We start from the raw sequence: 115,343 nt of genomic DNA, 5'->3' as shown, positions 1-115,343 counted from the left end.
AAATCAAGGAGTCATAAAAGCGGTTAACAAAGGCATCAATAGCGCAACTGGGGACTACTATGTGTTTCGATCAGCGGACGATGTTAGCTACCCTGGCTTTTTTGAGGAGTCTATTAAAATGCTATTGCAGTACCCTGAAGCCGGTATTTGCTGTACCGATTCGACTTTTTTTACGACAAACTATAAAGTCTTTACTGAGCAAAACCAGGAATGGAGCGATGAGCCTCGCTTCTTTACTCCATTCGATTTTGCTCGTACCCTTAAGGGAGGCTTTATATATGGTTCCACATGCATGGTGAAGCGTTCTGCTGTATTTGATGCTGGTATATATAAAGAGGACTTAAAATGGAGTGCGGACTGGTTTCTCATGCTGGTCGCAGCCTTTCGCCACGGTGTTTGTTATATTCCAAAGCCATTGTCTGGAAATCGTATGGATCCTAAAGGCTATGCTGCTACAGGTATGTCGGATTGGTTTACTCAAAAACCCGTTACGGAGGCCATGTTGAATTATTTGTGTAATGAGTATGCGGATATTAAAAAATATTTCGCATTGAGTGGTTGCTTAAGTATTTTTGGTCCGAGTATGGCAGAAGTCGTTCTTTCTGAGCCTAAATATTGGACGCCTGATATGTTTGCGTTAATATTAAGACCTTTATGGGAGTGGAATAAGTGCATGGACTTTAGGAAGCAAACACAGATCCCATTACATCTTAAAAGTATCTTGGCTAACCAGCGCGAGAAGCTCGCAAAAATTTGTACGAAAGCTAGCCCTAGGATTTTTGTCTATGGTGCTGGATCGCATACTGAATTTTTGTTAAAAGAGTGGGATGAGCTTGATTTGCCTCCAGTTACGAAAATTGTGCTTTCAAAAAAACCCAAGAATAATAAATTCCTAGGGATCCCTTGTGTTTGCATAGATGATATTGGTATTGGAGAGCCAGATCTTGTTATGATCTCCTCGTTTTCGTTTGAAAAAGAAATGGTGAGTGAATGTTTGCGAGTTTTTCCCAAGGCTCCTCGATTAACTTTTTGGAATGACACCCAGTCTTCGATAGAATTCAAAACAGCGTAATTAATAAATGAATACAAAACGCAAAATAAGCGTCATTACGCCAAATCATAATCACGGCCATTTTTTGCCCGAGATGCTGGAATCCACACTCTCGCAATCATTGCCGCCATATGAGATCATTATTATAGATGATGCTTCTACGGATGATAGCATAGCCGTCATTGAACAGTATCAAAAAGAGCACCCCTGCATTAAGCTCTTGAGAAACGAGAAAAAATTAGGTGTAGCACCCTCTGTAAACAAAGGGATTGGGTATGCTACTGGAGATTATTTTGTTTTTCGCTCTGCTGATGATTTAAATTTACCAGGTTTTTTCGAAAAGAGCGTTACCCTTTTGGAGAAATACCCCTCCGCTGGAGTCTCTTGCTCGGATTTGCTCTGTTTTTCAGATAACGATATCAGTAACGCTGTGGTCGAACCAGCCGGGTTTGCTTCGAAGCGTGAGTTTGTAGACAAAGGGAGCATCCCTCTGATTGTTGGGAGTAACTCCATTCACGCGCATACGATTTTAGCGCGATCAAGTGTCATTTTGGATACAGGAGGCTACATTCCAACGTTAAAATGGTATGCCGACTGGTTTTGTTTGACAGTTGCTGCTTTTCGCAATGGCTTTTGTTACATTCCGGAGCCCTTGGTGGCCGCTAGGCTCAGTTCGGGGTCTTATGGTAATACAACGTCCGCGCTAGCGGATGTGCAAAAAGAGCTATTAAAGCACCTTTTGTTAGAGATTAAAGACAACTATCGAGACATTATTCCTTCTTTTGCGAAAAGCGGAATTCTGGAAATGTTTTTTCCGCATATATTAAACACTTTTTTTGAATCACCAGAACTCTGGCAGCCCGAAATCCAAATGATGCTCCATAGCTCCCTCTGGCGCTGGAATAACGAGCACTCGGATCTTTATTATAAACACGGTTTGGCGGCGGTTATTAAAAATAGGCTCGAGCAAGTGAAGGGTAAAATTCAGGAAACGATTGCCAATAAATCGCTTGGCGCAATCTGCTTATATGGTGCGGGCGGCCACACAAAGGTTTTGTTAGATGTTTGGAACGAAATGGGGTTACCTAGGATTGATGTGATAGTAACCTCTACGCTCCCTGAGCAAGAAGCCTTTTGTCGTATTCCCTTGAGGGCAATTCAAGACATCGTACCCGAGGATACAAGCCTTGTCGTTCTTTCTTCAAAATCTTACGAAGAGAATATGGCCAAAATGGTTTTTGAACAACTGCCGGATGTTCCTGTATTAACTTTTTGGAATAAAAGACTTTCTACATTAGAATAACTATGGATATTACCATCGTAATAGTTGCAAGAAACGCCGAACAAACAATCGAACGTGCCATAACATCAGCGGGTGTTCAGGATGATTGCCCCATCCTTTTAGTAGATGATGCTTCTACGGATAACACTGTTGCTTTGGCTCAAGAGATAGAATCTAATCGCCTCACTGTTCGCCAGATTCGACAACACACCACCCTCGGTGCCGCTAGGCAAACCGCCCTCTCGGCCATTAAAACCAAGTATGCCGTTTGGTTAGATGCAGATGACGAATTTTACCCAGAAAGGGCAGCTTGCATGCTCGATGCACTCAAGCGCGATGGATCAGATATAGCAGCCGATTGTCTCGACCTTTATGATGGAGAAACGAATACGTTTCTTAAAAGCGTAGAAACTCCTGATTTTATTAAACAGGTTAACCCTATACGCCTCTTGGAGCGCAATTATTTGCCTGGAATTGGCCAGGTAGCCTTTAAAACGGAGTATTTCCGCACATTGGGGTATGATATCGCTCTCGACCACGCTGAAGATGTTGATATAGTCCTCAGGGCAGTTTACAACGGGGCTCAATTTTCTTTTGTGGATGATGTAGGCTACCGCATGTATGCTTATAAAAACAGCGTTTCCCGCCAATTGAATAAGCAGCGCTGTGCTTACCGCATTTGCTTAAAGAAATTTCCCTACGATGGCATTCGCGAGCGCTACCTTAACCATGGTATAGCTAATCGTATTGCGAGTTGGGCACTTGTGGCAATCGCACTCTTTCGCGAAGAATATGAATTTGCACTCAATACGATTCAAACAGAGTTGGCTGATGCGGCAAAAGACAATACCGTCCTAGAACCTTTTGGCCCAGAGCCTTTCACGGAAAACTGGCGTTATTATTTTTTTAACGGCACAGTGCAATTGTTCTTGAATCAGGATGCTCAGGCAGTCGCTTCTCTTGAACAAGCTGCTAATATTCGCGAATCTGCAGAAACTTACAACAATCTGGGAGTGGCTTATGCGCGTTTAGGAAAAGCGGAGCAATCTAGGATAGCTTTCGAGAAAGCGCTATCGATTTCGCCCGATTATTTGGATGCCCGAAAAAATCTGGAAAACCCAAGCGAGATCACATCTCATCCGTTGAGGGTCTTTCCGGGCAGAAATGAATACGGTTCGTAAGTGATTGAACTCAATCAGGTTGCGGGATATGTATTTTTTATTTATTAAAATAAACTAATTGTAATAAATTCTCACCTTGCATTCATGCCAAATCTTTTGTAGAAAAAATACCATGCCGCGTAATTTTGGAGAAATACTTGAAGAGGCTCGTACCCGACAGGGCATATCAATCCGTGAAGCTGCGGATGCCACTAAGATTAGGGGAGATTTTTTGCAAGCTTTTGAGTCTAATGGTGGGGATATACCCATGCCAGAGGTCTATAGGCGTGGTTTTTTACGGCTTTACGCAGAATTTCTTAAGCTTGATCAACAACAGATACAGGAAGCCTATATTCAATACCATGAAGGCTCTAGCCGGCACGCACGCAAACAAGGGCGTGAGACACTAGGCCGCGTAGATGTTCCTAGTGAAAAGGCTTCTAAATCCAGTTCTGCTCACTTTTCTCAAGCAACACTCCCCCTTGCCAACCCTTCTCGCGAAATAGATTCTCGTAAAGAAGAGCCAGAGGGAGAGGAGGAAGAAGAAGAATCTTTGCGTTTCCTGGATCTGATTAAATGGGAAGAAAACAAGGCTAAATATATCAAGACAGGAGGCATCATTGCTGCTTCTCTTGTAGCTATTTTAGGAGTAGTCTTCTTGGTTTCAAAAGCAGGGAACCCTTCAGCCACCGATTTTAACCCGGAATTAAGCACTGTTGCTTCAAACACTGCAAATACCGCAGAAGCGATGCCACGGCCGGAAGAAATTAGTTTGATCGGAAATGGTGAAGTGCACGTAGTGGTTCGCCAGGAAATCGATAAAAAGCGTCTTTATTCCGGAACACTCGATGCCGGCAAAAAAATATCACTTCAGCGTCAAGGCCCAGTTAAAATTCATTTTTCTAATGGCACAAACCTGACCATTGAAACCGCTAGCGGTGAAAAGGTGCGACCCGCACGTGAAGGAATCGGCTGGATTGAAATTCAAGACACCGCACAGCCAATCGCAAAGCGTTAATAAAAAAAGCGCCAAATGAAAATTCAGCGCTTTTTTATTTTCCTTAATACTATAAAAGAAAAGATTAACCTTCCGGCGAGGTTTTAAAGCATTATCAAATGTCCCAACCCTGCTTCATCCGGCCATTATCACGGAGGGCTAAGGGAGTGCCGAAAATTTCGTACGCAATAAATCCGCGGCGAGCACTATAAGTATCTTTAACAATCTCCCGTGCGATGCCTAAATTAGCTTGCACGTGTCTACGAAGCGCGTAACTTTCTTGGGTCTTTATACGGTTTTGCTTGCGGATGTTCTCCACATGCAGCTTAGCTGCCTTAGCTTTTTGAAGCTGTTTGAGAATTTCAGCTTGGTAATCGCGCTTTTTAGGGGCAGATGCCGCTTTTTTAGGCCGATGGTGCGTACTCATCGGAGCCACCTTGGGTGATCGGTAATGCGGTTGATATTGAGTGCTTTGTCCCTCCTGTTGTGTTTGGCGGGTTGGTGCTGGAACTTCCCGCCTTTCTTGTATCTTCCGGCGGATTTCTTCTTGAACATCTTCCATATCAAAAGCAGGGGGCTGATCATCGCTTTCCCATTCGCTTTTTTTGTCTTCACCTTCCCCTTTTTTGCCTAGCGCCTTTGAGATAACAAAGATGATCAGAAAAAGGATCGGGACAAGATATTCTAGAAGATTGGAGAAATCCATGTACTTAAAACCTATTTATTGCCAGATTTTTTATCGCTCGCAGAGCCCGAGCCAGGGTTCTCCGGCTCAGAAATTGATTCCCTCATGCGGGTGTCGGATTGTATGTTCTGAAATTTATAATAGTCCATGACACCTATGTTGCCGCTTCTTAATGCATCGGCTAATGCTAATGGCACTTCGGCCTGCGCTTTAACGAGGTGAGCTTGCATTTCCTGTACTTTAGCAACCATTTCTTGTTCTAACGCAACGGCTGCCGCACGGCGGATTTCGGCTTGAGCCTGCGCCATATTTTTATTGGCTTCGGCTTGGGCTTCTTGCAAGGTGGCTCCAATGTTTTCGCCTACGTCAATGTCTGCTATATCAATGGATAAAATTTCAAATGCGGTGCCAGAGTCGAGGCCTCTCTCTAGTACAACCTTAGATATGGAGTCCGGATTTTCCAGAACACGCTTGTAGGACTCCGCGGAGCCAATTGTCGTAACAATACCTTCGCCAACGCGAGCTATAATGGTCTCTTCCTGAGCCCCCCCGACGAATCGCTCTAAATTGGTTCGTACCGTTACGCGTGCACGCACTTTAACCTGTATACCGTCCTTGGCAACAGCATCGACTGTTTCGCGGCCGCTCGACGGATTGGGGCAATCGATCACTTTGGGGTTAACTGAGGTTCTTACGGCTTCTAAAACTGTTTTTCCTGAGCCTTTTGTGGCAAGGTCAATTGCGCAGGCTTTGGAGAAATTGAGCTTAATGCCTGCTTTTTCCGCGGCAATGAGAGCTTGTATAGTTTGAACCAAATTACCTTCAGCCAAATAATGAGCTTCTAGTTCATCTGCAGACAAATTAATTCCCGCTTTTACAGCCGTTATTCGGCAGTCGGCGATCAGAGAGTAGGGGACTCGCCTTAATCGCATGGCAACTAAGGTTGATATATTAATCGGGGCGCCGGCTAATAAGGCTCTTAACCATACGTTAAAAAAGGAAAGAACGATTATGCCCATAATGAGCAGGAATATACCGCCTAATATGAGCGATACTCCGCCGATTGTGATGGCTAAGTGAAGTGGTAGTACTTGTGTCATATATATAGGTATGTGTTTTTAGGGTTGGTGCTTACGTACGATGATTCTAAAATTATCTCTTCCGGAAACTATAATGGGATTGCCTTTGGGGATTAACCCATCTTGGGAAAATCCTTCATATTGTTGGCCTTCAATACTTATCATTCCAGTCGGGGCTAAGGTTGTCAAGGTTTCCCCTGTTTTACCAATGAGTTCATCTGTTCCTTGCGCAGCAGTACTTTTATCATCAACTGCTTTGTTCAGAAACATGCGTTGTCCGATTTTCGTTTTTGGTAAAAACTTCAAAGCGAAGGCAATAGCGACGACCGACATCGCTAAATTAAATACAAAGACCCCGATTGCGTTTGTTAGGCCATAATCCAAATACGTATAAACGCAAGCGCCTAACAATGCTGCCCCTCCTAAGAATCCTAAAACACCTCCAGGCACAATAATTTCAAAAATGATGAGCATCAGCCCAATCAGTATTAATGTAATAATAATGGTCATGTCTTGATTTCTCTCACAAGTATAGAAAGGCTTCTTATTTCACACACCTCAACTTTGGATTTAGCTTCCACGACTCCAAATTTCACATGCGCTTCGTATCGCTTCCCATGAACTTCGATTTCCCCAGATGGCCGCAATGTTTTCGTAACAATGCCAATATCTCCTTCTTTCAATGTTGTTGCAACGGTATTCTTGCGCTGCATGTTTGTAACGCTTTGATTGAGAATCAAGCTGCTTCGCACCCATTTTTTTAAGAAAAAGCGCCCAATGATATAGGATCCCGTAACGGCAATGAGTACTCCAATAGCCAGATCCATGACAGGAGATATAAATAAGTCTAAAGAAAATTTAAAATCCTTCGTCGGCCATATATCTGCCAATGCCCATAGAATAGACCCGATTAGTAGCATCATCCCCAGTAAGCCACTGATCACGGTGCCCGGGAAGACGAAAATTTCTATTCCGATCAGTACCAGTGCTAGGGCAAAAAACAAGATAGGCTCGTAGCCTGCAAGGCCAGCCACATAACTACTTAGAAATACCAAAATGACTAATATTACCCCAGTTACCCCAAATACACCGAAGCCGGGCGTTTTAAATTCTATGAATAAAAACAGTAATCCCAATCCCAGCAGTAGGGGAGTTATCTTATTTAACCATTTTGCGAGCTCTTCGGACCATGAAGTCACAAAATCCTTTTGTACGTAATGGTCATTGCCGTATAGATAATCCAGCAATGAGGTAATGTTTGGGAATATTCCTGAGCCTAATAGTGCTTCTGGGGGTTCGCCGTAGAGCTTGATTGCTTCTTGAGCGGTTAAGGTCAGTAATTCCCCTTTCTGCTTTAAGACGGTTTCGCCTATCGTGAACTCAAAATCTTTGTCCATCATGGCTCGTAATACGTCAGATCGGTATCGATAGCTCCCCGTCAGGCTTCTCACTTTTGCCCTTAGGTAGCTATTAATCTTCAATTGAGCTGTCTCGGGAACATCCGCGCCTGTACCTTGTATAACGGCAGCAGCCCCAATTAACCCGTTGGGTGAAAAGTAAATTAAATCTGTTGCCACAGTAATATAGGCACCTGCGGATATGGCTTCATCGTTTACATAGGTAATCGTTGTTCCGTTGAATTTATCCAGCATTTCCATCATTTCCAAGGTAGTGGCCAGATCGCCTCCCGGGGTATCCATACTCAATAAAACGGTATCAGCGTTCTCTTGAATGGCTTGTTTTAGGCCTCTGCGCAGGACATATAGTTGGGCTTTAGATATTTGCCCCTCTACGGGTATCACGTAAACAGATGTAATTTTGGGGGTTGCTTCCTTTTCATTTACGGCTTGAGCCATTGCGGCATCCCAAACCGTCAGTATTAGCAGTTGGAAGATGAGGGCCTTAATTTTTACCATACAGGGTTGTTTTTCTAGAGTATTATTAGATAAAGGCCTTTTCGCAAGTTGTTTTTTGTGTTTTAGCAGCTATTTATCATTTATTATAATGGTTAGTACTGATTTTGGCTGAAAATCGCTATCTCATTGGCTGTCTTTTGTTTATTTTTTATTAAATATTATTATTAACGACTATTTAGTGGCCATTTTCTTTGTGGTATTATAATTAATTTTTACTTAATGTTATTTTTTTCTTGAATAAATGCATATTTTCTCTCATTATTCATCTTTACAACGGAATGGGTATAAAAATAACTCAAAATCAAAAAATTAGGCTTTATTTTTTTACATTTTTTCACTAAGGTTGAAATGTTAAATTTTGATTTTAATCGCAATAAAACAATAGAAAGAAACAAACAATGGATCTAGACAAAGAAATAAAAGAAGTAGAGCGCGAAGAAGCACGCCTTGCCGAGCGTAAACGCGACCTACAAGATAAACAAGAGCGCCGTAAGGCTATGGACTGCAAGCTGGAAGATTTCTTCAGTGATAGTGCAATTAGCCCTAAGGATCTTGCAGAAGCCCTAATTGAAAAGTACAACATTAAGTTGTCTGCTCGCAAACCAGGTACAAGACGTCGTCGTACAACAATCACCGCCGAATTGCGTGATGCTGTTAAAGGTGCGGTTAACTCCGGTTTGTCCATGAATGCTGTTTCAAAACAGTTCGAGATCAGCTACGCTGTAGTTGTTAAAATCATGAAGGCTTCTTATGACCATCTTCAGGTGAGAAAAGTTAGTTAATTTATTAAACTATACTTGTTTAACCTCATTTGGGTTTTTTCCAAGTCCTAGTACTTGGTTAGCGCAATGTCGAGCCGGCTCCCCCCGGCTCGATTTGTGTTTTTAGGCATAGCTTATTGCCTTGTTATTATTTAGATTAGTTTTTCTTTCCTCATATTTATCTTGATCGAACCTCGCTGGCTCCCCAGTCTGATTGAGTATCATTTGATTTATTTATTTTTTTTATATGCGTATCAAGGTTCTTCCTTTGCTTTTGTTAGCCTTTGCTTGTTCACTATTTGCCGGCTTTTTACCGAAATCATTTGCTGCAAATGAATGGGATATAAAGGTTTTCTCACAAATACCCGTTCAGCACGGAGGGCGTATCAAGCCACTCGATACTTTGGCGCGTAACACCTTGCTCGTTTTATCAAAAAAACAATCAGCGCAGCTTCCTAATGGGCAGGAGCTTCCTGCAGCTATTTGGTTGGCGGAGGTTTTTATGAGACCAGAGGTAGCCAATACATATAAGGTCTTTCGTATTGATAATCCGGAGGTTCTTGGGCTATTTGGTTGGAAGGAGGCTGATGGCAAATATTTCTCCTATAAGGAGTTGTTGCCTCAATTTCCTGCCATTAATAACCAGGCAAATAATGTTAACCCTGAATCTCAATTAAGATCGGCATTTGAGCGACAAATCACCCACTTAAGCGAAAGCCTTACGCTTTACGAACAACTGCTCACAACGATCCATCCCGCTGGAAATCTTAACCAGCTTGATCAGGAATATGCCCATTGGCTTGCTGTTATCAATCAAGGTGTTGTAAGTATGCGTAATTTACAGGAAGGTAAGCCGGTTGATACGGAGGCGATGCAGGAGTTTGTTCAGTTAGCGGATTCTTTTGTTGCGCTAGCGGGGCAAAATAGCATCGGTATCTTTCCCAGCAATGAAAAATTGGAAGATGGGACAACTCCCTGGATGAATCTTGGTCAACTGCTTTTGGGAGCGGCATTTACGCGTGAGCTTAATCCCATTATTCTCGACTATGCAACGCTCATTCAAGCGTGGCGTGCGGAGGATTCGGTACAATTTAACCAAGCAGCGTCCTCTATTTATGAAAAATTAGCACAGGGGAGTCTCTCTTTTCGCATGCAACTGGAGACGTTATTTAATACGATAAAACCCTTTTATGTCAGCATACAGGTTTATGTCTTGTGCCTTATCCTTGTTCTCTTCGGTTGGGTTTTTAAAAAGAACGTGTTGCTTCGGGTTGCGTTTGGGCTTTTATTAATCGCTTTCATTGTGCACACCCTTGGGATTGGAATGCGCATGTATCTTCAGGGGCGTCCGCCAGTTACCAATTTATATTCTTCGGCAATATTTGTAGGGTGGGGAGCTGTCTTGCTGGCTCTTGTAATCGAAAAAATTTATAAAAATGGCCTTGGCGCAGCGGTTGCTGCTTTCATAGGCTTTACCACACTGATTATCGCACACAATCTGGCTATGTCGGGTGATACCCTAGAAATGATGCGCGCGGTTCTAGATTCTAATTTCTGGCTCTCTACCCATGTGATCGTTATCACTCTGGGTTATGCTGCGATGTTTCTGGCAGGGATACTTGCCATGTTTGGCATACTGAAGAACAGTTTCAGTCGTAGTGATAATAAGGTGTTTACCAAAACGCTGGTTAAAATGGTCTACGGCATAATAGCGTTTGCCACATTATTTAGTTTTGTGGGCACAATGCTTGGGGGTATCTGGGCGGACCAGAGCTGGGGGCGCTTTTGGGGATGGGATCCCAAGGAAAACGGAGCCCTTTTGATTGTCCTCTGGTGTATCATCATGCTCCATGCCAAATGGGGCAAGCTTGTTAAGGAAAAGGGCTTTTTGCTTATGGCTATTTTCGGCAACATTGTCACCAGCTGGTCTTGGTTTGGCACCAATATGCTTGGCGTTGGCCTCCATTCTTACGGCTTTATTGATTCCGCATTCTTGGCACTGGCCATCTTTATGCTTAGCCAGCTGCTGATAATGTTGCTTGGTTTATGGCGTTTCCGTGGCGAATAGGTTACACATTATGCCAGGTTTTTTTTATCATTCCTCTAACTGCCTCATTACCTCATCTGAAAGAGTCAATGACCCAAAAGTTGGCAAGGATTCTTCTGTTGTAGATAGTTTTTCGATAGGAGTGGATTTTGTTTTGCTGGGAATTGGAGCAGCGGACTTCTCTTCCTTGGGATCGGGTGCTATTGGTTGGACTGATATATATATGTATCCTTGAATAAGCCGATTTACCTTTTCGCCAAGAGAGGGACACTTTTTGCCTTTATGGCATATGATACCTTTTATCTTTTTTGTGGGAATAAAGCCACTTATGTCAGCATGTACATTACTTGATAATACCTGATCCAGGAAATTTGATCGGTTTAAATTATCGCTTGTGCGATCCATGGCGTTGATGTCTTTGTTAAAGTTAGACTCATTGACGACAACAGCACGTAATAGTCCAGCTGAAACCCAAGTTCCAAAAAAATCGAAGCCGTCTGGATTCTTGCGGTTATCATATATGACTAAATATTTGTCAACCGTAGTGGGTTGGGCGCTACTATGGTGATCTACCATAGGTATGCCCGGGTGATTATTTCCTATAGGCTCGATTACATTGATATTTCCAGTGTAATCAATTTCACCGTAAATATGGCAAGTTATTATTGTGGTTATCGATAGTATTAGCGATTTTAATATATATTTCATAACCAGCCAAAGTTATGAAATTTTTTATTCAGTGTCAATTTGGTACTTTATTGAATTAACGACTTATGTGATTTGTTTTTTACGTAATACTTGCGTTCTTGTTCTTGCTTTAATTGTTCGGATTGTTATTGCGTGTTAAGTCTTAATGAAGTTGAATGTAATGTCATAATACGGGTAGTTAAAATCAGGTTTAGTGGGCAATTTTTGTTGCAGAAATTTTTGACCATCAATGATGATTTTAAATGCTTTTTCAGGGGAATTCACATTTATGTCAAACGAATTATCCATGCCTTCAATAAAGAACAGGGGTAATTTATTCCATCGCAAAAGGGCATTAATGACGATCATCCCAAAAGCGATATCTTTTTCCTTGTCCATGACATGGTAAAAGTAGTGCGCAATGCCTTGTGTTGTTTTTAGATCAATGCTATGCGTATGGATTAAGGACTCTGTCCAAAGTTCAAAGTGATCTACGTGATGTTTCAGCTGTGTTTTATTGAGGAAATTGAACTCTTTTTTTAGAGGGTTCTTATAATAAATATTGCCGTAATACGTATGGAAAAAGGCCTTTAGAAGCGTTGTTAAGTCATCATTTTCGAATGAAAAAGATTTATGGAAAATTAACTTTAGGCATTTATAAAAGCTAATAGAGAGAATCCCTTTATTTTGGGTAAATCCTTTATTGATCCTGTTGTAGTGGGTCGCAGGAGAAAGCATTTTGTCTGAGAGGTTGAACAATTGATCTAGATTGAGGCCTTCTAATTCATCCACAAAATCAATGCTTTTTAATGCATGTTTTTCTAGTAGGGTGTTATTGCAGGCTTTTAGGAATTGTACTTCAGGCGTTTTATTAAAGACACGTTTGATCTGTTTTTGTACATTTTGAAAACAAATGTACAAAGATTCATTTTGCTGGGCTAAAATATATATCTTATTAAATTTTTCAAAAATTAAATCGACTTTTCGATGAGTTAATAAAGCTTGCCAATAGACGACTTTTTTGAGGTTAGGGTTGTTTTGAATGCCATTAATTAAGTTTTTCGTATCTAAAAAAATTGTGTTTATGTCCGGCTCAATATTTTTCTCGATGAAGCGGGCTATGTTAAATGAGGGTTTTTCTTCGATGACCTTTGAGTTTCCTTCGGTAGTATTTCTATTGGGGAAATTTAAAAGCACAGGGGTGAGGCTTATTTTTTTATTCATAATGTTCGAACAGTTAAGTATTTTCCCGTTGCATTTTAATATTCATGTTTAAATTGAAATTCTACATCGCAAAAGGGATTTTTGATGTTCTGAAATCTTTTGGGAATCAGGTAAAATTCATTAGTGAGTAGTTTTTGCCCGTTCAAGATGATCGTTAACGCATCCTCGGTTGACGTGATCTTTGGATTTTCTGTTTCGCTTATGTCATTAAAGCTAAAAAGGGGGTGACCATAGCGTCTTAGCAAAGCATTTGTGAGTAAAAGGGCAAGCGGCATGTCCTTTTCACTATCCATAAACTTCCAGAGAACATACGCAATCCATTCCACTGTTCCAGATAAAAAGGGATTATCGCAGAGGATTGCGTGCATCCGCCGCATAAAATGATCTACCATCTGATCTAGAACTGTTTCTTTAAAAGTAGTCAACGCACCGTTGTTGGTATCAATTTCGTACATATTCTGGTAATAATCGTTTGCGATTGCCTTGCATATTGTGCTTGGGGTGTCGTTGTTATACGCAAACGATTCTCCAATGATAGTCTGCATGCATTTATAGAAACCGGCCGAAACATCCTTTTTCCCAGGGATGTGCCCTAGGCGCATTCTTTCGTAATGCTCATTCGGGGAAAGCAGGCAATAATAGAGCGGATCAAGCCACTTAGATTGAGGGACAATGGATAGTGTATGTAAAACCTTGATTTCTCTTAACTGGATTCGCTCATACGCAGTATGGTTAATGTTTAGCAAGAGGCTCTTGGGGATTTCCAGGTCCTTAAAAAGAGTCTGAATCTCGTTATTGATCTCTTGGAAACCCTCTTCCAGAGAAATTCCTTGTCCTAGGATGATATAATACAACGTTTCTGTATGCTTTAAGAGATCATCCGTTTTCTTGTCCTTTAACACTATCCGCATGCAACTTTCAGAATTTTGCCTACGTGTGTTATTGCTGGATAACAAATTTCCTTCGGGGATAATTTCTTGAACAATGGGGTGAATGGTTTTTTGGTAAAAGCGCTGAATATCATCAGTACAGGACTTTTTCTTAAAGGAATAGGTAGAGATCTTATTCATGTTCGAAATCGGTAACAGGTTAATGGGGTTGTTTTATTATGATCCCATCTGTTTGTGTAAAAAGTCAAGTTTCCTGGCCTTTGTTGTATATTTTTTTTATAAAACAGATAATATACTTGATTTTATTACAGGATTACTGCTTGGGAGTTAAATATGCATGGGGGAGGATTCTTTTATTGCGGCCTATAAATTAGCATTTCCATTTGGGGGAAATTGGCATTATAAAGGATTACATGAAAACTTTTTTAGTGACGGGAGTTGCCGGGTTTATTGCCTCAAAAGTAGCCGAATATTTATTGGATGCAGGCAACTGTGTTGTCGCCTTGGATAACCTGAATGACTATTACGATGTACGCCTTAAGCAACACCGGCTTGAGCAGCTTAAGGATTATGAGAATTTCGTCTTTCACCCCATTGACATTGAAGACAAACCAGCCCTGGAAGGTTTATTTAAAGAACATAACTTTGACTGCGTCTTTAACCTTGCGGCTAGAGCGGGCGTTCGGTACAGCATGGAAAACCCTCATGTTTACATGACGACAAACGTTATCGGCACGCTCAACTTACTTGAGTGCATGAAGGATAAAGAGAATAAGAAGCTGGTTCTTGCTTCTACTTCCTCGCTGTACGCGGGGCAAAAAATGCCCTTCAGCGAAGACCTGCCTGTCAATACGCCCATTTCGCCCTATGCAGCCTCTAAAAAAGCAGCGGAAGTAACCGCTTATTCTTACCATCATCTCTATGGAATAGATGTTTCCATCGTGCGGTACTTCACCGTCTACGGACCGGCTGGAAGACCTGATATGAGCATTTTCCGCTTCATAAAGTGGATTGATACAGGCCAACCCCTCGAACTTTTTGGCACAGGCGAGCAATCTAGAGACTTTACCTACATCGATGACATAGCTCGCGGAACCATCTTGGCCTCTCGGCCCCTAGGCTACGAAATTATCAACCTAGGCGGAGGCAAGGAGCCGACAACCCTTCTAGAAGTCATTCACTCGATCGAACAAGCACTGGGGAAGAAGGCGAAAATAGAGCATAAACCCTTCCATAAAGCGGATCTCATGGAAACACAGGCCGATGCCAATAAAGCCCAAAAGCTACTCGGCTGGAAAGCAGAAGTCTCTATTCAAGAAGGCCTTCAGGCCTCTGTGGATTGGTACTTTGCCAATAAATCTTGGTTAAAGGACGTTGTGGTGTGAGCAAGGAGTTCTTTTTGTTTGGGTTCAGTTTGCGTCGGGAATAAACTTGCTTGACGTCAATCTGGAACGTAAATTTGTTTTGTAAAATCGCCTTCATCTATAAGAAAGTCAGTGAAAAAAGTATTAATAAATGGAGCACATGCGCGTTATCTTATTAACCTGAGAAGAGATTTGATGGCAGCCATGCAAGCTCAGGGCTGGAATGTGGTTGCTTGCACAGCAGACTATGACGATAAGGTGCATCAAACATTGGATGAAATGGGTATTCAATATATTACTGCTAAGTGTGCTCGTACCGGAGCTAACCCGGTAATGGATATTGGATATCTCTTCAGGTTGTATTTTATTCTTAAAGCCCATAAGCCAGATATTATTATTAATTACAACCATAAGCCTGTTGTATTTGGTAGTATTGCTGCTTTTTTAAGCAGGAAAACCAAGTCTATTGCTATGATAACTGGGCTAGGGTATGTCTTTACTCCAGGAAGGGAGCGCAGAAGACGGGTGTTATTGGTAATAATGAAGGTGTTGTATAAATTTGTTTTAAGGCTTAATGCGCACGTTATTTTTCAAAATGAGGATGATAGAGAATTATTCCAACAGTGGGGTTTTTTGGGAAAGAGCGTAAAGAATAGTGTCATTATGGGATCGGGAGTAGATACCTCTATATGTGAATCGTGTCCTGCTTGTGTGAGGCCTATTGTTTTTCTTATGAGTGCGCGTCTGATTTATGATAAGGGAGTTAGGGAATATGTAGATGCTTGTAAGATTATAAAATCAAAGTATGCGAATATCAAATTTCAGTTATTGGGGCAGATGGAAACAGGCCATCCTAATGCTGTAAAAATTGAGGAGTTAGATCGTTTTGTCAATGAGGTAGGAATAGAGTATTTGGGGTCGGTTGAGACATCTGGCGAAGTATATACCTATATAAAGCAGTGTAGTGTATTTGTTTTACCTTCTTTTTACAGAGAAGGATGTCCCAGAACCATTTTGGAGGCAATGTGCGCAAGTAAACCTATTATCACCACAGATAATGTTGGTTGTAGACAAACGGTTTGTGATGGGAGCAATGGTTTTTTGGTAAAAAAACAAGATTCGCGGGATTTGGCTAAGGCAATGGAATATTTTATTAATAATCCACAACAAATAAAACCCATGGGGGTGGCTAGTCGTAAAAAGGTTGAGGCAGAGTTTGATGGGGCTATCGTAAATGGAAAGATAGTAACAATAGTCGAGGGAGTTTTAAATTGATAAAGAGGTTATTTCATCAGTGAAGATCGTTTTTATATCAACAGGCCTAAATTTGGGTGGGGGAGAGAGAGTTTTGGTAGACTTAATGAATTCTCTAGTGACGCATGACATAAGAGTCTCTTTGGTGCTCTTGGCGCCATTAAAAAAAGGAAACAATTGTTACCATCTTCTCAATCAAGAGAAAATTACAGTATATCAATTAAACTATACTAAGAATCCTCTGCTTTTTCCCCTTATGCTGATAAAGATTAGGCAAATTCTGAAAAAAGAAGACCCTGATTTAGTGCAGGGATGGCTTTATCACGGAAGTATTTTTGCAAGCATAGCAACATTATTGCATATAAAGAAAATTCCTGTTTTTTGGTCTATTCACCATGCAGATGTAAGAATGAAGAGTCTCAACTTATCTACATATCTGTTAGTAAAGTTCATGCGTTATCTTTCGCATATCATGCCGAAAAAAATTATATTTTGTTCAAAAAATGCGTTGGAAAGCCATGTCACCTCCGGATTTTCTTGTACTAAAAGTCTCTATATTACAAATGGAGTGAATAGCGAATTATTTGTTCCAAGTTTGAATGATCGCGTGGAATTGCGTTCGAATTTAAATATCATTGATGACGTTTTCCTTGTCGGTTTAGTTGGAAGATTCCATCAAGACAAAGGGTGTGAAGATTTTATTAAAGCAGCAACTATTGTGCTTAAGCGGCTGGGATTGCCGGTTAAGTTTTTAATGTGTGGACCTCTTATATCTTCTTCAAATAAAGAATTGATTAAAATGTTAACAGATCATGGGATACTGGAATCTTGTATTCTTATCTCAGGGGTTCAGCCTGTATCTAAAGTCATGAATGCAATCGACTTGCTTTGTTTAACTTCGAAAACAGAATCGTTTGGTTTGGTGCTTGCAGAGGCTATGTTGTGTGCAACGCCTTGTGTTTCAACAGATGTTGGTGCAGCCAGGGAAATTCTTGCAGATTATGGTTCTGTTACTCCAGTAGGCGATTTTGCCGCCTTAGCTCAAAGTGTTATCGATATGTTAAAAAAAACGAAAGCTGAAAGGGATCTACTTGGACAAAAGGGGCGAGCGCATGTTTGTAATAATTTTTCTTTCGCTAAATTCTCGAACCAATATATAGATTTATACGAAAATAGCTTAAGTTCTCATCGAACTTTGTAATCTAGTTGTTATTGCAATGGAGGAATAATCTTGAATCTTTCCAAAAGTGTTTTAGCAATTCGTCCAAACCCAAGTTTTATCGAAAGGAGCGTAGCTTCGATAAAAGATGTTCGTGTGTAAAAGGGGGCAATGAAATTTACCGTTATATATCTAGGCGAGTAGGCTGCAAATAAGCAATCCCAGAAGGTTTTCCATGTATCTGGATGCATCCTAGCGCACTTTTTAGCCCTATCAGCCAAGCTAATGTAAGCAAATGCATTCGGTATAATTAATACCGGTACTCCATTCTTTTTGAGAAGGGCAGTTTGTACATGATCAGATGCGTAATGTGGAAACAATTTTGCATGCAGATATTTTGGCCTAACAGTACTCTTTGGGAGGATTAAGCATTGAGCCGGTGCGGCGGTTGTTGAATACGGCAACTTTGGTAAGCACATTACGCTGTTTCCCTTGTAGGGTTCGGTAAACGCTGCTGCAAATTTTTCATTTCGGCAACCAGCCCAAAAAATAGTATCATTAGCTGCTTTATTTAAGAGAACAACATGCCCAACGCTTGTCGGGTAGTTTTTGTGGAAATCTAAAATTTTTATAAAACAGTCATCTTTAGGGAGGCAATCATGGTTCATTAATATTAACGCCGAGGCGTTGCTTTTGTGAAAATGATTATAAATTGTCTCAACCGATCGGGACCAATAAAAATGATGAGGAACTTCAATTATGCTTAGCTTAAGTTCGGATATCTTCCGATCAATTTTGGGGCCGCTATTTGTAATTATGATTTCGGCTGTCTGAATTTGAGGATGCTCACAAGCGTATATGTTTTTTAATAAATTTAAGAGCTCTTGGGAAGAGCCATGTACAGGAATACCTATGGCAACACTCATTGTTTTGAAGATGTTTTTTGACTGAATAATACTTGTGTTATTATGCCCAACATAAACAAACTTATACTGTTGTATCCTGAGGTGGTAGCCGCCATGGCGTACCACGCTATTAGACTTGTGAACGAGCCTTGAATGAGAGGGTTTGGTTTGTTTGCAATAATTTTAATTATTCCAGCAATCCCTGGGATCAGAATGGCGAACAAGCCTATCACTCCTCCCTTAAGCAGGAAATTGGCTAGACCAACGTGTAGATCATTGGTATAAAATGTTCCTATTTTAGCAGAAATAGAACTGTATACTCCTATGCCATTTCCTGCTCCTATAATGAGGTATTCGCCTACCTGTTGTGTCATATCTTGTAACTCTACCCATCGTCCTTCGGTATTATAATCAAACGTTTGAAGGCGGTGCCCGAGAAAGCCCAAGGAGGAGATCAGGCTATCCCAGTTTATGAAGACTAAAATTGAGGATAGAATGAGTAAGGGAAGACCAATTGCTACTTTACGATTGTACTCAAAGAAACATACTAGTCCCGAAGACACGACTAACCCAAGAAATGTTGATTTAGTTGCTGATATGTAGGAAAAGATCAGGCATAGCAAGTAGCCAAGAACAATTATGCATTTATTTTTAAACTTGGAGTGCTCCCTTTTTGTTAATGAGAGCCAGAACATCGGCAGAATAAGAACCATAATAAATTCAATATAAAAACCAGATCCATCATATGCCCGACCATAGTATTCCATTTGTGCGTAATCACCAAAAATCGTTAAGAATCCTAATAGCATAAGCGGAAGGATGATAATCAAAACTGTAGTTAATATTGAGAAAGTTTTTTGCAAACCATTCGCCTGAACAAATATTAATCCGGCAATAAATGAAAATTGGCTTAGCATATCTATGGAGAACCATTTCCATGTAAAATATAAATTTGAAAAATTTATGAAGCCCAATAAGGATGCATAAAGAATAATTGCATAAGAGATAAAGATTATTCGTGATGGCCTTTTTAATGTGAGCAGGAGTAGTAATTGGGCTAAAAGGCTTACTGTAATTAGGGGGAATACAATAAGTCGAATGTTGATTATTCTAGGATCTCCAATGAAATATTTAGGTATCGCACAGTATACTAAACTGAAAATTACGATGCTATTAAATATCGTTAGTAATAAATGCTTTTGTGTTTGGTTTGCTTGAACGGAATGATTATATACTGCGGTAGTGCTGTGCATGAAATGGAATTAGTCAATTTGTGTGAAATTTAATATGTTAAGCTTTTTTCTGTTAAATTACGAGCATCCGAGTAAACAGTTTCGATGTTTCTCATAACCTCGTTAGCTAAGGATTTAGGATTATGGTAATTTCTCCAATTGTTTGATGCTTTTATGATGGAGTTTTGGTAAAAATTTAAATTGTCAACTATTTCAATAGTTTTCTTTTCAAATGCCTCAAAAGAATTGTTTTGAAAGATGAGATCGTTCAAATTCAGCTTTAGAAGCTCTTTCTCCATCCATGTTGAATTTGAAACTACAGGTATTTTACCCATACTAAGACATTCTGAAAAAATTCCAGATGTGCATTTCTGGTAATGAATTCCGCGGTATGGGAAAAGCATTATGTCTGTATTTTGAAAAACTTGATTATATACCTCTGATGGAAGATTTTTAGGGATTAGATGAATTTTATTATGTTTTATGTTTTCTTGAATTGCTATATAATCTTTGAGTGATATAGCCTTCAAGGACTCCAGTTCTTGTTCGTCTAGCTGTACGTGCATTTCGATTTGCATTGATGCGATTTTTGGGGATCCTATGAGCTTAAAAATAAAGTCACATCCTTTTTGAAAATGGGCTCCTCCTATGTAAGATATGATCGTTTTATTAGATCCATGCATCGATTTATTTATGCGAATATCAAAATTATCAACTCTAAATGCGGGGATGGGAATGAGGTGTATACGGCTTTTAAGGAGAGGTTCGAGCTCTTCCTTTAGTTGGGCACTATCTGTAAGTAGCGTGATTTTTGAGGATGATTGACATTTTGCTATACCTGCCAAAGTAAATTTGGTCAGCATCTTGTGGAAAAGCGTTGAAGTTTTTTTAGTTCTTATATTCGAATACCTTAGAACGAGCAAACTTTTATTAGATATGAGCTCATGAGTTTTTCTTAATAAAAAAAAGAAAACCGAATATCCTAATAATCTACGTTCTTCAATCGAATCTATGAAAAAGACACACTGTTCACCGTCAAAGAGTTTTTTTGTATAAGTTAAAAACTTACGCATTTCCGATAAAAATTGTAAAGAGTCATTTATCATGGCGAGTAACATGCCTAATCGATAGTTTCTTAAAAGCTTTCGACATGTGTCCCTAATCCGTTTTTTTATAGATTCTTTTTTATTTGCAGGTTGCTGGATTACTGGAGAAATAAAAAAAGGAGTAAAATTGTCGAATTTAGCCACTATTTCTTGTGAGGCGTTTGATGATCCAAAAACATGTATATTGTATTTTTCTTTATCTAAATGCTGGCTGACACTGTAAATATATTCAAATAAGTGTCCTCTGAAATTTTGTAACCGTGGGGAAATGAATATAATGTTTGTTTTGTCCATGTTGCGGTTAACCTTAGATCTCTGAAGAAGGTTGTAGTTTTTCTTTGTTTTATATAACTCGAAAAGGGCATTTTTGTAAATACAATTAATAGCTTCCTGTGTCCGCAATATAGCCGCTATTCGGAGTTAATTTTTTAAGAAAATAAGTTGTCAAGTCCTCATAGAGTTTTAATGTTCGATACTTGCCTTTTGGGAAATGAATATTCATTATCTATATTATAACAAGTTATTCCCCAATAATTCATGAAAAACACTAGCGTATTGCTTTTGGGTGGAGGCGGCTATGTGGCTTCAGCTTACAAGCGCTTTTTTTTCGGTCAAAGTATCCCGTTTTACAGTTTGAGTCGACAGGAAGTTGATTATACTATTCCGGGGCAATTAGCTGCATTTTTAAAGAATAGCGCTTTTGACTTTGTAATCAATGCTGCGGGGTACACGGGAAAACCGAACGTGGATGCTTGTGAAATGCATAAGGCAGAATGTCTGGCGGGAAATGCTGTTTTGCCAGGTGTGGTTCGGGAGGCTTGTGAGGAGAATAATATTCCGTGGGGGCATGTTTCTTCTGGATGTATTTACTCTGGCGCACGGCCTGATGGGGCGGGTTTTAAAGAAGAGGATACTCCTAACTTTTGTTTTAGATCGAATAATTGCAGCTTCTACAGTGGTACAAAAGGTCTTGGGGAGGAAGTCCTGGAGGGTGCTGTAAATTGCTACATTTGGCGTCTCAGGATCCCTTTTGATGAGTTCAATGGGCCGCGTAACTATCTCAGCAAGCTTATGCAATATGATACCCTACTAAATGTTCAAAATTCTATCTCTCATTTAGGGGAATTTGTTCAAGCTACTTGGGAATCCTGGAAAAAGCATATTCCCTTTGGCATCTATAATGTAACCAATCCGGGCTCGATTACGGCTAAAGAGATCACCGAAATCATGAAAGAGACAAAAGTATGTGTTAAGGATTTTAGGTTTTTTACGGATGAGGACGAATTTATGCAAAAAGCAGCTAAGACACCGCGTTCCAATTGTATTTTGGATTCTTCAAAAATTATGGGTTATGGTATTCCCCTCACTGAGGTGAATGAAGTTGTGATGAAAACTTTATTAAATTGGAAAAACTGATGCCTGCGTTGCTTGTCACTGGAGGAGCGGGCTTTATTGGATCAAACTTTATTCATTATTGCTTAGAAACGTTATCTAGGGATCAGGTCGACCGCGTAATCAATTTGGATAAGTTGACTTACTCGGGTAATTTGGAAAATTTGAAAGGGGTTGATGAGGATCCTCGTTATGACTTTATTCAAGGCGATATAGGCGATAGAGCCTTTATTGAGGAAATTTTGAAACGAGAAAAAATCACACAAGTGATCAATTTTGCTGCGGAAACCCATGTGGATCGCTCGATTGATTCCCCGAAACCATTTTTTCAAACAAATGTTATGGGCACTATTGACCTTCTGGAGGCTTGCCGTACTTATTATAAGCGATTGAATTCTGTTGAAAAAAACGATTTCCGCTTTTTGCATATTTCAACAGATGAAGTTTTCGGTAGTTTGTCTGCAACCGATCCGGCATTTATTGAAGAGAGTTGCTTTTCCCCAAATAGCCCTTATGCGGCTTCCAAGGCTTCTGGTGACCATATTGTCAGAGTCTATCGGGAAACCTATGGTTTGCCTGTGCTAAAAGTAAATTGCTCCAATAATTATGGCCCCTATCAGTTTCCGGAAAAACTGATCCCGCTGATGATTTTGAATGCGCTAGAAGAAAAACCACTCCCCGTCTATGGGGATGGTGAAAATGTGCGAGATTGGCTATATGTGGAAGACCACTGCGAGGCTATTTTTGCTGTTCTAGTAAAGGGCAGACTAGGGGAGGCGTACAATATTGGTGGTTTGTGTGAAAAGAAAAATAATGAAGTAGTCGATATGCTGTGTTCGATTCTCGATGAATTAAGGCCAAGATCCAAAGGAGGTGTTTACTCGGAATTAATAAAGTATGTGAAGGACCGTCCTGGACATGACCGCCGTTATGCTATTAATTGTGATAAAATACAAAAAGAAACTGGATGGAGACCGAAACACACGTTCTCCGATGGCTTGCGAAAGACAATTCAATGGTACTTGGGTAACCAAATATGGTGCGAGCATATTGCTAAACGAAATTATCAACGTCAACGATTAGGATTAGGAAATGACTAGGCGAAAAGGAATTGTGCTTGCGGGCGGTTGTGGAACAAGGCTTTATCCGTTAACGGTAGCCGTTAGCAAACAATTAATGCCGGTTTATAATAAGCCGATGATCTATTATCCTATATCGGTTCTCATGTTAACAGGCATTCGGGATATTTTAATTATTTCTACTCCAGATGATCTCCCATTATTTAAAAAACTCCTTAAGGACGGTTCGCAGTGGGGGGTGAGCTTTTCTTATGCAGAACAACCCAAGCCAGAAGGCTTGGCTCAAGCGTTTATTATAGGTGAGCAATTTATCGGAAACGAACCTTGTGCTTTGATTTTAGGAGACAATCTCTTCTTTGGAAACGATTTTGTCAATATTTTGCAACGAGTGAATAAGCGTGAAACAGGCGCAACTATATTTGGATATCCTGTTTCGAATCCGGAAGCATATGGTGTGGTAGATTTCGATAATAGCGGCCATGTCTTGAGTATCGAGGAAAAACCCAAATCGCCACGCTCTAAATACGCGATCCCCGGAATTTATTTCTACGATGACAAAGTGGTTGGCTACGCAAAATCATTAAAACCCTCCGCTCGTGGAGAACTCGAAATAACCGATCTCCATAAAATTTATTTAGAACAAGATAGTCTGAGGGTGGAAAAGCTAGGCAGAGGTATTGCTTGGCTGGATACAGGCACGCCGGATAATTTACTGGACGCGGGAGTCTTTGTGCAGATTCTTGAGAAACGCCAAGGCCTGCATATAGGCTCATTAGAAGAAATTGCCCAAGGGCAGGGGTGGATATAGAATTGCTGTATTGTTATTTCTGTTCAATGGTTCCGGAGCCCTTTAATGCTTTCGCTTTTTCAATCAGATCTAAGAGATCATCGGTATATTCATCCCAGGTTCTGAATTTTCTGTTTAGCGCTTCTTGAACTAATGCTCTATGGAGGGCTTCATCATGAAGTAGTCTGGCCAGGCAATCAGCAATGGACTGAGAGGAAGTGTCCTCCATGAGTAAGCAGCCTCCGCCTTGAGCGGTTTCCTTAAGCGCGCCTCCCATTGAGCTGACGCAGGGTATGCCCCTAACCAGAGATTCAAGAACGGGCAAGCCAAACCCTTCGTAGAGCGAAGGGTATATGGTAAAGTAGGCCTGCGAATATTCGAAATTTAAAATTTCTTCGTTAACTGAACCCAACCAGCGCAGATCTCTCTTTTTCTCCTTAAGAGCATCGATAAGCGTTTTTGCTTTTTGGCCAGACTCGTGATTTAGTAGCCCAACAAGGGTGAGTTGGAAATCCTCCCCTTTGGCCCATAGCGTTTCAGCCGCTTCAAGTAAGGCAACGTGATTTTTTCGGCCTTCGATAGATCCAACGCAAAGAATGTTTTTTGTCGTTTTGTCATAACTAAATTGAATTTTGGGTTCATTTTTTTGCTCAACACAAAGGGGGAGTGCCTTTACTAATGGAATGTTCTTGATATGCAAAGCATTCCAGGCCTCCAGAAGATCGTTCTTAGAAGCTTCAGAATTGGGAGCTACTGCATCAAATGTTGCGAGTTGTTGCATATAGCAGGATAATCGAGCAATGGTCTTGGGGGAAGATAGGTGAGGGAATTTTAAGGGAATTGAGTCGTGGAAAATAGCTATCCTGGGGCCACTGTCGAGGTTCGATGCAAGGCGAGGAAAATTATTGTAGTTGTCTTCTGAAAAAACCTCGGGAACGATAAGCGCCTCAAAATGGTTTTTTAATGCGTGTCCGTCTTGGTAAAAGCAGCGCCGAGCATAGCCTGTTAGTTTTTGCCTAATGGACCACGTAGGCCTACGCCTTGAAGAGACTTTTTTTAAACTTTCGACATCTAAGAGACCTTTTTCTTCTGTATCCAGACCACGCCAAGCTTTGAGGTAGGGATCCCACGTGATTGCTTGAACGAGTTGTTTTTGTAATAAAGCATTATAGAGCTCTCGACAATAACGTTGTATTCCTGTGTTGGCTTTAGAGTGTGAAGTGTTTGTCAGGTCAATTAAGTGCATATAAATTCTATAGATTTGCTAAAAAGAGAATAAACTACATCCTATATATTGTTTTTATCTTGCAAGAAGTAGGCTATTGGTTTGAAACTTGTTTTTCAAATTTTATTTTAAATTGATGGCTATGAAAATTTTAGTTACAGGTGGTGCCGGTTATATTGGCTCAATTTTAGTCCCCATGCTTTTAAAGGAAGGTCACGAAGTAACCGTTCTGGATAATCTTTTATTCAGCCAAAACTCACTTTTGGATTGTTGTTGCTATGAAAGTTTTGATTTTATTCACGGAGATTCCCGAGATGAAGCTATATTAGCTCCACTTCTTAAGAAAGCAGAAGTTATTATCCCATTGGCATCTTTGGTAGGAATGCCTATTTGTTCAAAAGACAAAATAGCGGCTGAAACTACAAACCAAGGTGCGGTTGAGTTGATTTGCAAATTAGCATCTAAGGATCAAAAAATCATTTTCCCAACCACGAATAGTGGTTATGGTATTGGAGAAAAGGGCAAGTTTTGCACGGAAGAAACGCCGCTCAACCCTATTTCTCTTTATGGGACATCAAAGGTTAACGCCGAGAGAGCCGTTTTAAATCGCGAAAATAGCGTTACCTTCCGCTTGGCTACGGTATTCGGCATGTCTCCGCGTATGCGAGTTGATCTACTGGTGAACGATTTCGTCTATCGCGCAGTAAATGACCGTGCTGTCGTCATATTTGAAGGGCACTTTAAGCGTAATTTTATTCATATTAGGGATGTTGCGCGCGTTTTCATGTATGCGCTTGATAATTTCGAAGCCATGAAAGGGCAGCCCTATAATTTTGGGTTGGAAGACGCAAATCTTTCCAAAATAGAACTTTGTGAGCGAATTCAAAAACATGTCCCTAGTTTTGTTTATCTAGAGGCGCCTATTGGTGAAGATCCTGATAAAAGAGACTATATCGTCTCCAATCAAAAGATATTATCAACCGGATTCAAGAACGAGTGGGATTTGGATAGAGGCATCCAGGAATTAATTAAAGGGTACCGCATTATTAAGCAGTCGGTTTACTCGAACGTTTAATTTCATATGACGGTGTTTAATAAGATTATCCCCGTCATTTTAGCTGGTGGCTTTGGTACCAGACTGCAGTCTGTATTGAAGGAAGTCCCCAAACCCATGGCTGATGTGGCAGGGAAGCCCTTTTTGGAGTGGATTCTAAGGTTCTTGAAGCAAAACGGCTTTTCTCAGTCAATTCTCTCAACTGGATATTTGAGTCATGTTATTGAATCTTATTTTGGAGGAGAACCTATTGAAGGATTCGATGTGCGCTGTGTTGAGGAAAAAGAGCCCTTGGGTACGGCTGGCGGATTTCTCAATTGCATCAAAAAATCAAATTTAGAGGCGAACGCTTGGCTTGTTTGTAATGGGGATTCCATGACGTTGGCAAATTTAGCGCCCTTTTTAGAACTGGCAAATGCAAATAATTTCACTGCGGCTGTCTTTGGAGTGGAGCAGGATGATGCCTCTCGTTACGGTACCCTAAAGCTAAATAACCAAAACCGCCTAGAGGCTTTTTTGGAAAAGAGACCTGGAAGGGGATTGATTAATAGTGGCATTTATTTATTCTCGGATCACATTGTAAGGCAGTTTTCAGATAAAATGCCCTTAAGTTTTGAAATGGATGTTTTTCCTATGCTCTTGATGCAGGAAATTCCTGTGCATGTTTTTCGTGCCGAGGCTCCCTTTATTGATATCGGTATTCCTGAAACCCTTCAAGCTTCAGGAGACTTTATTAAAGCTAACAAGCATCATTTTTACGAGCATGATAATAACACAAGCACCCTTACGAATTAGCTTTTTTGGCGGAGGAACAGACTATCCGGAGTACTTCGAGAATTACGGAGGAGGGGCAGTGCTAGCTGCGGCCATTAATAAATTTGCATATGTTACTGCAAGCCAATTTCCGAGCCACTTGTTTGATTATTCGATTCGACTCTCCTATCGCGATGTTGAATTGACTAAAAATGTTGCGGATATCAAGCACCGTGTATTTCGAGCTTGTTTAGAATTGCTAGGCATTGCAAAAGACATAGAGCTTCATACGGTTGCGGATTTGCCTTCTTTTACCGGATTGGGGTCTTCTTCTTCATTTACCGTCTCGCTTTTAAAGGCTCTCCATGCTTATAAAGGTCGTTTCATAAAGCGCTTAGATTTAGCCTATGAAGCCATATATGTTGAGCGAAAAATGCTAAATGAGGCTGTAGGTTGCCAAGATCAAACCATGGCTGCGGTTGGCGGTTTTAATCGTGTAGATTTTATTACTGAAAAAGAAATTGTAGTGAAGCCGGTAACGATTTCAAGAGAACGTTTATGTGAGCTGGAAAGCCATTTAGTGATGGTTTTTACGGATATAAAGCGCAGTGCTCAAAAAATAGCATCAGAACAAATTAAGGGGATCGAAGACAAAGTAGCTGATTACAAGGTCATGTACCAAATGGTGGAGGAAGCCGAAAATATTCTGTATGGTAACGAATCGTTGGACGCTTTTGGCGAATTACTCCATTCAGCCTGGGAATATAAACAGCGATTAGAGCGTAGTATTTCCAATGATGATATTAATAACATGTATCAGAAGGGTCTTGATTCGGGTGCTATTGGAGGTAAATTACTCGGAGCGGGCGGGGGCGGCTTCTTGCTGTTCTATATAGATCCGAAAAACAAGCAAAAGCTTATCGATACTTTCAAGGGTAACCATATTATTGAGCCTAAACTGGCATCCCCGGCGGCTCAAGTAATCTATTCCTCTTAAAATATTTAACAAAAGAAATAATTATGAACTGTAGAGTGTGTGATTCAACCAATCTAGAATTAGCAATCGATTTAGGCCAGCATCCTTGTTGTCTTCACTTTTTAACGCAAGAGGAAGTCGGAAAAGAGCCGTTCTACCCGCTTCGTCTTATGTTTTGCCATGATTGCGGAACAACCCAGCTGGATTACACCATTAAAAAAGAATTAATGTACAGTGATCACACTTACCTTTCTGGTGTCACGAAAATGCTGTCCGACCACTTTCAGACGGTTGCTGAAGAAGCGGATGAACTGTTTTGTAAAAACAAGGAACACAAATCGGTATTGGATATAGGCTCTAATGATGGCACACAATTGAAGCATTTTCAAAAGTTGGGATACGAAGTCCTTGGAGTCGAAGCCTCCAAAACAACCGCAAGAATCGCAAACGAAGCAGGCGTACCTACGTTGAATGATTTCTTTAATTTGGAGGTCGTTAAAAAGCTGAACAAAAAATTTGATATTATCAATGCAGCAGGCGTATTTTTTCACTTAGAGGAGTTGCACTCTGTTACTGAAGGCATACGGGAAGCATTGGCCGATGACGGTGTCTTTGTTGTCCAGTTCATGTACATCAAGTCCATCCTGGAAAATTTGGCATTCGACCAAATTTATCATGAGCATTTACTCTTTTATACACTCAAGACAATAGAGGTTCTCCTTCAACGCCACGGCCTTTCTATGTTTGATGCTCAGCTCTCATCGATTCACGGAGGGAGTATTATCGGTTACGTGACCCATAAATCTAGAAATCTTAAACCTTCCGAGCGTCTGGAAAGAATGCGTGCTATGGAGGATTTGGAGAAAACCAACGAGCTTGAGACATATTTGGATTTCGCCGAGCGGATCAAAGTGATGAAGGAATTTAATCTCCAATACCTCCGTGATGCTAAAAAGGCGGGAAAGAAGATATATGGCTTTGGTGCGCCAGTAAAAGGCAACACTATGCTAAATTACTTCGGCGTTGGTACTGAATACCTAGATTGTTTGGTCGAGAAAAATGAGCTTCGCCGTGGGCTATACTCTCCCGGAATGCACATTCCTATCGCCATTGAGAAGGAACTAACAGAGCTGCCTGACATATATTATGTTTTAGCTTGGAATTTCAAAAAGGAAATTTTAGCCAACAATAAGCAGCTGATCGAAAAAGGAGTAGAGTTCTATTTCCCAGTCGATCCGGTCGAAAAAACAATTAAATAATTGATGATGAATATATTAGTGACAGGGGCGACAGGGTTTTTAGGGTCTAATTTATGTAAAGAATTAGAAGTACGAGGACATAATGTCGTAAAGCTAGGGTCAAAGAATTGCGATCTAACAAAAGCAGATTCATTAAATGCTTTTAACGATACCAAATATGACCAGATTTTCCACTTGGCGGCCTGGACGCAAGCGGGAGATTTTTGCCTCCATCACCCTGGTGAGCAATGGATTATTAATCAGCTGATAAATACCCATGTCCTTATGTGGTGGAAAGAGCATCAGCCACAGGCCAAAATGATTGCGATTGGCACAAGTTGCGTGTACGACCCCGAGTTGCCGCTCTCAGAAGAATATTATTTAAAAGGCAAACCCATTGATAGTTTGTTCACCTACGGCATGACCAAAAAAATGCTCTACGTGGGCTTGCTTGCCCTGCACAAGCAATTTGGGCTCAATTACTTATACGTCATTCCCTCAACCCTCTATGGCGCGGGTTATCACACAGATGGCCGCCAAATGCATTTTATCTTCGATTTAATGCGTAAAATTATCCAAGGTAAAGAAAAGGGCGATACTGTAACGCTTTGGGGCGATGGTCACCAAAAAAGGGAGCTTGTTTTAGTCAACGACTTCGTTCGTATTTTATTGGAGCTCAACGAGAATACGTCAAACGACTTCTTTAATATTGGGGCAGGCGAAGAATATCCGATACGCCGATTTGCCGAGACAATTTCCGAAATCGTGGGTTACGACCACAACGAAATCGAATATGACACCCAAAAATACGTGGGCGCTAAAAGCAAGTGTCTTTCAGTTGAAAAAATTAAAAAAGCCCTCCCGGGTTATAAACTAACTCATTTAGATGAAGGCTTGAATCTAACCATTGATTGGTTTCAAAATGAGCTGCGAACCAGTTCTTTCTAGACCCTATCAAATAGTAGAAAAAAATCAGCATTGTAACTTAAGTTGGTTTTGTGTATTGACAAAATCAACCACGGAATCATTCTTGATTCTGAGTAGATCTATCGTTTGGTTTATGCTTTGTCAGTTTGGGTGTAGAATCCTTTTACAAGTCGTCTTGAATCAATCACTTTTTCCGTAAATGTCCAACGCTGTCATTCGCACCTGCAAGTATTTCGAGGCAATAATTTTAATATTGGCAGATAGATATACTATTATAGGGAAAGGGGTGACCTTGCTTCAGCAATCTCGAAAATCAAAATTTGCAAAGCAAGCAGGAATATTGTTCGTTTGTAATGTCCTTTCAAGGGGAATATCGTTTTTTGCTAATGCATATGCTGCACGTTGCCTAGGCGCATTTAACTTCGGAGTTTCTGGGGTGATTCAAAATATGGCTAAGCCTGCGTCACTGTTTGCTGATTTAGGGTTTGATAGTGTGGCAACACGAAAAATAGCAAGTGATGCTGATAAGGCGCTACAATTGACATCGCTTATAATAGGGATTCGAGTACTATTTACTCTTCTTATTGGGATTATTTGGTTAGTGGTTTGCTTCTGCTTATTTGAGGGAAGAGAGTTGATGATTTGGTCGATTTCTTCAATTCTTTTATTTAATGATGCTAGTTTTGGCGCATTGCGGTTGACATTTGCATATCAAGGACTGGAGCGGGTGCATATTCAAACAATAATTAGTACTTTAGGGAGCGTTCTTATTGCCGTTCTTTACTTTATTTATTTTCATCGTGATATGCCTATGGGGTCTGATCTACTGGTTTTAGTTTCAGTCAATAGTTTGGTAGTTTTTGCTTCTTGGGTTTATTTCTTTAAAAATATAGGAAGAATACATCTTTTTAATTTATCTTTTGCTAAAACGCTAGAATTGCTCAAAGAGTCATGGCCTTTTGGTTGGAATAATTTTGTTATGTTCCTGTATGGCGGATTTCAACTGCCTTTAATTGCATTTTTTATTGGAACAGAAGGTGCGGGAATATTTCGAGCTGCTTGGACAATGAGTAATGTGCTTCAGCTGTTATTTAATTCTATCAGTTTTTTATTAATACCACGTTTGACAAAATGGAGAGAGAGAGGGGCTGAGGTGCTAAAAACAAAGCAAACGCTTCTTGTTAAGCTATATTTGCTTATGGGGGTTCCGATTATCATTGTATTGGCATTATTTTCAGATTTGATTTTCAATCTCTTTTTAGGTCCTGCATTTCATGCGTCAAGTGGAATATTTAAGATACTCATAGTTGCTTGGCTTATTGCGTTTATTGCGCAAATATTTTCACTTTCTTTAATCGTCTTAAAGAAAGATAAGCATTTTGCTGTAATATCTACAGTAGGTGCGATAGTTTCGGTAGGCCTAAATTTAATTTTTTTACCGATTTTTGGGCTCTATGCAGCAGCAGTAGTGACTATTATTAACGAAACTTTTATTGGCTTTATATTTTACTATTTTTATCAGAAACATAAAAATGATCACAGCACTGCCTAGATGAAGAAAGTTAATTTTATATTTATTCAGCCTCATTTTCGAAAATTTGATGGCCATTACTTTGATTACATTTATAGCCTAAGCCAAAATCTTAATCAATCAACATTTGATGTCTCCGTCTACGGTGCTAGAGATGCGTTGCCGGAAATACAGTCTCAGTTTTCTTGCTTTATTCCTTTTTTTAGCGCTTTTGCGGCTAATAGTCCCTTGTCCTCTAATTCTGAAAAAGAGCCGAATACATCCCTACTTGCTAAATATAGAAGCAAAAGTTTTAAATTTTTGCGTAAATTTAGAAAAATATCCCACACTTTTTTATTTAAAGATATTACAGAATCCTTTTATTTTATGTGGGAGAGCATTCGTTTTGTAAGAGCGATAAAAAAGAAATTTGCAAAAACAGAATGCGTTTTTTTTGTAGATACTATTCAGTACTTTCGAATTTTGGGCTATGCATTTATTTATTTAATGATTAAAAGAGGGAAGGTTTTACAGGAAAGCCATTTTTTTCTTTTTTTGAGATTTTCTAATCACGGAGATCATCGTTTGGGAAGTATGTTATCAAGGTGGATTACGAAATTTGCAGTCAGAAGCCTTTTACGATGTTGCTCTACCGCCAATGTTACCCTATTCACAGATAGCGTGTTGCTGAAAAAAGAACAAGAGGACTTACTTAAGGTGCCCGTGCAGCTCCTTCCTATACCCGCATTCCGGAATAATAAGCACGGATCCATGTCTTGTTTCAAACAAAAAAACAATCTTCGCAAAGTAATTACTTATTGGGGGGGGAATAATGCTGTTAAAGGAAGTGAGTTCGTCTTTCGATTACTATGTTCTCAAAAACTTTCAGAAGCGAATGTTGAAGTGCATGCTCAATTTGATGCCCAGGAAATTGTAATGCTCAAAAAACAATTTGCACAAAATTGCTCGTTTTTAGAAAGGAACATTAATAATAAATATGTGAATTTTTTGCCTAAGAACATTCCTTCGGATCAGTATGATCGTATTATTGAACGCACGGATATTATGCTGCTGCCTTATCAAGGGAAGCACTATGCTAAATGCACATCGGGCATATTTACTGACTGTTTAGCTAATAATAAAGTTCCTGTTGCGTCCAGTGGCACCTGGATAGCATACGAGTTGGCTCAATTGAATTTGAATCAGCTGATTTTTGAATCGGGGTCCTATAGTTCTTTTGAAAAGAAGGTTTTGGACGTTGCCAATGATTATCATTCGTTTCAAAAGTCTGTTGATCAAATTTCTGATAATTGGAGGAAGTTTCATAACCCAAAATCTCTAGCAGACAATATTGTTAAGTTAGTGAGTTTTATTCCATAAGTTGATGATGTACTTGGTGTTTAAAAAGTGAAAAACTGCCAAAATGGACTAGCTTAATATTTGATTGCCTCAAGTAGTCCGGTTTTTTAATATATTTAACTATAATCTATATTAAGTAATTTATGCAGACATTTTCCCCTTGCGATATCAAGACTCCTTCAGGCTTATCTTTAGATGCCGTTCTTGATTTACCACATCGCCCGCGTCGCTTAAGGCAGAAAGCTGCCGTTCGAGCTCTTGTCGCAGAGACGTTTCTTCGTGCTGAAGATTTTGTTCAACCTTTTTTTATCATAGAGGGTAATGGCCCAAACGAAGCGGTCCCTTCCATGCCTGGCGTGGATCGTTTGACGATTAATACGCTCTTGCAAGAATGTGAGGCATGTTTAAAGCTGGGCATTCGTTCGATTGTAATTTTTCCTAAACTCGATGTTTCGCTAAAATCTCCTCTTGCTGAGGAAGCTTTAAATCCAGATACGCTTGTTTTACGCGCTGTTCGTGAGGTTAAAAAGAATTTTCCAGAGTTATTGTTGATGACGGATATAGCACTGGATCCTTACACGGTCCATGGCCATGATGGTATACTCAATGCCATGGGCGCAGATGTGGACAACGATCCTTCCGTGCATCTTTTAACTCAAATGGCCTTAAATCACGCGGAGGCAGGTGTGGATTTTGTTGCGCCTTCCGATATGATGGATGGTCGTATTGGTTCGATTAGATCAGGCTTGGATCGAGCTGGTTTTACAACAACTGGTATTATGGCTTATGCTGCAAAATACAATTCTGCTTACTACGGGCCGTTTAGGGATGCCGTAGGTTCTGCAAAAGCAGCGGGTACGAACAATTTAGATAAGCGCACCTATCAGATTAGCCCTGAAAACCGTAGACAAGCGTTGATAGAGGCGAGTTTAGATGAGGCAGAGGGTGCCGATATGCTGATGGTTAAGCCTGCGGGTATTTATTTGGACATTATTCGCGAGTTGCGGGATCGTACCGAGCTTCCCATAGCGGCTTATCAAGTTTCTGGAGAGTACGCTCAGATTCACGCTGCGGCAAGTTTGGGTTGGTTAGATTATGAAAAAGCTCGCGATGAATCCTTGATTGCCATTAAGCGAGCCGGTGCCGATATCATCTTCTCTTATTTTGCCAAACAGTTCGCGCAACAACTTTCAAAGAAATAACATAACAACAGTCCTATGCGTTCCAGAAAAAACCACTTCACTACCGATTGCTTTAAGCGTGTGTTTGACTACTCGCTTGCGCTGTTCTTGATGGTTATGCTCAGTCCATTGTTTCTTTTGGTCATAGTATTGCAGTTCTTTTTCTTTGGTAGACCACTTTTGTTCAAACAAATTCGGCCGGGCAAGGATGCTAAACCCTTTGCCATTATGAAGTTTAGGACTATGTCGTTGGAAAAAGATGCAGAAGGTAATTTGTTGCCAGATGCTCAGCGTCTTACCAAATGGGGGCGCTTTCTGCGTGCTTCTAGCTTGGATGAATTACCGCAATTGATTAATATCTTACGTGGCGAAATGAGTTTTATCGGTCCTCGCCCCTTGCTGATGTCGTTCTTGGAGCATTACAGTGATACTCAAATGAGAAGGCATGAAGTCCTCCCAGGCATTACTGGCTGGGCGCAAGTCAATGGTCGTAATAATTTGACTTGGGAAAAGCGTTTTGAACTTGATGTCGAATATGTCGATAACCGCTCCCTATTGTTTGATATTAAAATTCTCATCCTCACTGCGGTCAAGATTTTTAAACGAGATGGGATAGCATATACGGAGCCCATGTTTGATGGTTCTTCACATAATATTTCTAAATGATCACAACGATCGTCTTTGATTTAGATGACACCCTGTATCCCGAAAGACAATTCGCTTTAAGCGGGTTTCGTGCCGCAGATATTTTCCTGAAGCAGCAGCATAATATTAATAATTTTTTGCCTATTGCCGAAAGGGCATTTTTGTATGGATTGCGGGGTAACATATTCAACGTTGTCTTTGACAGCTTGGGCATTCGGGATTTATTCTTGCTTCAAGAGTGCATCGAGGTCTATCGCAAGCATAAGCCTCAGTTGACGTTATTTGATGAGGCTCAAAAAATTATCAAGCATTATCAAAAAACAAAAAACTTAGCCATCATCACCGATGGCTTAGCTTCTGTTCAACAATCCAAGATAACTGCGCTCCATTTAGGGGAGTATATTGAGCCTATTATATACACCGATTCATTAGGGGAGGGGTGCTCTAAGCCTCATCCGGCAGGATTTACGAAAGTAATGGATTTCTTTAAAACTTCGGGGCAAAATTGCGTATATATTGGGGATAATCCTTCCAAGGACTTTATTGGCGCAAAGCAACTTTCATGGAAAACTGTCCGCATTCGGCGCCCTAGGGGAGAACACGCCCACTTGCAAGTTGATCAAACGAAAGAAGCGGATATAACCATTTCCAATCTTCTAGAATTGGAAACAATTATACCCGCTTAGTGATTCAAAATTAGCGTACTTCGATACCTGTTTGAGGATCAACGATCTTATAATTTTCAATATGGTAGATCGGATCCGCCCTGAAGGATAGACGTACATTGTACTGTTTTTCAAGTTCAACGAGTAACTGCTCATCTTCTGTGCGTAAGCGCTCCAATACCATAGGGTGTAGCAGTATACGATAATGTATGGGTTGTTGTATATCGGCGCCGCGTCTTCTGGCTTGGCGTATTACGCTCACAAGCTTCCTTTGTATTTCGACACTCATTGTGCGGTCAGACTTTATGATACCTCGACCATGGCAATAAGGGCAGGCTTTATAGACACCGCTGCTGATGGACTCTTCATGGCGTTGACGGGTCATTTGCATGATTCCCAAAGGGGATATTTGAAGGATATGGCTTTTGGCCTTATCTGTGCTCATTTCTCTCCTCATGCGATCGTATACAACATTCCGATCACGCTTGTTCTTCATGTCAATGAAGTCGAGAATGATGAGGCCGCCGATATTTCTAAGCTTGATTTGGCGTGCGGACTCACGGGCAGCTTCTAAGTTCACGTTGACAATGAAATCCTTGCTGTCACGGGTAGACTCTTTATGTGATCCTGTGTTAACATCGATCGCTGTTAAGGCTTCCGTTTCTTCAATCACAATTTCGCCACCTGATGGCAAGGGAACGCGGCGCATAAACGTCTGTTCAATCTGACGTTCGATATTATAACGCTCAAATATTGGAATATTCTCATTAAACAAAAACACTTTGGATTTCGAGCGAGGAGATATCTGCTGAATGATATCAAACAATTCCTGTTGATCTTCTTTTGAATCCACTAAAATGCGGTCAATATCTTCTGTTAGAAAATCACGTACCGTGCGTTCCAGTATATTCGGTTCTTGATCCAACAACGTTGGCTCAGAAGTGGATTCCATTTTCTTTGCAATATTGTCCCACTTGTTGAGCAAGAGGTGCAAATCGCGTATAAAGTAACGCAATTTTTTGCCCTCACCAGCTGTACGGACGATCAAGCCCATGCCTTCTGGAAGGGTTAATGTGCGGATGATCTTCTTTAAGCGATCGCGCTCTCGCGGGTCCTCAATCTTTCTTGATATCCCGCACTGTCCGGAATAAGGAGTCAGTACAATAAAACGTCCTGGTAACGATATATTCGTTGTTGTCCTGGGACCCTTTGTGCCGATTTGCGTTTTTGTGATCTGAATAACGATCTCAGTTCCAATAGGATACAGGCGAGGAATGTCTTTTAGCGAGATTTTCTCTTTGCTACGCTTCTTCTGAGACTCCGATTGGTTTTCGCGGACGATTTCAATCGAACCATCTGCAACACTTGGCAAGATATCCCAATAGTGAAGAAACGCATTCTTGCTCTGGCCTATGTCCACAAAAGCAGCCTTAAGTCCCGGTTCTAGGTTTTGTATTTTACCCTTAAAGATAGCACCGACCATGCGTTCTTCATGGGCGCGTTCCACTTCGAATTTTTCCAAAACACCGTCTACCAATAACGCTACTCTGCGCTCTAAGGGCTCAGAGTTAATAATGATTTCGCGAAAAGGTTCACTTTTCCCTTTTAGCGCATTCGATATTTTTTGCAGCAAAGGTCTTTTTTTAGATCTTTCTCGAGCATCATGCCTAAGTTGCTGAGGCTCGATCGGTTCAGACATTTTTTCCTCAGGAGGTTGCTTGAGTTCTTCCTCGATTGAAGGAGAAATTTTTTCTGCGTTTTCAGTTTTTTTTATTTCATTTTTTTCCATTATAAGAGTCCCTTTCAACTATCATTGAAATGGTGCTCCTTTTATCAAAAGTTGTCTATTGTCACGTATATCAGGCTATTTTAATCATTCAGGTGTAATCTTTTCGAAAACGATAAATACTTTGAATGAGACCTTGAAGAAAACAACAACTTAGAATAAAAGAACCACCATAACTTAGGAATGGCAATGGTATGCCGGTAATCGGCATAATACCTATCGTCATTCCTACATTTACAAATATGTGTACCATAAATATGGTACTGATTCCTACGGCAAGTAACATCCCGAATCGGTCTCGTGCCATTCCGGCGATGCGTATGCCATTACCAACAAGTAAAAAGTAGAGGGTTAATACAAGCAATGCGCCTATAAATCCTTTTTCTTCTGCAAGTACCGAGAATATAAAATCATTTGGCGCAACGGATTGCGGCAAATATCCTAATTTTGCTTGAGTTCCTTTATTGTGGCCTTTGCCAAAAAGACCACCAGAACCAATTGCGATTAATGACTGCCTAAGGTTCCATGTCGTATCTGTCCCTTTGGGGTCGATCACCTGCGGTGCGACAAAGGACAATATACGGTTCCTCTGGTAATCCTTAAGCGGCAAAATTGCTTGTGCTTCATATGCTCCAGCGCTCTTTGAGGCTGAAAGCTTGTGCTCCGTTAAAAAGCTGCTATACCCATATATGTCCCATGAAACTAACCCAAGAATAAATAAAAATATCAAAAAGACGATTATGAAAAATCGCTTGGAAAGTTTAGATACATATAACAATGCAAACAGCATAGGTGGAAACACTAAAGTAGATCCTAGATCAGGTTGTAAAAAAATCAATAATATTGGTAGCAAAAATACGCAGCCTGTTTTGAATAAGGTTTTCAGAGAATCCGAAAAGCTCTTAATCTCTTCTCTCGCAAGAATACTGCAGGCAAGGATCAACGTCGCTATTTTTGTAGCCTCTGTTGGTTGTATCGAGAAAAATCTAAAATTTAACCAACGCAGAGATCCATAAACCTTCATTCCTAAAGGCGTCCAGAGGAGAAGTAGCACTAAAATTCCCACAGCATAGATGACGTGCGCATACTCCATGTATACCTTGTAATTGATCGTAGAGGCTATTACATAAACAATTAATCCTATGAATAACCAAAATAACTGCGTAAGCCATTGCCCACCAAGGCTATAGCTTTGTGCTGAATAAATGAAGCATACCCCGATCAATGCCAACACAACCATGATAAACGGAGAGACGAGGTCATAACGCTCAGATCCGGCTTTGTGCGTAAGCTGCCGGATTTTATGTAGAATAAATTGGATACTAAGCGTATGGTTCATTTCGTGGCTACATAGTATAGCTAAAAGGCTTTGCTGGTAAAGTAAAATCAAGCAGACAGCGATTTAAGCCAGCTTGCCCATGCATTTGGGCATGAAACGGCTGGGAATTACAAATTGCGAACAATAGATCGCGCCACACCTTGGATGACCAGCTCATTTGCTGGATGCAGGCTAGGGTAGTCCGGGTTTTCTGCCTTTAAGTAAGCCGGGCCCCCATTAGCATATATATAGCGCTTCAATGTTGTTTCTCCGTCAATGAGTGCCGCAACAATATCATTATTGTGGGGTTCTGTGGCTTCAAGGACAACAATGTCGCCCTCATAAATGCCGGCATCGATCATGCTCTCTCCGCGTACTTTAAGCGCGAATGATTTTTGACGGTTCCGTATACCAGAGGTTTCTATGTCCAGCTGCAAATTTCCGATCGCTCCACTGGATTCGACTCGATCGGGATATCCGGCCGCAATGCTGCCGTAAATCGGTATACTTAAAATGCTCTCTTCTTGAATCTCCCGCATGCTGTTCCACTTAGGTTGTTCCTCTTCCTGTACCGTGGTTGTGGCAGACGTTTCCACCTTAAACGCTCTTGCGTGCCCAGGTATTTTTGTGAGCATGCCCTTGTCCTGCAGTGCCTTAAGATGCCCCATCACAGCATTCGTGCTCTTGAATTTGAATTGTTTCTGCGTTTCTCGTATACTGGGCCAATAACCATTTTCTTGAAAATGCTTCTTTAGGTAATTCAGTATCTCTTGTTGGCGTTGGGTAAGCTCTTTCATAATCCCAGATTTACCTGTTCAATTGTTCACTGTCAAGCCGGTTTTTATTCCCCCTTCAAGTCGTGCAACATCTTCCTTTACAGGTAATTAATCAATTTTTACCCGCGATTTGATGGGTTTGGAGGAATAAGTATGTGTTGGGCTTTCTGGAGATGGATGGTTTTTAGTGGCTTTGATGGCTAATTAACGGCGACGCATCCAAGATATACTTATCCCTAAAATTAACACAACCGCAGGTAATATGCTCAATCCCATTCCGGTTCTCAAGAGATCTTGGCGGCTAAGGGTAAACTGGATATCTTCAATGGACTTAGGCGGAATGCTTAGAAGGCTTTCCCTGTCAAGCGTCCAGAGGACAGTGTTTGTGAAAAGGAGTTTGTTTCCTAATGTATTGAATCGGTTATTTGAGATGAAATCAGCATTACCAAAGGCAACTACGCGCCCTCCGGGGATGTTTATACCTAGCTCAGAATTAACCCGTCTTTCAGTCAATGCGGCAATGGATACAGGGCCTATTAGATCTGTACTGCTGTCAAACTTGATTGTGTCACTATCGAAATAGGCACGCTCACCCCAGCTTTCATCAGATGAAGCAATTAGAGTAATGGTAGATTGGCGCTCATCTAAAGGGGCTCCCGGGTGCGGGCGAGCAGGACGGCTTAGCCCAACAAGGATAGGGAGCTGGAAGTCGATTAAGGGTTTTGTAATAGAGTGCTCTGCATAGCGCCTGATGATCAAGTCTCCTTCTGCGGATTGGAAATCTTTCCCTGTGTCTATCACGAGCATATCATCTGAAAGAATTCCCCACTCATAGAGAAGCTCGTCCAGGCCATGGTTTTGTGCTGGATCCAGCAAGAAGATGGCACGCCCATTGTCTTCTTCCAAGTAATGACGAACCTTTTGTGCTTCTGATGCGAGTAGAGGCGATTGAGGCGAGGGGATGATAAGGCAGCTGGCATCTTCGGGGACATCGCTCCTGGTGCTGAGATCAATGGCTGCGACATCAAGATTCCTTTCTTGTAGGGAATGGTAGAGCTCGGATAGGCCGCGAAGAGGAGAGGTATCATCGATACGCATTTCACCATGGCCCGTCAGGAAATAAATTTTATCCTTACTACCGCTTGTTACCTCAAGGATTGCAGAGGTGATGGCCTGTTCACCCTTAAATCCTGTGATTTTACCACTTTCCACCTCATACAAATCACTTGGCAGGATCACTTGAAATTGCTTTCCGCTGGCTACGTAAACAACATTGTCTTTCTGCAAGCCAAAGCGCTGGTTGAGCTCCTCGGCCACCTTGCGCTGTTGATAAATATCTATATAATGAACTTTAAAAAAATCTGGATGAATGCTTTTGACTGCGAATTCATATTCACGAAGGATGTTGCTAACATCGTTATAAAGGGTAACTACCTCTTTTTGGTCTGACTGGCGAGGGATGGTAACATATACATCAATAGGCCCTTTTAATGCTTTTAAATAGGCGAGGGATTCGGCGCTTAACGAGTAGCGGTGGTTTTGAGTAAGGTCATGGCGAGTAAACTGCCTTGCCGCGATGATGTTGATTACCAAAATAAAAGTAATGGCGAAAATGATTTGAAGAGTACGATTAATGGCCCTGCTCCAGCCGGCTTGTTTGAATTCGTCTTTCATAAGAGTTAGAGCTTATCCTCAATGATTATGCTCGTGACACCGAGCGCAAATAGCCCATTGACGAGATAGAAAAAGATGGGACGGGAGTCAATAACGCCTCGGCTGAAATCTTCTAAATGCTGGAATGTTTGAAGATAATTAACGGCCTCGGGGAGATATGGGATCAATGAAAGATCCAAAAAGGGGAGGTCCAAGAAGAGCTTTCCCCCCACCATTAACAGAAAAAGAAAAGAAAAAGAAAGCATGCCGGCTACCAGTTGGCTTCGGGTAAGGCTACTTGCCAAAATTCCCAGGGATATGTAAAGAAAGCCACTGAGAGCGATAAAAGAATAGCCTCCAATGAGAGATGCTAGGTCAAAAAGTCGGTTCTCCGCCTTAAAGTAGGGGACGGCAAGCTGCGTAATGATCGGAAAACTGAGGGTAATGGCCCACAGCGCCATATAAAAGAAATAAGCGGCAAGAAATTTGCTAAGGACGATAGACCAAGCATTGATAGGAGTTGTTTTGAGTGTTTCCAGCGTGCCCGTTCTACGCTCATCGGCGATACTTTTCATGGTCAATAAGGGAACCATGAAAAACACAGGAAGCCAAAAGATTCTAAAAAATTCTGTTGAAGGAAAGTTGTCTTGAGGAGCGCTAGCGTATGATTCGAGGATCATGAGATAGAGGAATCCCATGAGGGCAAGGAAAAGTACGCCTGCTATATATGTTGAGACAGAGATCCCCAGCATTTTGATTTCGTGAAAGAATAGATGGAAAAAGGCACTCATAGGATTAGAAAGAACTGTCTCGCCAGCTTTGTTTTGTTGCCGTAAGAAAAATATCTTCAAGGGTTAAAGGGAGTGCTTGGACTTCCTTTAATTCGTACTTAGGATCTCTCAATAATTGAATGAAGTGTTGGCCTGAAAGCGCTTTGTTTGCGGTCTCAATGGTAAAAACTGACCAAGGCTGTTCCATGCAAGCACGTTCATCTATAATTTTGATAGACGGATCCAGCTCTTGTAGCTTTGCGCAAAGTTCCTCAGGGTGGCTGGTGAGCGTGAGCTTAAACTGGTTTTGAGTTGCGAAAATCTCTCTGAGTTCCTTTGATGAACCCTGAGCTACAATGTGGCCACGATTAATGATGATCACCCGATCGCAGGATGCCTCTATTTCAGGCAGGATATGGCTAGAGAGGACAACGGTCATTTTGCCCCTTAGTGAGTCTATAAGTTGTCGAATCGCAATGATTTGGTGAGGATCTAGCCCGATAGTAGGCTCGTCCATAATAATGATATCAGGCTTGCCCAAGAGGCAGTCTGCGATGCCTACACGTTGGCGATACCCTTTCGAAAGTGTTCTGATGATCTTTTTTTTAGCAGTTCTAGTGAGATCGCATAGTTCCATCGCTTCGTCAACCTCCTTACGACGGTTGGCTTTGGTTATCATTTTCATTCTGGCCCTAAAATAGAGATATTCATCGACTCGAAGTTCGTCAATGAGCGGGTTATTCTCCGGCATGTAGCCGATATGCTTTTTTGTGAGATTGGGGGATAGTGCTACTGAAGTTCCTGCAATATAAGCATTTCCTGAGTGAGCCCGCAAAAGCCCGCACAAGATCCTTAGCGTAGTGCTTTTTCCAGCTCCATTGGGGCCCAAAAAACCAACGATTTCCCCTTTTTTAATCGTAAAGGAAACAGAATCGATAGCTTTAGTGGATCCGAAGTATTTAGTTAAATTTTCTGCTACAATAGCGTTTTCCACAAAGATAAGGATAGAGGGAAAATTTTGTGGGTAAACACTAAAATGGTGCTATTAACGCATCGATGTGTTACAGCTTGACCCCTATTTTGCCCAGAAGTATTAATAAGATAGGATGTTACAGTATTTACGCATAAAAAACTTGGCTTTATTGGAAGAAGTTCAATTAGAGTTTAAACCCGGCTTTACGACTGTTACAGGTGAAACGGGTGCAGGTAAAAGTGTTCTTCTGGGTGCTCTGGCATTGCTTTCAGGGGCAAGGGTCGAGAAAAGCACCATACGCCAGGGGGCAGGTTTTTGCGGGATTGAGGCTGTATTAGACTTACGGCGGAGTGTCGTTGATATTGATGAAACCTTGAACGAACTAGGGCTAGCTCCGACTGATGAAAAAGGTATTTTGATATTAAAAAGAACGATTTATAGTGATAGACCTCAAAGAATATATGTAAACGGGGGGCTTGCTACTCTAGCAGCGCTACAAAAGCTGGGCAAGAGATGGATAGATTTTCATGGTCCAGGGGAGCCTCAAAAATTGCTTCTAGAAAAATACCAGCTGAAGATGCTGGATGTTTTTTCCGGTCTGGAAAGTGAAGTGTCTGATTATCAGAGTGGGTATGATCATTGGAAGGCACTTTTGAAAAGTGTCGAAAACATGAAGGAATCAGAGCAGTTGAGCGAGGATGAGCAATACTTTTATAAGGGCCAGATTGATGAGATTGATAGCATTAACCCAACACAAGAGCGAATTGAGCGATTAGAGAGAGATTTCAAGCGCCTACATTCCGCAAAAGAATTGGCGGAAGAAAGCCAAAAGATCTTAATGAACCTAGTGGGCTCTAGCAGTGTGATCGAGCGTTTAAGGAAAATTATTAAAAGCGCTGAAATATTGGCGGAATTAGACCCTGCTGCCGGAGATGTTTTGTTGGATCGCTTAAAGGCAATGGTGATTGAGTGTGATGATATTGGCAGTGAGTATGACAAAATTGTGCAAGGTTTGGATTTTGATGATGATGATGCCCGTGCAATACAGAATGATATGTCTCGATGGTTAGGATTGCAGCGGAAATATGGCTCTTCTTTGGAGCTTGTGCTTCAAAAAAGAACGGGTCTTTTTAATAAATTGCAAAATCAGACAAATATAGATGCTCAAATTGAGGCACTATTGGAGCAAGCGGATGTCATGGAAAAGAAGCTCGTGGAGCAAGCTTCAATGATAACCCAGAAAAGACGTAAGGCGGGTCAAAAATTAGCTCAAGAAATACAAAAGTGTATGTTAACGCTTGGCTTTAAGCATGCGTTGTTTGAAATAAAAGTTGAAGACGCTGCGAAACTGGCCGAATGGGGGAATAGTACGGTAGTGTTTTTGTTTGCGCCAAACGTTGGGCAAAGTCCTCAACCCTTGAATAAAATCGCATCCTCTGGCGAGATGGCTCGTGTGATGTTGGCACTTAAGACCATATTAGCATCCGTGGATGCCACGCCTCTACTGGTTTTTGATGAAGTGGATGCCAATGTTGGAGGAGAGATTGGAGTCAATGTCGGGCGAGAATTGAAAAAATTGGGCGCAAAGCATCAGGTGTTATGTATTACCCACTTACCTCAAGTGGCTGCGCTTGGAGAAAATCATTTTCTTGTGGTTAAAGAACAACTTGAAGACCAGACAAGGGTGACGATCAATGACATTGGTAAAGGTCTAACGCAAAGGGTAGAGGAGCTTGCTCGAATGCTGGGCGATAGCAAAGCTTCCACTGCACTGCAGCATGCTCGGGAACTCCTCACAGTCTCGCTTTAACCTTTCGCGTTATAATGTTCGTTGACTATTTATTTCTTCTTTTCGTCATCACCCACTTGGTGCCCAATAGCTGCGCCACCTAGACCGCCAGCTACGCCGCCGATGATCGCACCTGTGGCTCCGCCTCCGATCATATAGCCCAAACCGGCTCCAGCGGCTGTGCCGATGCCTGCGCCACCTAAAGTGGACGAAGTTTTATCGCACCCCGCTAGGATGACAAGACCTAATAACAACAAACTTATGCCTAATCTTCTCATGTCTATACACTACAACGGGATAAGGTGATTTGTCAAGTTGTGTGGAATGATTTAAAATCGTGCCAAAAGTAATAAAATATTAGGCTAATTTCGTTGTTTTGGGGCATAGGTTTTTGAAATCACTTAATTCATGCTCGAGCCGTATGTTTTTCCACGCTCCACATTACTTGAAGATGAATTGGTGGATCGATTGTTGCTGCTATCATCGTCTCCAACTTGATGGCCAATGGCTGCGCCGCCGAGGCCTCCAACGACTCCGCCTAAAATAGGGGCACCTGCACTTCCACCGATTGCGTAGCCTAAACCAGCTCCTGCAGCGGCGCCAATAGCACCTCCCCCTAAAGTGGACGAGGTTTTGCCTCAACCAACCAATAAAATTGAAATAATCAAAAATAAGCCAACGAAAATTTCATTCATAAGTATTTTGTATCGAATGGCTTACGCGGTTTTAAGCTAAGCTATTTTTTGCGTGTTGTTTAAAAAACGTTGACAGGAATACTCGTGTTCGGGCATAATGGGGTAATATATTATATATATAGAAATGATTATATTGTTTAACAGTTTGATAAATAAAAGAAGTTGGCGATTTTGGCGTAGCTAATTAACCATCCGAACTTCTGTTATTTTATTTAAACTCTAAGCAAAATTAATCATGCAGCACAGCTGCTCAAAAATATCACGTAAAACACGATCTAGACAAATTCAAAAAGCACTCATTTCATTCGAGGCGTTTCTTGTGTTTGTATCGGCCTAATAAGACCGCAGGTTAGTTTATTGATATTTATTTGAATACTCTCGATAAACAATGAAACCAAAAAACATTTTTACACATAGTTTTTCACTCAAGCATTTAACGTCGTTGCGTGCTTTTCGCTATTTGGAAAGTTTTTCTGATAAAGCATATTTATTGGAGAATGTGCACACGCCTCGGCAGGCACATTCCTTTTTAGGGGTAAGTCCAACAAAGGTACTCCGTATTGTGTGTGGTCGTGTTTATTTGGAAATAAACGGCGAATGCCAGGAGTTATTTGAAGACCCCCTTGTTGCTATGAATCGATTTATTGACGAACACCAAATGAGCTCACGCATGGAAAGCTTAAGGGGCGAACCGGTCTACGGCGGAGTAGTCGGTTATTTGGGTTACGACTGTGTTCGGTTTGTTGAAAATATCCCTATGCCTGAATCGAGCGTAGCTATGGATGATGCGATATTGATGCTCTTTCCCGTTTCGGTCACCTTTGAATATGACCACGAGCAAGTCATTATTACAGGCGTTGTTATTGATGACAATAGTCGTGAAAGCACTATAGCGACAGTAGGAGCTTTGAAAGCTGAACTTGAACGGTTGAATGAAATCCCGGAAGATCTTGAATCCACTTTTCTAATGAATGAAGTGAGTGCACAACAGTTTGATGAAGAGGAGCTCAAAACATATGGAGAAGTTCACGAGAGAGAGCACTGTGAAAAAGTTGAAAAAATAAAAGAATACATACGACAGGGGGATATATTTCAAGCAGTCTACTCCATACGCTTTAACGTCCCGGCATCATCCAGTGAGCTTGCCATATATAGTTACTTGAAGTCGATCAATCCTTCGCCATACATGTTTTACCTGAAATTAGGAAAAGAGGTTTTAATGGGAGCCTCTCCTGAGACCTTATTGCGTTACGATGGTCAGTATTTGGAAACGCATCCCATTGCAGGAACACGCCGAAGAGGTAGGGATGCTCAAGATGATGAACGCTTATCACAAGATCTATTGTCCGATGCAAAGGAGACAGCAGAACACTTGATGTTAGTGGACTTAGGGCGCAATGATCTGAGTAAAGTTTCTAAAATAGGAACTGTTAAAATGAATCGCTTTATGGGGATAGAAAAATTTTCCCACGTTATGCATATTGTTAGCGTCGTTCAGGGAGAGAAGTCAGATGAATACACTCCCTTTGAAGCAATGTTATCATGTTTCCCAGCAGGGACCTTAAGCGGAGCTCCGAAAGTTCGTGCCATGCAAATCATTTCAGAACTAGAAAAAACGGCACGCGGTAGCTACGGTGGAGCTGTTTTGTTTTCAGGATTTTCGGGTCAATTTGATTCCTGTATTACGATCAGAAGTATTTATGTTCGAGATAAGATCGCACACATTCAGGCAGGAGGCGGAATTGTGGCAGATTCGAATCCAAAGGATGAATACCAGGAGATTATTAATAAAGCAATGAGCCCTTTTAAAGCGATTAAGCTAGCAAATCAGCAAAACTCAACCATGAGAGGGGTAAATATATGATACTCATTATAGATAACTACGATTCATTCACTTATTTATACTATCAGTATGTTTCTGAGATTTCAGGCCAAGCGTGCCGCGTGGTGCGTAATGATCAAGTTTCGGTAGAGGAAATTGATTCAAAGAATGTGAGCCATATTATTATATCACCTGGGCCATGTACGCCGAATGAAGCAGGTGTATCTATGGATGTGATACGGGCGCTAGGTAGCAGGATTCCGATTTTAGGAATATGTTTAGGGTATCAAGCAATTGGTCAAGTGTTCGGTGCATCTGTTATATGTGCTGAAAAGCCGGTTCATGGAAAAGTAAGCAATATTTATCATAATAACGGAGGAAGTATGAGAGGATTGCCTTGCCCCTTTAAGGCGACACGATATCACTCTCTTATTTTGGATAGAGTAAGCATTCCAGACGAGCTGATCATTACCGCTGAAACGAGTGACGGAATTGTTATGGGAGTTAAGCACAAGCAATATCCGATAGAGGGTGTTCAGTTTCATCCGGAATCTATTATGACCACGGAGGGAAAGAAGCTTTTAATCAATTTTTTGAACGAAAATGAACAGTAATACAATAGAATGGAATGCATTAAGCTGGAGGGAAAAGATAGCACTGCAGCAACCCGTATATATGGACGAAGATAAGCTTAATAGCGCCGAAGCGACTTTGAGAAATTATCCGCCACTTGTGTACTTTGATGAGATCGATCGCTTAAAAAAGGATTTAGCTCAAGTTGCGTTGGGTAATGCTTTTTTGTTACAAGGAGGGGCTTGCGCTGAAAGCTTTTCTGAATTCAGCGAATCGCATATTTTAGATACCTTTCGTATTTTATTGCAGATGGCTCTTGTAATAACGTTTGCTGGTAAAAAAAACGTTGTTAAAATGGGGAGAATTGCTGGTCAATTTGCTAAGCCGCGGTCTTCCCCTGTAGAGCATAGGGGATGCGAAACATTACCTTGTTATCGAGGTGATATTGTCAATGACTTGCAGTTTACAGATGCATTGCGAGAGGCGAATCCGGAACGCATGCTGCAAGCCTATTTTTATTCATCGGCGACTTTAAATTTCCTGAGATCTCTTTCTCATGGTGGATATGCGAAATTGGAGAATGTTAATCAATGGTTATTATCGTTCTTAGAAGAGAGCCCAATCTGTGAAAATTATAAAAAAATTGCTAATAGTATTAAGCGTTCAATTACATATGTGAAAGACTCGAAAAGTGTATATGGAAAGCAAATTTCATTTGCAGAGGATATAGATTTCTATACATGTCATGAGGCTTTGTTGCTTCCGTATGAAGAATCCCTTGTTCGATATCACGCTATAAGTGACCTGAACTACTGCACCTCAGCTCACTTTCTATGGGTTGGTGATCGTACACGCGATTTAGCTGGTGCTCATATAGAGTTCGTTCGTGGTTTGGAGAACCCATTGGGTATTAAATGTGGTCCTACTATGCAGCCGGATGAACTGCTAGAATTACTTGATGTTTTGGATCCTAAGCGTGAATTGGGGAAAGTTTCCTTGATTTCGCGTATGGGTTCAGGGAAGGTCGAAAAGCATCTTTTGCCCTTGTTGAAGGCTTTGAAGCGAGAAGGACGGCTTGCCATTTTGGTATGCGACCCTGTTCACGGAAATACGCATGTATCTGCAAATGGTTATAAAACACGGCCGTTTGATAAAATATATAGTGAATTCGAACAATTTTCACAACTGGTGAGATCCGAAGGAATGCATCCGGGAGGTCTGCATATAGAAATGACTGGGGGAGATGTCACGGAATGCGTAGGCGGAAGTGCAGGTATAACGGAAAGCGATCTATCAGAACGTTATCACAGCCTATGTGATCCGCGTTTAAATGCTTCGCAAGCATTAGAGTTAGCCTTTCTTGTTTCGGAGGTTTTTAAAAATGAGAACTGAAATAAATTTATTACAAAAGAGCATCCAAAAAATAGTTTCGCAACACACATTTTCTCGAGAAGAAGCGAAGAATATCATGGATAGCTTGTGCCGAGAAAAATTTCCTGAAACTCAAATGGCAGCTTTTTTTGCGGCCATACATTCAAGACGTGAAACAGAAGAAGAACTTTTGGGATTTCAGGATGCACTGCGTTCCAGAATGATCTTTTTACCCCAGGCATTCGAGGACGCTATTGATACATGTGGAACAGGGGGAGATAGTAAAGGAACGTTTAATATATCTACAGCATGTGCGTTTGTTTTGGCTAGTGGTGGCGTAAGAGTTGCTAAGCATGGAGGGCGCTCTGTTTCCAGTAAATGTGGAAGCGCCGATGTGCTTGACGCTTTAGGCGTATCTATGGTCTCGAATCCGCTAAAGGCAGCTATGATTTTAAAAGAATTTGGTTGCGTGTTTCTGTTTGCTCCTGCGTTTAATCCTGTTTTGAGAAAATTCGCTCAGTTAAGACAAGAGCTAGGTGTACGTACTTGTTTTAATGTGATGGGCCCGCTGTTGAATCCTGCAGCTGTTAAAAATCAAGTTATAGGTGTATATGAACAGAGGTTGTTGCCATTAGTTGGGGGAATTTTAAGGACTGTTGGCGTGCGGAATGCTATCATTGTACATTCGCGTGACGGTATGGATGAATTTTCTATTAGCGCACCGAGTGATTATGTCCATTTAAATGCAGGCAAAATTGAACTGAAGACAATTTCTCCAGAAGAAGTCGGACTGAAGTTATACCCCGAAGATTCAGTTTCCGGAGGGAGCGCCATTGAAAATGCAAATCTTATTGAGGCAATATTTAAAGGGAAGCCAGGGGCGTATCGTGACGCGGTTTTACTTAATTCGGCCGCAAGCTTCTTTGTTTCAGGAAAAGCAAAATCGATCCTTGAGGGAATTTCAATTGCAGCGGATTGTATCGATTCAGGAGATACAATTGCTTTGCTAAATAAGTTAAGAAAAATTAAATGAAGATGACTAATGATTTTTTAAGCAGAGTTCGAGCCTCAACAGAGGCAAGAGTTCGAACTGTTTCACTTTCGAATGCGGAGATGTTAGATTTAGCATTACGCTCACCTATGCCGAATGATTTTATGGCATCGTTTGACCGTGAAGTTGCGATTGTTGCGGAAATTAAATTTGCGAGCCCATCATGTGGTCATATTAAAGATTACAAAGACCCTGTAGATATTGCTCGTCAATATCTCGATAACGGAGCAGCAGCCCTTTCAGTATTAACGGAGCCGGATTATTTTAAGGGATCTTTGGAGTATATGAAGGCTGTTCGTATCGCATTTCCAGATGCTCGAATTTTAATGAAAGATTTTGTTCTGGATTTAAAGCAGATATACCAAGCGAGAATATATGGGGCCAGTGCGGTACTTCTGATTGTGGCCTTTCTTGATGCCGAATTACTGAAGTTATTATATGAAGAAGCCATTTCAATTGGTCTCACGCCATTGATTGAAGTTCATGATGATAAGGAATTCGAAATTGCCGCTTCGCTTGGGGCACAATTAATTGGCGTGAATAATAGGGATTTAAGTACTTTGGAAATCGATATAGAAACCTCGATCACGCTCGCACAACATTGTTCTAATAACGCAGTCCTCGTTAGTGAAAGCGGTTTGGGTGCTTCTGAAAGCATTAAGTTATTAGAATCGAATGGATATAGAGGATTCTTGATAGGAACGCATTTTATGAAGGAAGAATTCCCTGGAAAGGCTTTGTCTCAATTAATTCAGGAGGTGGCGAAATGATTCCTGTAAAAATATGTGGCATAACAAATTTAGAGGATGCCTTTCTCGCAGTTGAACTAGGGGCATGGGCTTTGGGGTTTAATTTTTACAAAAAAAGCCCTCGTTATGTTTCTCCTGAAGTTGCGGCTAGTATTGTAGCGGCTGTTCGGGGAAAAGTTATTACGGTTGGTGTATTTGTGAATGAAGATAGTAAGAGTATAAAATCTATTCTTGATGAGACAAAAATAAATTATGCACAGTTGCACGGTGAAGAGTCAGATATATTTGCTGAAGGAATACGTATTCCCTTTATTAAAGCATTTAGAATTTTAGACAGAATACATATGAATGAAATATATCGTTTTCGTGGAATAGTAGATTATGTTTTATTAGATTCGTTTAGTGAAAAGGCCTACGGGGGTACTGGTGAAATCGCAAACTGGGAATTGGCAGCGTTAATATCAAAAAAAATTAATATCATTCTTGCCGGTGGATTAACGGTTCATAATGTCCTAGATGCGATTAATTACGTAAAGCCCAGCGCAATCGATGTTTGTAGTGGAGTGGAGCAATTTCCGGGCAGAAAATGCCCTGCAAAGCTCAAGAAGTTTTTTGAAGTGCTTAAAGAGAAGGAGATTGTATGAAAAATGGTTATTTTGGAAAATATGGAGGACGCTTCGTTCCTGAAACGTTGATGGCGCCTCTTATTGAATTGGAAAAGGCTTATCTTAATGTTATTGATGATGCGGCCTTTCAGAAAGAGTTGGGATCTTATCTAAAAGATTTTGTAGGTAGGCCCACGCCCTTAACTCACGCAAGCAATTTAACCAAGTACTTGCGAGGAGCTAAAATTTATTTAAAGCGTGAAGATTTGACGCATACCGGATCTCATAAAATCAACAATGCATTAGGGCAAGGTTTGCTGGCAAAGCGCATGGGAAAAAGTCGTATTATTGCCGAAACGGGCGCTGGGCAACACGGAGTAGCTTCTGCAACTATAGCGGCACTATTGGGGTTAAAATGTACTGTGTATATGGGTGAGCTTGATACACACCGCCAAGCGCTGAATGTAGCTCGCATGAAGTTCTTGGGTGCGGAGGTTGTGCCTGTAAAAACAGGAAGTCGAACACTGAAGGATGCGGTAAGCGAAGCCATGCGTGATTGGGTTTCACGCATCGATGATAGTTATTATCTCTTAGGGTCAGCTCTTGGCCCTCATCCTTACCCATCTATGGTTCGAGATTTTCAGAAAATTATTGGTAATGAAACGAGGCAACAAATTTTGGATCAGTGCGGGATACTTCCCTCAGAATTGATAGCCTGCGTAGGTGGCGGTAGTAATGCAATTGGGCTTTTTTACCCATTTCTGAATGATGAGACTGTCCGCATGACCGGAGTGGAAGCTGGAGGCCAGGGGATGGAGCTTGGTCAACACGCAGCTCGCTTTTTAAGCGGATCGATTGGGGTATTTCAAGGAACAACAACCTATCTTTTACAAGATGAGTATGGCCAGATAGAAGAGACCAGCAGCATTGCAGCGGGATTGGACTATCCTGGTGTTGGGCCGGAGCATGCTTATTTGCGTGATCTTTCTCGAGTGCGGTACACGCATGTGAGTGATCTAGAAGCTTTAGAGGCGGCTAGATTGGTTTCTCGTTTAGAAGGTATTTTGCCAGCTTTGGAAAGTGCGCACGCACTGGCATATCTCATACAACGCGCTCCAGAAACGAACACCAGTGATATTATCGTGGTGAATGTTTCGGGTCGTGGTGACAAAGACATGGAAACGTATGCAAAAATTATTTAACAAACTTAAAGATGAAGATACGACAAATACTCAATAAATATCTCAATTCCCATCGTGCTGCTTATATACCTTTTGTACCAGCGGGAGATCAGGATATGGAAACAACAATGCGCTTGATCGTAGAGCTTGATAAATTGGGCGCCGATATTATCGAACTAGGAGTTCCATTTTCAGATCCGGTTGCGGATGGCCCAACGATTGCTCAATCTTATGAGCGAGCGTTGAAAAATAATGTCACATTGCTGGACTGCATTGCGTTGGTGAAAAAATTGAGAACAGGGGGATGCCATATACCTTTGGTTTTGTTTAGTTACCTGAATCCTATTATTCAACTAGGTCAAGAAAAGTTTGCCAAGCTATGTGCAGAAGCTGGGATTAACTCTGTTTTGTTGGTCGATCTTCCTGCAGAGGAGTCCCAAGAAATGGTACAAATATTGAAGAATCATGGAATAGGAATTATCCTTTTAGTGTCGCCAACCACTACAACAGACAGGTTGAATCTTATTTGTGATCAAAACCCTGACTTTATATACTACATTTCCCGAAAGGGGGTTACAGGATCGCAGACTGAACTTTCTTCAAGCTTGGCTTCGGAGGTTGCAGCAATTAAAAGAGTCACCGATATTCCAGTAGCAGTTGGTTTCGGGATTTCATCAAAGGAACAGGTGGCATTAATTGCTGGTATGGCAGAAGGGTATGTGGTGGGTAGTGCTTTGGTGGATTGTTTGAGAGATGGAGACAAAACCACTGCTCAGGCGAATTTCCTCGAAAGAGCCAAGTCTCTCCGTATATAGTGGCACATAAATATGTCCAAACAAATTGTCATTATAGGAGGCGGAGCAGCCGGCTTTTTTGGCGCTATAAATGCCGCGCAGGCTAACCCTGAGGCTGAGATAACGATCATTGAAAAATCTCCCAGGCTCTTAACAAAAGTGAGTATATCAGGTGGGGGTAGATGTAATGTAACGCATAACTGCTTTGATCCTAAGGTGTTAGTCGAGAATTACCCCCGTGGGCGTAAAGAATTACTTGGGCCCTTTAATCGCTTTCAACCCAGAGATATGATTAAGTGGCTGGATGCTCAAGGAGTCGTTTTGAAGACAGAGGCAGATGGCCGGATGTTTCCAGTAACGGATGACTCTCAAACAATCATAGATTGTTTCATGGCGTTATCGAAACGGCTAGGCATAAAAATTTTAACCAAAATCGCGGTTAACACCATTGAAGTTTTGGAGACGGGGGCTTTCCATGTTGTATTATCGACTGGCGAAGTATTGTTGGCGGATAAAATTCTTTTGGCTACCGGAGGGGGGCAGTCAGCCAGCGGCTTCCAGTTAGCCCAATCGCTTGGCCACACGATTAATGAGCCTGTACCCTCACTGTTTACTTTTAATATTAAGGATCCCCGTATTGAGGGTTTAGCCGGCATCTCCTTTCCGGACGCAATTGTTTCTGTTCCAGGTACACCGCTTAAGGCAAAAGGCCCTTTGTTGATAACGCATTGGGGGATGAGTGGCCCGGCAGTGCTTAAATTGTCAGCCTGGGGAGCGAGAATTCTTTATGATAAAAATTACGAATTCGAGCTAAAAATAAATTTCCTTGCCCAATATAGTAAGGAGCAACTGACACAAGCTATGCTAGATGCAAAGGCTGAGTTTAAGAAAAAACAAGTGTCAAAACATCCCATCCTCGAAATACCTAAACGGTTTTGGGAGAAAATGGTACAAGCTGCCCAGATCCCAGATGACAAGCCATGGGAAAAAGTCTCGCAGCAAGCCTTCGAATCTTTAGTAAGTGTGTTGACTGAGGCCACGTATTCCGTTGTTGGAAAAAGCACAAACAAAGATGAGTTTGTTACCTGCGGGGGCATCGCATTGAAAGAGGTGAATTTTAAGACGATGGAGAGCAAGATTTGCCCGGGGCTTTTCTTGGCTGGGGAGGTTCTCGATATTGATGGTATTACCGGCGGCTTTAATTTTCAGGCTGCTTGGACGTGTAGTTGGATAGCAGGCAATTCGATGTGATTGATATTCAGCTTGTTTGCTTGAGGGACGTCTCTTTTCGGGGTATATTGGTTTTAGGTAATCTTATTGTATTTTTATGGAGAATAATGAACAACCTGGCTCCACATATTCTGCGAAATCAAGGCATTTTAAGTTGATTTACGATAGTGACTGTAAATTTTGCCAACGTGGAGTATGTTATATAAAAGAGCAAGTGCAGGAATCGGTGGCATCTAAAAATGTGTCCATCGATTATATACCCATCAATCAGGCTAGTGCTTTAGGGATCCCTATAGAGGCGAAGGCGCTCAGGCATAAGATTCACTTGCTTGATGAAAATAATAACCTTTATACGGGAGCCCATGCGGTCCTAAAAGTCTTGTCCGAACAGCCTAAATACCGAAAATGGTACAAGTTGTACGAAAAAAATCGATTTTTTGCGATTCTTGCTGAGTGTGTGTATACGGTTATTGCAAGGATAAGAAGGTTCTTATAATTCCCTCTTTCCGGAGTTGCCAATTCAGTAAACTTGGACTATCTTGTAGTACTATGGAAATTATTGCATATTTAAAACCTTCCTGTGGATGGAGTAATGGCGTAAGGGCTATCTTTAAAAAATATGGCCTGCAATACGAGGATAAGGATATTATTAATAATCCGAATTATTACATGGAGATGGTTCAGAAATCTGGGCAAAACTTGTCACCTTGTGTGATTGTTGAGGGTGTTATGTTACCGGACATTAGTGGCGAAGAAGTGGAGCAATATATGTTAAGTAAAGGCCTTATCAAGCCGAACAGTGTAGAGCCGGAAGTGCCGATTAATAAGCCCTGCGCACACGAACAAAAGCCCGATGTGTCGCAAACATTACGCCACTTTTGAGCATTCTAAGACTTCTTCAGTAAGGTTTTAAATCTCAAACTCTTTAACGAGAGATACTAGTTTTTCAGGGATGTTCCCTATCACGAAGACCCCTTCATCAAGGGGTTCTTCTTTTTTTATTCCTCCCATTTGGTGGAGTTCGTGAATAATGTCATACCGATTGTGAGGGATTAAAAGCTTCATGACCCGAATTTGTTTTTCTAACTGGATCTCCATCATGGAAAGCAATTGTTCCACGCCTTCAGTTGTTTTGACACTCATAAAGCAAGCCTTGGGGTAGGTTGCCTTAATCGTTTTTAACGAAAGATCATCTTCTAATAAATCGATCTTATTGAAGACAATTAGCATTGGCTTATCTTTTGCGTGAAGTTCCTCAAGGACTTTGTGTGTTGTTTTAAGGTGCTGCTCAAAACTTGGATTAGAAGCATCCACAACGATCATCAAAAAATCTGCAACCAAAGCTTCTTCTAATGTTGCTTTAAAGGCATCGACTAATCCATGAGGCAGGTTTCTGATGAAACCTACGGTATCGGTTAATAGTAGAATTTGGCCGGAAGGTAGTTGTAGTCTCCGCGTAGTTGGATCAAGCGTGGCAAATAACTTGTCTTCAGCCAAAATTTTAGACTGAGTCAGTAAATTAAGGAGCGAAGATTTTCCAGCATTCGTGTAACCCACAATGGCTGCGCTTGGGAAGGGGATTCGCATTCTTTTCTTGCGCTGTGTTTGCCTGTGCTGAATAACGTCTCGCAAATCTTTTTTTAATTGAGAAATGCGATCTCGTATCATCCGCTTGTCGAGTTCAATTTGCTTTTCACCAACATCGCGTTGGGCTGCGCCACCACCTCGTTGACGGCTTAGGTGTGTCCAGGCACGTTTAAGGCGAGGCAATGCATACTCCATTTGGGCTAATTCCACTTGAAGGACGGCTTCTTTGGTTTGAGCTCGTTGGGCAAAAATCTCTAAGATGACTTCGTGTCGATCAATGACCGTCAATCCGCTAAGCTTTTCCCAATTGCGTTGTTGTACGGGAGAAAGCTTGTTATCGAAGATAATCATAGAACAATTAAGTTCTTTCGCAAGTTCGATGATTTCCTCCGCTTTGCCTGAACCTAGGAAAAGATTGGCGTGCGGCTTCTGTATTTTGGCAATTATCTTATCTTGGACGACGATATCCAGATTGCTCACCAATTCTTCTAATTCTAATAACAGTTCTTTTGTATCTGAAAAAAGCGATTTTTCCATTAAGCATTCAATGCCAACAAGGAGTGCGCGCTCTTGAGGGATTTCTGTAGGTGAGGTTTCTTTCATAAAAGGGGAAAGCCTTCCAGTAAATTACCGGAAGGCTTCGAGGTGATTGAAGAAGTAAAGTTCCCCATGTAATTCTTAATCATTAACTAGCAAGGGCTGCTTGTGCGGCTGCAAGACGAGCTACTGGAACTCTTGGAGGTGAGCAACTTACGTAATTCAAGCCGGATTTATAGAAGAATTGAATAGAATCTGGATCTCCTCCGTGTTCTCCACAGATACCAAGTTTAATGTTCTTCCGCTGTTTACGGCCACGCTCAACCGCCATCTCAACTAACTGGCCAACACCATCTTTATCGATTGTTGCAAACGGATTTTGTCCAATGATGTCCAATTCTTTGTAATGGGGTAGGAAGGAACCTGAGTCATCACGACTCATCCCCAGGGTGGTTTGTGTCAGGTCATTTGTTCCAAAGCTAAAGAATTCAGCATGTTCGGCTATTTGATCCGCACGTAGCGCAGCACGGGGTAGTTCAATCATCGTGCCAACAATATATTTAATTTTCACCTTTTTACTCTTCATCACTTCTTCAGCAACACGATGAATCAATTTGGCTTGGTGCTTGAGTTCATCCGCATAGCCTACGAGAGGCACCATGATTTCAACATCAACAGTGGCGCTTTTTTTGCCTTTTTGTACGAGAGCGGCCGCTTCAAAGATTGCACGAACTTGCATTTCAGTGATTTCGGGATAGCTGATGCCCAAACGACAGCCCCTATGGCCCAACATCGGATTTTGTTCATGTAGGCCTTTAATGCGATCAGAAATAAGATCTGCGGTAACGCCAAGGCTGTCAGCAATCCTTCGTCTTGAAGCATCGTCTTGTGGTAAGAATTCGTGTAAGGGAGGATCTAGTAGGCGGATTGTGACCGGACGACCTTTCATAGCTTTAAGAATGCCGACAAAATCATTGCGCTGCAAAGGAAGCAGTTTCTTTAACGCATTGCGGCGTTCAAACTCATCTCTCGCAAGAATCATTTCGCGCATAAAGTTAATTCGCTCGCCATCAAAGAACATATGTTCCGTACGACAAAGGCCTATCCCCTCAGCTCCGAGAGCCACAGCCATTGTACTTTGTTCTGGAGTATCAGCATTTGTACGTATGCTCATTTTACGGAATTTGTCAGACCAGTCCATGATTTGCTTGAAGTACTGGTATGTTTGGCTCTTTTGCGGTTTAAGATTTCCTGCCAAGACTTGAGTTACTTCAGAGGGTGCGGTTTCCAGGTGCCCTGCAAACACTTCACCTGTTGTGCCATCAATAGATATATCGTCTCCTTCTCGTAAGGTAATGCCTTGAGTTGATAGGGTGCGCTTTTGGTAATTGATTGAAATATCATGGGCTCCACAAACGCAAACTGTACCCATCTGGCGAGCTACAAGAGCTGCGTGAGAGCTTACGCCACCTCGAGATGTCAATATGCCTTCAGCCGCAAGCATGCCGCGAATGTCTTCGGGAGATGTCTCATGGCGGCATAGGATTACTTTTACGCCATCGCGAGCCAGGCGCTCTGCAGCACTCGCAGAGAATACAATTTTACCCGTAGCAGCTCCAGGGCCAGCAGGTAAGCCGGTACCAATGCAATTAGCACTCTTTCTTGTTTTTTCATCGAAAACAGGAACAAGCAGAGAAGCAATGGATTCAGCAGGTATCCGTTTAATGGCAGCTTTTGAATTGATTAAACGCTCAGTTACCATCTCAACGGCAATCCGAACGGCCGCCAAGCCGGTACGCTTACCATTTCTTGTTTGCAAAATATAAAGATGATCACGCTCAATGGTAAATTCGAAATCCTGCATGTCTTTAAAGTGCTTTTCCAAGGTCTTACGAACTTTTTCTAGCTCTTTATGGGCATGTGGCATGTCTTGCTTTAGTTCTTCAATTGGCTTTGGTGTACGCACGCCAGCGACAACGTCTTCGCCTTGGGCGTTGATTAAGTATTCGCCGTAAAAGATATTTTCGCCATTAGCGGGATCGCGAGTGAAAGCAACACCGGTTGCGCTATCATTGCCCATATTGCCGAAAACCATCGTTTGTACGTTTACAGCAGTGCCCCACGCATGTGGAATACTGTATTTTTGGCGGTAGATAAAGGCACGCTCGTTGTTCCATGAGCCAAATACGGCAGCAATTGCTCCAATTAATTGTTCATGAACATCTTGCGGGAAGCTTTTTTTAGTGCGTTGCTTAATGAGTGCCTTGAAGCGCTTGATGAGCTCCTGTAGGTCTTCGGGAGTCAACTCATGGTCGTTTTTGATTTTTTTCTCTTCTTTGAGAGCCGTCATGATTTCATCGAATGGTTCATGCTCGTCTTCATTTCGAGGCTGCACGCCCATGACAACATCGCCGTACATTTGTATAAAGCGGCGATAGCAATCGTACGCAAATCTTGGGTTGTCTGTGATTTTAGCGAGCCCTATTACTGTCTTATCATTTAAGCCTAAGTTCAAAATAGTGTCCATCATGCCCGGCATGGAATCTCTTGCGCCGGAACGGACTGAAAATAATAATGGATCTTTTGCGTCTCCAAATTTTTTACCTTGCTGTTTTTCTATGTCAGTTAAGGATTTTTTTAATTCGGCTTGAAAACCGGCAGGGAATTGAGATTTGTTTTGGGTGTAGTAACTGCATACCTCCGTTGTGATCGTAAATCCTGGGGGAACGGGAAGTTTGATCAAGGCCATTTCCGCTAAATTCGCGCCTTTGCCTCCAAGTAATGCCTTCATGGTAGCATTACCGTCTGTTTTCTTGCCAAATGCATAAATATGCTTGGCATTCCGTTTTGTCTTTGCTCTAGGCGCTACTTTTTTTGGGGTAGGTCTCTTTTTATTTGTTTTAGCTGGCATACTTTATTTTCCAGTATAGTCTTTGAATAGTTAATATGGGGGGTCCAAAAATAATTAAATTATCAAAGTAACTTTAGACCCTAGTGTCAATCGAGAACATGAATAATTCACTACAGTATCCAAGAGAAGATGAGTTAAATGAGGTTGAAAATGTCCCTCAAGGGAAGGCGATGTCCATACTGGATCATCTTGAGGAACTTCGCTGGCTGATTGTTCGTTGTTGCTTAGCCTTCATTGTAGGGTGTGTTATCGTAGGTTCGTTTTTTCCCTATTTTGCAAAATTGTTATTGTACCCGCTTAACAAAGCGATAGGTACCGGAGGTACGCCCCTACTGCAGGGGCTTGTGACGACCAGTCCAATGGGTATTTTTTCCGTTATTATCCAAATATGCCTTCTGGGCGGGCTGACCATTTCACTGCCTGTAATGCTCTATTTTATTGCTAAATACATTAACCCTGGGTTGCGGCGAGAGGAGAAATCGCTCATCGTTCCTGGAAGTATCGCTATTATTTGTTTATTTCTAGTAGGAGCTGGTTTTAGCTATTTTTATATTATACCGGCATCGCTGGCTGTTGCGATACACTTAAATGAAATTGTTGGTTTTCAACTTATTTGGTCAGCGTCAACATACTATAGTATGGTAGTCTGGATGACGCTCGGCGTGGGTTTTTGTTTCGAGTTTCCGCTTGCGCTCTTGTTACTCATTCAATTAGGGATCCTTTCAACGGATAAATTGAGGCGGATAAGGCGGCATATGATTGTGATCGTGTTGGTTGCTGCGGGGTTAATCACCCCAAGTAGCGATCCTTTTAGCCTGATGCTACTGGCTGTGCCGCTCTATTTGCTTTATGAGGGGGCTATGTTGGTTGGTCGCCGGATAGAGCGGAAACGAGCTCGAGTTGTAGAGGAAGAGTAAGTATTGTAAAAAAAAGCCAACTTAAGGCATAAGCTGGCTTTTTTTGTTTAAAATCTAAAGATTGTTTTAACTCTTGTTTTTGCGACTGCGTGCGTAGTCTACTCGGGTGACACGGAATAGTTGGAGGGCAAGCCAAAATACACCGGTGAGACAAGTGGATCCGTAGATCCCAAAAATAAGCCGCATAGTCTCTGTTTGGGCGGGCACGTGGGGAATGCAGACCGTTGTCATGAATACGAAGAAAGCAGCGGTAAGCAATAAGTCAAAAAAGATACCACCCTTACTGATCAATTTTTTATTGTCCATGGACGACATCATTGTGCTGGAATGTTGATTTGTCAAAAAGAAAAAAACGTTAGTAAATACTTGCTGCAGTGCGCGACTCGCGTGCGTTAGATGATCGCTGCGTAATCTTTAGCTGACAGGAGCTCATTGATTTCGGCCTCATTATCTGCTTCGATTTTGAGCATCCAGCCATTGGCGTAAGGGGAGGAGTTTACCTGCTCTGGGCCGGTTTCGAGGGATTTATTTACTTCAACGACCGTTCCGCCTACGGGCATGTATAGGTCTGAAGCAGCTTTGACGGATTCTACGACCCCGAAGATCTCGCCCTTTTTGAAATGCTTCCCAATGGAGGGCAGTTCTATAAAAGTGATGTCGCCCAAGGCCTCCTGCGCGTGGTGGGTAATGCCTATGGTTGCTTGTTTGCCGCCTGTAAGCTCCACCCATTCGTGTTCCTTAGTGTATTTCAGGTTTTGAGGGACTTCTGCCATATGTAATAAATTGATTAATATTGGAGAATACTATTTCAGTAAAATGGGAAAAGAACAAGAATCAAGTTTAGTGGCCTTGGGGCTGGGGTGGGGGTGGTTTGAATTAAAAAATTGCTTTAAAAGGTGAATTATTGGATGATTACCGGCAATGATTTTGGCGATTGAGAGTTCGTGCGACGAGTCTGCGCTTGCTTTACTGGACCCGGCTAAGGGGTTTTTAGGGGAATGGATACATAGCCAACTTGCCCTGCATAGTGAGTATGGCGGCGTTGTGCCCGCGCTTGCATCTCGTGAGCATCTTAATAACCTGCCTCGCCTAATGGAATCACCATTGAAGGTGCTGTCTGATGGGGATGCAAGAGTCGATAAGATTGCTGTTACGTATGGACCAGGGCTAGCTGGGTGTTTGGCGCTCGGAATCGCAATGGCAAGGGCATTATCATTGGCATGGGGAGTGCCGGTTGTTGGAGTAAACCATTTGAGGGGACACGCCTTTTCGCCCTTTATTGAGCTGTTTGAGGCCGACCCTGAGGCTTTTATGGCCGAATACAAAGCCCTTTTGCCTCATTTAGGCATGATCGTTTCAGGCGGCAATACAATTATCTTTGAGCTGTGTGAGAACGGCGAGATCACTATTTTAGCGGAAACAATTGATGATGCGGCGGGAGAAGCTTTAGATAAAGGGGCTAAACTCCTCGGTATGCCGTACCCTGGAGGGGCGCTTATTGAGAAAAAGGCGAAAAACGGCAATAGAGAAGCCTTTGACTTCCCGAGGGCTTTAGGAAAGAGCAAGGACGGCCGCTTTAGCTTTTCCGGGCTCAAGACGAGCCTGCGTTATGTCCTTGAAAAGATGAGTGATAATGAGCTTTCTGGGAATTTAAACGATCTGTGTGCCAGCTACCAGGCGGCAGTTATGGATCAGCTCTGCTGGAAGCTGGAATGGTTCTTGAGTGAAAAGAAGTATGCGAGCGCAGGCCTTTCCGGTGGTGTAGCGAATAATAAGGTGTTGCGGGAACGCTTTTCTGAAATTGCTAGGGAGAGGCAGGCAAAGCCCTTTATTGCCAAACCGCAGCATACGGGAGATAACGCCGGTATGATCGCGTTTGCTGCCTATATTGACCCTGAAGGCTGTTTTGATGCCGGGAGCGAAAAGCTTTCGTTTGATCCGGCATTACGGTTGTAATTATAGTGGGAAAATTGGGTGGGTTTCCGGTTATGAATAATCTCGCTATTTCCTTGGTTTAGTCATCTTTTTTTGTGATTTAATTTCGACATAAGTGGCGTTCCGGAGTGCGGTTTAAATTCGTTATTTTGTCGGAAATTCTTCAGTATAAGTTCGCTTTAATGGAGGGAGTTTGTTCCACCTGGAACAAACAGTCGATTCCTTATTAAAGGTTAATGGACTAAACTTTAATAAGGAAAGGAGTGCTCTTTTGTTTACTTTTTGAGGTGAGAGGAGATAGGACAGCTATGTTCTGGGGCGTTATTAGGGCGAAGGTTTTTGAAAAGTTAATTTTTTTAATAAAAAAGCTTGCAAAAAAGATGAGGTGATCCTACTATACTGACTCAATCAAGTTGATGCAGGGTGGAGCAGCCTGGTAGCTCGTCAGGCTCATAACCTGAAGGTCCCCGGTTCAAATCCGGGCCCTGCACCCAATTTTTAAGATCGTTTTTTACTAAAACGATTTTTTTATGGGGTAGGCCTTATTAATTGTTCATCAAGCTTTTTTCAAAGCATTTATCACTGGAGTAAGAAAAGAATTCAGTGAGACAATTTGCTTTAGTCGTACGCCACCATAACTTTGACCTTCTCTGATGATCTCGCCTTCTGTAGAATCGAGGTCAAAAGCCAGACCATCCTCGGGATACGGGATAGCACAAATATTTTTAAGTATCTCTTTCAATGTTTCGATTTGATTAGGTATGTTTCCCGAAAAATCGATATCGCGGGTGGGTCTATGAGGCTCGTTATCCCAGATCGTAAAGAGGAAGGCACCTTTTAGGAAAAACTTATCCTTGTATTCTGAAATGCTCAAACGGTATAGAAATCTTTCGACAACATATCTATATAGCAGTGTTTCGGAATCCTCTCCTCTGTTTTTTGCTATATTTCGAAGTTTGTTCAGTATAGATAGGGGTAGGTTTTTCATCAAACGTTGGCGGTTAAATCAATGACTCAACATAAGGCTTCATTACCTTTTGGACGCGGCATATCTTGGCGTAATAATTGAGTTCCTTTAAGGTAAGCAGCTTCCGTCGCCAAGTATCCCGGAGAGCTTCAATGGCGACATCTATCCCGATTTTGTTTCTATATTTAAAACAGTCGGCAACCGTTTTAGCCGGGCAGTATACTTTGATTTCCGTACCCTGTCTTTTGATTTTCTCAACCCCTTCAGTAAAGGCTTTTCCCGAGAATTGAAAAGCGCGAATAGGTGGGTAATCGAGTTTAGGGGGTTTCGCCTTACGATCTACGGCAACCCAGATCTGGTAAGGGTTCTGTGTCGTGATTTCGTAAAAAGTGAGAGCGGAAAGAAGGCAAATTACGCCATGCGGGACTCGTTTGCAGATTTCTATATAACTCTGTTTTTCATCAAATTCGTAATCATTGGAGCAATAGAGCCCACGACCCAGTTTTTGCACCTTTCCTTCGCTTTCCAATAGATTGAGGTAGTAAGGAGGCGCGCCAATTTCCTTGAGATCCCTTCTCCTGACGATTTTTCTTTTTTTAATATACTTTAAGATTTTGTCTTTCAAGTCGTTCATATATAAAAGGTCATCATATATAAATACATGCATACCTTTTGTATATATTTCAAGCAAAAACGGAAAACAATGTTTCGTTTTAAGTTGCTTATTTAAAGAAGGTTATGATTTTCTTGCTTCTCTAGCCGAGATTGTCTCAATCAAGTTGATGCAGGGTGGAGCAGCCTGGTAGCTCGTCAGGCTCATAACCTGAAGGTCCCCGGTTCAAATCCGAGCCCTGCACCCAATTTTAAAAAGCAGTTTTTTATCGAAACGGCTTTTTTTGTGCACGGATGTTGTGTTAGTAACGAAAACAAAAATAGCTTTCTTTTGGGAAAACGGATGTGGCGTTTTAATGCTTTAAGTTTTTTTTAAAAATTCGGCTAGGGTATAATCCTTTATTGGGACATGCTGCAAGCATTTTTTGGCAATAAAGGATTATACCCTAGCCGAATGGGAAAAGTCAAGTGAAATAAGTAACGGGTTTAAGGGTAGGTAGTTTTGGGGTGTGTGATGTCCAATTGGTGGATTGGGGAATATGCAAACTACTGCAAACAGTATCGATTCAACTTCGTGGGCTTGAATCTAGTTGCGTTATTTGATTTCTGAGCAAAATCGTATTACATTGGTTTGGACGAGCATGGTATGGATATTGAGAAAACGTGAGTTGCTCGGAAATAAACATAAGGAGATAGATCGATGTACCATCTTACTGATTTAGATGAATTGGCAGGACGAATTAGAAGTTCATTTTCTAAAGAATATATGTGTGAAGCAATTACTGCTTATCGTGCAGGAGCCTACCGAGCAGCTTTAACAACAACTTGGGTTGCGGTGTGCATTGATATCATGGAGAAAATTAAAGAATTGAGTGATAGCGGGGATGAGCGCGCGCAAAAATTGGCTAAAGAGTTGGATCAGATTAAAATAACTGATAAAATGAGCATGCAGAAGTTTGAAAACGAGTTGCTGACGGATGCCTGTGACAAATTGGAAATAATAACCCCGCTGGAGCGAACGTATTTGGAGCGGTTAAAGGATGACAGAAATATTTGTGTTCACCCTACGTTTCAAAACGAAGGGGAACATTTTAAGGTTACTCCCGAAAATGTTCGAGCGCATATGGTAGCCGCTTGTAAATATTTGCTAATATTGGAACCTGTTCAGGGCAAGATGTTAATAGAAAAAATTTTAAATGATATCGAAAAACTTCCGGATGATGAAGAAAGCGCAATCGAACTTTTAAAATCTAACCACCGATTAGGACGTGCCAAGGATTCTGTATTTCGAAATTTATGTATAGTAATTTTAAAAACGCTTTTTAAGAGTGATTTGGAGTTGGAGAACACAAAACTTAAAAGGATACTGATTGTACTGAAGGCTATTGAAGGCAAAAAGCCTGATATTCTTCGGGTTACTATTAAAGAAAAATTGTGTCTGCTTTTGATGGATGCTGAGCGATTTTGGTTTAAGCATGTCTTTGCGTTTTTTAATCTTTATCCAAAATCATACGAAGGATTGGAAGGATCGGTGAAAATTCTTATTTGTGACCGCATAAAGAAGCTTTCGGCAGAGGAGATGATACGTTGTTTTGAAGGGGTTGAATATTCTGATTCCGGGGTGCCTGAGATTAAGGATGCTTTGAGCGCTAGGGTGAAGAGCTTTGAATATAAAGAACGGATAGAAGTTTTATCAATTGTTGTTTGGGTAGGATTTAAGAGCTTGGTGATAGAGTTAATGAAGGAATCAACATCATGGGAGAGTATTCGTAGTAATGGGAATAAGTGTTTATTTCCATATATAGAATTGCTTGACGCAGAAGACGTAAGAGCAGTTATTGTTGGCTTTGATGACCATGTATATTCTACTGGGAATATAGATATGCTTCTTGTAAAGTTGTATCAGCGATCGAAAGAGTTAAGCGTTGAGGACCATAATGCGCTTTGGTGTAATTTTGCGGAGAATGTGAGTAAAGAAAAGTCTTCGAGGGGGTCTCCTTGGTATGAGTTTTACCACTTAAAAAAAGTATTGATTGAAGATGACATTATTGCCGAGGAAAGTGAGCCTCCACAGGAAGTTATATGACTGATTTAACCTCCCTAACCTCCATCGCCCCCATTAACGAATTCGTTAAGAAGATTTCGTCTGCATCGAGAAGTATTTCCCTTTTGAAAAGACCTTCCACGACATTTTCTTCCCTTTCTATGATTTTCGCACGGATGATGCCGGGGAGGATGGGGCAGTCTAGGGAAGGGGTGTAGAGGGTTTTGCCGATACGGAAGAAGATGTTGGCTATGCTGGTTTCGGTGATGTAACCTTCGGGGGTGAGGAAGATGCAATCGTCAAAGCCGGCCTGTTGGGCTTTGTGGCGTTCGGTGAAGTCGTAGCAGGTGGTTTTAAATTTGTAGAGCCGATCAGTTGTGGGGCGTGGGGTGTTTGAAAACGTTAGGCGGAAGCCGCGTTTGAAGTCTGCGGGTGTGTAGCGAGGGGGGCCGGTTTCGATTGTTAGTTTGTTGTTTAGAAGGGTGTACTTGAGGAAGCCCTCTGTGGGGAGATTTTGTGTGCATTGCGCTTCTAGTTCTGAGTAGCTAAGCGGGCAGTGTAGGCCAAGGGTTGAGCAGCTGTGTGCGAAGCGATCCCAGTGCTCTTGGAAGAATACGGGTTTGCTGTTTGTGACCTTAAGCGTTTCGAATAAGCCCAGGTTTTTATCGGACGAGGCAAGCATCTTCCTGTTGTGTGTATTGGAGGGCTTTGGCGAGCAGGCGACCCTTGTGGAGGGCTTCTTGGTATTCGTCCTCTGGAGAGGAGTCCCATACGATGGCACCGCCGACGTGAAAATAAGCCTTTTCGTTTTTGCAGATGATGGTGCGTATGGCGATGTTTAGGCAAGCGTTTCCATCAAAGCCGATGTAGCCGATCGCGCCTGTGTAGATGTCGCGCTGGGTGGGCTCTATTTCATCTATGATTTCCATGGATCTGATTTTAGGAGCGCCGGTGATGGAGCCACCAGGGAAAGCTGCTTTGAGCGCGTCTACTATATCTAACCTTGGACGGAGCGTGCCGCTGATGGTTGCATCTAAATGGAATACGGAAGGAAAGGCACTGACGGCAAAGACGTTTTCTTCCTTAACGGAGCCATACTCGCAGACACGCCCGAGGTCGTTTCTGGCCAAGTCTACAATCATGAGGAGCTCAGCTTTGTCCTTTTCGCTTTGGAGGAGCTCCTCGCGCAGACGGAGATCCTCGGCCTCATTCTTGCCCCGTGGGCGAGTGCCCTTAATCGGCCGCGTTTCGATGTATTGGCTCTGTTTTTTAAGAAAAAGCTCCGGAGAAGCGGAGAGAACCTGAAGATCATCAAAGCCAAGGAAAGCGCTAAACGGAGCCGGGTTTATTTGACGCAGGTGATTGTAGATATTAATCGGATTATCGAGCAAAGCGCACTCAAAACGCAGGGTTAAGTTGACCTCGTAGGCATCTCCAGCGGCGATATAGTCCTTGATCTTATTGACGGCGCTGTGGTGTTCGGCGGGAGACAAGCTAGCCTCAAATTGGGACATGTCCGGTTGAAAGTCGGCTTGCTTGCTTAAGCTAGGAAGTGGAAGCACAATATCCTCATTTACAATAGCTAAGAGCTCTGCCATACGCTCTTCTGCGGGCATAGAGAGACCAAGTGTGATGGCGTAGGCCTCATTTTTGACATGATCGATGGCAATGATACCATCATAAAAACCGAGCTGTAGATCCTCTATGTTGCGATCATCTGTTGTTGTATGCGGTAATTTTTCTAATTGATGGCAAAGCTCGTAGCCGAAGAAGCCGACAGCGCCACCGATAAAAGGAAAGTCGCTTTCGTTGATAACGGCATATTCACGCAGCAGAAGACGTAGCGTATCTAAAGGAGCGCCATTGGAAGTGTTAGGCGAAGCGGAATCCCCAGTCGTGGTGATTGAAAGTTTATTGCCTTTTGACTTAAATACGAGAAAAGGATCGCACCCGATGAACGAGAATTTACCCAAGTCACCATAGCCCCTACCACTATCCAAGAAAAAGGCATAGTTACGATGAGCGAAACGATTGAAAAGCTCTTGTGTATCAAAATGATCGATTCTTTCGACAAGCATGGGAAAAAGCTTGATTAAAAGAGAAGAAATAAGCAAACTTTTCTGATATCTTTCATTTTTGTAGAAAATATTATGAGACACATACAACTTTCGCTTATTTTGATAGCCACACTTTTTCTCGCTAACGGGTGTACTTTAGACAGAGGATTAAAGACGTATAATGGCGTAAGCGTACAGGAGTTGGGCTATATATCAGGTGTCGCGATTGAAGGTTCTTTTCCCGCGAAAGGCAATTTAGCGGTTACTATTAACGGTAATCTTTCCTCTAAATACGGTTTTCAAGTTGTATCGGTTAACGGTGCTACGGTTGGCGGGATAAGGCAAGTGCAAGTTGGGCTAATGGGGTCTAACCGAAAGCCAGTTCTTTTAGAATACCGAGCATCTTGGTTTGACGCGTCTGGCAAAGAGCTAGAAGGCCAAGCGCTTGGGTGGTCACCCTTGCCTATGGACGGAAAAGTTTTCAAGACGGTGACGGTTGTTCCCAAGACAACGCAGGCACAATCTTTTCGTGTTTCTATTCGTAAAAAATTAAACTAGTATAAAGATAATATGAAAAAACAAATATGGATTGCGATAGCAGGGATGGTTTTCATAGGGCTTACGGGCTGTAAGACAACAAAAGTTGATTACGCGGAGCCGGTGAGCGCGACGCCGTTAACGACGGATTTTAGTTTTTCTGACGTGAACTTTGTCGCTAATGACATGGTGGACTCGATGCTTATTTCACCCGCTACGGTAGCGATCACGCAAGACCGCAGACCGTTGGTGGTGGTTGACCGTATACGTAATAAGACAGATCAGCACATTGACACAGAGTCTATTACCGATACTATTCGCACGCAGCTAATACGCTCCGGGAAGTTCCGTTTTACGGATAAAGTAACCCGTGCGGATCAAAAGGAAGAGCTTGAGTACCAAAACTACAGCGGTATGGTTGATCCTAATAACAAAGCTGACATCGGCAAGCAGTATGGTGCGGAGTATATGGTGACTGGTTCTATTGTATCCTATGTAGAACGTAACAGCAAAGTGTTACGCAAGTCGTATAAATTTAACTTGATTTTGACAAACATACAAACGGGTGTGATTGAGTGGTCTGATGAAGTACCGATCACAAAGCAACAGACACGAAGTACGTTTGGTAGGTAAAGCCTAGCAGGGAAAGATCTTCTAGAAAAAGATATTTTATGGTCCACACATAGCGTTGAGTTAAATATATACCAAAAATCCGATAATGGCGCACAAGGAACAACCGCTCATATCCGTTAAAGATTTATGTAAAAGTTATGACGACGACTTGGTGCTCAATCGGGTAAGCGTTGATGTGGAAGAAGGGGACCTGGTCTCTATCATCGGCCCATCGGGATGCGGCAAGTCTACCTTTTTACGTTGTTTGAATTGCCTGGAAGTGATGGATTCCGGGCGCATTTCGATAGCGGGGTTAACGCTGCAGCGGGATAAGCAATATGACCGATTAAGTAGCACCTTTCACAACACCGCGCATGATTTGAGGGAACAAGTGGGAATGGTCTTTCAGGGGCTAAATTTATTTCCCCATATGACGATATTGGAGAATATTATATTGTCTCCGATGGTTGTTAAAAAGCAGACAAAAGCAGTTGCTGTGGATAACGCGATTCGTTTGCTGGAAAAAGTAGGCCTGAAGAACTTTGCGAGCCGGTATCCCTATAGCTTGTCCGGCGGGCAGCAACAGCGAGCGGCGATCGCGAGAGCATTGGCGATGATGCCTAAAGTGATGCTGTATGATGAGCCAACGTCCTCCCTTGACCCTGAATTAGTGGAAGAAGTGCTACAGGTAATGCGGGCGATTGACGAAGAAGGGATGACACAGATAGTTGTTACCCATGAAATGGCCTTTGCGCAAGACGCGTCCGACTACATTATTTATATGGAAGACGGGGAAATTGTTGAAATATCTGATGAAGACGAAATATTTGTTTCGCCCCAAGACGAGCGTACCAGGCGATTCCTGAAGAAGTATCTGTAATATGAAGAAGTACTTTTATATATTCTTTTGTTTGGTGGTCTCAGTGATGAGTGCTTTTGGGGCAGAGATTGCCGCGGATCCTATGCTATTTCGCTGGGCGGGAGATGCGGAAAACGGGGCACCAAGTGTTTTTAGAGATGCCGCTGATCATGATAAAGTGAATGGCGTGGAATGGGATCTTGCCAATGCAATCGCGAAAGAATTGGGTAAAGAAGCCGTGTTTACGGAAGTGCAATGGAACGGGTTAATTCCGGGCTTGCAAAGAGGGCTTTACGATGCGGTCGTTGATGCGCAAGAGATTACGTCAGCGCGTGAAGAGGTGGTTAATTTTTCAACGCCCTATTATGTGACGTATTTGCAGCTAGTCGTTTTGGACGGTGAAGAGGAGATAAATGATTTAAATGACTGTAAAGGAAAAGTTGTTGGCGCCCTGCGCAATACAGGTGCGGTAAATATTTTAAAAGAAGAGCAAGGTATCGAAATCAAGCAGTATGATTATGAAATGAGCCTTCTGTATGACTTGATCTATGGTCGAATTGATGCGGTGTTGTTTGATGCCCCGATTGCACTTTATTATGCGGAGCCAATGAAAGGAGTTCGCATACTGCCCGAACCGATTGGCCGGTTAGTGTACGGCGTTGCTATTAATAAAAAAAATACGGAACTCTTGGCAGAAGTGAACGCAGCGATTGCGCGTTTGATAGAAACAGGTAAATTGCGCGAAATCTATGAGCGGTGGAATATGTGGAACCCCATGATGGCGAATTATCTGGAAGATTATAGTGTTTCTGATACAGAGCCCACGGCTTATGAAGCGTTTAAAGAAATGGTCCGCTACAATTTGGTGGAGAAAGATCTAAAGAAACGCTATTTGAGCTTTTTGCCTGTATTGGGAAAAGGTGCGTGGATGACGATTAAGTTGTCTGTGATATCGATGATATTTGCGATGTTTTTTGGACTCTTTTTGGCAATTGTGCGGATTTATGGTCACAAGATATTTAGCGGGATTGCCTACATTTATATAGAGATTATTCGCGGGACACCCCTGTTGATACAACTTTACTTTATCTTTTACGGGCTGCCGGCGATCGGAATCAAGCTAGACTCCTTTGTCGCGGGTATCTTGGGATTGGGCCTTAATTACGCGGCCTTTGAGGCAGAAAATTACAGAGCCGGCATTAGATCTGTACCGCAAGGGCAGATGGAAGCAGCACGAGCTTTAGGGATGACCCACTGGCAGAGCTTACGATTTGTTGTGCTTCCGCAAGCCGTGCGTACGGTGATTCCACCCATTACGAATGATTTTATTTCACTCCTAAAAGACTCCGCGCTGGTTTCAGTAATTACGATTGTTGATTTAACCTATGCGTATACGCAGTTGGCTGCCGTTTACTATGACTATTTTGGGATTGGAATATTGGTTGCCGGTATATACTTCTTGATCGGCTTCCCCTTCGCACAATTGGGACGCTGGGCAGAGAAGAAATTGTCTATGGATCGGCGACGCTTGAAGCGGTATTGAGAAGACCTCTTGTTTGGCACAAATAGACTTCTAAAATTTATAAAATACTGATAGCCTGAAGCCTTTAATATTATTTTGACCCATAAGAAATCCCTGAAGACCCTTTTTTGTAAAGGAATTTTAATAGGTATTTTTACCCTATTTATTCCAGGGAATAGTATTAGCTATGCGGAATGGGACAACGGATGGCCGGTACGTGTCCTTGAAACAGATGACCAGACAGGGGATTGGAAACGCCTGCAGATGGCAGGACCCTTTCTGGAGCAACAAAAAGGGATACGCGCATTACGTCCCGGTACAGCCATTTTTGATAACCCGGCCGTTGGAGGACAGGAAGCGCACTATTTGTACCCCTTGTGGAATTATTATTACGAAGAGCATAATTTGCGCTGGGATGTTTTTAGCCTGATGACCTTTGATAAGACGTGGTATGATGGGAAGGTCAAGAGCCAGCGCTTTAACATATTTCCCGTATATTTCGCACAACAGACGGATAACCCAGATACCTCTTACCACGGCGTATTTCCGGTTTCAGGGAATGTACGTAATTACTTTGGTGCGGATAAGATTAGCTGGGCCTTTTTCCCTGTTTCATTGCAAGTGGAGAACGAAGACCAAAAACGATATAGTTTCCCCTGGCCCTTTATAAGATGGCAAGAAGGCGCTACGCCACAGACCGGAGGCGGGGCAGCTTGGCCCCTTGTTGGCCACTTTTATAAACAAGGCAAGTACGACCACCAGTTTGGCGGATGGCCATTTATATATAGTTATCGAGATGATTTAGATTCTAATACCCCGAAGTTGCGCCAAGCGGTTCTCCCCTTTTACGCATTAGAGACCGGACCGAAGAAGGACAGCCTTACCTGGATATGGCCCTTTTTTAGCCATATAGAAGGTAAAGAAGAACCTACTTATGTAGAAGATCAATTCCTGTGGCCCCTTGTGATAAAGGCGCGCGGTAAAGAGCGGCATATTACGCAAGCATTACCCTTTTATGCGTATTCGAAGCTCAAAGATCGTGAAAAGCAGTGGTTTTTGTGGCCCTTAATGAAACAGACGCAGTGGAACGAACGCGGCCTTAGGATTGATCGGCAACAATTACTATTCTTTTTAGTGTGGCGAGAAAAGCAGCACAGTATTGCGAACCCTGAGCTAGCCCCCGCGGAAAAGACGCACGTGTGGCCCCTTTATAGTTATTGGGATAATGGCGCAGGGGAAAAACAATTTCAGTTTTTAAGCCCCTTTGAAGTTTTCTTCCCCGGGAACAGGACAGTCCGAGAAGCCTATACGCCGCTTTTTGCCCTTTACCGTTATCAAGAAAAACCGAATGGAGATCTGTATCGCGGTTTTTTGTTTAACCTTATAATTTATGAATCAACAGAAACACATGCCAAGTTTAGCTTTGGGCCTATTTTTGAGACCAGGAAAGACGCGGAAGGCGAGTCCTTTCAACTATTTAAAGGGTTGATCGGATATGAGAAAAAAAATGGCAAAAAAAGACTGAAATTGTTATGGAGAAACACCTAAAAAAAACTTAGCATGGTAAAAAGCCTTATATGAACCCCATTCTTGCAGCATTGGATCGTACCGGAAGCATAGTTATTTTGCTATTAACTTCGCTGAAGTATTTGCCAAGCCTCCCGAGACAGTTTGCCAGGGTAATGGAGCATTGCTTTCATATTGGATATAAGACGCTCTTCATTGTAGGTATATTGAGCTTGTTCATTGGCGGCGTATTAGCGCTACAATCCGGTTACAGCTTACAGAATTTAAGTGGTGCTCAGGCCTATTTGGGGAGTATTGTGGGGCTTTCCATGTGCCGTGAATTAGGGCCCGTGATGACATCCTTTCTCTTGGCGGGACGCGTAGGATCCGCTATTACCGCGGAGTTAGCGTCCATGAAAGTTTACCAAGAAGTGGATGCATTGACCACGATGAACATTCCACCGGAAAAAATTTTAGTGCTTCCACGTATTGTAGCTACTTTGCTCATGATGCCAGTGTTGACCATTTTCTCGATTATTATCGGTTGGTTTGGCGGTATGTGGGTGAGTGAGTACGTTGGCTTTATTAGCTTGGAGCCTGAAACGTACTGGCAGGGTCTGAAAGAGTTTGTTGATTTTAAAAGCGTGCAAGATGGCCTTGTAAAAGCAGAGATCTTTGGCGGTGTTGTGGCACTGATTTGTTGTAATGAAGGATTATTGACTAAAGGGGGGCCACGAGAGATTGGTACAGCGGTTACCCGCGGGGTCGTTTTCTCTATGATCGCCATACTGTTCTTAGACTATTTCATCACAAGGGCTCAAATTTAGAATAAACGGAAATGGTAAACTATAAAGAAGATCAGCAAGCAGTGCCTATCGTTGTCGAAGGGCTCAATAAGAGCTATGGTGATCAGCAAGTATTGTTTGATATTTCATTTTCGGTGAAGGCGGGAGAGACCTTTGTGATTATGGGGCCTAGCGGTTCCGGTAAGTCCGTTTTGTTGAAAGCAATTATAGGTTTGGAGAAACCGGATACGGGATCAGTGCTTATAAATAAATTAGATGCTTCCTTGAAGTCGACCCACGTTAACGTGGTTACAGGCATTGTATTTCAGGCAGGCGCTTTATTTAACTCGATGTCTGTCTTTGATAACCTGGCGCTTTATCCGCGCGAGCACCGGCTGCTTTCTGGGAAAGCGTTGGATAATGAAGTGATGGAAACCCTAAAGATGCTATCCTTGGAGCAAGCAGCTAACAAATTTCCCTCAGAGCTTTCTGGCGGCATGAAAAAGCGTGTTTCGATTGCGAGAGCTCTCATGATGAAACCTCAGCTTTTATTGTATGATGAGCCTACTTCTGAGCTGGACCCTATTATGGCGGCAACGATCTCTGAAATTATAGCCACGTTGAATGAGAAGATACACGTTACGAGTGTTGTGGTATCCCATGATCGCGATTTAGCTTTTGCTATCGCTGACCGAGTTGCTGTTTTGTATGATGGCAAAATAATAGCCATTGATACCCCTAAGGCTTTAAAGGAACTGGACGATCCTATTGTAAAAGAATTTTTAAACCCAAAGATTGATTTAGCGAACCCTCGCTTTAAAGAAAATATATAATTATGGCAGCAATTACCCAAAGCATACGAGTTGGTTTATTTTTTGTATTTGGCCTTGTCCTGATATGGGTCGTTTATGAAACGCTTTCAGAGGCTTCTTTGTATTCGAAACACGGTTACGAAGTTGTGGCTCCGTTTGAAGATCTCAAGCAAATAAAAGTAGGCGCTGATGTACGCCTTGCTGGAGTGAGTATTGGGGCGGTTACAGAAGCTTATTTAAAAAATGGCACCGCGATTGCAGTTTTAATGATTGAGCCGGAGATCAAAATACCGAGTGATTCCGTTGCTACGATTACCACAGCCGGTCTTTTAGGCAATAACTACGTAGCAATTCTTGCCGGAGAGGATAAAACGTATTTAAAAAAAGACGCCACTATAAAGACCAAAGCGACATTAGATTTTAACGATGTGATGGAGGAAGTAGGGGGGATTGCGAAAAAATTGGACGATTTTCTCAGTTCCTTCACGGGAGGAATGGATGAAGATACCGGCATGGGCAAGCTTGTCAAAAACCTGAATACCCTTGTGGACGAAAATGCGGATAAACTGACTAAGACATTGGGGAATTTAGAGTCTATTACAGAGAAAATTAATGATGGCCAAGGCACCTTGGGTATGCTGGTGAATTCGGATACGTTGCACACTCAACTGGTTGCCGCTGCAGAAAATACAAGTCAATTTATGGCTGACGCGCGGGAAATTGTGGATAAGATTAATTCAGGCGACGGCGCGCTTTCAGAGCTGTTAAATAACCCTGAAATGGCGGAACAAGTTCGCGAAACGGTTGCCAATCTAGAACAGTTTAGTGAAAAACTAAACAGTGACACTAGTACCCTGGGAAGACTTATTAGTAGTGACGACCTATATGTACGCGCAGAAGCCGTCATGACAAAAGTAGAAGGTGCTGTGGATAGTATAGAAAACGCAGGACCGATTACGGCTGTGGGGGTTGCTGCGAATGCTTTGTTCTAGGCATTGTTTAAGAATTTTTGCTTACCTTGTATAGCACATGGTGTGACAGCGGGTGGCCTTCGGTGACCAGTGGGTGGGGAAAATCACCATCCAAGTCTCGCTTCATGCTGAGCTTTTCCATGACTTGGATAGATCGCTTGTTTGCGGGAACCGTGAACGCAACGATTTCGCCTAGGCCAATCGTATTGAACCCGTAATCGAGTACCGCCCTTGCGCCCTCTGTCGCATACCCCTTACCCCAGTGTTGTGAGCTCAGGCGCCACCCGATTTCGACACAAGGGGTGAAATGAGCCTCAAATTTGGGGATAGAAAGACCGATGAATCCGATTAATGCATTATTTTCCTTGAGCGCTACGGCGAAAAGGCAAAAACGATGATCATTAAAGGATTGGATGCTGCTTTCGATAAATGCATTCACTTGCTCTCTCGTTATCGGGCCTAGCAGGAACTCATATACCCTGGGATCTTGATTAATGCGGAAGTAGGCATCGGCATCATGGGCGGCCCATGTGCGCAAGATAAGCCTTTCTGTTTCGATTACTTTCATGTTGATTGCTAGTGAGTTAAGGATAAGTTCGAGCTGTTTTTTGTCAATAGTTGTCATTCATTGAAGTGGATTTGAAAAGACACTTCGAGAAGAGGAAGGTTGCGTTTTGGGGTTGTTATATATTATATAGACGGGCATGGAAGACAGACTTAAAGAAATGGGCTTAACATTACCTTCAGTTCCCGCTCCGGCAGGAAATTACTTGCCTTATACGCGAGTGGGCAATGTTTTGTATTTAGCGGGAACACTCCCCGTTATGGATGGCAAAATTACGCATACAGGGAAAGTGGGCGAGACGCAGACGGTTGAGCAGGCTTATGAAGCTGCTAAGATGTGTGCGTTGAATGCGATTGCGGTGGTGAAGTCTGCTGCGGGATCTTTGGATAAGGTGAACCGTTGGGTTTTGGTGAATGGCTTTGTGAACGGCGTGGCCGGTTTTGCGGATAGCCCTGCCGTTTTAAATGGTGCTTCAGATCTTCTAGGCTCCCTGTTTGGCGAGGCAGGTAAGCATGCGAGGGCTGCGGTCGCGGTTGCGGGTTTGCCTAAGGATGCCACCGTTGAGATACAGTGCGTTGTTGAGCTGAAGAGCTAATATAACGAGAATGCTATATACTGTTTATTGTGGAAGCCGCTAAAAAAGTACTGAAGGAGTCCTTTGGTCTGGATGCGTTTCGTGCGGGACAAGAGCCGATTATAGAGGCTATTTTGTTCGGCAAAAGCGTCCTTGCGGTTATGCCTACCGGGGGCGGGAAGTCCCTTTGTTATCAACTTCCCGCCTTGATGCTTAAGGGAGTAACCGTGGTTGTTTCGCCACTTATTTCCTTGATGCAAGACCAAGTGGATACGCTTCAGGGGCTTAATCTGCCGGCCACCTACATTAACAGTACCCTTTCATTGGCGGAACAGACGGCCAGAATACAAGGGATTGCGGACGGGTTATATAAACTGGTTTATGTGGCTCCGGAACGTTTTCGTAGTAGTTATTTCGTGGATACGATTAGGCGAATCGACGTTAGTTTGGTAGCTATTGACGAAGCGCACTGCGTTTCTCAGTGGGGGCATGATTTTCGCCCTGACTATCTCAGAATTGGAGAAGCGGTAAAAGTTTTAGGAAATCCAGTGATGGCGGCCTTTACGGCAACAGCAACGCCGGAAGTGAGAGAAGACATTATACGATATCTTCATTTAAAGGAGCCAAAGGAGTTTGTTTCAGGATTTAGCCGACCTAATTTATCTTTGCGAGTTGTGCCGGTTCGTAAAGTGGCTGAAAAATACGCGCATATTGGACGACTCATTGAGAAACATAAAACGGGCATCATTTATTGCGCGACCCGCAAGCATGTGGAGCAAGTAGCCCTGCACCTGGTATCCTCTTGGGATTGTTCGGTTGTTTCGTATCACGCGGGTATGAGTGATCAACAGCGCGCTGAGGCGCAGGATCGTTTTCTTAAAGGAAAGGCGGATGTGGCGATTGCGACCAATGCCTTTGGTATGGGGATTGATCGATCGGATATACGGTTTGTCGCGCATTTTGAAATGCCCGGGAGTATTGAGGCGTATTATCAGGAAGTAGGACGTGCTGGCCGTGATGGAGCGGCATCGGCCTGCGAGATGTATTACTGTTACGCGGACAAACGCGTGCAAGAGTTTTTTATCGATGGCAGCAACCCGGATCAAGAAACGATTGAAACAGTTTATAAAAGCCTCACACGTTTAGCGGATAACCACAACGAAGTGATTATTTCTCTAGACGATCTTGCGGAGCGGATTGGACGGGGGACCAATTCTATGGCGATCAGTGCTGCGATTTCCATTTTATCTCATGCGAACATAATACAACGCTTTGATGTGCCCGGGAGTAGAGTGAGAGGGACGCGCCTTTTGTGTCCTGATACCAAAGTAAGAGACCTCCCGTTAGATTTCTCCACACTGAAAGTGAAGGAAGAACGAGATCGTGAGCGTTTGGAAACCGTTATAAAGTTTTCAAACAGTTTTGGTTGCCGCCAGAAGTGGATCTTAAATTATTTCGGGGAGACGGATGCTGAAGTATGCGGGAGTTGTGATTATTGCGGTACGCAGCGCGGAAAATCGAAACGCGGCCCAATGCCTGAAGAGTTAATGATTGTTCGGAAAGCGCTCAGCGGAGTTGCTAGAATGTCCTATAAATTAGGGAATGGGCAGTGGCAGCCTCGATATGGCCGAGCAAGGATTATACAAATGTTAATTGGGAGCCAGCGCAAAGAGATCATGGATAATGATTTACACCAGCTCTCGACTTATGGTTTGCTACGCGAGAATGGGCAACGCTATGTTGAAGAATTATTTAACAGCCTTGAGTTTGGCGGGATCCTGCAGACGGTAGAGAAAGATAAGTTTAGCCTGTTGACCCTTTCTGAGTATGGTGATTCCGTTATGCGAGGAGAAGCCAGCTATGAGCTTATATGGCCAGAGGGATATGCTGGAGCCGTAAAAGATAGCGCTGTTAAAAAAGAAAAAAAAGTAACAGAAGACGAAGAGGACCTGTCTGGCGAAGAAAAAGAGCTTTACGCGGCATTGCGGGAGAAGCGTGCTGAGATTGCGAAGAAGAAAAAGAGCGCTCGCCTGTTTATGATTCTTACGAACAAGTCGCTGATATATTTAGCCAAGCAAAGACCAAGCAGTATAGCAGAGGCAGAAGATATACCCGGGATTGGAGCCTATAAGGCCAAGACAGTTGTGCCCGCGTTCCTAGAAGTGATCGCTGCGTATGAAAATCGCCCCACGCAAAAAGCGTTATTGAATTATTAGCTTTGTATCTGTTTGGGGAGTTGTCTTTTCCTCACGCTTGACCAAGGGAAGTGAGATCGTAAAGGTTGATCCCTGCCCAATTTCGCTTTCAACGGATATTTTTCCCGCACATTTTGTAATCAGCTCATGGCATAGTAGAAGGCCCAAGCCACTTCCTTTTTCGAAATTAGTGCCCTCCTTGGATCGATTTTTGCTCATGTGAAAGAGAGACTTTTTGTCATTATCCTTCATGCCGACACCATGATCAATTACGGATATCTCCGCTAAGGGGCCATTTTCCTTAGATTCAATTTCTATGGAACCACCCGGGTGTGAGAATTTAGTCGCATTACTAATCAAGTTTCTAAAAACAGAGATAACGATATCGTAATCAGCAAATACATTTAAAGTCTTGTCTATATTGTTATGGATAGTGAGCTTTTTGTGAATGCACTTTCCTTCAAATAACTCAATAGATTGCTGAGCCAAATCATGAATGCATAAAATGGAAGGATTGAGCTGGATGAGCCCCCGTTGGAGTGTTGCCCAGTCTAACAGATTTTCGAGCATTTGGTAGAGCCTTCGTGATGATTTAGCGATGACAGCCAGGTTATCCTTGATTTTAATCGGTGAAATTTCATCGAAGTGATTCAGTGTCATTTCCTGGAGCAGCATCATTCCTGACAGCGAGCCCTTGATGTCATGAGATATAATAGAGAAAAATCTATCCTTGCTATCATTGAGCATTTGAAGTTTTTCATTACTAAATTTTAGCTCTAAGTGGTTCTGGACACGTGCGAGCAGCTCCATTGTATTGAACGGCTTGGTGATATAATCCACACCGCCGGCCTTGAAACCCTTTAAGATATCATCAGAATCCACTTTAGCGGTTAAGAAAATAATAGGAATGCCCGCATAGTCCTCATTTGATTTTAACTTAACGCAAACCTCCAGGCCATTAAGCTCGGGCATCATGATATCCAGGAGGATGAGGTCAGGGATAACTTCTTTAACCAAGCTGATGGCTTGTTTGCCACTGTTGGCTAACATGATATCATAACCGGCCTCTTCCAGGTTTTTGCCCAGGACACTTAGGTTTTCCTTGTAGTCATCTACAATTAGGATGAGTGGCGGTTCACCGTTTTCTCTTAAGAGCTTTTTCATGCATTTCTAAAGTTTTCTGTTTATCAGGATAGGCTTCTATTTGAAGAATGATTTGTGGATATTCGTTGAGCAATGATTGTGTTTTTTCAATGTCATAAAGATCTGCGGCTTTAATGAGTTGATCTGCAAAAATCGCGAGCGCGGGAATGAATTCAGCGTTGGGGATTTGTTTTAATTCCGTAGCGAATTCCTTTATGTTTCTAATAATGGATTTACTTTTGACGGTTTGCCAAGTGTTAAAATGTTTACCTTTTAGCGCATTTAAAATTTGGATACGTTCCTTTGGCTCCAGGAGATGTTGTGGATTTTGTTTTTGAAGCGATGGCTTTTTTACCGGGATGAATTTTTTTAATTCCGTGATAAGAGTGGCTTTGGATAAAGGTTTGCGCAAGAAGCTCTTGCTGCCAAGCTTGCGTATTCTAGCCTCCTCGTCTCCCAGCGTCTGTGCTGTTATAGCGATAACGGGGATGCTCTGGATGTCGGGATTAGCGCTAATACGAGCCATGGCCTCGTAGCCATCCATGATGGGCATTTTGAGGTCTAGCAGTATGATCTTAGGGTGCAGTTCTTCGGCCATCAGGAGCGCTTCCTTGCCATTTCGTGCTTCGATAATATCAACATTACAATCAGACAAGTATGCCCGCAACAGGTTTATATTGTATTCCATATCGTCTACGATAAGAACGGTTGCCTTATCGAAGTCAGGCGGCTCGTTATCTATTTGTATAATAGATCCAGAAGCTCCTTCGATGGTACATTTTTTGACGTTTGGAATGCAGATGGTGAAGCAGCTACCCTTTCCTGGAGTACTGGTGAGGGAGATTTTCCCGCGCATCATTTTGACGAGACGAAGCGTGATTGTCAGTCCCAGCCCAACGCCGCCAGCATGTTCGCACTTTTGAATAAAAGGAGAGAATATAGTTTCTTGATCCTCTTCGCTGATCCCGATTCCCGAATCTTCGATTACGAGAAAGAGATCCAGTTTTTTATTTTTAGGACTCTCTTTAGTAAAAAGTTTAAGTGAGACAAACCCCTCATTGGTATATTTTATTGCGTTACCGATCACATTAAAAACAATTTGGCGGAAGCGAGGCGTGTCCAACATGATGTAGTCGGGGATACTCTTATCAATAAATACATCGAAGCGCAGGTGCTTCTTTTTGCTTTCGAGGGTGAAAAGGGTTTTGATTTCCTCGATTAGATCTTTTACAGAAGTAGGACGAGGAATAATGTCTATCTTGCCTGCTTCAATTTTTGATAAGTCGAGTAGATCATTAATTAAATGAAGTAAGTTTTTGCCGCTTACGATAATGGACTCCGCGTAACTTTGCATAGCGGTGTTAACAGTTACATGAGCAAGGATTTCAGCGAACCCAAGGATAGCGTTTAGCGGAGTGCGGATCTCATGGCTCATATTCGCAAGGAATTCGCTTTTGGCACGGGTGGCTGATTCTGCTTTGTCTTTCGCTTCCCGAAGGTGTTTTTCTGTCTTTTTAGATTCGGATATATCGCGAGCGATATTTGAGAAAAACTGCAACTCGCCTGCTTTTGATTTATGCGCGATGATCACCTGTGAAGTGGGTACTTCATGGCCGTTTTTGCACAAAAAAGCGGCCTCTCCGGACCATGTTCCATTTTCCATTGCGTAGGGTATCGCTACGGTTTGTATTAAGTCGTAAGACCATTGTGGATACAAGTCCTTCAGTAGTTTAGATTTTATTTCCGCCTCGGTATACCCCAGGAGCTTTTGGCCAGCAGCATTCAGGTAGGTGATGTTTTTACTGTCTTCGATGAGGATCAAGTCTGAAGTGGCCTCCAGGATAGAGATTAGGCGCTCTCTTGTTTCTTCGGCAAGCATCCGGTCGTTGACATCGATAGCTACACCGATAAGGCCATCGTAGTTGCCCTGTTCGTCTTTTAATACAGAGAATTGGACATCGAAATAGATGCCGTTAAATAGCCTGATGGCGCTATTGATTTTCTCAACTTTCGCCAAACGAAACATTTCAAGTATATCGGGGTAATCGTTGAATATTATTTTATAGTCCCTATGAAGAAAATCATCGGAGACCATCTTGATTGATTCCAGGCCCTTACCTTCTACGAGGCTGAAACGGTCTTCGGCATCGATGCCCCATAAAACGATGGGGATGCTTTTTAGGATGTGCCTAAGCTGGCTAGCAATATGCAGTAAAGATTCTTGAAATTGCTGTTTTTCCTCAATTGAACTGAGAGAGCAAGCCCAGTGAGTGAGTTTTCCCGTTTCGTTAAAGACAGGGTTTGATCTAATTTCTAACGCAAGCGTTTTACCGCTTTTAGTAGTGTGTTCTATTTTTGTGCGGCATTGCCGGCCTTGTTTGAAAAGGTCAGCTAATAAAGGATGGGGTATGCCCCTGCTGAGAAAAGAAAAAGGCTTGTTGAGAATTTCTTTTTGAGAATACGCGTAAACCTTTTGAAAGGCTTTGTTGACGAATGTGATGGTCGGATCTTGTTCGTCATGTTGGAGAATGAGAACAGGGTCCGAGCAATAGTCTGAAACCAGGGTAGTATAAAATGCGTCGTCCACAATAAGGGCACTTCAATGGTAAGATGAAAATTGGGGTTATGTGTTTATCCAATTCTATGATTATTAGGGTTTAAATTCAACAAGGAAGCGTTTCTTATTAGCATAGGCGTAATAAATCGTATTTATTTAACTTATTTCGATCGAGGGAGAGCTAGTGTACTCATGAGCACTAATTCCCCTCTGGAGAATTACATTACGAGTGCGATGATGCGAGCGGGTGCTTCCGGAGCGGTTAATTTAATGGGAAGCGCAATCAAGAGGGCTCCTGCCCGTGGAACATTATCAAGGTTGGCCATATTTTCGATTTGAAATTTGTTTGCCCCGAGAACCATCTGATGAACCGGAAAATCTTCTGATATGCCAACATCGACACTTAAGGCATCAATTCCGATGCCCGAAATGCCTCTTTCTAAGAGCACGGAAGCTGCTTCCGCAAGAAAGCCAGGGAAATGTTTATGACTGGAGTCATCCTGGTTTATATATTTTGAGGGCTCATGCCAGTATTGGCTCCAGCCGGTGTGGGCAACGACAATGGAGCCCTTAGGGATCTTTCCATATTGTTTTTCCCAAGCAGAGACATCCTCTCTAGAGACGCCATAGTCGGGGTTAGCGGCTACTTTTTCCCGGCAATCGATTACGCATAGTGGGCCAATGAGCTGCTCTAATGGAATTTTATCAATATCAATTTTATTATCTACGAAATGAGTGGGTGCGTCTATATGGGTTCCTATTCCGAGGGCAGAGCGCTTCACGCTTACCAAACGGTAACCCTGGTCGTAATCCGAAAGCGTTTCCAGTTCCAACTTGTGAGCGCCCGGCCAGACAGGAATGTTTTCAGTAAGTGTGTGGGTTAAATCTATATACTTCATGAGCAAACGGGTTGGGTGAACTTATCGAGCAAATGGAATAAATGATTATGAATCGATGTGTAATCAGTGCTGCGTATTGCCGCTGCTGTTTGGGTGAATTTACTAGGCGAAAGGTCCTCTGGGCAAGCTTTGATCAGCGCATCCATGCCCGAAAGCTCTATTTCCAGATGGCATTGAAAGCCGTACACGCAATCTGTGTATCGCACAATTTGGCGTGGGCAGCCTTCGCTATAGGCGTAAACAGTGCTATCCGCAGTGAGCCCGGGCATATCGTTGTGCCAATGAATGGCATTGAACGTTTTAGGAAAACCTGAAAAAAGAGAATCCTGTGTGCCAGGTTCCGTTAACGTGATGGGATAAACCCCAATTTCTTTTTCCGGACTTTTTTCGGTATGCGCACCCAGTGCCTCACCCATTAATTGGGCTCCCAGGCAGAAACCGAGTATGGGCTTCCTTGAAGATAGCGCTTGTTGGATTAAGGTGATTTCATCTCTTAGGTAAGGAAATTCATTTAGTTTAAGAGGACTTTGTGGCCCACCCATGACAATGAGCAAATCGTAGTTGCTCTGGGCTAAGCAATCTTGGCCTCGGTAAGGTTTGACGATTTCATAAGTATGGTGATTTTTTTGAGCCCAGTGGAGCAAGACGCCCGGTGTTTCAAAGTCGGCATGGGTGATGAATTTAATTTTCATAATTAGTGTATTTAATTTTTAGATACATTAAGAAGTGATAGGCTGAAGGAGAGTGTCGCCCTTTCTTTTGGAAAGCCGTTGTCCCTTGTCATCAAGGATAAGCGGGCAGTGGTAGAATTGAGGGGTTTCCCAGCCCAGCGCGCGGTAAAGCAAGATTTGACGAGCTGTGGACATTAATAAATCCTCACCGCGCACTACTTCCGTGATATTCATTTCGTGGTCATCTACTACGACCGCGAGCTCATAAGCCGGTATGTTGTCCCTTCTCCAGATAATAAAGTCTCCAAAATTCTGACCTGCAATGAACGACTGGGTACCTAAGTTATTGTCATAGAAAGTGATTTTTTCGTTATCCGGAACACGGAAACGCCAATTGGCACCCTCTGGAGTGGAGTAATCCTCATGGGCATTTCTGTGCGGCCGCCATTCCTTAAGGAAAATAGGTTCACAAGCTTCATCCTCATTATGAGGAGCCAGTATTGCGGAAGCAATATCCTTACGGGAGCGCAGGCAAGGGTAGATAAAGTTGTTCTTCTTTAAATATTCCCAAGCCCTGTGGTAAAGCGGCAGCCGTTCCGATTGATGAAAAGGCCCCTCTTGCCAAGAAATGCCCAATGCGGTTAAGTCATTTATAATCCCCTCCAGATGTTCGGGCTTGGAGCGATCGGGATCCAAATTCTCATTTCTTAAAACAAGCGTGCCGTTATGGATACGAGCGCGTTCGGCAGCGATAGAAAAGGTATTAGCGTGCCCGCGGTGAAGACGACCTGTGGGAGAAGGGGCTAAGCGCCCACGGTAGGGAGGAGCATTTTTATTGAGGGCTTTTTCCATGAAATGCGAAATGTCTATTTTAAATAGTAATGTGATTATAGATGTCTTTGGTAGTATGTAAATACTCTATGTGTCTATTCTTGGGGAAATAGGATTGCCAAAAAGGACGGCGAAATTAATCATAATAATATCATGAGAAAAGAGAGAGATTCGATGGGGGAAATGAGTGTGCCTGAGGATTCGCTTTATGGGGCTAGCACGCAAAGGGCTGTATTAAATTTTCCAATCAGTGGGCACAAGATGCCGGAACGATTTATTCGTTGTATGGGTTTGTTGAAATATGCCTGTGCGAAAGCGAATGAGGATTTAGGAAAGTTATCTAAGGCGAAGTCGGAGTGGATACAGAAAGCGGCACTCGAGGTGTTTAACGGAGAGCATAACGATCAATTCCCGATAGATATCTTTCAAACAGGATCTTGTACATCCTCTAACATGAACGTTAATGAAGTGATCGCGCATCGCGTAAAGCAGCTGGGAGCTAAAGAAGCTATACACCCAAATGATGACGTGAATAAAGGACAATCCTCTAACGATACCATGCCAACTGTCCTACACATCAGCGTAGCGTTGGCGTTGAAAGAGAAGCTGGAGCCGGCCTTGGCTCATTTGGCGAGTGAATTGGCCAAGAAAGCGGACAGCTGGAAAGATATCGTGAAAATCGGCCGCACTCATTTAATGGACGCAACACCCGTGACCATGGGGCAACAATTTTCCGGGTACGCGGTACAGGCCAGAAAGGGCGTAGACCGTATTCAAAAAGCAATACAAGCGCTCTGTGAGTTAGCGATCGGAGGAACAGCTGTTGGCACGGGAATTAATTGTTATCCGGGTTTTACCGCGCGCGTTATCGAAGTTATTCGCAATGAAACAGGCATCGATTTTAAAGAGGCCGATAATCATTTTGAGGCTCAAGCCGGACGTGACGATTGCGTTGAAGTAGCGGGCCAATTGAATGTGATTGCCGCGAGTTTAACGAAAATAGCAAATGATATACGATTGATGGGCTCCGGGCCACGCTCTGGGCTAGGGGAGTTAATTGTGCCCGCAACGCAACCTGGGTCTTCTATTATGCCAGGCAAGGTGAACCCCGTTATGAGTGAGATGCTTGTGCAGGTTTGCTTATATGTGCAAGGGCTATGCAATACAGTAGTGATGTGCGGTAGAGACGGGCACTTTGAGCTAAATGTAACGATACCCTTGATTGCGTACGCCTTACATGAGTCTATCGAATGCTTGGGGAATGCCTGCAGAGTATTCGCGGATAAGTGCGTACAAGGCCTTAAGGTAGATCAAGACAGGTGTAACGAGTTGTTGGAACGCTCCCTGATGCTTGTGACGGCGCTGAATCCTCATATAGGTTATGATAAAGCAGCTTATGTGGCCAAGAAAGCTTATGAAGAGAATAAGACTCTTAAAGAAATTTTACTAGCAGAAGGGATGCTTGATGAAGCGAGCATAGAGCGCGCGTTAGACCCAAAGACAATGATCGAAATGAAGGATGAGGAAAAAGAGTAGCCTAAATAAGGCTATTTCTTCTTTTTGGAATTTTTAGAGCTCTTTTTGCCCTTTTCTTCAGTATGATTTTTTGCGGCAATATCTTTTAGGATCTTCATTTTTTCCCGCTCTAGGTTTTCCTCGTCAACTTCATCGGAAGTGCGCTGGCGATCTTCCTCTTTAACGACATCACGTATTTCCTTTAGAATGGCATTTTGAAGTTGGCGGACCCGTTCGCGAGTTATGCCAAAAAAATCTCCCACCTCTTCCAGTGTTTTGGGATCCTCGCCCCCGAGGCCAAAACGCATGGTGAGGATGGTTGCATCCCGTTCATTGAGTTTTGACATGAGCTGCTTAATGACATTGACGCGCGATTTTGTTTGGAGATCCTGTAACGGTGTTGTTGCGGATTCGTCTCCGAGAAGATCTCCCAGATTAGTTTTTTCAGTATCGCCGACAGGCGTATCTAATGAAGCAGGCCGAAGGGAAACAGCCTTTAAGTGAGCAACTTTATTTACCGGCATGCCTACAGCTTTCGAGATCTCTTCGTTATTGGGCTCTCTACCTAATTTTTCATATAGAGCAGCGGTGGCCTTGCGTATTTTTGAAATTTTTTCAACCAAGTGTACCGGCAAGCGTATGGTTTTACCCTGGTTAGCCAAAGCGCGTTTGATAGCTTGCTTAATCCACCAGGCAGCGTAAGTACTGAGCTTGCTCCCCTTTTCGGGATCAAAACGCTCAACTGCCTTCATAAGCCCGATATTCCCCTCGCTGATGAGATCCTGAAAGGGAAGGCCGAAATGGCTGTAATCATGAGCAATTTTTACAACCAGACGCAAGTTAGACTGAATCATTCTTTTACGCGCGGCGGGGTCGCCTTTTTTGATTAAGGCGGCTAGCTCGATTTCTTCCGCTGGGGTGAGTAGCGGTGTTTTACCAATTTGCTGCAGATAGATTTTTATTGAACTTCTATCCGCGGTTTCCGTTAAATTGTCTACCTTTGCGGATTTAGTAGGTAGGGCCCGCGGTACGGAAGCGAATGGGACTTTGCTGTCCGGCGACTTCCGTTTGATATCCTTTCTATGGACGATCTTCTTTTTTGACTTGTTCTCTTCTTTCGTCACGCCAAATGAAATTTCACGATAGAGCCTTTCTATCTATGGCAATTTTACAGCAACAGATAGTCAAAGGCAATTAGAATTTTAGATCGCTAATGTGCCTCAAACAAGCAGGTGATTCTTGTCGGAATGCTAAAAATTAGGTCCTATTTTCAATTTTCGCGTATTCGAGCAAAGTGATATGCAGATCCTTGAGCTGCTTTTCAGTGGCAGGCCCAGGGCTCATGGACATTAAATCTTGGCCCTTTTGCGTCTTCGGAAAGGCAATGACATCTCGAATACTCTCCGTACCGGCAAGAATAGCAATTAAACGATCAAAGCCTAATGCAATACCGCCATGAGGAGGGGCGCCAAATTGAAATGCTTCCAGCATATACCCAAAGCGTTCGGTTACGATATCTGCAGGGATTTTAAGGATATCGCGAAATACCTTTTCTTGTAAATCAGGTTGATGGATACGAATACTACCGCCACCAAGTTCTACTCCGTTAAGAACGATATCGTAGTGTTGGCCGCGAACAGCAGTTGGATCGGTGTCAAGTAGAGGAACATCTGCTTCTACAGGAGCGGTAAACGGGTGGTGAGCTGATAAATAACGGCCAGCTTCTTCATCATACAGCATGAGCGGAAACTCGATTACCCAGAGGAAATTATATTTATCCTTAGGAATGCTTAGACGACCTCGTTTAACAAGGAGTTGAGCGGCATCTAACCTGACTCTGCCCAGGATTTGGCAAGCTTTGTCCCAATTGGTTGCGGCAAAGAAGACCAAATCGCCATCCTCAATATTAAGCGCATCTTTAAGCTCTGCTTTTTCCTGTTCGGATAAAAACTTAAGGATAGGGGATTTCCATTCGCCGCTTTCAGCTTTAATGAAGGCTAACCCTTTAGCTCCAAGAACTTTAGCGATGTCTTCAAGTGTTTTCAGTTCCCCTTGTGTGATGTCAGACAAGCCCTTTGCGTTAAACGCCTTGATGACACCTCCGGATTGAACTGCGGAAGCAAATACCTTAAATTCAGATTTTTCAAAAATTTTAGACAGATCAACAAGCTCTAGGTCGAAACGAGTATCCGGTTTATCAACGCCATAACGATTCATGGCAGCGTGATAAGGCATGCGCGGGAAAGGTGTTGGGATATCAATACCTAAAACCTCTTTCCAGACGCGCTTGAGCAAGCCCTCAATTAGGTCGTACATATCCTCACGGTCGATGAAGGAAAGCTCCATGTCCACCTGAGTGAATTCGGGTTGACGATCCGCGCGAAGGTCTTCATCGCGATAACAGCGAGCAAGTGAGTAGTAGCGCTCCAATCCGGCAACCATGAGCATTTGCTTGTATTGTTGCGGGGATTGAGCCAATGCGTAAAAATTGGCCGGGTGCATGCGGCTAGGTACCAGGAATTCGCGAGCTCCCTCAGGAGTACTCTTGAAAAGGGTAGGCATTTCTACCTCTGTAAAACGTTCTCCATCTAAGTAGTTGCGAACAGCACGAGCCGCTTGATGGCGCATGTGAAGCTTTTTTTGTGACTTAGGGCGACGAAGATCCAGATAACGATAGCGCAGGCGCAAATCATCTTGTACACGGTCTGCTTTTTCATCCTCGAGAGGAAAAGGCAGTGTTTTCGCAATGTTATGAATCGTGAGCTGCTCAGCGGCGACTTCGATTCCGCCCGTTGGTAAATGTGGGTTAACGGTTGCACTTGGTCTAGCCGCAACGGTACCGATTACTTCGATGACGGATTCGGGCTTAAGGCTACGTGCTTGTTCGGAAAGCTGCTTGTTTTGGGGATCAAATACGATCTGTGTAATCCCCTCACGGTCGCGCAGGTCAATAAACAAAACACCACCGTGGTCACGGATGGCATCCACCCAACCCACGAGGGTTGTTGGCTTATTAACATCTTCAAGGGAAAGCTGATTACAATGATGCGATCTTTTCATAATTAAGAGAGTTAACTATAAATTATGAAAGTTGATTAAACAAGGAAGAATTTTGGCATCCCAAAGATGCGCATTCTAGTGCTTAAAGTACCTTTGCAATGGCATCCTTTAACCGTTCACAGTCGTGTGCAAATACGCGTATGCCCTCAGAGAGCTTTTCGGTGGCCATTTGATCCTCATTGAGCAACCAGCGGAACTTCTTTTCGTCCACGTCCATCTTTTCTATGGAAGATTGATTTGCTTTGGATTCAGATAGCTTTTGGGGAACAGGTGCTTCTGTTGTTTTCAGTTCCTCCAGTAGCTTGGGGCTAATGGTTAATAAATCACATCCGGCGAGTTCGGTGATTTGGCCTTTGTTTCTAAAGCTTGCGCCCATGATTTCAGTTGGATATCCAAATTTTTTGTAATAATCGTAAATTTTGTTTACGGACAGGACACCTGGATCCTCTGCGCCGACATACTCTTTGCCGGTAGACTTTTTAAACCAATCGTAAATACGGCCAACAAAAGGTGAAATCAACTTTGCGCCTGCTTCCGCGCAAATGATGGCTTGGGGAAGGGAGAACATAAGCGTCAAATTGCAGTTAATGCCCTCCTTTTGGAGAACTTTAGCGGCTTGAGCGCCTTCCCATGTGGAGGCAATTTTAATCAGAATAGAGCTTGGGTCGATTCCTTCTTGTTGGTAAAGCTGGATGAGCTCCCTGGCTTTAGCGATTGTACCTTCTGTATCAAAAGAAAGATGAGCATCGACCTCTGTGGAAACACGACCGGGGACAATTTTTAAAATCTCTTTACCAAAAGCAATCAGTAAACGATCTAGAATATGCAACGCCAATTTATCCTTAGGGAGAGAAGCGCTTTTGTTGTCTTGGATGACTTTGTTAAACAGAGCTTTATATTCTTCCTTTTGGATGGCTTGGTAAATCAAAGTAGGGTTTGTGGTAGCATCCCTGGGGGTGAAGTCTTTGATGGCTTCGAAGTCACCGGTATCAGCAACTACGGTTGTAAGTTTTTTTAATTGGTCGAGTTGATTCATGGTAGATGTGGTATTCATGGTTTTCAGAGCCTTTGTTTAGTATAAGAATACTGTGTAATGTGCGGTTAAGTAAATAACAAATAAATAGTAAGCATTGGGCTGTGTGAACGGTAACGATTTTCCGTCGTTTTAAAGCGTTTGATCGGCAATAATTAACTTTCTTGCTTAACATAAGTAAGTTAGGTATTTTTGTGAAAACTCCTATGGAAAAAATAGCGCAGAAAGAAATCACTCTATGTGGTGCTTTTGGCTTCGGTAATGCTGGTGACGAAGCTGTTTACCTGGCTGTTCAGGATTTAGTTGAAGACGCGGGGATGCCTGTAAAAATAAACATCTTGGGGCGCTATGACACCCCCTTTGTTCCGGGCATTATAGGTTTGGGGGCGCAAGATAGGGTAAGAAGACGAGCCTTAGCGCACATTCATTTGGCATTAGTTGGGGGAGGCATTATTGAAGCAGAACCGCACTCAACGATATTTCGATGTTCCGAATGCTTAAAAAACTCCTTTGTTGAAAAAAAAATACTGTTTGCCGCGGGAGTTGAGGCTGGGGTACACTTTTCATGGTGGCAGCGTCGTAAAATTAGAAAAATCTTAAAAGAGATTCAGCAATTTACGGTGCGAGATGTACTCTCTCAAGAAATTCTGAAGCGAATTCTTCATAAAGAGAGAATTGAAGTTGTTGGCGATAGTGTGTTGTGGTTACGAGCAGATACTGAAAATATTCCAACACAGGTTACCCAGTTAGGTAATTATGTGGCTGTTGCATTAAATGGAAATTGGGCTACAGAAGAAGCATGGGATAATTGGATTTCGAAGGAATTAGTCAAAGTAGCTCATCATCTTAATAATATTCCTATTGTGTTTGTGCATATGTCTGCGGTTTATGATGATGACCGTGTCGAAAACTCTAAAATTGCGGCAAGAATGCGAGAGATTGATAGTAACGTCACCATTGTTAATCTGATTGAAGAGCTCTCACCCAGGACTATTGCGGGCATTTTTAAAAAATCAGAACTTACGATATCGATGCGTTTGCACGGTTGCGTCATGGCATATGCTCAAAAAACGCCTTTTATCGGGCTCGCTTATCATCCTAAGCTGATGGGCTTTGGGCGCACTGTGGGGTGGTCTGATTTTGTTTTGCCTCATAAATTACCCGAGTTTCAAACTCCGGGGGTTTATGGGTATAGATTTGGAGATTTGTCGTTATCTGGAGAACACTTAATTAAATATGTAGACAGAGCCTTGAAGTTTGGCAACTTTGACATGCTTGAGCCCTATAAGACTCGCCAAAAAGAGTTATTTAAGGCCTTTTTGGAATCTTAATTCTCTTTAAATTTAAATAATGGAATTGCTGGAATACAGAAAAGAGATGAAGGATGGAAAGGTGAGGCTTGTTGGTACATGCCGAAGCCAGGTGCACGATAGGGTGTTTGATCTTTGCTATGAGTATCCCGAAGAGTACGAGGCTTATGTTAAGGAATCACCAGATCCGTTTGTGCCTCCGTTGTTAGTGGCATCATTGATCTATGACGAGAAATTAAAAGTGCCTTTCCCTATATCGAAAAATTTATTCGATAATCTGGAAATGGTGCAGGATATTTTTTGTAATTGGTTTCCAGTAGAAGCTCGTAAAATATTCGTTGATGCACTGTGGATAAAGGAGCCAGAGCTGAGTCATTCGGGAAAAGGAGTTTTGGCTTTTTTTTCGGGTGGGGTAGATTCTTTTTACACGCTGCTGAAAAGTATAAGAAATATCCCTACGAATACGCCAGCCATTACACACCTTATTTATATGAGAGGGATAGAGGTGCCGATATCAGATACCGTGGGCGGTGATCAGACAATTATAATGGTCAAAAAAGTCGCTGAGGAAGCGGGTTTACCTATTATTATTGGAGCAACCAATTTAAGAGAACAATTCAATCTGTGGTGGGCTGATTATTTGTGTGGTCCGGGCCTTGCTTCTGTTGGATTATCTTTAGGGAAACAATTTTCGCATGTCTTGATACCGGGAGCTTATTCTTATAGCCACGAAGATATGTTTCCAGAATCCTCCCATCCCCTGTTGGATAATTTGTGGTCTACGGAATATACAAGGTTTTCGCATAGCGGCGCAGAAGCCCACCGTATTGACAAATTTGCATGGCTTGTTGGAAGAGATCCGCTAGCTTTACAATATTTGCGTGTATGTCTTGAAAACAAAGGTGGCCCAACCAACTGTGGGAAGTGTAGTAAATGCGTTGTTGCCATGATTGCTTTACAATCAATAGGAACGCTCAAGCAATGCGCCACCCTGCCGCATAAATTTGATTATCGGTTAATCAAGTCTTTGCATCTCAAAGATTACTCGGATATAACTATGTTGAAGGAATGCAGGGATTTGGCTATTATGGAAAATAACGATCCTAAATTAACCAAAAAGCTGAAAGCATACGTCAGGAAGCATGAAATAATAGAAGGCCTTCAGCTCATTTTAGGCGAACGGGGATATGAAATTATTATTTCCCCCTGGAGGTTCTTGAAAAAGGTGTTAAAAATAGGAGACATAAGCTCACTTTATCCATGAATGTAAGTGTTCCGATAATGATCTTTGGTTGGGTGCCACTCACGCTGGCTCTCTTTTGTTTTTTGCGACCAAGGAATGCCATTCTCGTTTCCCTGATTTTAGGGTGGCTGTTTTTACCTGTGGCGAGGTATGAAATCAAAGGCCTTCCTGATCTCACAAAACAATCGATCATCGCTTACAGTTTGTTCTTGGGAGTTGTGTTGTTTGATCATAAAAAAATAACGGCATTTAAATTCAGAATATATGATTTTCCTATGTTGGTTTTCTGTATCGTGCCGGCATTTTCTTCCATGACTAATTTGCTGGGTCCGTATGATGCCTTTTCAGCAGCATTAAATCAAACAACCCTTTGGGGCGTACCTTACCTTATAGGCCGTATGTACTTTAATACGTTAAGTGAGATTAAGGTCCTAGCGGTTGCGTTGATCATTGGCGGTATTATCTATTCCCCGTTTATTCTGTATGAAGTTCGGATGAGCCCTCAATTGCACAGAATGTTTTATGGCTATCACGTACAAAGTTTTGTGCAGACACTTCGTGGAGGAGGCTATCGCCCTTCTGTCTTTATGGAGCATGGCTTGGCTGTGGGAATGTGGATGGGCGCTGCGAGTATCATGGCCGTGGTATTTTGGTACACCCATCAATTTCGCAAGAAGTTCTGGGGATTAAATGTGCGTTGGGTAATGCCGCTTTTATTGCTAACAACGATTTTAGAAAAATCTACCGGTTCGATTATGTTGCTGGCAATCGGAGTAGTGGCATTGTTGGCTTCAAGAATTATTGAAAATCGATTGCCGCTAGTGATTTTAATGTGTTTGCCTGTTCTCTATGTCGGAACGCGGGCTACAGATGTTTGGTCCGCGGAAGGGTTGATCAATTGGGCAAAAAAAATCAGTACGGACCGGGCAGCGTCACTTGAGTACCGGATTGACAACGAAGATATTCTCAGTGAAAAAGCTCGGGAAAAACCGATTCTGGGCTGGGGAGGCTGGGGAAGATCTCGCGTTTATGACAAGACAGGAGAGGATATTTCGATAACGGATGGCATGTGGATTATTGTATTTGGTCAATATGGAATTGTCGGTGTTCTAGCATTATTGGCAATGATGATTCAACCGTTAGGAATCGTTTTGAGTCGATATTATATATATCAATGGCGCGAACCGAATGTTTTTATCGCCGTAACGTTTGGTGCTATTATCGGGGTTTACATGATAGATAACCTCTTCAATGGGATGTATAACCCGTTGTTTATTGTCTTAATTGGATCTGCATCAGGCCTGGCACTGCAGCCGTTAGAGAAGTTTAAGAAAAAATATCAACGCGCTGTGAGGTACATAGCGGAAGGCACTCAAGTAACCCGTATTATATGAAATTAGTGTATCTCGTCAGCGAATACCCGGCTATTTCCCATACTTTTATTTTTCGGGAAATTAAGGTGCTTCGGTCAAGGGGGGTTGAAATTCTTACTTTTTCGATTAATAGGCCCAACCATCTTGAGAAAATGACCTCTGAGGAGCAGGAGGAGTCTACCAAAACCTTTTATGTAAAATCTGCTCCCTTATTAAGTGTTTTATCCGCCTTTTGTTTTGGTTTTTTTTGCATGCCACTTCGGTTTATTAAAATGGGATTGAGTGCGTTACGCTTGAACTTTAAAGGGGTATGTTCTGGACGTAAGACGCTTGGTTATTTTATCGAAGCTTTGATCTTGGTTAACGAAACCAGAAAAAGAGGAATTAATCATGTTCACGTGCATTTTGCTAACCCGGCGGCAACGGTTGCTATGCTCGCTGCCACTTCAGGGAAAGTGAAGTTTAGCTTAAGTGTCCACGGGCCGGATGTTTTTGATAATGTTCGGGAAAACATACTTGCGGAAAAGGTTCTCCAAGCGGTATTTGTCCGCTGCATTAGCAATTTTTGTAAAAGCCAATTGATGCGCTTGGTAGACTATCCCGTATGGGGGAAGCTCCATGTTATCCCCTGTGGTATTGATCCGGAAAAATTTGTTCCACAAAAGAAAAAAAGCGCGCCTGGAGTTTTCGAAATTCTATGCCTCGGGAGACTCAGCCCGGCCAAAGGCCAACACATCCTGCTAAAGGCATTTGGCTTACTGCTGGAAGAGTACAAAAATATCCATTTAAGCCTTGTTGGCGGGGGGGCCACAGAAAATTCATTGAAAACGTTAGCTAAAGAACTAACGCTGGGTAGGCATATTGATTTTGTGGGCCCTGTCGGGCAGGAGAAGCTTAATGAGTATTACGATAAGGCGGACATCTTTGTTTTACCCAGTTTTGCGGAAGGCGTTCCGGTTGTTCTTATGGAGGCCATGGCAAAAGAGATTCCTGTGGTGTCTTCAAGCGTGATGGGCATTCCCGAATTGGTAGAAGATGGTAAAACCGGCTTATTGACATTGCCGGCAGACCCACATGCGTTGTTTGAGAAAATTAAAGAACTCCTAAATGGCCCTGATTTAAGGGAACGCATGGGGCAAGCAGCTCGAAGAAAAGTTTTGAGCAACTATGATCTCGCCAAAAATACCGAATCTCTTTTAAATATTTTTAATCACTATATATCTTAACCCTCCTGGTATATGGATTTTTTATTGAATATATTCTTTTTTGTTTTTGGGCTCTGGTCATTTGTATTTACCCTATACTTATTTCTTGTGACTGTGGGCGCTTATTTTTTTCGAAGACGAAGTGACCCCACCAAGCCGCCATTAAAATTAGCGGTTGTTATCCCCGCGTACAATGAGGCGCGTGAAATTGAAAAAGTGATACAATCGATCAAAGACTCCTATTATCCTATCAATAAATTTCGTATCATAGTGCTGGCGGATAACTGTACGGATCGTACCGCGGAAGTTTCGCGCCAGGCAGGAGCTGAAGTTGTTGAACGCGATGATCCCCTGAATCCTGGAAAAGGGCAGGCGCTAGATTGGTTATTCACCGCTAAAAAAGATATTTTTGCCGAAGAGGAAGCGATTATACTGATTGACGCAGATGCTGTGGTGGATCCCTATTTCTTGTCTCAAATGTCCTCAAGTTTATCCGCGGAGGGTGTTAAGATTGTACAATCCTTTAATGGAGTCTCTAACCCAATTTCTAGTTGGCGCACTTCACTGAGTGTGATCGCCTTCGATTTGGTGAATTATATTCGTCTCAAAGGGCGTAACTTTCTGGGCGGAACAGCTGGTCCGAAAGGCAACGGTGTGGGCTTCAGTAAAGAGGTCGTGCTCAAGTCCGGCTGGCCGGCAAAATCGATTGTGGAGGACTTGGAGTTTAGTTTATTGCTTTTAGATGAAGGCGTGAAGGTGCAGTTTAACCCCTTGGCTAAAGTTTATTCCGAGATGGCGGTATTTATGTCTCAAGCCCAGGCGCAACGCATGAGATGGGAGGGTGGCCGGTGGCACCTTATACGCAGCGAATGTTTTGTGTTGTTGAAGAAGTTTATCTGTTCCGGGAAATGGGCTTATTTGGAAGCTTGGCTGGATTTGCTGTTTCCGCCGCTCACGATTTGGCTCTTGTTGAACTTCGGGCTATTGATATTGGCGTTCATTGCTTCTTCTTTTGCGGTTAAGATTTTTTTAACAGCCTTAATCGTAAGTGGCTTTTATGTGCTTTCAGGGTTGATTTTACGTAGAGCCCCATTGCATGTATGGGGGCATTTGTTTGTTGCTCCTGTTTTTATTTTATGGAAAATCCCGCTCTACTTTAAAATTCTTTTTGGCAAGGTAGGCCATAAGTGGGAGCGAACACAACGGAAAAGTGAATTTCATGATTCAAAAAAATAAAGATATTTTCGCGTTGCGAAGAAATAACTCTTTGGGGAATTTTATCTGCTAAATTGATATGAGTTGGGAGATTATATTCATTGGAGCCTTAATTGTTTTTGCGCTTGTTAGTTTTATAGTTGAGAAAATACCGTCGGATCTCACTTCTATGACGGTTTTGGCTGCTATCGTGTTGGTTTCGATGATTACGGGCTCGGACAAACTTCCTGATGTTCCGGACATTATCAAAGTGTTTGCGAATGAAGCGCCTATTACCATCGCGGGTTTGTTCATAATCAGCGCGGCGTTGGAAAAGTGCGGTTTTATTGACGTGATTGCTACCGGGTTGGGCAGATTGACTCGGCTAAAATATGCGCCTTTTTTGTTTTTGCTCATCATCACCGTAGCCGTTATTTCAGCTTTTTTAAACAACACCGCAGTGGTTGTTATTTTTCTTCCCGTTGTATTAAGTTTGGCAAAACGGATGGATACACCTGCTTCGAAGTTCCTGATTCCATTGTCTTATGCGTCTATCTTTGGGGGATGTTGCACCGCTATTGGCACGAGCACAAATGTTTTAGTAAGCGGTATTCTGCAAGCAAACTATATGCCGCCTTTGCGGATGTTTGAACTCCTTTGGGTAGGCGGGCCCTTATTTATTTTTAGCGCGGGGTATATTGCCCTTTTTGGAAATAAACTATTACCGGCGCGGGAGACGCTTATGTCTATCCTTTCAGATGATGAGCGCAAAGAGTATATTGTTGAAGCGTTAGTTCGCCCAGGCTCGTCCTTGGCCGGTGTTAGTATGGAAAAATCGGGTTTGATGAAGGCCAATGGGATTCGTTTAATCGAAATTAATCGCAGGGGCGTGACCATTGAATCTGGATTTAACTCTATCGTAATGGAAGAGGGCGATCGGCTCATCTTGGCCTGCCGGCCTGATGCCGTTATGCGAGCCCATACGGTTGCGGGGATAGATCTTAAGAAAATTGGGCACGGTGAAATGGATCTGGAGCAAATTTCCGGAGAAGAGGCCGTCATTGTTGAGGGCGTAATTGGTCCCAAATCTTCTCTTGCGGGAAAAACGCTTGGTGAAATTAATTTTCGTAATCGACTAAAAGTGCTCTTGATGGCGGTTCATCGAAAGGGGATAAATTTGCGTGATCAGCTCAGTACCGTTCGCTTGCAGTTTGGTGACACTCTTTTGATTATGGGCACAGAGGTTGCCGTTGATAATATTCGTAGGGGTGACGATATTATTCTTTTAGATAGACCTGCTTTGCCAGGTAAGGATATGCGTAAAAAAATGCCTATTGCCATATCGGTTATGGCGGCTATTATTGCTACGGTTTCGTTGGGCTATGTGCCTATGGTGGGTGCGGTCCTGGTGGGTACGGTTATTTTGTTACTTACGGGTTGCTTAAAGCCCAAAGAGGGTTACCAAGCGATTGAATGGCGTATATTAATGCTTATATATGGCATGCTTGTCTTGGGGCTTTGTATGGAGAGTACAGGATTTGCCAGGTTATTGTCTGGCGGAATCATTAATCTTACAGACGGTGTGGTATCCCAGGCGATGAAGCCAATGGTCATTCTGATTGTGATTTATCTCTGTACATCCTTTTTGACAGAGGTACTTTCTAATAACGCAACGGTTGTACTTATGGCTCCCTTTGCGATTGGTTTTGCTGCAACGCTTGGGGTAGATCCTCGGCCGTTTGTTATTGCGGTTACAATTGCGGCATCAACCAGTTTTTCGACACCGGTAGGGTATCAAACAAATACATACGTATATGGTGCTGGAGGTTACCGTTTTAGCGATTTCTTTCGCATTGGCGTTGCTTTGAATTTGATTTATTTCGCGGGCAGTATGTTTATTATTCCCAAGGTCTGGCCTTTTTAAGTTCGATTGAGCGCCAGTTGAGCCCATGTGGTATCTTCTATTTCGGTTTCAAGTTTTTGGGCAAGATAATTTAAAAATTTTTCTTCAAATTGTACCCAATCTAATTCGGGGAAAATGGCTTTGTCTAGGGAACCTTGTGTCAATATGCCGTATTTGCTTCTTTTTTGCGCGGCGCCGGCCATCTTTTGACCGTTTATTTTGAGAACGACATCGTAGCGCGCCGGTTTTTGAAAACAGAGGGAAAGTTCTGATTTGGCACATGGATTACAGGTGTCTTCATAGAGCATGGTTTGTTTGCCCATGTCCCGAAGGGCTTCGGTAATGCTCATGTGGACTTCTTTGTAGTGATCCGTGGCTTTTTGGCGGTACTTGGGGTGCGAGGCAGGAACAATTATTGAGTACGTCCAATCATTGCTATGGTTAACCACGCCTCCGCCGGTAGGCCTTTGGTAGATTGTATATTCGGGTGGGGTAGCGTGCCGGACAACTTCTGCTTGTTGAAATCTGCCATAGGTAATGGTTTTGTCCGTCCATTCATAATGGCGAAAAAAAAGAGCACCTGTTTCCCCCGCAAGCTCTAGTAAATACAGATCATCCCGCATATTGTTCTCTGCAGATTCTTTTTTGGTCGGCAATTTATAGATTTTCATTACCCTAAGGACTTGATTTTTTGATTTCAGAAACTATGATAGAACATCATTAGAATAGATTAATTTCAACCCAATAACGTTTATATGGCAGCTACAGTAGAAAAACACGAGTTTCAGGCAGAGGTAAAACAAGTCCTGGATATCGTAGTCCATTCCCTTTATACGGATAAAGAAATCTTCGTTCGTGAGCTCATTTCAAACGCGTCAGACGCTCTGGAAAAGCTGCGCCACGCTCAACTTCAGCAACAGGAGATCTTTGAGGATCACTTGGATTTGGAAATAAATGTATCTACAGATGAAACAGGAGGAACCATCACGATCCAGGACTTTGGTATAGGCATGACGCGTGATGAGTTGATTGAAAACCTGGGCACCATTGCCCATTCCGGTTCACGTAAATTTTTAGAAGCCATCAAACAAGCGGGCGAAAATAATCAATCGCTCATTGGTCAATTTGGGGTCGGTTTCTACAGTGCGTTTATGGTCGCTGAAAGCGTGGATGTCTATACTCACTCTGCTAACAAAGATGCCAGTGGATGCCATTGGTCCTGTGACGGCTCAAATAGCTACACGATTGAAGATGCTGAAGGTCAGCGCCGTGGATGCAAAATTGTTATCAAATTAAAGGACGAGTATAAGGACTTTGCAAACGAGTCTCGTGTAAAATCAATCATTGAGCGTTATTCCAGCTTTGTTCAATTCCCTATCACGTTAAACGGCACTAAAGTGAATACCATACAGGCTCTCTGGCTTCGTGGTAAAAATGAAATCAAGGAAGAAGAGTATAAGGAGTTTTACAAATTTCAGGCGCACGCATTTGATGAGCCGCTTTCTTGGTTGCATTTTAGTGCGGATGCGCCTTTGGATATCAAAGCCATTCTTTTTGTGCCAACAGAGAATATGGAGAAGTTTGGCTTTGGGCTAACACAGCCTTCCGTTGCCTTGTATTGCCGGAAGGTCTTGATTGATGCGGAACCTAAGGGGCTTTTGCCGGAATGGATGCGTTTCGTGAAGGGTGTTGTGGATAGTGCGGATTTGCCGCTCAATATTTCCCGCGAGTCCATGCAGGACACCGCTTTGGTGCAAAAACTCAATCAGGTGCTCGCAAAGCGCTTTATCAAACATTTAGAAGAGCTCGCAAAAAAGAAGCCGGAGGGCTATACGACTTTCTGGAACACGTTTAATAACTTTATCAAAGAGGGGATTACTACAGACCCGATGAATAAAGAGCATCTGGTTCCGCTTTTACGCTACGAGTCCTCCCAGTTAGATAAAGAGCAGCTTACCAGCTTGCCTGAATATCTTTCGCGCGCGAAGCCGGATCAAAAGGAAATTTACTACATGGTCGGCAAGAATAGAGAAGCAATCGAGGCCGGGCCTTATATGGAAGCGTTTAAGTCCAGGGGCTTAGAGGTGCTTTATTTATTCGAAACGGTAGACGATTTTGTCATGTCTCACATCCAAGCTTTCGAGGGCAAAAAGCTTGTCTCGATTGACCAGGATGACATCGAGCTCGATGATGCTCCCGAGCAGGCCGAGGGCCAGCCAATGGATGAAAAGGCGTTTACCGATTTGTGTGACTGGATGAAGCAAACCTTAGGGGATAAGCGTGTTGCGGGTGTTAAAGCCGGTACTCGTTTAGTGGGTAGCCCGGTCATCGCATTATCTTCAGATAAAATGATGACTGCGAATATGCGTCGTATCATGAAGGCTATGAAGCAGCCCATTGATGCTAGCCCGAGCGTTAACCTTCAGTTGAACACAAGGCATCCGTTGATCAAAAATGTGGCCGCTTTACGTACGACTAACGAAGCGCTGGCTAAAGAAATCGCTTTTCAATTATACGATAACGCAATGGTTGCGGCAGGCTTGTTGGAGGATCCAAAAGAAATGATTCAGCGAACCTATTCGCTTTTGGAGAAATTATCGGCTCAGCAATAAAGTAATTAACTTTTGTCCTCTTTAGGAGGGCTATTTTCCGCAGGGGAATCTGCTTCGGCCGGTTCCTCTTTTTCTTGGTTGGGGGATTCTTCCGCTGTTGTCTCTTCAGGCGCAATATTCCGCTGCCCCATTAAGTCCTTCATCAAGTCATTAGGATCTACGTTTACAGGGTCATTGGATGATTGTTTACCTAGTAATTCGTTAGCCAAGTTTTCTGCTTTGGTCTTTGGAACGTAGCTCTCCTCTTCCTTTTTTTGCTTAGGGGCAGGGGTAATGGATTTTTTAAATTCCTGTTTCTTTTTATCCAGAGCCTTGATTTGTTCCAGAATGGATTCTGGCGAAGCGCTAATAGTAATATCTGGTGAGAGGCTTTTTAATGCGTTTACAACAAATAACTTGGCCTGTAATGCGATTTTTTCTGCTTCAAAAGGGAGGTCATGCGCATCTCTAATAAGACATAAAAAAGTCTCGCAATCAGTGTTGTTTCTGAGAATCGCTTGAAAAGCGGCTGCCGCATTATCCAGGTTCTTTTGCGATGTTTCTCTTATGTCAATAGAGGCGAGAAGGCTATTTTTGCCCGTTTCTGCATTTTTCCAATATATTTGGCAGATAGTGCCATCTGCGTAAAAATTTGCGATGCGCTTAACTTCAAATTCAAACAGGGAGAGGTCAGTGTCTTTTTGCGATTCCTTTAAAAACGATTTTTCACTAGCATCTAATAATTGAAAAGAAGAGATAATAAGCGGGTTTTCATTCCTGGTTTTCATGATCAGTAGAGATAGGGGTAGGTTCGTTTTTGTAGAGCGCGCGAATTCTTTCCGGGGTCTTTGGGCGAGAGGATAACTTGATATGCTCTTGAGCGTTGCACTTTAAAAACAGTTGCTCGTTTTCCCTGTCCAATAGGGATATTTTCATTAATTTTTTTTGTGCGGTTTTGATTAAATCCGCATACTTGTAGGCATTGGGAGAGTCCTTTAAGTTAAGCTCTTTGATAGCTTCAACAGAAGCGTCCAGCCGGAGTAGCAAGTTTTGCTTTCGTTTTAAAAATTCGCCCTCGGGAATGCTTCCTGTTTCTTTTAAAATCTTGTTTTCTTCAAGCATCAGGGAATACGTTTCATCACACAGGGTAATGTGATTTTGTAGGGTGAGGTCAATAGCCATAATTTTTTATGCTCAGCCTTATTTTAAGTCACATGCCCGCTTGAGCGCAACCTTATTAAGCTGCGTCCGGTGGGCGAATGATGGTTTCCAGCTGAGTTTCTGTTTTCAGTTGCCAGCGCAAATGCTCAAGTCGCCAGGCTGCCGTTTCGTAAATGGCCTTTAAGGTCTCGGTCATCTTGAAATTCGTGTTCTTCCATTGGCTTTTGTCGGCGATAAGGGAATAAGCTTGTTCGGCCTTCGGAAGCATCCTTAGCTTTTCGAAACAAAGCCCAATTTGATAGATAATTGGCCATTGCCATTCCGGATCAGCGTTTAGGGGAGCCATGGCTTGGTATATTTTCAGCGCGCTCATGTAATCACCTTGCTCGTAAAAATCATTTGCTAATTGATTGGCCGTTCTCTTTTTCCAGTACATCCAGGTGGCTTTATCTTCTTCATTACTCATTTCATCGTAACGCAAGAGCACCATCACTTCTTTAATCGCAGAGCCGGTGCGGTTTAATGCCTTATACGTATTTGCCAAGATAAAGTGGGCTTCTGCGGCTAATGGGCTATTGGGGTATTCCGATAAAAATACTTCAAGCTCGTTCATCACCGCCGGATAATTTTCCAGGAAATAATGCGCATAGGCTGTTTTAAACTTCACGCGCTCGCGTTCTTTTTGGCTTAAATCCAGTAGCTGCAAGCGGGAAAATAATTTAATAGCCTTCTCGTAATCACCGGTAACGAAGTACGTATCTGCAATCTCTAATTGCGCCTTCATGGTCAGGTATTGGTATAGCTTCATTTGATCACTATCAATCCCAAGGGACATGTTGATCACGTTATAAAAACGGTCAATGGCCATATCGTAGGCGCCCATTTCGCGGTACAACCGTCCGAGTCTAATATAGATCTGGGGTCGGTTGGCATCACTGGGAAAGGTTTTCAGGAAACGCTCGTAAACCATTGCCATCTTAGAGGTTACTCCCATACGCTCGTAAAGTAGGGCTAGTTCTAAAAGGACGTCTCTCTTTTGCTCGTCTGTTAATTTGTATTTTAAAGACTCGAGTAAAAGCTCTTCTGCTGTGGTTAATTCCTGCGTTTTAAGGGCTAAGCGAGCTTGATTAATTAAGGATTCCCCCTTGTTCTTATGCGGAATGGGTGGTTGATTTGCTAAATCAACCGTTTTTTGTTGGCTCACCGCATCGCCTTCAACTTCTTCTGCCGCGGGCTTGTTAACCGAGCTCATACCTTCGTCTTTTACTTCAACTGATAGCGAATCTGCAGCTTGAGCCCCTAAAGCGGCCGTTCCTGTTAAACAAAATAGCAACAATGTTCCGATAACGATCCCGTGAAGCACCGTCTGGAATGGGGTTTTTATCCTACTGCCTTTCATAAATAGCCTTGCTGGGAGGGGGGAGCGCCGCGTTGCTATCCTGGAACGGTAAACGAAACGGAAGCACTACCTTATCATTGGTACCAGTCTTATCGCTATTTCTATCTTTTTCAAGAAATAATAATATATCGTCCGGGCTTAGGCTATTATTGTTGTTGGTCGCAGGCAACTCATTGGTCGTAACATTGCCACTAACAGGGGCCGCGTTAATAGAACTATTTTTGCCAGCAGTGTATTCTAGCGGTGCAGGCGGCTTTTCTGCGGGAGTGGGCAGTGCGGTGGGTTCCGGTTTCGGTTTTTTAACTTCTGGCAACGGAATGAGGTCTAATCGATTAAACGGCACTTCCTGCTTTGCATAACGAATCGGCACTGGCCCGATGTCCGCCAAATACCCGGCATCCTGAACAGGCTCCTGGATATTCGTTGTTTTATCGGACGATCCAGACAACAATCTTGATTGTACATTATCCGGGTAGAATAATATACTCACTAATACCACCAACCATAGCAGCCGGCTCGTTGTTTTTAACCATGACATATATTCTCCCTATTAAGTCGGCTACTTTTTTGCTTAATAAAGCTCTTTTTAGAAAAATTTTATATTTCCCTGTTCATGGCATGGGTGTTTGGGGGATGAGTGCGGCTTTTTTATTCAGAATTTTATGTGCTTTTAAAAGATCCGCTTCGGTGTGTATATCCAAATCCTCCACGCGACTATCCTGAAATAGGTGCGCGGTAATCTTCCAGGGATCTTCATAATTCAAGATACGATTCTTTGTTTGCGCCCATGCGGCATAAGGAACAGAGAGCGCCTCTTCATGTTCTCTGGCAAGCTCGATGGCTCGTTCGATTACCATGGGCTCGCAAATGGCTAAATTATAGTTGTAGTTCACGTGTATCCGGGCGGGGTAGTGCTCGATGATATTTCGAAAGACAGGCATCGAAGGCACATTGTCTTCTGCGAGTTCTTTTGGCCGGCGGTGGAAAACTACTTTATCGTTATTTCCAAAAACGCTCTTTACGATCTCTTCGATTAACTCGCTTTCCGTGGAAACAACCACCAAGTCAATCGATGGGCAGCGTAACAACGTTTCCACCCCGTGTATGACCATAGGCTTGCCCCCAATCGGCAAAATGTTCTTATAGGGCAAGCGTTTACTTCCAAGTCTTGCGATGACTGATCCAATGACCTCCATTAATATTCTCCTGTCTCATTCAGTTATTTTTCCCAACTCTCAAATCGGCGCTAAATTTCATTACTTTAGGTCCTTTTGGGGGTCTTGAAATTTATTTTAAAAATTTTACATTCTCTTGGCAAGAAACTCCTATTAACCATTGTCAATTTTGCATTTTCGTGGTAGCGTAAACAAATACTCCTGATCCATCTGTAGCTGCTACCCTATATGGCTTTTGAAAAAATTATAGTCCTCGATGACGAGCTGTTTATCCGCAAAAGTTTGGAAGAACAGTTGCGTAAAAAGAAATACACCGTCGCAACCGCTTCTACCATCGAGCAAGCTAGAAAGTACTTATCCAAAGATAACTTTGATCTCATTTTTGTGGATGTGCGCCTTCCCGATGGTGACGGCCGAGAGTTGTTAGAGGAGCTTTCCCAAGTGCCCGATAGCCCTATGGTTGTTATCATGACAGGTTTTGGCACGATAGAATCCGCTGTCGAGTGTATGCGCAAGGGGGCGTTCGATTATCTCATAAAACCATTTTCGTTGGATGCCATTGAGGTCATTCTCGATAAGGCTGAAAATTATAATCGTCTCATTCGTGTAAACCAATTTTACAACAAGGAGCTCCAAAGCGATAGTACCATCATTGGCGAAAGTAAGGCCATGGTTCGGCTGAAGGAGATGGTCAAAAAGGTCGCGGCAACAGAGGCAACGGTTTTGATAACGGGTGAAAATGGCACCGGAAAAGAGCTTGTGGCTCAGGATCTTTACAGACTGAGTTCCCGCGATAAACAGCCTTTTATTAAGGTTAATTGCGCGGCTATCTCGGAAACGTTAATGGAAAGTGAGTTCTTTGGGCACGAAAAGGGGGCTTTTACAGGCGCGTCTCAGCGTAGAGAGGGTAGGTTCGAGCTCGCTAATCAGGGGACTATTTTGCTAGACGAGATCAGTGAAATCTCGCTACACCTTCAGGCTAAACTTTTGCGTGTTCTTCAGGAGCGTGAGTTTGAGCGGGTAGGGGGTAATCAAACAATCCATGTCGATGTGCGGGTCATCGCAACCACAAATCGTAATTTGCTGGAGCAGGTCAAGCATGATCGCTTTCGTGAGGACTTATACTACCGTCTCAATGTCTTTCCCATAGAGGTTCCTCCGCTGAGAGATCGCGGAGACGATGTCTTGTTGTTGGCCGATGAGTTTCTTGGAAAATTTTCTCAAAAACACAACCTCACGATTCCGGGTTACACCAAGGAGGCCTTGAGTGTTCTCCGAGCCCACACTTGGCCGGGTAATGTGCGTGAGCTTCAAAATACCATCGAACGCGCTGTCATTTTATCGGAAAACAATAAACCGGTGCAGGCAAACAGCTTGGGGCTTACGTTGCAGGTAGGTCAATCTAAGGCTCCAATTTTTTCCGAGATGCCTGAGGAGGTTTCCGCGACAGGCCAACAACTTCCTTTGAAGGAGATGGAGCGTGAGTACATTGCGTCCATTCTTAAAAGCACGGATAATAATGTCACTCAGGCTGCCGAAATCCTCGATCTCTCAGCAAAGGAGCTGCGCGCAAAATTAAAATCCTATGGCTTGGCTAATGAAAAAGTGGTTGCGTCTTCATGATCTTTGGCTTAGAAATTCACTATGTTAGCCTCGTGTCTTAACACTTAATCCCAATAACGGATACACTACCCCTTCTTTAGTATTCTCAACCCCAATTAACTATGGAAACAACGATACCTTTTTCAGATACGATCATTCAGGACATGATTACGGATTCCATTGAAAAGGTGTTCTCCACAATGTTAATGACGAAAATTAATTTTAAGCGCGCAATTCCGTTTCCGCTCACGCCCAAAGCGCCCCCGTTAAAACCTATTAACACAACCGAGCCTTTGATTGCTAGTTCAGTCGGCTTTATCGGTAACATTAATGGGGTTGTATTCCTTTATCTTGAAGAAAACCTTTCCATCCAATTAACAGCTTCCCTCCTAGGGAGTAGCTACGAGGAGGTTGACCGAAATGATCATGATGCCATTAATGATGCTCTCGGAGAGCTCACCAACATGATCGTGGGTACGTTTAAAAATAAATTATGTGACATGGGCTACAATTGCCGGCTCACCATCCCTTCTATTTTGCGGGGAAATGACTTTTCTATCGAATCTCCACCGAATAGTCCTGTTATTCGGCGTTGCTACGAGTTCGAAGCCTTTAATAAACCTTACGTGGCAGACCTTTTAATTAAACCTGTTGAATAACACTTTTTACCCATGCGTTTGAAAATTCTCACAGTTGATGATTCCAAGGCCGTACGAATTATCGTTAAGAAGGCCTTCGTGAACTACGATGTCACTATCATAGAGGCTGCTAACGGTGTGGAGGGGCTTGCTGCGGCAAGTAAGGAGGTTCCGGACCTCATTCTTCTGGATGTTACCATGCCTATTATGGATGGCGTGGAAATGCTCACGAAGATTAAGTCGGATAGCAATCTCAAGGCAATTCCCATCATCATGCTCACTGCAGAAGCAGGTCGGGAAAATGTGCTTAAAATTGCAAAAATCGGCATTCGGGATTACATCGTAAAGCCTTTTAAGGAGGATGTGTTGATCGAAAAGGTGAGTCGCGTGGTCAATATACGTCTTTCTGATAGCCAAAAGGTTAAACAAAAAACAATTGATGATGTTTGCAACATTCTTGTCGTGGATGATAAGCCGGTCATTGTTAAACAGATGGAGGATTACTTTGCGGGAAGCCCTTGGAAGGTTACTTCAGCCAGTACAACGGGCGAGGCATTAGATAAGTGCCAAGGTCTGACTCCGGATTTGATTATTATAAACTTGGCGCTTCCAGAGGAGGGCGCGTTTAATCTTTTTCGTATCCTACGCTCTAATCTCAAAACAAAGTACGTTCCTGTATTTGGTTTGGCGGTTAAAACAGCTATGGCGGAACAACAGCAAGCCCAGCAAACAGGTTTTACGGCCATCGTCGCTAAACCAATCGATTTCGAGGATCTGGAAAATAAAATTGCTAAATCGCTTAAGCTGGATACGTCTCCTCGATACTTTAAAACAGAGGGTAGTCTGCTCATTATCCGATTTCCAAAAAGTATGTCGCCGATCGCAGTGAGTGCGATGAACCATTATTTGACGCCTAAAATTTCCGAAGCGGTCGACGCAGGGTTAAGTCGTGCTATATTCGATATCCATGAACTCAATAACATTGATGTCGAAACCATAAAGATCTTGCTTCAGGCAATGGAGATTTGTAATGAGCTCACATTGCCGTTTGCCATGGTGGGTACGCCTGCCCTTGCTGAGCAATGTCAGTCCTATGAGGAGTCCAAGGATTGGACTTTCTTTAATAGTATCGATGATGCTAAAGAAAATTTAGTGAGCGCGTAAATTTCTTTGCCGTTGTACTTCAAAGAGCACAACCGCAGCAGCTATCCCGGCGTTTAACGAATCTGCTTGCCCTGAATGCGGAATAGTAATGGGTTCCGCGTGCTCGCTTTTTAACCAAAAATCACTCAGGCCGTCTTTTTCGCTGCCGATCATGATCGCACTGGCTTTATTGTAGTCTTTTTCCCAATACGGTGTGTCGCAATGCGGTGTCGTTGCGAGTGCTTGTATGCCATGCTCTGTTAGGAAACGGTTTGCGCTTTCATTTTCTGTTGTTATTACGGGTAAGGAAAATACTAGCCCTTGTGAGGATCTTATCACGTTTGGGTTGTAGAGGTCTATGGCGCTATTGGTTAGGATTAAGGCATCGCAGCCAACGGCTTCCGCTGTCCTTATAAGGGCTCCTAAATTGCCGGGTTTCTCGATGCCTTCCGCAACTAACAGGAGGGGCTTTTCGCTTAATTTAATCGCGTCTAACCCTTTGTATTCTTGTTTTGCGATGGCTAATAACCCATCAGGCCCTTCCCGGTAAGACATTTTTTCAAAGACATCTTTTGTGACTTCTGTCGCAGTGATTTTATTGCTGTTCTTTGCCTTTTCTACCAAAAGAGGGCAAGCTTCGGAGCTAAAGAGATCCGGGCAATACAAGAGCTGTTCGATAGCAATAGCATTGTTTATGGCGCATTGTAATTCGCGGCATCCTTCGAGCAGAAACTGCCCGTGCTTTTTACGGCTTCTGGCTTCCCATAGCTTCACTACATGCTTCACTAATGGGTTTTGCCGGCTTTGTATTATGTTCTCTCTCATCAATCTTCTTGTTCCCTACAACCGTATAGCGATTTCAACGGGTGTTCAATCTGGTAATGATTAAAACTCGAATTCCACCTTAGCTCTTCGAGCGCAGCGAGACTAGAGCTAAGAGTGTCCGCCAAAGCCTTGGCGTAGGCGGGCCCAACACCAAACGGGCCCCAACCGCCGATCCAACAAACACCTCAATTCATTACAACCGCCATCACAAAATCATTCGAGATGCGGTCATTGGCCATTACTTACCAGGTTACTCGAATCAAGAATATCATGGGGTGTAGTGCTGGTGATCGTTTGATCACCTAATTCCCCATTTTTTGTTTCAGGTGAAACAAACGGCCATTTTAATGGTGAATTAGTGTGCAGAAAATGGCTAAATAAATATCAAATAAACGTCAATTGGTGCTTAATAAGGGTTAGAAAACGAAAATATAATCTTTAATAAAAAACAAACCATCGATCCGCTGTACCGAGGTCGTCAGTCTAAATATGTATAATTTATCACAGAACTGAACGTCCCGCTATGTATAAATCAATACAAAAAATCAAGGCACAGAAGAACTTAAGGCATGAAGTTGAGTCAGCGGCTTTTTACATGCCTTTTTGAAAGCGTTTGTCTAAATCGCCGTGGCTAAGTTCTATAAACGTGGGCTTACCTTTAGGGCACGCTAATGGGTTTTCACAACGCATTAATTCATCAATTAAGCTGATTAAGGCTTGTTCGCTGGGCTTATTATCGAAACGGATCGCTTTGGCAGTGGCCATCCGGGATAGCTCTTCATAAAATGCGCCTTTTTTAGAGGGAACAAGGCCTTTTTCTTTGATGAGGGCAACCAGATCGCGCAAAAAGACTTCTGCGGCATTAGGCTCAAGCCAGTCTGGAATGGCTTCTATGCGGTAAAAATTTCGCCCAAATAGCTCGAGTTTAAAGCCGATTTCATTGAAAAATGCTAGGCTTTCCTCAATGATGGGTCCTGTAAGTGCATCAAAGTGAATGGGTTGGGGGATTAATAGCTGTTGGCTTGCTGTTTTTTGACTAGAAAGGGTCGATTGCAGGCGCTCAAACCATATCCGCTCGTGGGCGCTTTTGTAATTAAGGATCAAAAGGCCAGAGGGTGTTTCAAATAAGGCTCGGTTGTCTTTTAATGTTCCCATATAGCGCCAATCGCGCTTTTTCGAGGGGGTAAGCTCTTGAATGAAAGCGGTGTCGAGGGAGTTATCAGGTTTTGGTGAATATGCTATGCTTACCGGAGTGGCTCTTTCGGTATCCTTTTGGCGTTCTAATGGCTTTTGGGGTGAGGGGGTTACTGTTGCCCTTGATGAATGAATAACGGGTGCTTCAGGGGTAATAGTCGTGTTTTTTGATATTGGCTCGCTTGAGGCAAGTGTTTGTTTTACAGGGCGAATGGCGGGTGTTGGGCGCGTAATAGGCTCTGGAAGCGAGTTTTTCTGGAATACAGGGCTGCTCTCTGGATTTTCTAAAGGGAATCTAACCGCTTGGAGGCTATTTGTGGTGTGTTCTTTTAAAGACTTCAAGAGGGATTGTATTGCAAATTGTCGCACGAGGGCTTCTTCCCGAAATCTTATTTCTCGTTTGGCGGGGTGTACGTTCACGTCCACGCTTTTAGGGTTAATTTCCAGGAAGAGAAAGGCTACAGGGTATTTCCCTTTGGGGATGTATGTATGAAAACTCTCTATGATAGCATAGGAAAGGGTTCTGCTGTCTACGGGACGGTTGTTTACGAGTGTGATAAGTTCTCCTCGGGTGGCTCGGCAGATACCGGGTTTACCGACGTAGCCGTGTAATCGCAGGCCGCTTTCGTCTACGTCAACAGGTATGAGTTCTTGGCTCAATTTTTTGTTCCAAATATCCGCTATGCGGTCTTTCATGTTCGAATGCCTGGGGGACTTAAAAAGTACGCGGTCATTTTCTTTCAGGGTGAAGGCAATTTTGGGGTGGGCGAGGGCGTATAGGCGCACTAAATGGATTATGTGCGCGGCTTCCGTGTTGTCCGTCTTCATGAACTTGCGGCGCGCGGGCACGCTGTTAAATAAATGCGAAACCTCGATCCGTGTGCCGGTCGGCATACCGTATTCCCGTTGATGTACGATTTTGCCCGCGTTCACAAAGGTTTCTGAGCCACATGCATCGTTTTTTGTCTTTGTTCTCAGGGTGAATCGGGAAACGCTGGCAATAGAGGGCAACGCTTCCCCTCGAAATCCAAAACTCATAATGGCCATAACATCATTTATGTCCTTTATCTTACTCGTAGCATGCCTTTCTAGTGATAATAACGCATCATCCCGGGTCATGCCATGCCCGTCATCTTCTATCAATAGGTAACTCTTTCCCCCATTGCGAAACTCCACGTTGATTCGGCTAGCGCCTGCATCAATACTATTTTCTACAAGTTCCTTAACTACAGCTGCTGGTCGCTCAATCACTTCGCCTGCAGCGATCTGATTAGCTACATGGTCCGGTAGTATTTGTATTTTTGCCATAATGCTCACCCATCTTGACCAAACTCTGGGCTCGCGTAAATAGTTTATTTCACTGTTTCCGTATTGTGGAATGTGTGCCGATTGCTTATGTCTAGGTATATAATTCATATTAATTTGACAATTGCAGTATTCTGTTATAACTTAAAGCTATAAACGGAAAAATTAACTAAAGATCAAGCCATGCCTAGCAATAAAATACCAAACAGTTTAAGTAAAGGATTCTACAGTACATCTTATTTAAATAAGATTGGTGAGAATGCGAAGAATATAAACAAAGACCCTGTTTTAAAAAATGTTAAACACCTCAAAGAAGAGATAAACACATTAAAGCAAAACCACCGAGAATTCCTCTTCCAGTCATTACAGCAGCAGTTTGGCGCCGCGGCCAATAGTCTAATGCAAAGCGACATTATTAAAGAGAAAATTAACAATTTTGAAGATCTCGATAGTCGGGATATCAAGAACTTATCCAAAGAAGTTGGTAGTCAGCCGAGTGTCGATATTAACGCAATTTTAAGAGGAGGCGGCGTTTTCTCAAAACCCACTAACCCTGAAACGGTTAAAGAGGAATTTATAAACAAGTCCGGTCAAAATGTACCTAATTTATTAAAAGGTAATTCCGATTCCTAAACGACTTAAAACAAAAAAGCCTCACTTATAAGTGAGGCTTTTTTGTTTTTTATATATATCGAAATTACACATCCGCAGGCCTACTAATTTGGTCACCCAATCGACGCACAGGCTTGCCCGCATATAGATTCTGCTCCAATTCTTCCAACTGGCGGTTTTTGGTTTCCGGAACCATATACCAAGCGAAGATGAAGCCGACCATGGTGCAGGAAGCATAGAGCATGAAAACATTGCCCATGTTGCCCATTGCGGTAACCAAGATGCCGAACGAGAAAGAAACGAGCATATTAAAGCCCCAGTTTGCGCAGCTTGCGATGGCCATGCCGGAGGCACGTGCTTTTAACGGGAAAACCTCGGACATCATGATGTAGGGAACTCCGCCAAGGCTGATCGCGAAGAATACGATAAAGAGCAATATTGAAGCAAGAGCAAGGAATGGATATTCTCCGCTGCCAGACTTTAATAAGAAACCTAATATGCCTAAACAGGCGATCATGCCGATAAACCCGATGGACAGGAGGGGTCTGCGGCCAATTTTATCCACTACCCAGACGCCAAAGAGCGTTGCTACAACATTTGTAAGACCCATAAAGAACTGAGCTAGGTACTTGGTGGATTCACCGAAACCGGCTTTGGCAAAAACTTGAGGACCATAGTACATGATCGCATTAATGCCGCTGAGTTGTTGGAATACAAACAACCCGAAAGAAACAGCGAGTAATGGGAGTAATGGTTTTTTAAAGAGTTGCAAGAAAGATCCACTACGGCCTTCACCCTGGACACTTACTTTAATTTCAGCCATTTCCTTAGAAACATCTGATTTTCCTAAAAGATTCTGTAGCACCTTTTGGGCTTCGTTTACACGGCCTTTGAGATGGAGCCAACGGGGGCTGCATGGCATAAAAAGCATGCCGAAAAAGAGTATTAAAGCGGGAACAACTCCAACGCCAAACATCCAACGCCAGTTCATCGTAAAGTCTTGTATGGAGTGCGAGAACCATAGGTTAATTGCAAAAGCGGCTAATAAACCAAGCGTAATCGCGAGCTGGAACATGAATATGATCGTGCCACGCACTTGTGGGGGCGAAACCTCGCTGAGGTACATGGGGGCGACCATCGCTGAGATACCGATTGCTAGACCCATCAGTAAGCGGCCTAAGACAACGCTTTCTAAGTTAGGGGCAAACGCTGCGCATAATGTACCTCCTAGAAAAACGATTGCAGTAAATAGGATACTGCGCTTTCTGCCTAATGTGCGGGCAAAAAAGCCACTCATTAAAGCACCTAAAAGAGCGCCAAGAGGAACAGCGGAGACAACAAAGCCACGTGTTGCTTCACTGGCCAGACCAGCGTCATTTTTTAATTCAAAGGTTTTAAAGATGAATTCTTGAGCACCAGAGATAACTCCGGTATCAAAACCAAATAACAAGCCAGCTATGGCAGCTATTGTTCCGATGAGGTAGATGTTTGCTTTTTTCGGAGCAGGGGTACCGGCAGTAGCAGTCTGATTTCTTTTCATATCATATATATCAATAGAGTTGTTTACTGAGTTGAATCAAATACAGTGAGTGAAAAGTAACAAACTGTATTTACCGCGTCAATTAAATTAAACAACGCTGAAGTAACCCCTTTGCTTAGAACTTTTTAGCAGCTATTCTTCCGAAGCGAGCTGGAAACTAGTGTATGTACAACTATTTCAGGAGGGCAGTTGTACCGCAGGGGGAGACCGCAGCAACCAAGGCCGCTAGAGGTATATCCTTTTAGGCCTCCGTATTGCCAAGCGCCTTGTACCATGTATTTTGGGCTTCTAGAGTTGTTTATAACGGAAATGCCTCCCGGTAAACAGAGTTGACCACCGTGGCAGTGGCCGGCAAGCAGTATATCGAATCCGTGGTGTTCGGCGTCATTAAAGATACAGGTAGAGTGGGCTAGGAGAATCGAGCATGCTCCTGGGGGGATGGTGTTAGCGACCTTAGGGATATTGCTTGTTTGAAAGTAGCTGGGATCATCTACGCCGGCTATGTAAATTTGTTGGCCGGCTTTTTCGATTGTTTTTACCTCATTGAGAAGTACCTGCATGCCCAATGCTTCTAGTTTGGGGACGATTTCCAATTTATCATGGTTGCCTAAAACCCCAAGGCAGGGGACTTTAATATGCAGAAGTATTTTCTCTAGCTGTGCCAGGGCGAGCTCTGTTTTCTTAAGATGCTTTGTTATGAAGTCGCCCGTAATCACGCAGAGGTCGTATTCTAATGGGGCGAGTTTTTCAATGATGTAAGGCGTGACATGCTGGCAAAGATCGGCGTGCAGATCTGATAAATGCAGGATTTTGTAGTTTTCAAAATGTTCGGGCAGGCTGGGTAGTGCAAATGTGTTGTGTGTGACTTGGATTTTGGTGGTATTTTCAACCCCCCTTTTGTAAATACCCAACAAGCGGGCTATAACACCAAAGACCGTGAAGTGAAACATTATTGGGTTAATTTGACTTTCTTTTTGGAGCCGAATTTCG

Annotated in this window: 104 protein-coding genes and 2 tRNA genes (1 of these 106 running past the window's edge); 61 read left to right on the top strand and 45 right to left on the bottom strand. The window is 42.7% G+C overall.

Features of this window, described 5'->3' with window-relative positions; all coding sequences use genetic code 11:
- From AUJ82_04730 to AUJ82_04715, 4 genes are all read left to right on the top strand, one after another.
- Positions 1–1,072, top strand: the 3' portion of a protein-coding gene (locus tag AUJ82_04730; protein OIO59861.1) for a hypothetical protein. 215 nt of this gene lie to the left of the window's left edge; the window shows 1,072 of its 1,287 coding nt (coding positions 216–1,287); its start codon lies off the left edge, out of view; the stop codon is at positions 1,070–1,072.
- Positions 1,073–1,079: 7 nt separating this feature from the next.
- Positions 1,080–2,354 carry a hypothetical protein gene (locus AUJ82_04725; GenBank protein OIO59860.1) on the top strand — a complete coding sequence of 425 codons (1,275 nt, stop codon included), beginning with the start codon at positions 1,080–1,082 and terminating at the stop codon, positions 2,352–2,354.
- A gap of 2 nt (positions 2,355–2,356) precedes the next feature.
- Complete coding sequence (locus AUJ82_04720) at positions 2,357–3,514, top strand: hypothetical protein (protein OIO59859.1); 1,158 nt, start codon at positions 2,357–2,359, stop codon at positions 3,512–3,514.
- Positions 3,515–3,626: 112 nt separating this feature from the next.
- A complete protein-coding gene (locus tag AUJ82_04715; protein ID OIO59858.1) occupies positions 3,627–4,511 on the top strand; it encodes a hypothetical protein in 885 nt (294 codons plus the stop codon).
- Positions 4,512–4,605: 94 nt separating this feature from the next.
- Here the strand turns inward: AUJ82_04715 and AUJ82_04710 are convergent, their stop codons facing one another.
- Genes AUJ82_04710 through AUJ82_04695 form a run of 4 tightly spaced genes read right to left on the bottom strand, consistent with a single transcriptional unit; the run spans position 4,606 to position 8,170 of the window.
- Positions 4,606–5,196 carry a hypothetical protein gene (locus AUJ82_04710; protein ID OIO59857.1) on the bottom strand — a complete coding sequence of 197 codons (591 nt, stop codon included), beginning with the start codon at positions 5,194–5,196 and terminating at the stop codon, positions 4,606–4,608.
- An 11-nt stretch (positions 5,197–5,207) separates the two neighbouring features.
- On the bottom strand, positions 5,208–6,275 hold the full coding sequence (locus tag AUJ82_04705) for a hypothetical protein (protein ID OIO59856.1): 1,068 nt from the start codon (positions 6,273–6,275) through the stop codon (positions 5,208–5,210).
- An 18-nt stretch (positions 6,276–6,293) separates the two neighbouring features.
- Entirely contained in the window at positions 6,294–6,764 is a 471-nt protein-coding gene (locus AUJ82_04700; GenBank protein ID OIO59855.1) for a hypothetical protein, read from the bottom strand.
- The gene (locus AUJ82_04695; GenBank protein OIO59854.1) at positions 6,761–8,170 is read right to left on the bottom strand and encodes a hypothetical protein; all 1,410 of its coding nucleotides are present in this window, start codon (positions 8,168–8,170) and stop codon (positions 6,761–6,763) included. The genes AUJ82_04700 and AUJ82_04695 overlap by 4 nt, the downstream gene beginning before the upstream one ends.
- Positions 8,171–8,568: 398 nt before the next feature.
- Between AUJ82_04695 and AUJ82_04690 the strand changes: the two genes are divergently transcribed.
- Both AUJ82_04690 and AUJ82_04685 read left to right on the top strand, forming a co-directional pair.
- Positions 8,569–8,952 (top strand): hypothetical protein, encoded by a 384-nt coding sequence (locus AUJ82_04690; protein ID OIO59853.1) that lies wholly within the window; start codon positions 8,569–8,571, stop codon positions 8,950–8,952.
- Positions 8,953–9,178: 226 nt separating this feature from the next.
- Positions 9,179–10,999 carry a hypothetical protein gene (locus AUJ82_04685; protein ID OIO59852.1) on the top strand — a complete coding sequence of 607 codons (1,821 nt, stop codon included), beginning with the start codon at positions 9,179–9,181 and terminating at the stop codon, positions 10,997–10,999.
- Between the two features lie 27 nt (positions 11,000–11,026).
- On the opposite strand, the gene AUJ82_04680 is transcribed toward AUJ82_04685, so the two are convergent.
- From AUJ82_04680 to AUJ82_04670, 3 genes are all read right to left on the bottom strand, one after another.
- Positions 11,027–11,686, bottom strand: a complete 660-nt coding sequence (locus AUJ82_04680; GenBank protein OIO59851.1) for a hypothetical protein — start codon at positions 11,684–11,686, stop codon at positions 11,027–11,029.
- Between the two features lie 135 nt (positions 11,687–11,821).
- Positions 11,822–12,889, bottom strand: a complete 1,068-nt coding sequence (locus AUJ82_04675; protein ID OIO59850.1) for a hypothetical protein — start codon at positions 12,887–12,889, stop codon at positions 11,822–11,824.
- Positions 12,890–12,924: 35 nt separating this feature from the next.
- A complete protein-coding gene (locus tag AUJ82_04670) occupies positions 12,925–13,959 on the bottom strand; it encodes a hypothetical protein (protein ID OIO59849.1) in 1,035 nt (344 codons plus the stop codon).
- A gap of 233 nt (positions 13,960–14,192) precedes the next feature.
- Here AUJ82_04670 and AUJ82_04665 point away from each other — a divergent pair, with 233 nt between their 5' ends.
- From AUJ82_04665 to AUJ82_04655, 3 genes are all read left to right on the top strand, one after another.
- Positions 14,193–15,164 (top strand): nucleotide sugar epimerase, encoded by a 972-nt coding sequence (locus AUJ82_04665; protein ID OIO59848.1) that lies wholly within the window; start codon positions 14,193–14,195, stop codon positions 15,162–15,164.
- A gap of 111 nt (positions 15,165–15,275) precedes the next feature.
- The gene (locus AUJ82_04660; protein ID OIO59847.1) at positions 15,276–16,418 is read left to right on the top strand and encodes a hypothetical protein; all 1,143 of its coding nucleotides are present in this window, start codon (positions 15,276–15,278) and stop codon (positions 16,416–16,418) included.
- A gap of 85 nt (positions 16,419–16,503) precedes the next feature.
- On the top strand, positions 16,504–17,598 hold the full coding sequence (locus AUJ82_04655) for a hypothetical protein (protein OIO59846.1): 1,095 nt from the start codon (positions 16,504–16,506) through the stop codon (positions 17,596–17,598).
- Positions 17,599–17,606: 8 nt separating this feature from the next.
- Here the strand turns inward: AUJ82_04655 and AUJ82_04650 are convergent, their stop codons facing one another.
- Genes AUJ82_04650 through AUJ82_04640 form a run of 3 tightly spaced genes read right to left on the bottom strand, consistent with a single transcriptional unit; the run spans position 17,607 to position 21,093 of the window.
- On the bottom strand, positions 17,607–18,482 hold the full coding sequence (locus AUJ82_04650) for a hypothetical protein (GenBank protein ID OIO59845.1): 876 nt from the start codon (positions 18,480–18,482) through the stop codon (positions 17,607–17,609).
- Positions 18,479–19,714, bottom strand: coding sequence for a hypothetical protein (locus tag AUJ82_04645; GenBank protein OIO59844.1), 1,236 nt, complete (start codon positions 19,712–19,714; stop codon positions 18,479–18,481). The genes AUJ82_04650 and AUJ82_04645 overlap by 4 nt, the downstream gene beginning before the upstream one ends.
- A gap of 29 nt (positions 19,715–19,743) precedes the next feature.
- The gene (locus AUJ82_04640) at positions 19,744–21,093 is read right to left on the bottom strand and encodes a hypothetical protein (GenBank protein OIO59843.1); all 1,350 of its coding nucleotides are present in this window, start codon (positions 21,091–21,093) and stop codon (positions 19,744–19,746) included.
- A gap of 243 nt (positions 21,094–21,336) precedes the next feature.
- On the opposite strand from AUJ82_04640, the gene AUJ82_04635 reads away from it, so the two are divergent.
- From AUJ82_04635 to AUJ82_04625, 3 genes are read left to right on the top strand one after another with little or no spacing between them, the layout of a single operon-like run.
- On the top strand, positions 21,337–22,215 hold the full coding sequence (locus tag AUJ82_04635) for a dTDP-4-dehydrorhamnose reductase (protein OIO59842.1): 879 nt from the start codon (positions 21,337–21,339) through the stop codon (positions 22,213–22,215).
- On the top strand, positions 22,215–23,291 hold the full coding sequence (locus tag AUJ82_04630) for a dTDP-glucose 4,6-dehydratase (protein OIO59841.1): 1,077 nt from the start codon (positions 22,215–22,217) through the stop codon (positions 23,289–23,291). The genes AUJ82_04635 and AUJ82_04630 overlap by 1 nt, the downstream gene beginning before the upstream one ends.
- The gene (locus AUJ82_04625; GenBank protein OIO59840.1) at positions 23,284–24,078 is read left to right on the top strand and encodes a glucose-1-phosphate thymidylyltransferase; all 795 of its coding nucleotides are present in this window, start codon (positions 23,284–23,286) and stop codon (positions 24,076–24,078) included. Before AUJ82_04630 ends, AUJ82_04625 begins: the two co-directional genes overlap by 8 nt.
- A gap of 13 nt (positions 24,079–24,091) precedes the next feature.
- Here AUJ82_04625 and AUJ82_04620 read toward each other — a convergent pair whose 3' ends face one another.
- On the bottom strand, positions 24,092–25,303 hold the full coding sequence (locus AUJ82_04620; GenBank protein OIO59839.1) for a hypothetical protein: 1,212 nt from the start codon (positions 25,301–25,303) through the stop codon (positions 24,092–24,094).
- A 121-nt stretch (positions 25,304–25,424) separates the two neighbouring features.
- Between AUJ82_04620 and AUJ82_04615 the strand changes: the two genes are divergently transcribed.
- The 10 genes from AUJ82_04615 to AUJ82_04570 all read left to right on the top strand — a co-directional run bounded on the left by AUJ82_04615 (position 25,425) and on the right by AUJ82_04570 (position 35,611).
- Positions 25,425–26,357 carry a hypothetical protein gene (locus tag AUJ82_04615; GenBank protein ID OIO59838.1) on the top strand — a complete coding sequence of 311 codons (933 nt, stop codon included), beginning with the start codon at positions 25,425–25,427 and terminating at the stop codon, positions 26,355–26,357.
- A gap of 6 nt (positions 26,358–26,363) precedes the next feature.
- On the top strand, positions 26,364–27,131 hold the full coding sequence (locus tag AUJ82_04610) for a hypothetical protein (GenBank protein OIO59837.1): 768 nt from the start codon (positions 26,364–26,366) through the stop codon (positions 27,129–27,131).
- Complete coding sequence (locus AUJ82_04605; GenBank protein ID OIO59836.1) at positions 27,100–28,086, top strand: GHMP kinase; 987 nt, start codon at positions 27,100–27,102, stop codon at positions 28,084–28,086. Before AUJ82_04610 ends, AUJ82_04605 begins: the two co-directional genes overlap by 32 nt.
- A gap of 23 nt (positions 28,087–28,109) precedes the next feature.
- Entirely contained in the window at positions 28,110–29,324 is a 1,215-nt protein-coding gene (locus AUJ82_04600; protein ID OIO59835.1) for a methyltransferase, read from the top strand.
- Between the two features lie 6 nt (positions 29,325–29,330).
- A complete protein-coding gene (locus AUJ82_04595; GenBank protein OIO59900.1) occupies positions 29,331–30,251 on the top strand; it encodes a GDP-fucose synthetase in 921 nt (306 codons plus the stop codon).
- Positions 30,252–30,429: 178 nt separating this feature from the next.
- A complete protein-coding gene (locus AUJ82_04590) occupies positions 30,430–31,782 on the top strand; it encodes a hypothetical protein (GenBank protein ID OIO59834.1) in 1,353 nt (450 codons plus the stop codon).
- On the top strand, positions 31,783–33,120 hold the full coding sequence (locus AUJ82_04585) for a hypothetical protein (protein ID OIO59833.1): 1,338 nt from the start codon (positions 31,783–31,785) through the stop codon (positions 33,118–33,120).
- A 122-nt stretch (positions 33,121–33,242) separates the two neighbouring features.
- Positions 33,243–34,301 carry a delta-aminolevulinic acid dehydratase gene (locus AUJ82_04580; GenBank protein OIO59832.1) on the top strand — a complete coding sequence of 353 codons (1,059 nt, stop codon included), beginning with the start codon at positions 33,243–33,245 and terminating at the stop codon, positions 34,299–34,301.
- Positions 34,302–34,316: 15 nt separating this feature from the next.
- On the top strand, positions 34,317–34,946 hold the full coding sequence (locus AUJ82_04575; GenBank protein ID OIO59831.1) for a hypothetical protein: 630 nt from the start codon (positions 34,317–34,319) through the stop codon (positions 34,944–34,946).
- Positions 34,943–35,611 carry a hypothetical protein gene (locus AUJ82_04570; protein OIO59830.1) on the top strand — a complete coding sequence of 223 codons (669 nt, stop codon included), beginning with the start codon at positions 34,943–34,945 and terminating at the stop codon, positions 35,609–35,611. The genes AUJ82_04575 and AUJ82_04570 overlap by 4 nt, the downstream gene beginning before the upstream one ends.
- Positions 35,612–35,621: 10 nt before the next feature.
- Here AUJ82_04570 and AUJ82_04565 read toward each other — a convergent pair whose 3' ends face one another.
- The 6 genes from AUJ82_04565 to AUJ82_04540 all read right to left on the bottom strand — a co-directional run bounded on the left by AUJ82_04565 (position 35,622) and on the right by AUJ82_04540 (position 42,875).
- Positions 35,622–37,379 carry a ribonuclease E/G gene (locus AUJ82_04565; GenBank protein OIO59829.1) on the bottom strand — a complete coding sequence of 586 codons (1,758 nt, stop codon included), beginning with the start codon at positions 37,377–37,379 and terminating at the stop codon, positions 35,622–35,624.
- An 88-nt stretch (positions 37,380–37,467) separates the two neighbouring features.
- On the bottom strand, positions 37,468–38,697 hold the full coding sequence (locus AUJ82_04560) for a cell cycle protein (GenBank protein OIO59899.1): 1,230 nt from the start codon (positions 38,695–38,697) through the stop codon (positions 37,468–37,470).
- A 125-nt stretch (positions 38,698–38,822) separates the two neighbouring features.
- A complete protein-coding gene (locus AUJ82_04555) occupies positions 38,823–39,491 on the bottom strand; it encodes a repressor LexA (GenBank protein ID OIO59828.1) in 669 nt (222 codons plus the stop codon).
- A 183-nt stretch (positions 39,492–39,674) separates the two neighbouring features.
- Positions 39,675–41,144: a hypothetical protein gene (locus AUJ82_04550; protein OIO59827.1), complete on the bottom strand. Its 1,470-nt coding sequence runs from the start codon at positions 41,142–41,144 to the stop codon at positions 39,675–39,677.
- 5 nt (positions 41,145–41,149) lie between these two features.
- Positions 41,150–41,914: a hypothetical protein gene (locus AUJ82_04545; protein OIO59826.1), complete on the bottom strand. Its 765-nt coding sequence runs from the start codon at positions 41,912–41,914 to the stop codon at positions 41,150–41,152.
- Between the two features lie 4 nt (positions 41,915–41,918).
- On the bottom strand, positions 41,919–42,875 hold the full coding sequence (locus AUJ82_04540) for a hypothetical protein (GenBank protein ID OIO59898.1): 957 nt from the start codon (positions 42,873–42,875) through the stop codon (positions 41,919–41,921).
- Positions 42,876–42,999: 124 nt separating this feature from the next.
- On the opposite strand from AUJ82_04540, the gene AUJ82_04535 reads away from it, so the two are divergent.
- Positions 43,000–44,676 (top strand): DNA repair protein RecN, encoded by a 1,677-nt coding sequence (locus AUJ82_04535; protein ID OIO59825.1) that lies wholly within the window; start codon positions 43,000–43,002, stop codon positions 44,674–44,676.
- A 29-nt stretch (positions 44,677–44,705) separates the two neighbouring features.
- On the opposite strand, the gene AUJ82_04530 is transcribed toward AUJ82_04535, so the two are convergent.
- The gene (locus tag AUJ82_04530; protein OIO59824.1) at positions 44,706–44,933 is read right to left on the bottom strand and encodes a hypothetical protein; all 228 of its coding nucleotides are present in this window, start codon (positions 44,931–44,933) and stop codon (positions 44,706–44,708) included.
- Between the two features lie 805 nt (positions 44,934–45,738).
- Between AUJ82_04530 and AUJ82_04525 the strand changes: the two genes are divergently transcribed.
- From AUJ82_04525 to AUJ82_04475, 11 genes are all read left to right on the top strand, one after another.
- Positions 45,739–47,214 carry a hypothetical protein gene (locus AUJ82_04525; protein OIO59823.1) on the top strand — a complete coding sequence of 492 codons (1,476 nt, stop codon included), beginning with the start codon at positions 45,739–45,741 and terminating at the stop codon, positions 47,212–47,214.
- Positions 47,211–47,786 (top strand): anthranilate/aminodeoxychorismate synthase component II, encoded by a 576-nt coding sequence (locus AUJ82_04520; GenBank protein OIO59822.1) that lies wholly within the window; start codon positions 47,211–47,213, stop codon positions 47,784–47,786. Before AUJ82_04525 ends, AUJ82_04520 begins: the two co-directional genes overlap by 4 nt.
- Complete coding sequence (locus tag AUJ82_04515; protein ID OIO59821.1) at positions 47,776–49,137, top strand: hypothetical protein; 1,362 nt, start codon at positions 47,776–47,778, stop codon at positions 49,135–49,137. Before AUJ82_04520 ends, AUJ82_04515 begins: the two co-directional genes overlap by 11 nt.
- A complete protein-coding gene (locus AUJ82_04510) occupies positions 49,127–50,149 on the top strand; it encodes an anthranilate phosphoribosyltransferase (protein ID OIO59820.1) in 1,023 nt (340 codons plus the stop codon). Before AUJ82_04515 ends, AUJ82_04510 begins: the two co-directional genes overlap by 11 nt.
- Positions 50,146–50,937 carry a hypothetical protein gene (locus AUJ82_04505; protein OIO59819.1) on the top strand — a complete coding sequence of 264 codons (792 nt, stop codon included), beginning with the start codon at positions 50,146–50,148 and terminating at the stop codon, positions 50,935–50,937. The genes AUJ82_04510 and AUJ82_04505 overlap by 4 nt, the downstream gene beginning before the upstream one ends.
- Complete coding sequence (locus AUJ82_04500) at positions 50,934–51,560, top strand: hypothetical protein (GenBank protein ID OIO59818.1); 627 nt, start codon at positions 50,934–50,936, stop codon at positions 51,558–51,560. The genes AUJ82_04505 and AUJ82_04500 overlap by 4 nt, the downstream gene beginning before the upstream one ends.
- Positions 51,557–52,723 carry a tryptophan synthase subunit beta gene (locus AUJ82_04495; GenBank protein ID OIO59817.1) on the top strand — a complete coding sequence of 389 codons (1,167 nt, stop codon included), beginning with the start codon at positions 51,557–51,559 and terminating at the stop codon, positions 52,721–52,723. Before AUJ82_04500 ends, AUJ82_04495 begins: the two co-directional genes overlap by 4 nt.
- Before the next feature lie 11 nt (positions 52,724–52,734).
- Positions 52,735–53,517, top strand: coding sequence for a tryptophan synthase subunit alpha (locus tag AUJ82_04490; protein OIO59816.1), 783 nt, complete (start codon positions 52,735–52,737; stop codon positions 53,515–53,517).
- Positions 53,518–53,529: 12 nt separating this feature from the next.
- Positions 53,530–54,747, top strand: a complete 1,218-nt coding sequence (locus AUJ82_04485; GenBank protein ID OIO59815.1) for a flavoprotein — start codon at positions 53,530–53,532, stop codon at positions 54,745–54,747.
- Between the two features lie 76 nt (positions 54,748–54,823).
- Complete coding sequence (locus AUJ82_04480) at positions 54,824–55,222, top strand: hypothetical protein (protein OIO59814.1); 399 nt, start codon at positions 54,824–54,826, stop codon at positions 55,220–55,222.
- Between the two features lie 53 nt (positions 55,223–55,275).
- Positions 55,276–55,608, top strand: a complete 333-nt coding sequence (locus tag AUJ82_04475; protein OIO59813.1) for a glutaredoxin — start codon at positions 55,276–55,278, stop codon at positions 55,606–55,608.
- A 27-nt stretch (positions 55,609–55,635) separates the two neighbouring features.
- Here AUJ82_04475 and AUJ82_04470 read toward each other — a convergent pair whose 3' ends face one another.
- Together AUJ82_04470 and AUJ82_04465 are read right to left on the bottom strand one after the other, a co-directional pair.
- Positions 55,636–56,916 carry a GTPase HflX gene (locus tag AUJ82_04470; protein OIO59812.1) on the bottom strand — a complete coding sequence of 427 codons (1,281 nt, stop codon included), beginning with the start codon at positions 56,914–56,916 and terminating at the stop codon, positions 55,636–55,638.
- A gap of 82 nt (positions 56,917–56,998) precedes the next feature.
- Entirely contained in the window at positions 56,999–59,761 is a 2,763-nt protein-coding gene (locus AUJ82_04465) for a pyruvate, phosphate dikinase (protein ID OIO59811.1), read from the bottom strand.
- A 170-nt stretch (positions 59,762–59,931) separates the two neighbouring features.
- On the opposite strand from AUJ82_04465, the gene AUJ82_04460 reads away from it, so the two are divergent.
- Entirely contained in the window at positions 59,932–60,678 is a 747-nt protein-coding gene (locus AUJ82_04460; GenBank protein OIO59897.1) for a twin arginine-targeting protein translocase TatC, read from the top strand.
- Between the two features lie 66 nt (positions 60,679–60,744).
- Here the strand turns inward: AUJ82_04460 and AUJ82_04455 are convergent, their stop codons facing one another.
- Both AUJ82_04455 and AUJ82_04450 read right to left on the bottom strand, forming a co-directional pair.
- Positions 60,745–60,984, bottom strand: a complete 240-nt coding sequence (locus tag AUJ82_04455) for a hypothetical protein (protein ID OIO59896.1) — start codon at positions 60,982–60,984, stop codon at positions 60,745–60,747.
- A gap of 86 nt (positions 60,985–61,070) precedes the next feature.
- Positions 61,071–61,451 carry a glycine cleavage system protein H gene (locus AUJ82_04450; protein ID OIO59810.1) on the bottom strand — a complete coding sequence of 127 codons (381 nt, stop codon included), beginning with the start codon at positions 61,449–61,451 and terminating at the stop codon, positions 61,071–61,073.
- Between the two features lie 148 nt (positions 61,452–61,599).
- Here AUJ82_04450 and AUJ82_04445 point away from each other — a divergent pair, with 148 nt between their 5' ends.
- Together AUJ82_04445 and AUJ82_04440 are read left to right on the top strand one after the other, a co-directional pair.
- Positions 61,600–62,634 carry a tRNA (adenosine(37)-N6)-threonylcarbamoyltransferase complex transferase subunit TsaD gene (locus tag AUJ82_04445; GenBank protein OIO59809.1) on the top strand — a complete coding sequence of 345 codons (1,035 nt, stop codon included), beginning with the start codon at positions 61,600–61,602 and terminating at the stop codon, positions 62,632–62,634.
- A gap of 396 nt (positions 62,635–63,030) precedes the next feature.
- Positions 63,031–63,107, top strand: a tRNA-Met gene (locus AUJ82_04440).
- Between the two features lie 62 nt (positions 63,108–63,169).
- Here AUJ82_04440 and AUJ82_04435 read toward each other — a convergent pair.
- Both AUJ82_04435 and AUJ82_04430 read right to left on the bottom strand, forming a co-directional pair.
- A complete protein-coding gene (locus tag AUJ82_04435) occupies positions 63,170–63,601 on the bottom strand; it encodes a hypothetical protein (GenBank protein OIO59808.1) in 432 nt (143 codons plus the stop codon).
- 13 nt (positions 63,602–63,614) lie between these two features.
- Positions 63,615–64,214, bottom strand: a complete 600-nt coding sequence (locus AUJ82_04430) for a transcriptional regulator (protein ID OIO59807.1) — start codon at positions 64,212–64,214, stop codon at positions 63,615–63,617.
- Positions 64,215–64,363: 149 nt separating this feature from the next.
- Here AUJ82_04430 and AUJ82_04425 point away from each other — a divergent pair.
- Both AUJ82_04425 and AUJ82_04420 read left to right on the top strand, forming a co-directional pair.
- A tRNA-Met gene (locus tag AUJ82_04425) sits at positions 64,364–64,440 on the top strand.
- Positions 64,441–64,892: 452 nt separating this feature from the next.
- Entirely contained in the window at positions 64,893–66,278 is a 1,386-nt protein-coding gene (locus AUJ82_04420; GenBank protein OIO59806.1) for a hypothetical protein, read from the top strand.
- On the opposite strand, the gene AUJ82_04415 is transcribed toward AUJ82_04420, so the two are convergent.
- Together AUJ82_04415 and AUJ82_04410 are read right to left on the bottom strand one after the other, a co-directional pair.
- The gene (locus AUJ82_04415) at positions 66,271–66,918 is read right to left on the bottom strand and encodes a hypothetical protein (GenBank protein ID OIO59805.1); all 648 of its coding nucleotides are present in this window, start codon (positions 66,916–66,918) and stop codon (positions 66,271–66,273) included. The genes AUJ82_04420 and AUJ82_04415 overlap by 8 nt on opposite strands.
- On the bottom strand, positions 66,899–68,314 hold the full coding sequence (locus AUJ82_04410) for an aminodeoxychorismate synthase, component I (GenBank protein ID OIO59804.1): 1,416 nt from the start codon (positions 68,312–68,314) through the stop codon (positions 66,899–66,901). The genes AUJ82_04415 and AUJ82_04410 overlap by 20 nt, the downstream gene beginning before the upstream one ends.
- Positions 68,315–68,386: 72 nt before the next feature.
- Here AUJ82_04410 and AUJ82_04405 point away from each other — a divergent pair, with 72 nt between their 5' ends.
- The 8 genes from AUJ82_04405 (at position 68,387) to AUJ82_04370 (ending at position 75,918) form a co-directional block, all read left to right on the top strand.
- Entirely contained in the window at positions 68,387–68,851 is a 465-nt protein-coding gene (locus AUJ82_04405; protein OIO59803.1) for a hypothetical protein, read from the top strand.
- 12 nt (positions 68,852–68,863) lie between these two features.
- Positions 68,864–69,463, top strand: a complete 600-nt coding sequence (locus tag AUJ82_04400) for a penicillin-binding protein activator LpoB (GenBank protein OIO59802.1) — start codon at positions 68,864–68,866, stop codon at positions 69,461–69,463.
- An 85-nt stretch (positions 69,464–69,548) separates the two neighbouring features.
- Positions 69,549–70,322: a glutamine ABC transporter ATP-binding protein gene (glnQ, locus tag AUJ82_04395; GenBank protein ID OIO59801.1), complete on the top strand. Its 774-nt coding sequence runs from the start codon at positions 69,549–69,551 to the stop codon at positions 70,320–70,322.
- A gap of 1 nt (position 70,323) precedes the next feature.
- Complete coding sequence (locus AUJ82_04390) at positions 70,324–71,844, top strand: hypothetical protein (protein OIO59800.1); 1,521 nt, start codon at positions 70,324–70,326, stop codon at positions 71,842–71,844.
- A gap of 75 nt (positions 71,845–71,919) precedes the next feature.
- The gene (locus AUJ82_04385; GenBank protein ID OIO59799.1) at positions 71,920–73,371 is read left to right on the top strand and encodes a hypothetical protein; all 1,452 of its coding nucleotides are present in this window, start codon (positions 71,920–71,922) and stop codon (positions 73,369–73,371) included.
- A gap of 29 nt (positions 73,372–73,400) precedes the next feature.
- Positions 73,401–74,156 carry a hypothetical protein gene (locus AUJ82_04380; GenBank protein OIO59798.1) on the top strand — a complete coding sequence of 252 codons (756 nt, stop codon included), beginning with the start codon at positions 73,401–73,403 and terminating at the stop codon, positions 74,154–74,156.
- A gap of 11 nt (positions 74,157–74,167) precedes the next feature.
- Complete coding sequence (locus tag AUJ82_04375; GenBank protein OIO59797.1) at positions 74,168–74,947, top strand: ABC transporter ATP-binding protein; 780 nt, start codon at positions 74,168–74,170, stop codon at positions 74,945–74,947.
- Positions 74,948–74,949: 2 nt separating this feature from the next.
- Complete coding sequence (locus tag AUJ82_04370) at positions 74,950–75,918, top strand: hypothetical protein (protein ID OIO59796.1); 969 nt, start codon at positions 74,950–74,952, stop codon at positions 75,916–75,918.
- A gap of 7 nt (positions 75,919–75,925) precedes the next feature.
- On the opposite strand, the gene AUJ82_04365 is transcribed toward AUJ82_04370, so the two are convergent.
- The gene (locus AUJ82_04365; protein ID OIO59795.1) at positions 75,926–76,465 is read right to left on the bottom strand and encodes a GNAT family N-acetyltransferase; all 540 of its coding nucleotides are present in this window, start codon (positions 76,463–76,465) and stop codon (positions 75,926–75,928) included.
- Positions 76,466–76,601: 136 nt separating this feature from the next.
- Between AUJ82_04365 and AUJ82_04360 the strand changes: the two genes are divergently transcribed.
- Together AUJ82_04360 and AUJ82_04355 are read left to right on the top strand one after the other, a co-directional pair.
- Positions 76,602–77,057, top strand: a complete 456-nt coding sequence (locus AUJ82_04360) for a hypothetical protein (protein ID OIO59794.1) — start codon at positions 76,602–76,604, stop codon at positions 77,055–77,057.
- A gap of 17 nt (positions 77,058–77,074) precedes the next feature.
- Positions 77,075–79,252 (top strand): hypothetical protein, encoded by a 2,178-nt coding sequence (locus tag AUJ82_04355; GenBank protein ID OIO59793.1) that lies wholly within the window; start codon positions 77,075–77,077, stop codon positions 79,250–79,252.
- Here the strand turns inward: AUJ82_04355 and AUJ82_04350 are convergent.
- From AUJ82_04350 to AUJ82_04330, 5 genes are all read right to left on the bottom strand, one after another.
- Positions 79,238–80,395 (bottom strand): hypothetical protein, encoded by a 1,158-nt coding sequence (locus AUJ82_04350; protein ID OIO59792.1) that lies wholly within the window; start codon positions 80,393–80,395, stop codon positions 79,238–79,240. The genes AUJ82_04355 and AUJ82_04350 overlap by 15 nt on opposite strands.
- Positions 80,367–82,961: a hypothetical protein gene (locus AUJ82_04345; protein OIO59791.1), complete on the bottom strand. Its 2,595-nt coding sequence runs from the start codon at positions 82,959–82,961 to the stop codon at positions 80,367–80,369. Before AUJ82_04345 ends, AUJ82_04350 begins: the two co-directional genes overlap by 29 nt.
- A 188-nt stretch (positions 82,962–83,149) precedes the next feature.
- Entirely contained in the window at positions 83,150–83,830 is a 681-nt protein-coding gene (locus tag AUJ82_04340; GenBank protein OIO59790.1) for a hypothetical protein, read from the bottom strand.
- Positions 83,827–84,522 (bottom strand): hypothetical protein, encoded by a 696-nt coding sequence (locus tag AUJ82_04335; GenBank protein ID OIO59789.1) that lies wholly within the window; start codon positions 84,520–84,522, stop codon positions 83,827–83,829. Before AUJ82_04335 ends, AUJ82_04340 begins: the two co-directional genes overlap by 4 nt.
- Before the next feature lie 27 nt (positions 84,523–84,549).
- Positions 84,550–85,353 (bottom strand): hypothetical protein, encoded by an 804-nt coding sequence (locus tag AUJ82_04330; GenBank protein OIO59788.1) that lies wholly within the window; start codon positions 85,351–85,353, stop codon positions 84,550–84,552.
- 132 nt (positions 85,354–85,485) lie between these two features.
- On the opposite strand from AUJ82_04330, the gene aspA reads away from it, so the two are divergent.
- Entirely contained in the window at positions 85,486–86,868 is a 1,383-nt protein-coding gene (aspA, locus tag AUJ82_04325) for an aspartate ammonia-lyase (GenBank protein ID OIO59787.1), read from the top strand.
- Positions 86,869–86,879: 11 nt separating this feature from the next.
- On the opposite strand, the gene AUJ82_04320 is transcribed toward aspA, so the two are convergent.
- From AUJ82_04320 to AUJ82_04310, 3 genes are all read right to left on the bottom strand, one after another.
- Positions 86,880–87,797 (bottom strand): hypothetical protein, encoded by a 918-nt coding sequence (locus AUJ82_04320; GenBank protein OIO59895.1) that lies wholly within the window; start codon positions 87,795–87,797, stop codon positions 86,880–86,882.
- Positions 87,798–88,104: 307 nt separating this feature from the next.
- Entirely contained in the window at positions 88,105–89,910 is a 1,806-nt protein-coding gene (locus AUJ82_04315) for an aspartate--tRNA ligase (protein ID OIO59786.1), read from the bottom strand.
- 79 nt (positions 89,911–89,989) lie between these two features.
- Positions 89,990–90,943, bottom strand: coding sequence for a transaldolase (locus tag AUJ82_04310; protein ID OIO59894.1), 954 nt, complete (start codon positions 90,941–90,943; stop codon positions 89,990–89,992).
- A gap of 203 nt (positions 90,944–91,146) precedes the next feature.
- Between AUJ82_04310 and AUJ82_04305 the strand changes: the two genes are divergently transcribed.
- Genes AUJ82_04305 through AUJ82_04280 form a run of 6 tightly spaced genes read left to right on the top strand, consistent with a single transcriptional unit; the run spans position 91,147 to position 99,189 of the window.
- A complete protein-coding gene (locus AUJ82_04305; protein ID OIO59785.1) occupies positions 91,147–92,271 on the top strand; it encodes a hypothetical protein in 1,125 nt (374 codons plus the stop codon).
- A 19-nt stretch (positions 92,272–92,290) separates the two neighbouring features.
- Positions 92,291–93,514: a hypothetical protein gene (locus tag AUJ82_04300; GenBank protein OIO59784.1), complete on the top strand. Its 1,224-nt coding sequence runs from the start codon at positions 92,291–92,293 to the stop codon at positions 93,512–93,514.
- Complete coding sequence (locus AUJ82_04295; GenBank protein ID OIO59783.1) at positions 93,511–94,887, top strand: hypothetical protein; 1,377 nt, start codon at positions 93,511–93,513, stop codon at positions 94,885–94,887. The genes AUJ82_04300 and AUJ82_04295 overlap by 4 nt, the downstream gene beginning before the upstream one ends.
- Positions 94,884–96,092 (top strand): hypothetical protein, encoded by a 1,209-nt coding sequence (locus AUJ82_04290; protein ID OIO59782.1) that lies wholly within the window; start codon positions 94,884–94,886, stop codon positions 96,090–96,092. The genes AUJ82_04295 and AUJ82_04290 overlap by 4 nt, the downstream gene beginning before the upstream one ends.
- 12 nt (positions 96,093–96,104) lie before the next feature.
- Positions 96,105–97,307 carry a hypothetical protein gene (locus tag AUJ82_04285; protein ID OIO59781.1) on the top strand — a complete coding sequence of 401 codons (1,203 nt, stop codon included), beginning with the start codon at positions 96,105–96,107 and terminating at the stop codon, positions 97,305–97,307.
- A gap of 58 nt (positions 97,308–97,365) precedes the next feature.
- Positions 97,366–99,189: an SLC13 family permease gene (locus AUJ82_04280; GenBank protein ID OIO59780.1), complete on the top strand. Its 1,824-nt coding sequence runs from the start codon at positions 97,366–97,368 to the stop codon at positions 99,187–99,189.
- On the opposite strand, the gene AUJ82_04275 is transcribed toward AUJ82_04280, so the two are convergent.
- Positions 99,186–99,839, bottom strand: coding sequence for a hypothetical protein (locus tag AUJ82_04275; protein OIO59779.1), 654 nt, complete (start codon positions 99,837–99,839; stop codon positions 99,186–99,188). The genes AUJ82_04280 and AUJ82_04275 overlap by 4 nt on opposite strands.
- Before the next feature lie 84 nt (positions 99,840–99,923).
- Between AUJ82_04275 and AUJ82_04270 the strand changes: the two genes are divergently transcribed.
- Positions 99,924–101,780, top strand: coding sequence for a molecular chaperone HtpG (locus AUJ82_04270; GenBank protein OIO59778.1), 1,857 nt, complete (start codon positions 99,924–99,926; stop codon positions 101,778–101,780).
- Positions 101,781–101,785: 5 nt separating this feature from the next.
- Here AUJ82_04270 and AUJ82_04265 read toward each other — a convergent pair whose 3' ends face one another.
- From AUJ82_04265 to AUJ82_04245, 5 genes are all read right to left on the bottom strand, one after another.
- Positions 101,786–102,547, bottom strand: coding sequence for a hypothetical protein (locus AUJ82_04265; protein OIO59777.1), 762 nt, complete (start codon positions 102,545–102,547; stop codon positions 101,786–101,788).
- The gene (locus AUJ82_04260) at positions 102,531–102,941 is read right to left on the bottom strand and encodes a hypothetical protein (protein ID OIO59776.1); all 411 of its coding nucleotides are present in this window, start codon (positions 102,939–102,941) and stop codon (positions 102,531–102,533) included. Before AUJ82_04260 ends, AUJ82_04265 begins: the two co-directional genes overlap by 17 nt.
- Before the next feature lie 55 nt (positions 102,942–102,996).
- The gene (locus AUJ82_04255) at positions 102,997–104,319 is read right to left on the bottom strand and encodes a hypothetical protein (protein OIO59775.1); all 1,323 of its coding nucleotides are present in this window, start codon (positions 104,317–104,319) and stop codon (positions 102,997–102,999) included.
- Complete coding sequence (locus AUJ82_04250) at positions 104,306–104,857, bottom strand: hypothetical protein (protein ID OIO59774.1); 552 nt, start codon at positions 104,855–104,857, stop codon at positions 104,306–104,308. The genes AUJ82_04255 and AUJ82_04250 overlap by 14 nt, the downstream gene beginning before the upstream one ends.
- A gap of 73 nt (positions 104,858–104,930) precedes the next feature.
- Complete coding sequence (locus tag AUJ82_04245) at positions 104,931–105,515, bottom strand: hypothetical protein (protein OIO59773.1); 585 nt, start codon at positions 105,513–105,515, stop codon at positions 104,931–104,933.
- Between the two features lie 207 nt (positions 105,516–105,722).
- Between AUJ82_04245 and AUJ82_04240 the strand changes: the two genes are divergently transcribed.
- From AUJ82_04240 to AUJ82_04230, 3 genes are all read left to right on the top strand, one after another.
- On the top strand, positions 105,723–107,117 hold the full coding sequence (locus tag AUJ82_04240; protein OIO59772.1) for a sigma-54-dependent Fis family transcriptional regulator: 1,395 nt from the start codon (positions 105,723–105,725) through the stop codon (positions 107,115–107,117).
- Between the two features lie 101 nt (positions 107,118–107,218).
- Positions 107,219–107,755 (top strand): hypothetical protein, encoded by a 537-nt coding sequence (locus tag AUJ82_04235; protein OIO59771.1) that lies wholly within the window; start codon positions 107,219–107,221, stop codon positions 107,753–107,755.
- A 12-nt stretch (positions 107,756–107,767) separates the two neighbouring features.
- Complete coding sequence (locus AUJ82_04230; GenBank protein OIO59770.1) at positions 107,768–108,898, top strand: response regulator; 1,131 nt, start codon at positions 107,768–107,770, stop codon at positions 108,896–108,898.
- On the opposite strand, the gene AUJ82_04225 is transcribed toward AUJ82_04230, so the two are convergent.
- Both AUJ82_04225 and AUJ82_04220 read right to left on the bottom strand, forming a co-directional pair.
- The gene (locus AUJ82_04225; GenBank protein ID OIO59769.1) at positions 108,884–109,702 is read right to left on the bottom strand and encodes a hypothetical protein; all 819 of its coding nucleotides are present in this window, start codon (positions 109,700–109,702) and stop codon (positions 108,884–108,886) included. The two genes, AUJ82_04230 and AUJ82_04225, sit on opposite strands and share 15 nt — an antisense overlap.
- Before the next feature lie 591 nt (positions 109,703–110,293).
- Positions 110,294–112,204: a hypothetical protein gene (locus AUJ82_04220; GenBank protein ID OIO59768.1), complete on the bottom strand. Its 1,911-nt coding sequence runs from the start codon at positions 112,202–112,204 to the stop codon at positions 110,294–110,296.
- A 180-nt stretch (positions 112,205–112,384) separates the two neighbouring features.
- Between AUJ82_04220 and AUJ82_04215 the strand changes: the two genes are divergently transcribed.
- Positions 112,385–112,834 carry a hypothetical protein gene (locus AUJ82_04215; GenBank protein ID OIO59767.1) on the top strand — a complete coding sequence of 150 codons (450 nt, stop codon included), beginning with the start codon at positions 112,385–112,387 and terminating at the stop codon, positions 112,832–112,834.
- Positions 112,835–112,898: 64 nt separating this feature from the next.
- On the opposite strand, the gene AUJ82_04210 is transcribed toward AUJ82_04215, so the two are convergent.
- Together AUJ82_04210 and AUJ82_04205 are read right to left on the bottom strand one after the other, a co-directional pair.
- Complete coding sequence (locus AUJ82_04210) at positions 112,899–114,353, bottom strand: hypothetical protein (protein OIO59766.1); 1,455 nt, start codon at positions 114,351–114,353, stop codon at positions 112,899–112,901.
- A gap of 125 nt (positions 114,354–114,478) precedes the next feature.
- Positions 114,479–115,343, bottom strand: an 865-nt coding sequence (locus tag AUJ82_04205; GenBank protein ID OIO59765.1) for a hypothetical protein, incomplete at its 5' end; no start/stop codon positions are given.

Source organism: Verrucomicrobia bacterium CG1_02_43_26, assembly GCA_001872735.1.
Lineage (GTDB): Bacteria > Verrucomicrobiota > Verrucomicrobiia > Opitutales > CG1-02-43-26 > CG1-02-43-26.
This window is presented reverse-complemented; position numbering and strand designations above follow the sequence as displayed.

Excerpts from the sequence above, each read along its gene's own strand:
- AUJ82_04505 (OIO59819.1), top strand. The coding sequence starts at position 50,146 with ATGAAGATGACTAATGATTTTTTAAGCAGAGTTCGAGCCTCAACAGAG.
- AUJ82_04550 (OIO59827.1), bottom strand. The coding sequence starts at position 41,144 with ATGAAAGACGAATTCAAACAAGCCGGCTGGAGCAGGGCCATTAATCGT.
- AUJ82_04335 (OIO59789.1), bottom strand. The coding sequence starts at position 84,522 with ATGAAAATTAAATTCATCACCCATGCCGACTTTGAAACACCGGGCGTC.
- AUJ82_04530 (OIO59824.1), bottom strand. The coding sequence starts at position 44,933 with ATGAGAAGATTAGGCATAAGTTTGTTGTTATTAGGTCTTGTCATCCTA.
- AUJ82_04455 (OIO59896.1), bottom strand. The coding sequence starts at position 60,984 with ATGGACAATAAAAAATTGATCAGTAAGGGTGGTATCTTTTTTGACTTA.
- AUJ82_04375 (OIO59797.1), top strand. The coding sequence starts at position 74,168 with ATGGTAAACTATAAAGAAGATCAGCAAGCAGTGCCTATCGTTGTCGAA.
- AUJ82_04270 (OIO59778.1), top strand. The coding sequence starts at position 99,924 with ATGGCAGCTACAGTAGAAAAACACGAGTTTCAGGCAGAGGTAAAACAA.
- AUJ82_04535 (OIO59825.1), top strand. The coding sequence starts at position 43,000 with ATGTTACAGTATTTACGCATAAAAAACTTGGCTTTATTGGAAGAAGTT.
- AUJ82_04445 (OIO59809.1), top strand. The coding sequence starts at position 61,600 with ATGATTTTGGCGATTGAGAGTTCGTGCGACGAGTCTGCGCTTGCTTTA.
- AUJ82_04510 (OIO59820.1), top strand. The coding sequence starts at position 49,127 with ATGAGAACTGAAATAAATTTATTACAAAAGAGCATCCAAAAAATAGTT.
- AUJ82_04570 (OIO59830.1), top strand. The coding sequence starts at position 34,943 with ATGATCACAACGATCGTCTTTGATTTAGATGACACCCTGTATCCCGAA.
- AUJ82_04470 (OIO59812.1), bottom strand. The coding sequence starts at position 56,916 with ATGAAAGAAACCTCACCTACAGAAATCCCTCAAGAGCGCGCACTCCTT.
- glnQ (OIO59801.1), top strand. The coding sequence starts at position 69,549 with ATGGCGCACAAGGAACAACCGCTCATATCCGTTAAAGATTTATGTAAA.
- AUJ82_04415 (OIO59805.1), bottom strand. The coding sequence starts at position 66,918 with ATGCTTGCCTCGTCCGATAAAAACCTGGGCTTATTCGAAACGCTTAAG.
- AUJ82_04420 (OIO59806.1), top strand. The coding sequence starts at position 64,893 with ATGTACCATCTTACTGATTTAGATGAATTGGCAGGACGAATTAGAAGT.
- AUJ82_04715 (OIO59858.1), top strand. The coding sequence starts at position 3,627 with ATGCCGCGTAATTTTGGAGAAATACTTGAAGAGGCTCGTACCCGACAG.
- AUJ82_04500 (OIO59818.1), top strand. The coding sequence starts at position 50,934 with ATGATTCCTGTAAAAATATGTGGCATAACAAATTTAGAGGATGCCTTT.
- AUJ82_04485 (OIO59815.1), top strand. The coding sequence starts at position 53,530 with ATGTCCAAACAAATTGTCATTATAGGAGGCGGAGCAGCCGGCTTTTTT.
- AUJ82_04620 (OIO59839.1), bottom strand. The coding sequence starts at position 25,303 with ATGCACTTAATTGACCTGACAAACACTTCACACTCTAAAGCCAACACA.
- AUJ82_04340 (OIO59790.1), bottom strand. The coding sequence starts at position 83,830 with ATGAAGTATATAGATTTAACCCACACACTTACTGAAAACATTCCTGTC.
- AUJ82_04460 (OIO59897.1), top strand. The coding sequence starts at position 59,932 with ATGTCCATACTGGATCATCTTGAGGAACTTCGCTGGCTGATTGTTCGT.
- AUJ82_04575 (OIO59831.1), top strand. The coding sequence starts at position 34,317 with ATGCGTTCCAGAAAAAACCACTTCACTACCGATTGCTTTAAGCGTGTG.
- AUJ82_04610 (OIO59837.1), top strand. The coding sequence starts at position 26,364 with ATGACGGTGTTTAATAAGATTATCCCCGTCATTTTAGCTGGTGGCTTT.
- AUJ82_04235 (OIO59771.1), top strand. The coding sequence starts at position 107,219 with ATGGAAACAACGATACCTTTTTCAGATACGATCATTCAGGACATGATT.
- AUJ82_04390 (OIO59800.1), top strand. The coding sequence starts at position 70,324 with ATGAAGAAGTACTTTTATATATTCTTTTGTTTGGTGGTCTCAGTGATG.
- AUJ82_04285 (OIO59781.1), top strand. The coding sequence starts at position 96,105 with ATGGATTTTTTATTGAATATATTCTTTTTTGTTTTTGGGCTCTGGTCA.
- AUJ82_04720 (OIO59859.1), top strand. The coding sequence starts at position 2,357 with ATGGATATTACCATCGTAATAGTTGCAAGAAACGCCGAACAAACAATC.
- AUJ82_04710 (OIO59857.1), bottom strand. The coding sequence starts at position 5,196 with ATGGATTTCTCCAATCTTCTAGAATATCTTGTCCCGATCCTTTTTCTG.
- AUJ82_04585 (OIO59833.1), top strand. The coding sequence starts at position 31,783 with ATGAAGAAAGTTAATTTTATATTTATTCAGCCTCATTTTCGAAAATTT.
- AUJ82_04665 (OIO59848.1), top strand. The coding sequence starts at position 14,193 with ATGAAAACTTTTTTAGTGACGGGAGTTGCCGGGTTTATTGCCTCAAAA.
- AUJ82_04640 (OIO59843.1), bottom strand. The coding sequence starts at position 21,093 with ATGGACAAAACAAACATTATATTCATTTCCCCACGGTTACAAAATTTC.
- AUJ82_04670 (OIO59849.1), bottom strand. The coding sequence starts at position 13,959 with ATGAATAAGATCTCTACCTATTCCTTTAAGAAAAAGTCCTGTACTGAT.
- AUJ82_04635 (OIO59842.1), top strand. The coding sequence starts at position 21,337 with ATGAAAAACACTAGCGTATTGCTTTTGGGTGGAGGCGGCTATGTGGCT.
- AUJ82_04450 (OIO59810.1), bottom strand. The coding sequence starts at position 61,451 with ATGGCAGAAGTCCCTCAAAACCTGAAATACACTAAGGAACACGAATGG.
- AUJ82_04630 (OIO59841.1), top strand. The coding sequence starts at position 22,215 with ATGCCTGCGTTGCTTGTCACTGGAGGAGCGGGCTTTATTGGATCAAAC.
- AUJ82_04310 (OIO59894.1), bottom strand. The coding sequence starts at position 90,943 with ATGAATCAACTCGACCAATTAAAAAAACTTACAACCGTAGTTGCTGAT.
- AUJ82_04675 (OIO59850.1), bottom strand. The coding sequence starts at position 12,889 with ATGAATAAAAAAATAAGCCTCACCCCTGTGCTTTTAAATTTCCCCAAT.
- AUJ82_04700 (OIO59855.1), bottom strand. The coding sequence starts at position 6,764 with ATGACCATTATTATTACATTAATACTGATTGGGCTGATGCTCATCATT.
- AUJ82_04210 (OIO59766.1), bottom strand. The coding sequence starts at position 114,353 with ATGAAAAGAAATCAGACTGCTACTGCCGGTACCCCTGCTCCGAAAAAA.
- AUJ82_04655 (OIO59846.1), top strand. The coding sequence starts at position 16,504 with ATGAATTCTCTAGTGACGCATGACATAAGAGTCTCTTTGGTGCTCTTG.
- AUJ82_04400 (OIO59802.1), top strand. The coding sequence starts at position 68,864 with ATGAAAAAACAAATATGGATTGCGATAGCAGGGATGGTTTTCATAGGG.
- AUJ82_04465 (OIO59811.1), bottom strand. The coding sequence starts at position 59,761 with ATGCCAGCTAAAACAAATAAAAAGAGACCTACCCCAAAAAAAGTAGCG.
- AUJ82_04565 (OIO59829.1), bottom strand. The coding sequence starts at position 37,379 with ATGGAAAAAAATGAAATAAAAAAAACTGAAAACGCAGAAAAAATTTCT.
- AUJ82_04290 (OIO59782.1), top strand. The coding sequence starts at position 94,884 with ATGAAATTAGTGTATCTCGTCAGCGAATACCCGGCTATTTCCCATACT.
- AUJ82_04295 (OIO59783.1), top strand. The coding sequence starts at position 93,511 with ATGAATGTAAGTGTTCCGATAATGATCTTTGGTTGGGTGCCACTCACG.
- AUJ82_04475 (OIO59813.1), top strand. The coding sequence starts at position 55,276 with ATGGAAATTATTGCATATTTAAAACCTTCCTGTGGATGGAGTAATGGC.
- AUJ82_04365 (OIO59795.1), bottom strand. The coding sequence starts at position 76,465 with ATGAAAGTAATCGAAACAGAAAGGCTTATCTTGCGCACATGGGCCGCC.
- AUJ82_04595 (OIO59900.1), top strand. The coding sequence starts at position 29,331 with ATGAATATATTAGTGACAGGGGCGACAGGGTTTTTAGGGTCTAATTTA.
- AUJ82_04305 (OIO59785.1), top strand. The coding sequence starts at position 91,147 with ATGGAAAAAATAGCGCAGAAAGAAATCACTCTATGTGGTGCTTTTGGC.
- AUJ82_04690 (OIO59853.1), top strand. The coding sequence starts at position 8,569 with ATGGATCTAGACAAAGAAATAAAAGAAGTAGAGCGCGAAGAAGCACGC.
- AUJ82_04300 (OIO59784.1), top strand. The coding sequence starts at position 92,291 with ATGGAATTGCTGGAATACAGAAAAGAGATGAAGGATGGAAAGGTGAGG.
- AUJ82_04280 (OIO59780.1), top strand. The coding sequence starts at position 97,366 with ATGAGTTGGGAGATTATATTCATTGGAGCCTTAATTGTTTTTGCGCTT.
- AUJ82_04380 (OIO59798.1), top strand. The coding sequence starts at position 73,401 with ATGAACCCCATTCTTGCAGCATTGGATCGTACCGGAAGCATAGTTATT.
- AUJ82_04230 (OIO59770.1), top strand. The coding sequence starts at position 107,768 with ATGCGTTTGAAAATTCTCACAGTTGATGATTCCAAGGCCGTACGAATT.
- AUJ82_04480 (OIO59814.1), top strand. The coding sequence starts at position 54,824 with ATGGAGAATAATGAACAACCTGGCTCCACATATTCTGCGAAATCAAGG.
- AUJ82_04220 (OIO59768.1), bottom strand. The coding sequence starts at position 112,204 with ATGGCAAAAATACAAATACTACCGGACCATGTAGCTAATCAGATCGCT.
- AUJ82_04580 (OIO59832.1), top strand. The coding sequence starts at position 33,243 with ATGCAGACATTTTCCCCTTGCGATATCAAGACTCCTTCAGGCTTATCT.
- AUJ82_04645 (OIO59844.1), bottom strand. The coding sequence starts at position 19,714 with ATGCACAGCACTACCGCAGTATATAATCATTCCGTTCAAGCAAACCAA.
- AUJ82_04405 (OIO59803.1), top strand. The coding sequence starts at position 68,387 with ATGAGACACATACAACTTTCGCTTATTTTGATAGCCACACTTTTTCTC.
- AUJ82_04615 (OIO59838.1), top strand. The coding sequence starts at position 25,425 with ATGAAAATTTTAGTTACAGGTGGTGCCGGTTATATTGGCTCAATTTTA.
- AUJ82_04265 (OIO59777.1), bottom strand. The coding sequence starts at position 102,547 with ATGAAAACCAGGAATGAAAACCCGCTTATTATCTCTTCTTTTCAATTA.
- AUJ82_04435 (OIO59808.1), bottom strand. The coding sequence starts at position 63,601 with ATGAAAAACCTACCCCTATCTATACTGAACAAACTTCGAAATATAGCA.
- AUJ82_04490 (OIO59816.1), top strand. The coding sequence starts at position 52,735 with ATGAAGATACGACAAATACTCAATAAATATCTCAATTCCCATCGTGCT.
- AUJ82_04370 (OIO59796.1), top strand. The coding sequence starts at position 74,950 with ATGGCAGCAATTACCCAAAGCATACGAGTTGGTTTATTTTTTGTATTT.
- AUJ82_04430 (OIO59807.1), bottom strand. The coding sequence starts at position 64,214 with ATGAACGACTTGAAAGACAAAATCTTAAAGTATATTAAAAAAAGAAAA.
- AUJ82_04350 (OIO59792.1), bottom strand. The coding sequence starts at position 80,395 with ATGAAAAAGCTCTTAAGAGAAAACGGTGAACCGCCACTCATCCTAATT.
- AUJ82_04525 (OIO59823.1), top strand. The coding sequence starts at position 45,739 with ATGAAACCAAAAAACATTTTTACACATAGTTTTTCACTCAAGCATTTA.
- AUJ82_04725 (OIO59860.1), top strand. The coding sequence starts at position 1,080 with ATGAATACAAAACGCAAAATAAGCGTCATTACGCCAAATCATAATCAC.
- AUJ82_04410 (OIO59804.1), bottom strand. The coding sequence starts at position 68,314 with ATGCTTGTCGAAAGAATCGATCATTTTGATACACAAGAGCTTTTCAAT.
- AUJ82_04600 (OIO59835.1), top strand. The coding sequence starts at position 28,110 with ATGAACTGTAGAGTGTGTGATTCAACCAATCTAGAATTAGCAATCGAT.
- AUJ82_04555 (OIO59828.1), bottom strand. The coding sequence starts at position 39,491 with ATGAAAGAGCTTACCCAACGCCAACAAGAGATACTGAATTACCTAAAG.
- AUJ82_04245 (OIO59773.1), bottom strand. The coding sequence starts at position 105,515 with ATGGAGGTCATTGGATCAGTCATCGCAAGACTTGGAAGTAAACGCTTG.
- AUJ82_04695 (OIO59854.1), bottom strand. The coding sequence starts at position 8,170 with ATGGTAAAAATTAAGGCCCTCATCTTCCAACTGCTAATACTGACGGTT.
- AUJ82_04225 (OIO59769.1), bottom strand. The coding sequence starts at position 109,702 with ATGAGAGAGAACATAATACAAAGCCGGCAAAACCCATTAGTGAAGCAT.
- AUJ82_04330 (OIO59788.1), bottom strand. The coding sequence starts at position 85,353 with ATGGAAAAAGCCCTCAATAAAAATGCTCCTCCCTACCGTGGGCGCTTA.
- AUJ82_04705 (OIO59856.1), bottom strand. The coding sequence starts at position 6,275 with ATGACACAAGTACTACCACTTCACTTAGCCATCACAATCGGCGGAGTA.
- AUJ82_04605 (OIO59836.1), top strand. The coding sequence starts at position 27,100 with ATGATAATAACACAAGCACCCTTACGAATTAGCTTTTTTGGCGGAGGA.
- AUJ82_04545 (OIO59826.1), bottom strand. The coding sequence starts at position 41,914 with ATGAGTGCCTTTTTCCATCTATTCTTTCACGAAATCAAAATGCTGGGG.
- AUJ82_04520 (OIO59822.1), top strand. The coding sequence starts at position 47,211 with ATGATACTCATTATAGATAACTACGATTCATTCACTTATTTATACTAT.
- AUJ82_04625 (OIO59840.1), top strand. The coding sequence starts at position 23,284 with ATGACTAGGCGAAAAGGAATTGTGCTTGCGGGCGGTTGTGGAACAAGG.
- AUJ82_04240 (OIO59772.1), top strand. The coding sequence starts at position 105,723 with ATGGCTTTTGAAAAAATTATAGTCCTCGATGACGAGCTGTTTATCCGC.
- AUJ82_04250 (OIO59774.1), bottom strand. The coding sequence starts at position 104,857 with ATGTCATGGTTAAAAACAACGAGCCGGCTGCTATGGTTGGTGGTATTA.
- AUJ82_04650 (OIO59845.1), bottom strand. The coding sequence starts at position 18,482 with ATGAGTGTTGCCATAGGTATTCCTGTACATGGCTCTTCCCAAGAGCTC.
- AUJ82_04255 (OIO59775.1), bottom strand. The coding sequence starts at position 104,319 with ATGAAAGGCAGTAGGATAAAAACCCCATTCCAGACGGTGCTTCACGGG.
- AUJ82_04215 (OIO59767.1), top strand. The coding sequence starts at position 112,385 with ATGCCTAGCAATAAAATACCAAACAGTTTAAGTAAAGGATTCTACAGT.
- AUJ82_04590 (OIO59834.1), top strand. The coding sequence starts at position 30,430 with ATGTCCAACGCTGTCATTCGCACCTGCAAGTATTTCGAGGCAATAATT.
- AUJ82_04515 (OIO59821.1), top strand. The coding sequence starts at position 47,776 with ATGAACAGTAATACAATAGAATGGAATGCATTAAGCTGGAGGGAAAAG.
- AUJ82_04260 (OIO59776.1), bottom strand. The coding sequence starts at position 102,941 with ATGGCTATTGACCTCACCCTACAAAATCACATTACCCTGTGTGATGAA.
- AUJ82_04360 (OIO59794.1), top strand. The coding sequence starts at position 76,602 with ATGGAAGACAGACTTAAAGAAATGGGCTTAACATTACCTTCAGTTCCC.
- AUJ82_04275 (OIO59779.1), bottom strand. The coding sequence starts at position 99,839 with ATGAAAATCTATAAATTGCCGACCAAAAAAGAATCTGCAGAGAACAAT.
- AUJ82_04495 (OIO59817.1), top strand. The coding sequence starts at position 51,557 with ATGAAAAATGGTTATTTTGGAAAATATGGAGGACGCTTCGTTCCTGAA.
- aspA (OIO59787.1), top strand. The coding sequence starts at position 85,486 with ATGAGAAAAGAGAGAGATTCGATGGGGGAAATGAGTGTGCCTGAGGAT.
- AUJ82_04685 (OIO59852.1), top strand. The coding sequence starts at position 9,179 with ATGCGTATCAAGGTTCTTCCTTTGCTTTTGTTAGCCTTTGCTTGTTCA.
- AUJ82_04680 (OIO59851.1), bottom strand. The coding sequence starts at position 11,686 with ATGAAATATATATTAAAATCGCTAATACTATCGATAACCACAATAATA.